Origin of the sequence: Streptomyces sp. NPDC005566 (assembly GCF_040605575.1) — a bacterium.
GTDB lineage: Bacteria > Actinomycetota > Actinomycetes > Streptomycetales > Streptomycetaceae > Streptomyces.
Genome location: NZ_JBEXDB010000017.1, coordinates 114,162 through 197,273 on the forward strand (window position 1 = coordinate 114,162; position 83,112 = coordinate 197,273).

The 83,112-nt window shown below is 70.2% G+C and carries 78 protein-coding genes and 4 pseudogenes (1 of these 82 cut by a window edge); 41 read left to right on the top strand and 41 right to left on the bottom strand.

Annotation, left to right across the window (positions count from 1 at the left end; genetic code table 11):
- The 7 genes and pseudogenes from ABZS61_RS25765 to mug all read left to right on the top strand — a co-directional run.
- A pseudogene (locus ABZS61_RS25765) lies at positions 1 to 143 on the top strand (GNAT family N-acetyltransferase) (it extends 297 nt beyond the left edge of the window).
- 344 nt (positions 144 to 487) lie between these two features.
- On the top strand, positions 488 to 1,825 hold the full coding sequence (locus ABZS61_RS25770) for a hemolysin family protein (protein WP_356425798.1): 1,338 nt from the start codon (positions 488 to 490) through the stop codon (positions 1,823 to 1,825).
- On the top strand, positions 1,822 to 2,844 hold the full coding sequence (locus tag ABZS61_RS25775; protein ID WP_356425801.1) for a hemolysin family protein: 1,023 nt from the start codon (positions 1,822 to 1,824) through the stop codon (positions 2,842 to 2,844). The genes ABZS61_RS25770 and ABZS61_RS25775 overlap by 4 nt, the downstream gene beginning before the upstream one ends.
- 93 nt (positions 2,845 to 2,937) lie before the next feature.
- On the top strand, positions 2,938 to 3,774 hold the full coding sequence (locus ABZS61_RS25780) for an SGNH/GDSL hydrolase family protein (protein ID WP_356425804.1): 837 nt from the start codon (positions 2,938 to 2,940) through the stop codon (positions 3,772 to 3,774).
- Between the two features lie 202 nt (positions 3,775 to 3,976).
- Positions 3,977 to 4,771 carry an SAM-dependent methyltransferase gene (locus tag ABZS61_RS25785; protein WP_356425807.1) on the top strand — a complete coding sequence of 265 codons (795 nt, stop codon included), beginning with the start codon at positions 3,977 to 3,979 and terminating at the stop codon, positions 4,769 to 4,771.
- Between the two features lie 97 nt (positions 4,772 to 4,868).
- The gene (gene purB, locus ABZS61_RS25790) at positions 4,869 to 6,311 is read left to right on the top strand and encodes an adenylosuccinate lyase (RefSeq protein WP_356425810.1); all 1,443 of its coding nucleotides are present in this window, start codon (positions 4,869 to 4,871) and stop codon (positions 6,309 to 6,311) included.
- 19 nt (positions 6,312 to 6,330) lie between these two features.
- Complete coding sequence (gene mug / locus ABZS61_RS25795; protein ID WP_356425813.1) at positions 6,331 to 6,936, top strand: G/U mismatch-specific DNA glycosylase; 606 nt, start codon at positions 6,331 to 6,333, stop codon at positions 6,934 to 6,936.
- A gap of 45 nt (positions 6,937 to 6,981) precedes the next feature.
- Here mug and ABZS61_RS25800 read toward each other — a convergent pair whose 3' ends face one another.
- Both ABZS61_RS25800 and ABZS61_RS25805 read right to left on the bottom strand, forming a co-directional pair.
- Positions 6,982 to 7,725: an ABC transporter permease gene (locus tag ABZS61_RS25800; RefSeq protein ID WP_356425815.1), complete on the bottom strand. Its 744-nt coding sequence runs from the start codon at positions 7,723 to 7,725 to the stop codon at positions 6,982 to 6,984.
- 5 nt (positions 7,726 to 7,730) lie between these two features.
- Positions 7,731 to 8,666, bottom strand: coding sequence for an ATP-binding cassette domain-containing protein (locus ABZS61_RS25805; protein WP_356425818.1), 936 nt, complete (start codon positions 8,664 to 8,666; stop codon positions 7,731 to 7,733).
- Between the two features lie 107 nt (positions 8,667 to 8,773).
- On the opposite strand from ABZS61_RS25805, the gene ABZS61_RS25810 reads away from it, so the two are divergent.
- The 3 genes from ABZS61_RS25810 to ABZS61_RS25820 all read left to right on the top strand — a co-directional run bounded on the left by ABZS61_RS25810 (position 8,774) and on the right by ABZS61_RS25820 (position 11,859).
- Entirely contained in the window at positions 8,774 to 9,946 is a 1,173-nt protein-coding gene (locus ABZS61_RS25810; RefSeq protein ID WP_356425821.1) for a histidine kinase, read from the top strand.
- A gap of 4 nt (positions 9,947 to 9,950) precedes the next feature.
- On the top strand, positions 9,951 to 10,601 hold the full coding sequence (locus tag ABZS61_RS25815) for a response regulator transcription factor (RefSeq protein ID WP_356425824.1): 651 nt from the start codon (positions 9,951 to 9,953) through the stop codon (positions 10,599 to 10,601).
- A 100-nt stretch (positions 10,602 to 10,701) separates the two neighbouring features.
- Positions 10,702 to 11,859, top strand: coding sequence for an ROK family protein (locus ABZS61_RS25820; RefSeq protein ID WP_356425827.1), 1,158 nt, complete (start codon positions 10,702 to 10,704; stop codon positions 11,857 to 11,859).
- 128 nt (positions 11,860 to 11,987) lie between these two features.
- Here ABZS61_RS25820 and ABZS61_RS25825 read toward each other — a convergent pair whose 3' ends face one another.
- Both ABZS61_RS25825 and ABZS61_RS25830 read right to left on the bottom strand, forming a co-directional pair.
- Positions 11,988 to 12,755 (bottom strand): GntR family transcriptional regulator, encoded by a 768-nt coding sequence (locus tag ABZS61_RS25825; protein WP_356425830.1) that lies wholly within the window; start codon positions 12,753 to 12,755, stop codon positions 11,988 to 11,990.
- 310 nt (positions 12,756 to 13,065) lie between these two features.
- Complete coding sequence (locus tag ABZS61_RS25830) at positions 13,066 to 13,950, bottom strand: RNA polymerase sigma-70 factor (RefSeq protein WP_356425833.1); 885 nt, start codon at positions 13,948 to 13,950, stop codon at positions 13,066 to 13,068.
- A 149-nt stretch (positions 13,951 to 14,099) separates the two neighbouring features.
- On the opposite strand from ABZS61_RS25830, the gene ABZS61_RS25835 reads away from it, so the two are divergent.
- Positions 14,100 to 14,930: an alpha/beta fold hydrolase gene (locus tag ABZS61_RS25835; RefSeq protein WP_356425836.1), complete on the top strand. Its 831-nt coding sequence runs from the start codon at positions 14,100 to 14,102 to the stop codon at positions 14,928 to 14,930.
- Between the two features lie 171 nt (positions 14,931 to 15,101).
- Here the strand turns inward: ABZS61_RS25835 and ABZS61_RS25840 are convergent.
- Positions 15,102 to 15,947, bottom strand: a pseudogene (locus tag ABZS61_RS25840) (DMT family transporter); the annotation flags it as partial.
- Between the two features lie 47 nt (positions 15,948 to 15,994).
- Here ABZS61_RS25840 and ABZS61_RS25845 point away from each other — a divergent pair.
- Positions 15,995 to 17,452: a PLP-dependent aminotransferase family protein gene (locus ABZS61_RS25845; protein ID WP_356425839.1), complete on the top strand. Its 1,458-nt coding sequence runs from the start codon at positions 15,995 to 15,997 to the stop codon at positions 17,450 to 17,452.
- Between the two features lie 136 nt (positions 17,453 to 17,588).
- Positions 17,589 to 18,080: pseudogene (locus ABZS61_RS25850) on the top strand (PhoD-like phosphatase N-terminal domain-containing protein); the annotation flags it as partial.
- A gap of 210 nt (positions 18,081 to 18,290) precedes the next feature.
- Here the strand turns inward: ABZS61_RS25850 and ABZS61_RS25855 are convergent.
- Positions 18,291 to 18,557, bottom strand: coding sequence for a hypothetical protein (locus tag ABZS61_RS25855; protein WP_356425842.1), 267 nt, complete (start codon positions 18,555 to 18,557; stop codon positions 18,291 to 18,293).
- A 388-nt stretch (positions 18,558 to 18,945) separates the two neighbouring features.
- Between ABZS61_RS25855 and ABZS61_RS25860 the strand changes: the two genes are divergently transcribed.
- Entirely contained in the window at positions 18,946 to 19,161 is a 216-nt protein-coding gene (locus ABZS61_RS25860; RefSeq protein WP_356425845.1) for a hypothetical protein, read from the top strand.
- 40 nt (positions 19,162 to 19,201) lie between these two features.
- Here the strand turns inward: ABZS61_RS25860 and ABZS61_RS25865 are convergent, their stop codons facing one another.
- Positions 19,202 to 19,441 (bottom strand): hypothetical protein, encoded by a 240-nt coding sequence (locus ABZS61_RS25865; protein WP_356425848.1) that lies wholly within the window; start codon positions 19,439 to 19,441, stop codon positions 19,202 to 19,204.
- 345 nt (positions 19,442 to 19,786) lie between these two features.
- On the bottom strand, positions 19,787 to 20,476 hold the full coding sequence (locus tag ABZS61_RS25870; protein WP_356425851.1) for a hypothetical protein: 690 nt from the start codon (positions 20,474 to 20,476) through the stop codon (positions 19,787 to 19,789).
- Between the two features lie 113 nt (positions 20,477 to 20,589).
- Here ABZS61_RS25870 and ABZS61_RS25875 point away from each other — a divergent pair, with 113 nt between their 5' ends.
- Together ABZS61_RS25875 and ABZS61_RS25880 are read left to right on the top strand one after the other, a co-directional pair.
- A complete protein-coding gene (locus tag ABZS61_RS25875) occupies positions 20,590 to 20,784 on the top strand; it encodes a hypothetical protein (RefSeq protein ID WP_356425854.1) in 195 nt (64 codons plus the stop codon).
- A 7-nt stretch (positions 20,785 to 20,791) separates the two neighbouring features.
- Positions 20,792 to 21,609 (top strand): IS5 family transposase gene (locus ABZS61_RS25880; RefSeq protein WP_356425857.1). Its coding sequence is split into 2 segments (ribosomal slippage): positions 20,792 to 21,140 and positions 21,140 to 21,609, totalling 819 coding nucleotides; the frame shifts between segments, so codons are not numbered across the junction.
- Positions 21,610 to 21,699: 90 nt separating this feature from the next.
- Here ABZS61_RS25880 and ABZS61_RS25885 read toward each other — a convergent pair.
- Positions 21,700 to 23,322 (bottom strand): recombinase family protein, encoded by a 1,623-nt coding sequence (locus tag ABZS61_RS25885; RefSeq protein WP_356425860.1) that lies wholly within the window; start codon positions 23,320 to 23,322, stop codon positions 21,700 to 21,702.
- Between the two features lie 22 nt (positions 23,323 to 23,344).
- Between ABZS61_RS25885 and ABZS61_RS25890 the strand changes: the two are divergent.
- From ABZS61_RS25890 to ABZS61_RS25905, 4 genes and pseudogenes are all read left to right on the top strand, one after another.
- Positions 23,345 to 24,112 (top strand): annotated as a pseudogene (locus ABZS61_RS25890) (alkaline phosphatase D family protein); the annotation flags it as partial.
- 72 nt (positions 24,113 to 24,184) lie between these two features.
- On the top strand, positions 24,185 to 25,576 hold the full coding sequence (locus ABZS61_RS25895) for an SWIM zinc finger family protein (RefSeq protein WP_356425863.1): 1,392 nt from the start codon (positions 24,185 to 24,187) through the stop codon (positions 25,574 to 25,576).
- Positions 25,573 to 28,326 carry a DUF6493 family protein gene (locus ABZS61_RS25900; RefSeq protein ID WP_356425866.1) on the top strand — a complete coding sequence of 918 codons (2,754 nt, stop codon included), beginning with the start codon at positions 25,573 to 25,575 and terminating at the stop codon, positions 28,324 to 28,326. The genes ABZS61_RS25895 and ABZS61_RS25900 overlap by 4 nt, the downstream gene beginning before the upstream one ends.
- Before the next feature lie 31 nt (positions 28,327 to 28,357).
- On the top strand, positions 28,358 to 29,755 hold the full coding sequence (locus ABZS61_RS25905) for a GNAT family N-acetyltransferase (RefSeq protein WP_356425869.1): 1,398 nt from the start codon (positions 28,358 to 28,360) through the stop codon (positions 29,753 to 29,755).
- Here the strand turns inward: ABZS61_RS25905 and ABZS61_RS25910 are convergent.
- Complete coding sequence (locus ABZS61_RS25910; RefSeq protein ID WP_356425872.1) at positions 29,682 to 30,905, bottom strand: PLP-dependent transferase; 1,224 nt, start codon at positions 30,903 to 30,905, stop codon at positions 29,682 to 29,684. The two genes, ABZS61_RS25905 and ABZS61_RS25910, sit on opposite strands and share 74 nt — an antisense overlap.
- Positions 30,906 to 30,964: 59 nt before the next feature.
- Between ABZS61_RS25910 and ABZS61_RS25915 the strand changes: the two genes are divergently transcribed.
- The 3 genes from ABZS61_RS25915 to ABZS61_RS25925 all read left to right on the top strand — a co-directional run bounded on the left by ABZS61_RS25915 (position 30,965) and on the right by ABZS61_RS25925 (position 34,290).
- Positions 30,965 to 31,477 (top strand): Lrp/AsnC family transcriptional regulator, encoded by a 513-nt coding sequence (locus tag ABZS61_RS25915; protein WP_356425875.1) that lies wholly within the window; start codon positions 30,965 to 30,967, stop codon positions 31,475 to 31,477.
- A 67-nt stretch (positions 31,478 to 31,544) separates the two neighbouring features.
- A complete protein-coding gene (locus ABZS61_RS25920) occupies positions 31,545 to 33,230 on the top strand; it encodes a DUF885 domain-containing protein (protein ID WP_356425878.1) in 1,686 nt (561 codons plus the stop codon).
- 166 nt (positions 33,231 to 33,396) lie between these two features.
- Positions 33,397 to 34,290: an ATP-grasp domain-containing protein gene (locus ABZS61_RS25925; protein ID WP_356425881.1), complete on the top strand. Its 894-nt coding sequence runs from the start codon at positions 33,397 to 33,399 to the stop codon at positions 34,288 to 34,290.
- Positions 34,291 to 34,369: 79 nt separating this feature from the next.
- Here ABZS61_RS25925 and ABZS61_RS25930 read toward each other — a convergent pair whose 3' ends face one another.
- Positions 34,370 to 34,855, bottom strand: coding sequence for a rhodanese-like domain-containing protein (locus ABZS61_RS25930; RefSeq protein ID WP_356425884.1), 486 nt, complete (start codon positions 34,853 to 34,855; stop codon positions 34,370 to 34,372).
- Between the two features lie 93 nt (positions 34,856 to 34,948).
- Here ABZS61_RS25930 and ABZS61_RS25935 point away from each other — a divergent pair, with 93 nt between their 5' ends.
- Complete coding sequence (locus tag ABZS61_RS25935) at positions 34,949 to 35,395, top strand: Lrp/AsnC family transcriptional regulator (protein WP_356425887.1); 447 nt, start codon at positions 34,949 to 34,951, stop codon at positions 35,393 to 35,395.
- Here ABZS61_RS25935 and ABZS61_RS25940 read toward each other — a convergent pair.
- The 3 genes from ABZS61_RS25940 to ABZS61_RS25950 form a co-directional block, all read right to left on the bottom strand.
- Positions 35,385 to 38,459: an SMC family ATPase gene (locus tag ABZS61_RS25940; protein ID WP_356425890.1), complete on the bottom strand. Its 3,075-nt coding sequence runs from the start codon at positions 38,457 to 38,459 to the stop codon at positions 35,385 to 35,387. The two genes, ABZS61_RS25935 and ABZS61_RS25940, sit on opposite strands and share 11 nt — an antisense overlap.
- The gene (locus ABZS61_RS25945; protein WP_356425893.1) at positions 38,456 to 39,622 is read right to left on the bottom strand and encodes an exonuclease SbcCD subunit D; all 1,167 of its coding nucleotides are present in this window, start codon (positions 39,620 to 39,622) and stop codon (positions 38,456 to 38,458) included. Before ABZS61_RS25945 ends, ABZS61_RS25940 begins: the two co-directional genes overlap by 4 nt.
- Before the next feature lie 132 nt (positions 39,623 to 39,754).
- Complete coding sequence (locus ABZS61_RS25950; protein WP_356425896.1) at positions 39,755 to 40,390, bottom strand: YigZ family protein; 636 nt, start codon at positions 40,388 to 40,390, stop codon at positions 39,755 to 39,757.
- 84 nt (positions 40,391 to 40,474) lie between these two features.
- Between ABZS61_RS25950 and ABZS61_RS25955 the strand changes: the two genes are divergently transcribed.
- A complete protein-coding gene (locus ABZS61_RS25955) occupies positions 40,475 to 40,891 on the top strand; it encodes a CoA-binding protein (protein ID WP_356425899.1) in 417 nt (138 codons plus the stop codon).
- A gap of 35 nt (positions 40,892 to 40,926) precedes the next feature.
- On the top strand, positions 40,927 to 41,733 hold the full coding sequence (locus ABZS61_RS25960) for an AAC(3) family N-acetyltransferase (RefSeq protein ID WP_356425902.1): 807 nt from the start codon (positions 40,927 to 40,929) through the stop codon (positions 41,731 to 41,733).
- A 33-nt stretch (positions 41,734 to 41,766) separates the two neighbouring features.
- Here the strand turns inward: ABZS61_RS25960 and ABZS61_RS25965 are convergent, their stop codons facing one another.
- On the bottom strand, positions 41,767 to 42,321 hold the full coding sequence (locus ABZS61_RS25965; protein WP_356425905.1) for a YbaK/EbsC family protein: 555 nt from the start codon (positions 42,319 to 42,321) through the stop codon (positions 41,767 to 41,769).
- Between the two features lie 30 nt (positions 42,322 to 42,351).
- A complete protein-coding gene (locus tag ABZS61_RS25970; RefSeq protein WP_356425908.1) occupies positions 42,352 to 42,936 on the bottom strand; it encodes an XRE family transcriptional regulator in 585 nt (194 codons plus the stop codon).
- A gap of 93 nt (positions 42,937 to 43,029) precedes the next feature.
- Between ABZS61_RS25970 and ABZS61_RS25975 the strand changes: the two genes are divergently transcribed.
- The gene (locus ABZS61_RS25975; protein WP_356425912.1) at positions 43,030 to 43,896 is read left to right on the top strand and encodes an EamA family transporter; all 867 of its coding nucleotides are present in this window, start codon (positions 43,030 to 43,032) and stop codon (positions 43,894 to 43,896) included.
- 35 nt (positions 43,897 to 43,931) lie between these two features.
- Here ABZS61_RS25975 and ABZS61_RS25980 read toward each other — a convergent pair whose 3' ends face one another.
- Positions 43,932 to 44,678: an acyltransferase gene (locus tag ABZS61_RS25980; RefSeq protein WP_356425915.1), complete on the bottom strand. Its 747-nt coding sequence runs from the start codon at positions 44,676 to 44,678 to the stop codon at positions 43,932 to 43,934.
- Positions 44,679 to 44,830: 152 nt separating this feature from the next.
- Here ABZS61_RS25980 and ABZS61_RS25985 point away from each other — a divergent pair, with 152 nt between their 5' ends.
- Positions 44,831 to 45,361 (top strand): gamma carbonic anhydrase family protein, encoded by a 531-nt coding sequence (locus ABZS61_RS25985; RefSeq protein ID WP_329213333.1) that lies wholly within the window; start codon positions 44,831 to 44,833, stop codon positions 45,359 to 45,361.
- Between the two features lie 82 nt (positions 45,362 to 45,443).
- On the opposite strand, the gene ABZS61_RS25990 is transcribed toward ABZS61_RS25985, so the two are convergent.
- On the bottom strand, positions 45,444 to 46,109 hold the full coding sequence (locus tag ABZS61_RS25990; RefSeq protein WP_356425919.1) for a DedA family protein: 666 nt from the start codon (positions 46,107 to 46,109) through the stop codon (positions 45,444 to 45,446).
- A gap of 137 nt (positions 46,110 to 46,246) precedes the next feature.
- A complete protein-coding gene (locus ABZS61_RS25995; protein ID WP_356426026.1) occupies positions 46,247 to 46,684 on the bottom strand; it encodes a DUF4442 domain-containing protein in 438 nt (145 codons plus the stop codon).
- A gap of 110 nt (positions 46,685 to 46,794) precedes the next feature.
- Between ABZS61_RS25995 and ABZS61_RS26000 the strand changes: the two genes are divergently transcribed.
- Together ABZS61_RS26000 and ABZS61_RS26005 are read left to right on the top strand one after the other, a co-directional pair.
- Positions 46,795 to 47,841, top strand: a complete 1,047-nt coding sequence (locus ABZS61_RS26000) for a hypothetical protein (RefSeq protein WP_356425922.1) — start codon at positions 46,795 to 46,797, stop codon at positions 47,839 to 47,841.
- 66 nt (positions 47,842 to 47,907) lie between these two features.
- Positions 47,908 to 49,236, top strand: a complete 1,329-nt coding sequence (locus tag ABZS61_RS26005; protein WP_356425925.1) for an MFS transporter — start codon at positions 47,908 to 47,910, stop codon at positions 49,234 to 49,236.
- On the opposite strand, the gene ABZS61_RS26010 is transcribed toward ABZS61_RS26005, so the two are convergent.
- The 4 genes from ABZS61_RS26010 to ABZS61_RS26025 all read right to left on the bottom strand — a co-directional run bounded on the left by ABZS61_RS26010 (position 49,198) and on the right by ABZS61_RS26025 (position 52,364).
- Entirely contained in the window at positions 49,198 to 50,043 is an 846-nt protein-coding gene (locus ABZS61_RS26010; protein ID WP_356425928.1) for a fused MFS/spermidine synthase, read from the bottom strand. The two genes, ABZS61_RS26005 and ABZS61_RS26010, sit on opposite strands and share 39 nt — an antisense overlap.
- A 102-nt stretch (positions 50,044 to 50,145) precedes the next feature.
- Positions 50,146 to 51,315 carry an elongation factor Tu gene (tuf, locus tag ABZS61_RS26015; protein ID WP_329213324.1) on the bottom strand — a complete coding sequence of 390 codons (1,170 nt, stop codon included), beginning with the start codon at positions 51,313 to 51,315 and terminating at the stop codon, positions 50,146 to 50,148.
- Positions 51,316 to 51,408: 93 nt separating this feature from the next.
- Entirely contained in the window at positions 51,409 to 51,552 is a 144-nt protein-coding gene (locus ABZS61_RS26020) for a hypothetical protein (protein ID WP_356425932.1), read from the bottom strand.
- Between the two features lie 92 nt (positions 51,553 to 51,644).
- Positions 51,645 to 52,364 (bottom strand): DNA alkylation repair protein, encoded by a 720-nt coding sequence (locus tag ABZS61_RS26025; RefSeq protein ID WP_356425935.1) that lies wholly within the window; start codon positions 52,362 to 52,364, stop codon positions 51,645 to 51,647.
- Between the two features lie 308 nt (positions 52,365 to 52,672).
- On the opposite strand from ABZS61_RS26025, the gene ABZS61_RS26030 reads away from it, so the two are divergent.
- Positions 52,673 to 53,383: a VTT domain-containing protein gene (locus ABZS61_RS26030; protein WP_356425938.1), complete on the top strand. Its 711-nt coding sequence runs from the start codon at positions 52,673 to 52,675 to the stop codon at positions 53,381 to 53,383.
- 195 nt (positions 53,384 to 53,578) lie between these two features.
- Complete coding sequence (locus ABZS61_RS26035; protein WP_356425941.1) at positions 53,579 to 54,451, top strand: undecaprenyl-diphosphate phosphatase; 873 nt, start codon at positions 53,579 to 53,581, stop codon at positions 54,449 to 54,451.
- Positions 54,452 to 54,536: 85 nt separating this feature from the next.
- On the opposite strand, the gene ABZS61_RS26040 is transcribed toward ABZS61_RS26035, so the two are convergent.
- Entirely contained in the window at positions 54,537 to 54,950 is a 414-nt protein-coding gene (locus ABZS61_RS26040) for a hypothetical protein (RefSeq protein WP_356425944.1), read from the bottom strand.
- 131 nt (positions 54,951 to 55,081) lie between these two features.
- Positions 55,082 to 55,573 (bottom strand): hypothetical protein, encoded by a 492-nt coding sequence (locus ABZS61_RS26045; protein WP_356425947.1) that lies wholly within the window; start codon positions 55,571 to 55,573, stop codon positions 55,082 to 55,084.
- A 174-nt stretch (positions 55,574 to 55,747) separates the two neighbouring features.
- Between ABZS61_RS26045 and ABZS61_RS26050 the strand changes: the two genes are divergently transcribed.
- Entirely contained in the window at positions 55,748 to 55,918 is a 171-nt protein-coding gene (locus ABZS61_RS26050; RefSeq protein WP_356425949.1) for a hypothetical protein, read from the top strand.
- Between the two features lie 15 nt (positions 55,919 to 55,933).
- Here the strand turns inward: ABZS61_RS26050 and ABZS61_RS26055 are convergent, their stop codons facing one another.
- Complete coding sequence (locus tag ABZS61_RS26055; protein ID WP_356425952.1) at positions 55,934 to 56,302, bottom strand: VOC family protein; 369 nt, start codon at positions 56,300 to 56,302, stop codon at positions 55,934 to 55,936.
- Positions 56,303 to 56,437: 135 nt separating this feature from the next.
- Between ABZS61_RS26055 and ABZS61_RS26060 the strand changes: the two genes are divergently transcribed.
- The 3 genes from ABZS61_RS26060 to lnt all read left to right on the top strand — a co-directional run bounded on the left by ABZS61_RS26060 (position 56,438) and on the right by lnt (position 59,787).
- Complete coding sequence (locus ABZS61_RS26060) at positions 56,438 to 57,361, top strand: aminoglycoside phosphotransferase family protein (protein ID WP_356425955.1); 924 nt, start codon at positions 56,438 to 56,440, stop codon at positions 57,359 to 57,361.
- A gap of 118 nt (positions 57,362 to 57,479) precedes the next feature.
- Positions 57,480 to 57,950 carry a nuclear transport factor 2 family protein gene (locus ABZS61_RS26065; RefSeq protein WP_356425958.1) on the top strand — a complete coding sequence of 157 codons (471 nt, stop codon included), beginning with the start codon at positions 57,480 to 57,482 and terminating at the stop codon, positions 57,948 to 57,950.
- Positions 57,951 to 58,143: 193 nt separating this feature from the next.
- Positions 58,144 to 59,787: an apolipoprotein N-acyltransferase gene (lnt, locus tag ABZS61_RS26070; protein WP_356425961.1), complete on the top strand. Its 1,644-nt coding sequence runs from the start codon at positions 58,144 to 58,146 to the stop codon at positions 59,785 to 59,787.
- On the opposite strand, the gene ABZS61_RS26075 is transcribed toward lnt, so the two are convergent.
- Both ABZS61_RS26075 and ABZS61_RS26080 read right to left on the bottom strand, forming a co-directional pair.
- Positions 59,711 to 60,616 carry a Gfo/Idh/MocA family oxidoreductase gene (locus tag ABZS61_RS26075; protein WP_356426029.1) on the bottom strand — a complete coding sequence of 302 codons (906 nt, stop codon included), beginning with the start codon at positions 60,614 to 60,616 and terminating at the stop codon, positions 59,711 to 59,713. The genes lnt and ABZS61_RS26075 overlap by 77 nt on opposite strands.
- 32 nt (positions 60,617 to 60,648) lie before the next feature.
- On the bottom strand, positions 60,649 to 61,860 hold the full coding sequence (locus ABZS61_RS26080) for an FAD-dependent monooxygenase (RefSeq protein WP_356425964.1): 1,212 nt from the start codon (positions 61,858 to 61,860) through the stop codon (positions 60,649 to 60,651).
- A gap of 80 nt (positions 61,861 to 61,940) precedes the next feature.
- Between ABZS61_RS26080 and ABZS61_RS26085 the strand changes: the two genes are divergently transcribed.
- The 3 genes from ABZS61_RS26085 to ABZS61_RS26095 all read left to right on the top strand — a co-directional run bounded on the left by ABZS61_RS26085 (position 61,941) and on the right by ABZS61_RS26095 (position 63,706).
- Entirely contained in the window at positions 61,941 to 62,555 is a 615-nt protein-coding gene (locus ABZS61_RS26085) for a TetR family transcriptional regulator (protein WP_356425967.1), read from the top strand.
- A 41-nt stretch (positions 62,556 to 62,596) separates the two neighbouring features.
- Entirely contained in the window at positions 62,597 to 63,109 is a 513-nt protein-coding gene (locus ABZS61_RS26090; protein WP_356425970.1) for a DinB family protein, read from the top strand.
- Positions 63,110 to 63,379: 270 nt separating this feature from the next.
- A complete protein-coding gene (locus ABZS61_RS26095) occupies positions 63,380 to 63,706 on the top strand; it encodes a hypothetical protein (RefSeq protein ID WP_356425973.1) in 327 nt (108 codons plus the stop codon).
- A gap of 51 nt (positions 63,707 to 63,757) precedes the next feature.
- Here the strand turns inward: ABZS61_RS26095 and ABZS61_RS26100 are convergent, their stop codons facing one another.
- The 12 genes from ABZS61_RS26100 to ABZS61_RS26155 form a co-directional block, all read right to left on the bottom strand.
- Positions 63,758 to 64,243: a hypothetical protein gene (locus ABZS61_RS26100; protein WP_356425976.1), complete on the bottom strand. Its 486-nt coding sequence runs from the start codon at positions 64,241 to 64,243 to the stop codon at positions 63,758 to 63,760.
- A 110-nt stretch (positions 64,244 to 64,353) separates the two neighbouring features.
- Positions 64,354 to 65,037, bottom strand: coding sequence for a uracil-DNA glycosylase (locus tag ABZS61_RS26105; protein ID WP_356425979.1), 684 nt, complete (start codon positions 65,035 to 65,037; stop codon positions 64,354 to 64,356).
- Between the two features lie 77 nt (positions 65,038 to 65,114).
- The gene (locus ABZS61_RS26110; protein ID WP_356425982.1) at positions 65,115 to 66,692 is read right to left on the bottom strand and encodes an ABC transporter substrate-binding protein; all 1,578 of its coding nucleotides are present in this window, start codon (positions 66,690 to 66,692) and stop codon (positions 65,115 to 65,117) included.
- A 118-nt stretch (positions 66,693 to 66,810) separates the two neighbouring features.
- Positions 66,811 to 67,566 (bottom strand): SDR family oxidoreductase, encoded by a 756-nt coding sequence (locus ABZS61_RS26115; RefSeq protein ID WP_329213276.1) that lies wholly within the window; start codon positions 67,564 to 67,566, stop codon positions 66,811 to 66,813.
- Positions 67,567 to 67,588: 22 nt separating this feature from the next.
- Positions 67,589 to 68,350, bottom strand: a complete 762-nt coding sequence (gene fabG, locus ABZS61_RS26120; protein WP_356425986.1) for a 3-oxoacyl-ACP reductase FabG — start codon at positions 68,348 to 68,350, stop codon at positions 67,589 to 67,591.
- A gap of 202 nt (positions 68,351 to 68,552) precedes the next feature.
- Complete coding sequence (locus tag ABZS61_RS26125) at positions 68,553 to 68,936, bottom strand: DUF3037 domain-containing protein (protein ID WP_356425990.1); 384 nt, start codon at positions 68,934 to 68,936, stop codon at positions 68,553 to 68,555.
- Positions 68,933 to 69,817 (bottom strand): HipA family kinase, encoded by an 885-nt coding sequence (locus ABZS61_RS26130; protein WP_356425993.1) that lies wholly within the window; start codon positions 69,815 to 69,817, stop codon positions 68,933 to 68,935. Before ABZS61_RS26130 ends, ABZS61_RS26125 begins: the two co-directional genes overlap by 4 nt.
- A 465-nt stretch (positions 69,818 to 70,282) precedes the next feature.
- Entirely contained in the window at positions 70,283 to 70,642 is a 360-nt protein-coding gene (locus tag ABZS61_RS26135; protein ID WP_356425996.1) for a hypothetical protein, read from the bottom strand.
- Positions 70,643 to 70,746: 104 nt separating this feature from the next.
- Positions 70,747 to 71,361, bottom strand: coding sequence for a DUF1707 domain-containing protein (locus tag ABZS61_RS26140; protein WP_356425999.1), 615 nt, complete (start codon positions 71,359 to 71,361; stop codon positions 70,747 to 70,749).
- Between the two features lie 781 nt (positions 71,362 to 72,142).
- Entirely contained in the window at positions 72,143 to 73,363 is a 1,221-nt protein-coding gene (locus tag ABZS61_RS26145) for a beta-ketoacyl-[acyl-carrier-protein] synthase family protein (protein WP_356426001.1), read from the bottom strand.
- Entirely contained in the window at positions 73,360 to 73,602 is a 243-nt protein-coding gene (locus ABZS61_RS26150; protein ID WP_356426004.1) for a phosphopantetheine-binding protein, read from the bottom strand. The genes ABZS61_RS26145 and ABZS61_RS26150 overlap by 4 nt, the downstream gene beginning before the upstream one ends.
- 38 nt (positions 73,603 to 73,640) lie before the next feature.
- Positions 73,641 to 74,645 (bottom strand): beta-ketoacyl-ACP synthase III, encoded by a 1,005-nt coding sequence (locus ABZS61_RS26155; RefSeq protein WP_356426007.1) that lies wholly within the window; start codon positions 74,643 to 74,645, stop codon positions 73,641 to 73,643.
- 149 nt (positions 74,646 to 74,794) lie between these two features.
- Between ABZS61_RS26155 and ABZS61_RS26160 the strand changes: the two genes are divergently transcribed.
- Together ABZS61_RS26160 and ABZS61_RS26165 are read left to right on the top strand one after the other, a co-directional pair.
- On the top strand, positions 74,795 to 76,453 hold the full coding sequence (locus ABZS61_RS26160) for an acyl-CoA carboxylase subunit beta (protein ID WP_356426010.1): 1,659 nt from the start codon (positions 74,795 to 74,797) through the stop codon (positions 76,451 to 76,453).
- A gap of 208 nt (positions 76,454 to 76,661) precedes the next feature.
- The gene (locus ABZS61_RS26165; protein WP_356426013.1) at positions 76,662 to 77,426 is read left to right on the top strand and encodes an AfsR/SARP family transcriptional regulator; all 765 of its coding nucleotides are present in this window, start codon (positions 76,662 to 76,664) and stop codon (positions 77,424 to 77,426) included.
- Between the two features lie 142 nt (positions 77,427 to 77,568).
- Here the strand turns inward: ABZS61_RS26165 and ABZS61_RS26170 are convergent, their stop codons facing one another.
- On the bottom strand, positions 77,569 to 83,106 hold the full coding sequence (locus ABZS61_RS26170) for a type I polyketide synthase (protein WP_356426016.1): 5,538 nt from the start codon (positions 83,104 to 83,106) through the stop codon (positions 77,569 to 77,571).
- Positions 83,107 to 83,112 lie beyond the last annotated feature (6 nt).

An 83,112-nucleotide genomic window follows, 5' to 3' on the forward strand; every position in this document is an offset into this window, starting at 1 on the left:
CAGCGGAGCAGCGGTTCGTCGCCCTGGGCGGGCGCCGGGTCGACGCCATGGTCCTGGAGGCCAACGAGGCGGCGCACCACACATGGGCGGCGGCCGGATACCACCGCGAGGATCACTGGCGGCGCTGGGTGAAAGCGCTGTAGACACACGTGGGACGCCTCTGCCTCCCTCTGCCTGTGACTCTGCCTCTGCCTCTGCCTCTGCCTCTGTTTCTGCCTCTGCCTCCGTCGGATTCGGACCTCCTTCCGCGCATGCCGGAATCCGATGCGGGCAGAGGACTGAAGCACCTCACCTGCTGCGACCATGGGTGACCTCCGGGGACGCCCCGGGCACCCGGCATTTTGCCGATCCTTTACTATGGATCCTCAACCGTCCCACTTCTCGAAAGGTGTGAGCGTCCGCCCATGGGCGAGCCTCCCAGTAGTAGATACCGCCGACATCGCGCGAACCTCCTGCCCCTGCACGATCATGGGACGGAGGTGAACCGATGACCGAAGTACTTCTGCTCCTCGTGGCGGTGCTGCTCTCACTCGCCTGCGGCGCTTTCGTGGCGGCGGAGTTCTCACTGACCACCGTCGAGCGCGGCGAGCTCGAACGGGCCGTCGAACGAGGTGAACGAGGTGCGGCGGGAGCACTCAAGGCTGTCCGCAGCCTCACTTTCCAGCTCTCCGGCGCGCAGCTCGGTATCACCGTCACCAATCTGGTGGTCGGCATGCTCTCCGAGCCGTCCATCGCCAAGCTGATCCGGGGACCGGTCGAGGCCATGGGGGTCTCCCCCGGCGTGGCCTCCACGCTGGCACTCGTGATCGGTACCGCCCTGTCCACCGTGGTCCTGATGGTGGTCGGCGAGCTCGTCCCGAAGAACTGGGCGATCTCGTCCCCGCTGGCCGTCGCCAAGGTGGTCGCCACTCCGCAGCGAGTCTTCACCGCCGTCTTCCGCCCGTTCATCAGCCACCTCAACAACACCGCCAACCGGATCCTGCGCCGCTTCGGCCTCGAACCGACCGAGGAGCTGGCCTCCGCGCGCAGCCCGCAGGAGCTGGTGGCCCTGGCACGTCACTCCGCGAAGGAGGGCGCGCTGGAGGCGGACACCGCGGAACTGTTCGTGCGCACCCTCAACCTGTCCGAGCTGACCGCGGAGAACGTGATGACCCCGCGCGTCCAGGTGACCGCCCTCGAAATCCGGGCGACCGCGGAGGACGTCGCGAACGCCACCCGGGCGACCGGCCTCTCCCGCTTTCCCGTCTACCGGGGCAGCCTGGACTCGGTCGTGGGGGTCGCGCACATCAAGGACGTGCTGGCCATTCCGGCAGCGCAGCGACCCCGCAAACGGGTCGCGGACATGCTGCGCGAGCCGCTTCTCGTGCCCGAGACCCTCACCGTGGACCGGTTGCTGGACCGGCTGTCCGGCAAGCTCGCCATGGCCGTCGTCATCGACGAGTACGGCGGCACTGCAGGAGTCGTGACGCTGGAGGACATCGTCGAGGAGGTCGTCGGCGAGGTACGTGACGAGCACGACCCGCACGAGACGCCCGACCTCGCACCCGCCGGCGAGGACGCCGACGGTCGCACCCTGTGGTCGGCCGACGGCGCGGCCCGCACGGACCAGCTCCGGACCATCGGGCTGCGGGTGCCGGACGGACCCTACGAGACACTCGCCGGGGTCATCGCCACCGAGGTCGGCCGCATCCCCGTGGTCGGCGACACCGTTGAGCTCACGGGCTGGCGGCTCGATGTCGTGGACGCTTCGGGGCACCGCGCCGCGCGCGCCCTGCTGCACGCCCCGCTGCCCGGTACCGACGATCCGACGGAGAACGAACGATGATCGCCGTGCAGCTCTTCATCGGGCTGCTGACCCTGGTCGTGAACGCCTTCTTCGTCGGCGCGGAGTTCGCTCTGATCTCCGTACGGCGCAGCCAGATCGAGCCGGAGGCCGAGGCCGGAAACCGGCGGGCGCGCAGCGTCATCTGGGGCCTCGAGCACGTGTCGGCGCTCCTCGCGGCGGCGCAGCTGGGCATCACGCTCTGCACCCTGGTGCTCGGTATCGTCGCCGAGCCCGCCATCGCGCACCTGCTGGAGCCCGTCTTCGACGCGGTGGGGGTGCCGCACGGACTGGTTCACCCGATCTCGTTCGTCATCGCCCTGACCGTGGCGACCTATCTGCACATGCTGCTCGGCGAGATGGTGCCGAAGAACGTCGCGCTGGCCGAGCCGACCCGCACCGCGCTGCTGCTCGGACCGCCGCTCGTGACTCTGGCCAGGGCGCTGCGCCCGGTGATCTTCACCATCAACGCCTTCGCCAACGCCTTGCTGAAGCTGTTGCGGGTGGAGACCAAGGACGAGGTGTCCGCGACCTTCTCCGACGATGAGCTGGCCCGGCTCGTCAAGGACGCCGGTGACGCAGGCCTCGTCGACGACCGCTCGGCGGAGCGGCTGCGGCATGCCCTGGAACTCGGCCGACGGCCGGTCCGGGACGTCCTGCTGCCGGTCGACCGGGTGCTGTACACCCGGGTCGGGACGACGCCCGAGGAGCTGGAGCGGCTCTCGTCGGAATCCGGCTTCTCCCGCTTTCCCGTCATGGACAGCGAGCAGCGGATTCTCGGGTACCTCCATGTGAAGGACGCGCTGGACGCCACGCCCCGCGACGTTCCGTTCCCGGTAACGGCGATGCGGCCGATCGCCCGGGTGCGGGCCAATACGCCGCTCGACGATGTCCTGACCGCGCTGCGGCGAAGCCGTACACACCTGGCAGCCGTGCTGGACGAGGACGACGACCGGCTGGTCGGCATGGTCACGATGGAGGACGTGCTGCGTGAGCTGGTGGGGAGGGCCCAGGCCCGCTGACGCCCCTGTGCGGCAGGAGGGGCGCGGCTGCGGTCGCGCCCCTCTTCCGGCGGATCCGGCCGCGGGTTCCCTCCACGGTAGGATCGCGTGGTCATGGAATTGAATGCCTCCTACACCAGTCTTGTCGCGGTCGGCGACTCGTTCACCGAGGGCATGTCGGACCTGCTGCCCAACGGTTCCTACCGCGGCTGGGCCGACGTCCTCGCCGCCCGGCTCGCGGTCCGCACGCCCGGATTCCGGTACGCGAATCTCGCCGTACGCGGAAAACTCATCAGCCAGATCGTCGACGAGCAGGTGGCCGTCGCCGCAGCACTGCAGCCCGACGTGATCACGCTCGTCGGCGGGCTCAACGACACCCTGCGGCCGAAGTGCGACATGGGCATGGTCCGGGGTCGGCTGGAGGAGGCCGTGGAGCGTCTCGCGCCGTCGTGCAAGCGGCTGGTACTGATGCGCAGCCCGGGACGCAACGGTCCCGTGATGGAACGCTTCCGTCCGCGCATGGAGGAGCTCTTCTCGCTGGTCGACGACCTTGCGGAACGGCACGGCGCGGTGGTGGCCGACCTGTACGGCGCGCCCTCTCTGGGGGATCCCCGGATGTGGGACGTCGACCGGCTGCATCTGACACCCGAGGGGCATCGGAGGGTCGCCGAGGCGGTCTGGCAGACGCTCGGGCTGCCTGCGGAGAGCGACTGGCAGACCCCCGAGCCGGCTTCCCAGCCCGCCCGCTGGGCCAAGCGGCGCGTCGATGACGTCAGGTTCGCCCGGCAGCATCTGATGCCCTGGATCGGGCGGCGCCTTACCGGACGCTCGTCCGGTGACGGACGGGCCGGCGCGCAGTTCGACGCCGGGATCGGGCGCGCCTTCTGGATCACGCCCGCGGATGCGGCACGTCCCGGCCCTGTGACGGAGTGGCGCCGACTGGACGGCTGACGCCCCCGCACGCCCTGATGCCCCGCCGCCTGTACGCGCCCCGGCCTCCCTTGGCGCACCTGAGCACCGGCTTCCCGACTTCCTGGCTCTATTGCCCCGCAGTCGAGTTGGCGCAGTTGCACCTGGTACGCAAGGGGCGGATGGGCCAGGCTGGTCATCCACCGCGCAGGGGCACCCCTGGGCACCAGGACGGGGATGAACGATGAGTGACGACACCTCGGCGCCGACGGACCGGTTCGACACGGGCACACCGCACTCGGCACGCGTCTGGAACTACTGGCTCGGTGGCAAGGACAACTACGAGGTGGACCGCCTGCTGGGCGCGGCCATGGAGCAGTCGTACCCGCAGATCATCGACATCGCCCGCGCCTCCCGCCTGTTCCAGGCCCGGGCCGTTCGCTACCTGGCCCGCGAAGCGGGGATCCGGCAGTTCCTCGACCTCGGCACCGGCCTGCCGACAGCGGACGCGACGCACGAGGTGGCCCAGGCGGTGGCCCCTTCCGCTCGTATCGTGTACGTGGACCACGATCCGATCGTGCTGGCCCACGCCCGTGCCCTGCTGACCAGCCGGCCCGAGGGCGCCACGGACTACGTGCACGCGGATCTGAGGGACTCCGGGACGGTGCTGCGGGAGGCCGCCAGAACACTGGACCTCCAGCGGCCGGTTGCCCTGATGATGCTCTCGACCCTGGGCCATATCGCGGACGGAGGCGAGGCCGCCGCCCTTCTGCGCAGCTACCTCGACGCCTTCCCCGCCGGAAGCTTCCTGATGCTGTGCGACACGATCGAGACGGACGAGACCCGGGCCGCGTCCGACGACTACGCCGACGGCGGCGCGATGCCCTACATCTCACGACCCCGGGAGATCATGCGCTCCTTCTCGGACGGCCTGGACCTGGTCGAGCCGGGCTTCGGTTCGATCAGCCTGTGGCGCCCGGAGGAGCCCCTCACCGGTGAGCCGGTCGACCAGTGGGGATTCGTGGCCGCGAAGCAGTAGGGGCTCTCATGGGATCAGGCCGGGCATCGCGTTCGTAGGAAAGCACACACCGGCCCGCGGCGTCGGCCTGCAGAAACCGCCAGTAGAATCTGGACACGTGACTGCTGTGTCTGCGAAGCCTCGCATCCCCAATGTCCTGGCCGGCCGCTATGCCTCTACGGAGCTGGCCGTCCTCTGGTCCCCCGAGCAGAAGGTGAAGCTGGAGCGTCAGCTGTGGCTGGCGGTGCTGCGCGCTCAGAAGGACCTCGGGATCGAGGTGCCCGACGCAGCGCTCGCCGACTACGAGCAGGTGATCGACCAGGTCGACCTGGCCTCGATCGCCGAGCGCGAGAAGGTTACCCGGCACGACGTAAAGGCCCGGATCGAGGAGTTCAACGCCCTCGCCGGTCATGAGCAGGTGCACAAGGGCATGACCTCCCGGGACCTCACCGAGAACGTCGAACAGTTGCAGATCCGGCTCTCGCTGGAGCTGATGCGCGACCGTACGGTGTCGGTTCTGGCCCGCCTGGGCAAGCTGGCCGCCGAGTACCGCGAGCTGGTCATCGCAGGCCGCTCGCACAACGTCGCCGCACAGGCGACAACGCTCGGCAAGCGCTTCGCGACCGCCGCGGACGAGCTGCTTGTGGCTTACGGACGGCTTGAGGACCTGCTCGACCGTTACCCGCTGCGTGGCATCAAGGGCCCGGTCGGAACAGCGCAGGACATGCTGGACCTGCTGGGCGGCGACGCGGACAAGCTCGCCGACCTGGAACAGCGCATCGCCGGCCACCTCGGCTTCGCGCAGGCCTTCACCTCGGTCGGCCAGGTCTACCCCCGTTCCCTCGACTACGACGTGGTCACCGCGCTGGTCCAGCTGGCCGCGGCACCCTCGTCCGTCGCCAAGACCATCCGTCTGATGGCCGGCCACGAGCTGGTGACCGAAGGCTTCAAGCCGGGTCAGGTCGGCTCGTCGGCCATGCCGCACAAGATGAACACCCGTTCCTGCGAGCGCGTCAACGGCCTGATGGTCATCCTGCGCGGCTACGCGTCGATGACGGGCGAGCTGGCGGGCGATCAGTGGAACGAGGGCGACGTGTCCTGCTCCGTGGTCCGCCGCGTCGCACTGCCGGACGCATTCTTCGCGTTCGACGGGCTGCTGGAGACCTTCCTGACAGTCCTCGACGAGTTCGGCGCGTTCCCTGCGGTCGTGGCCCGTGAGCTGGACCGCTACCTGCCGTTCCTCGCAACGACCAAGGTGCTGATGGGCGCGGTACGGGCAGGAGTCGGCCGTGAGGTCGCCCACGAGGCGATCAAGGAGAACGCTGTCGCCTCGGCGCTGGCCATGCGTGAGCAGGGGGCCGAACGCAACGAGCTGCTCGACAAGCTGGCCGCCGACGAGCGCATCCCGCTCGACCGCGGGCAGCTGGACGACCTGATGGCGGACAAGCTGTCCTTCACCGGCGCGGCCGGCGACCAGGTTGCCGCTCTGGTGGCCCGGATCGAGGAGATCACCAAGCAGCACCCGGAAGCCGCCGGTTACACACCCGGTTCCATCCTCTGACGGTCCGCACCACCGTCGCATGACACCCGAAGAACTCCTGGCCGCCCGCGACCGCATCGTCCCCGATGTGGTCGCGGGTGGTCTGCGGGTGCTGTTCTGCGGCATCAACCCGAGCCTCATGACCGGGGCCACCGGACACCATTTCGCCCACCCGGGCAATCGGTTCTGGCCGGTTCTGCATCTGTCGGGCTTCACTCCGAGGCAACTGAAACCGTCGGAACAGAACGAGCTGCTCGCCCATGGCCTCGGCATCACCAACGTGGTGGCCCGCGCCACGGCACGTGCGGATGAGCTGAGCACCGCGGAATTCCGCGAGGGAGGCGAACTTCTGTCGGCGAAGGTGGAGCAGCTCAAGCCTTCGTGGCTCGCTGTCGTCGGCGTCACCGCCTACCGCACGGCTTTCGGTGAACGCCGTGCGCAGATCGGTCCGCAGGAGCGGACCATCGGCGGCGCCCGCGTCTGGGCCCTGCCCAACCCGAGTGGACTCAACGCCCACTGGACCGTGAGAACGATGGCGGAGGAATTCGCCCGCCTGCGCTCGGCCGTGGGCCAGGAGGCACGAGGCACATCCGCCCGCCCCGCGCCCCCTGGCCGCCGCACCGCTGAGAGGCCTTGCGGCCCCTGAGGTCCCGGAGAGCCCCGGAGCACTTGAGCCCCGTCGGACACCCGGTCAGGCGTCCCTCTTCCGCACCGCCCACCAGCCGGCGAGCAACGCGGCACCGGCCCACCCTGCGGTGACGGCCAGCCCCGTCCACGGCCCGAGGCTTCCTTCGGGATTCTGGTGGAGCACCAACTGCCCTGCTCGGTCAGGAAGATACTGCGCGACACCGCCTGCCATGTCTCCGACCACGAAGGAGACGATCAGGATGAAAGGTATGAGCAGACTGAGTACGGCAACCGCGCTGCGCAGCAGCGCTGTCAGTCCCGCCGCGAAGAGAGCCATCAGCGTGAGGTAAACACCCCCACCGAACGCCGCACGCAGTGCACCAGGCTCTCCCAGGCCGATCGCGTAGTCGCCCATGAACATCTGGCCCACGAGGAACGTGGTGAAGCTGGTGATCATCCCCACAGCGAGAGCGAGGCCGCCGACCACGGACATCTTGGCTGCGTAGAAGAGGCCTCGACGCGGAACGGCCGAGAGCGATATCCGCATGGCCCCGTTCAGGAACTCTGAGGACAGGGCGGTCGCACCGAAACTGATGGCGGCGATCTGGCCGAAGTTCAGTGCGTAGAAGGCGCCGAAGACCAGCTCGGCGTCCGCGTTGTCCGCCTCGGCCTGTCCGACGGTGGCGAACGTGAGCACGGTGACGGCGAGGGTGGCGGCGAAGACCGCTATCAGGGATCCGGACACGGACCGCACTGACTTGATCTTGATCCATTCGGAGTGCAGAACGGCAGTCGTCGACATCGTCACGGCGGTCAGGCCTCCTGGCGGGCGGTGGGTGATGTGGAGGCGGCGAATTCTGTTTCCGCCGCGGTGAGGTCGAGATAGGCCTGCTCCAAGGTTGCCTGCTCATCGAGGAGTTCGAGGATGGGGATCCCTTCGAAGGCGGCGAGGGCCCCGACTTCCTCCGCCTTTGCTCCCTCCACCGTCCAGCGGCCGTCGTCTCCCTGCTCCGGCTCGTATCCCTTGCGGATCAGCGCATCCCTCAGACGTGTGGATTCGGTTGTCCGGAGCCGTACGCGTGGCCGGCTCCGGGAGTCGAGGAAATCCTGCATCGGCAGATCGACGAGGAGCCGGCCCCGGCCGAGGACCACCAGGTGGTCGGCGAACGACGAGGTCTCGTTCATCAAGTGGCTGGAGACGAGGACGGTGCGGCCCTCGCGTGCCAGCCGCCGCATCAGCTCACGGATCCAGATGATGCCTTCCGGGTCCAGCCCGTTCGACGGTTCGTCCAGCATCACCACCTCGGGATCTCCGAGCAGGGCCGCAGCAATACCGAGACGCTGACGCATGCCGAGCGAGAACGTCTTGATCCGCTTCCCGCCGACCGCGCCGAGACCGGATTCCTCAAGGACCTCCTCGACCCGTCTGCCTGCTATGCCGTTACTCGCGGCGAGCGCCAGCAGGTGATTGCGCGCGGTCCGCGAGCCGTGCGCCGCCTGCGCATCGAGCAGTGCGCCGACCCGGCGCAGCGGGTTGCCGAGCGAGGCGTAGGGCTGTCCGCCGATCGTGGCGAAACCGCCCGTGGCCCGGTCCAGGCCGAGGACGAGGCGCATGGTGGTGGACTTCCCGGCGCCGTTCGGACCGAGAAATCCCGTCACTCGGCCGGGCCGCACGCTGAACGTGAGGTGGTCCACGGCGCGGGTGGGTCCGTAGTCCTTCGTGAGCTCGTGAACGTCGATGCTGGTCATGGCCCCAGACTGGCCGCCGGCCCCGGCCCGTGGCCTCCCCTGCCCGAGTGGACCTTCTCCCTCTCGCGGGGGAGCCTCCCTCCGCTCGGCGCTGGCACGATGGCAGCATGCGCCGCCTCCTCAGACCGCTGGCAATGCCCGCCACCTACAGCCGATGGCTTCACCTGCTCATCCCGTCCGCGGTCGTCAGCGTGTGGCTGTTCATCAGCCCGAGCAGGCCATGGGTTCCCTTCTTCCTCGCGATTCCCGTCGGGCTGCTTCCCGCTATGCGACTCGCTGAAGGGGTACAGGCTCAGCTGCTTCTCACACCGCAGGAGCGCGGCCGTCCGGACGCCGCGATCTCCATAGGGTCCGCGGCGACATGGGCGGACCGCTGGCGCACCGCGGCCTGGCTGGAGGCACGGCTGCTGTTCGCGACCGCGGCAACCTTCGCAACGATCTGGCTGCCTGCTACGACAGTCGACCTCGTCAGTGCCTCGTTCGGAACCCAGTTGAGCGGTGACTGGCTGGTCCGTGGCGTCGAGCCGAGCTGGTGGTTCTTGCTGCTCGCCCCTCTGCCGATCCTGGTGCTGCTCGGGCTGGTCGTCCTGCTCGGCCACCTGATCACACGTGTTGCCCGCTGGTTGCTCGGCCCGTCACCGGTGGAGCGGATGACCGCCCTGGAGGAGCGCACCGAGCAGCTCATCGAGCGCAATCGGATAGCGCGCGAGCTCCATGATTCGATCGGGCACGCGCTGACGGTCGCGGTGGTGCAGGCGGGGGCTGCCCGGACCGTGCGCGACCCCGAGTTCACCGACCGGGCGCTCGCCGCCATCGAGGAAACCGGCCGCAGCGCACTGGACGATCTGGAGCGCGTCCTGCGAGTGCTGCGCGAATCGGACACCCCCGTCAATCGGCGGCCCACGCTGCTCGAGGCCGACAGGCTGCTGGACTCGGCTCGCGGCGCCGGGGCGAAGGTCAATGCGAATGTGACGGGTCCGCTGGGTCTGGTCCCCGACCCCGTGTCCCGCGAGGGCTACCGAATTCTTCAGGAGTCACTCACCAACGTGCTGCGTCACGCCGGCCCCGTCCCCATCCGGGTGAGACTCACGGTGGTGGACGGGTGGCTCGAGCTCGAAGTGGCCAATCCGATCAATGGATCACCGAGGGGGCGGGGCGGCGGCAGCGGCCTGCAGGGCATACGGGAGCGAGCCTCCCTGCTGGGTGGAAAGGCCAAGACCGGCCCGTACGGAGGAGAGTGGATGGTGCACGCGAGCCTCCCGCTGGACCACATACGCTGACCGGATGCCGGTTACCGTACTTCTGGTCGACGACGAGCCCCTCGTACGCACAGGACTGCGTGCGGTCCTCGAGGCACAGCCCGATATCACCGTGGTGGGTGAGGCCGCCGATGGCGCAGCCGTGATCCCCCTCGTGCGTCAACTGCGTCCCGATGTCGTGGCGATGGACGTCCGCATGCCCTTGATGGACGGGATCGAGGCAACCCGGCTGGTGCTGCGCACGGTTCCCGATCCGCCGAAGATCCTCGTGGTGACGACCTTCGAGAACGACGAGTACGTGTACGAGGCGCTGCGTGCCGGTGCGGACGGGTTCCTCCTCAAGCGGGCCAGGCCCGCGGAGATCGTGCACGCGGTGCGGCTGGTGGCGGAGGGGGAGTCACTGCTGTTCCCCGCTGCAGTCCGGCGGCTCGCAGCGGAGTACGGCACGAGCAAGGCGCGGGAGGCGATGGACCGTGCGGCTCTCACCGACCGCGAGGCCGCCGTGCTCCGGTTGATGGCACGAGGCATGTCCAACTCGGAGATCGCCGCGAAGCTCACGGTCGGGGTGGAGACGGTGAAGAGCCATGTCAGCGCGGTCTTGGCGAAGTTGGGCGCCAGGGACCGCACCCAGGCAGTGATTGCCGCCTACGAGTCCGGCTTCGTGGCTCCAGGCTGACTCAGGTCACCTCTCGGTACCGGCTTCCGGAGCCGGTCGCCGCAGCCTGGGTCAGCGAGTACGATCCGGCAGACATGCGCGCGACCTGGGAGGACACACCGTGGGCCGGCTGACCGGTGGGGACCCGTCTCTGCTCCGGCGGATCAATTCCGCGGTGGTGCTGCACGCCCTGCGGGGTGCCCAGTCACCCACCCTCACAGACCTGACACGGCTCACGGGGCTGTCCCGCCCCACCGTCGAGGGAGTCGTCGAGGGCCTCTTCGAGGCAGGGCTGGTCGTCGAGGCCCTGCCGGACGAGAGTGAGGCACGGCGGCAGGGGCGGCCGGCCCGGCGGTTCCGGTTCCGTGCCGAGGCCGGGTACCTGCTGGGTGTCGAGATCGGCCCCCACCGGGTCTCCGCGCTGCTGTCCGGGCTGGACGGAAGGATCGTGGGGGCGGGCTCGCGCGAGGTCTCCGAGACGGCTTGCGCGGATGACAGGATCGATCAGGTCAGGGCCGTGATCGCCGATGTGCTGCGGCGTACCGGAGTCGCGCGGAGCAGTTTGCGCGCGGTCGGGGTCGGCAGCCCCGGGATTGTCGAGGCCGACGGGACCGTGCGGCTGGGCACGGCCCTGCCGGACTGGACCGGTCTGGCCCTCGGCGAGAAGCTGCGGCGCTCCTTCCGGTGTCCTGTGCTGGTGGAGAACGACGCCAATGCCGCGGCGGTGGCGGAGCACTGGAAGGGTGCGGCAACCGAGTCCGACGACATCGTCTTCGTCCTTGCGGGCCTGAGCCCCGGGGCAGGTTCACTGATCGGTGGGCGGCTGCACCGCGGATTCGGCGGGGCGGCCGGCGAGATCGGCGCACTGCACCTGCTGGGCCGGGATGTCACCCCGGAGCATCTCCTCTCGACGACCGACACCCCGCTGGACCCGCTGGACGAGCACGCCGTGGCCGCCGTCTTCGCGAAGGCCAAGCACGGGGATGCCGGGGCGCAGGCCGCTGTCGAGCGGTTCATCCAGCGGCTCGTGCACGACGTCGCGGCCCTGGTTCTGGCGCTGGATCCGGAGCTCGTGGTCATCGGCGGCTGGGCAGCCGGACTGGACGGCGTCCTCGACCCGCTCCGGGACGAGCTGGCCCGTTACTGTCTGCGGCCGCCCCGGGTGGCCCTGTCGCTGCTGGGCGAGGCGGCCGTGGCCACCGGAGCCCTGCGGCTCGCGCTGGACCATGTCGAGGAACAGCTCTTCGCGGTGGAGGCAACGGTGACGGCCCGCCGCTGACTGCGACGGGCCGCACGTCGGGCACGGCACGAGCAGACCGCCGCTGACTGCGACGGGCCGCACGTCGGGCACGGCACGAGTGGGTGCCGGCTTCGGGTGCCGGGGACAGGAACCGCGGCGCCCTCAGGTCAGGAAGCCTGCCGTTCCTGCTCGTCGTGGCTGATCTCCAGCGCCCCCGAGTCCCCGAAGGTCAGGCGGCAGGTGTCCGCCCGGTACGTGGCGACAGATACGGCCGCTGTACCGGAGGCGGCGAAGTAGCGTGTCGTGACCACGAGAACCGGAGCGCCCGGAAGCCGGTCGAGTTCCTTGGCGTCGTCCGCGCGTGCCGATCCGAGCTCGACCGAGCGGTCCTGGCCGTCGAGGCCGAGTCGGTGCAGCTCGCGCAGGACGCTGCGGGCCCGGGTGGGCCCGGACGGCGCTTCGATCGCGGAGAGTTCGGGTACGGACGACGAGGGGACGTACAGGAGCTCCGCCGCCACCGACTGCCCATGGGCGACGCGGATGCGGCGCACCACGTGCACGGGTTCATCGGCGTCGCACTCCAGTACGGCGGCAACCGCGGCGGGAGCTGACGCGATGGTGCATTCGACGGGCTGCCAGGCCTCGTCCGAGCCCCCGCCCGCCCAGTCGTGCTGCGCGGCAGCGACGGCCACACCGACACGAGGCGGAGCGACGGTCGTGCCGACCCCCCGGCGCCGCTGCAGTCTGCCTTCGAGTTCGAGCTGCTCCAGAGCCTGTCGGAGCGTGGCCCTGGCGACTCCGAAACGCGCCGCGAGGTCGCGCTCGTTGGGCAGGATCTCTCCTACCGCAAAGTCCGAGTCGAGTGCCTCACTGAGCACGGTCTTGAGGTGCCAGTACTTCGGCTCCTGTACCGATTCCAGCTGCGTGGTCCCCACCCTGTCCTCCGCATTCGCCCGGCGTCTTTCCGCGACGTTATTTATTAAAGGTCCCTGTCTTAACATGGAGACCTTAGGACGACGTACCACCTTGGTCAAGACCAATCCTCACCCCGTGACAGAGCGAAACGGTCCACTGCCGCAGAGCGTTCACAGGACGTTCGCGGAGCGGTGAGCCCCGCGCAGCACTGAGCCCCACGTCCGAGGAGGCGCGTGGGGCTCATGGGGCGCGTGGGTTTATCGGCAGGCTCGCAGGTGCCGGGAGAGGAACGACGTACGGAAAGCCACCGATTATCCGCCGAGGGGCCATCTAACTCGCGGACAATCCAGAGAGTTTGTCTGGATTACGAACGATATAGACGCATTGAATGAATCCCTCTTCGATGTCCACCTGGAAGACGGTGTCCACTTTTCCGTCGATGAACAGACCCACGGCGGGACCACCGTTGAGCTCCAGGATCCGCGCCTCCATTTCCACGGACATGTCCCGCCCAACAGCGAGGAGGAAGCGGCTGACCTTGTCCGCGGTCTCGATGATCCGCCGCGGCGCCTTCGACTTGCCCCCGCTGTCGCTGACCAGCCGTACATCGGGCGCCAACAGGGCGAGCAGCTTTTCGATGTCGCCACCCGACGCGGCGGAGAGGAACCGCTCGGTGAGGTCACGGCGTACCGCCGGATCCACGTCGTAGCGCGGCTTGCGCTCCTCCACGTGCCGCTTGGCGCGTCCGGCGAGCTGGCGAACGGCGGCCTCGGAACGGTCGAGGGTGACCGCGATCTCGGCATAGGGGAACCCGAAGGCTTCGCGGAGGACGAACACCGCGCGCTCCAGCGGCGAGAGCGACTCGAGGACGACCAGCACGGCGAGGGACACGGAGTCGGCGAGGACCGCCTGTTCCGCGGTGTCGGGGACGGAAGGCCCGAACTCGGTGACGACAGGCTCGGGCAGCCATGGCCCCACGTACGCCTCGCGTCTGGACTGAAGGTGACGCAGCCGGTCGATGGCGAGCCGGGTGGTGATGCGTACGAGGAAGGCCCTCGGCTCCCGCACGTCCTCGCGTCCCGCCGACGACCAGCGGAGCCACGCCTCCTGCACCACGTCCTCGGCGTCGGCGATGCGGCCGAGCATGCGGTAGGCGACCCCGGTGAGGACGGGCCGGCTTTCTTCGAAGAGATCGGTCACGGTGTCGGCAGTCACATCCCCATCCCAGCGGACACATAAGACGCTGTCCAGCAGGAATCACGCGTACCTCTTGAACTACAAGCTACCGGGCGGTAATTATTGCTTACGAGGGGTCTGTCCCCCATTTCTCCGCCCGCCCGGGGCCGGATCACCCGAGGAGCAGCATGGCCACCACGGTCTCGTTCGCAGTCGATTCGGCCATCGGTCGGCACACCGTGTCCGTGGCGTACGAACGAACCGGGTCCGGCGAGCCGTTGCTTCTGCTTCACGGCATCGGCCACCATCGTCAGGCCTGGGACCCGGTCGTACGGATCCTGGCCGCCGAGCGGGATGTCATAGCGGTGGACCTGCCCGGTTTCGGGGACTCACCGGCGCTGCCGGACGGCCTCCCGTACGACCTGGGGACCGTGGTCCCGGTGCTCGCCGCGTTCTGCGAGGCCATCGGGGTGGAGCGTCCGCATGTCGCGGGCAACTCCCTCGGCGGGCTCCTGGCTCTGGAGCTGGGCCGCGAGAAGCTCGTCTCCTCGGTGACGGCACTGTCCCCGGCGGGATTCTGGACGGAGGGCGAGCGACGCTATGCCTTCGGGGTGCTGCGCACGATGCGACGTGGCGCACAGACGATGCCGATGCCGGTGATCGAGCGACTGTCGCGGAGCTCGGCCGGCCGTGCGGCGCTGACCAGCACCATCTACGCACGGCCCGGCCGCCGTTCACCCGATGCCGTCGTGTCGGAGACCGTCGCTCTGCGCGGGGCGACGGGCTTCCACCAGACTCTTGCCGCCGGCCGGGGCCTCGCCTTCACCGACGATGTGCCGGATCTCCCGGTCACCATCGCCTGGGGCAGCCGGGACCGTCTGCTGCTGCGCCGACAGGGAATCCGGGCCAAGAGCCTCATCCCCGGTGCCCGGCTCGTGCGGCTCCCCGACTGCGGTCATGTTCCGATGAATGACGACCCCGCCCCCGTGGCGCGCATCATCCTCGACACGAGCCGCTGAACGCCCGACGCGCGGTGCGTCGGCGATCTCGATCTCGGTCTCGATCTCGGTCTCGGTCTCGGCCTCGGCCTCGGCCTCGGTCCTGGAACGGCCCGCACCACCTACGGCAACGACCACCCTCCCGGCTGCAGGAACGCGGCGCCTCAGGACGCCCGAGCCGAGGGCCACGCCCGCGCCCACCAGAAGGCTGCCCGCACCCTGCGCGATGCCGTACACCCCCGCACCGACGACAGGCGCGGTGAGGGCGGCCGAGACCGGGATCAGTCCGGAGAAGAGCGTCGCGCGCTCGGCACCGATGCGCCGCATGCCGCTGTACCAGCAGACGAATCCGATCACAGTGACGACGGCCGCCTGCCACAGCAGGGCCAGCGCCTCCTCCGTAGTGGGCACCCGTGCGAACCCTGCCCCGTCCAGCAGTACGCCGAGCAGCGCCGATTCCGCGGCGGCGACGGCGCAGACGGTCGCCGCCAACAGCTTCGGGCCCAGCGGACGCAGCACCGGCACGGCCAGTACCGCGAAGCCGACCTCACCGGCGAGCGCGCCCATCGAGCAGAGGATGCCTGCCAGGTCGGTCCGGCCCCAGCCCTGGACGGTGAACGCCCCGACGGCGACGAGGCCGGCCGCGTACAGGACGGTCCGGGAGGGGCGGCGGCCTTCCAGTGCGGGGACCATGACACCCACGACGATGGGTGCGCAGCCCACGAACACTCCCGGAACAGCCGGCTCCGCCGAGCGTTCGGCGGCCAGCACCGCCAGGTTGAAGCCGACCATGCCAATGGCAGCGAGGGCCGCGAGGCGGCCCCACTGACGGCGTGTGAGGGTACGCAGAGGGGCGAGCCCTGACGTGCCCCGGCTGCGCAGGAGCGGGAGCAGGAGCAGTGCGGCGAGACCGTACCTCACTGCCTGCCCGCCCGCGTACGGGTAGTCGCCCAGGAGGCTGTTCGCGGTGAAGGAGGCACCGACCAGGGTGCAGGCGAAGGCGGCGAGAAGGGCGCCGCGCAGGTCAGTAACGTTCATGGAACCGACGCTAGGTTCCGGCACGGTCCGGTTTAAGGTCCACTTCCATGACGTCTTCGGAGACCAATCCGCGACCCGGTCCGGGCGCTCAGGAAGAGCGTCCCGTCGCCTCCGCCGCCTGGGAACTGTTGGTCCCCGCAGTCTCCGCGCCCGCCCGCCGGCGCGGGCGTGCGCTCCAATCGGCGTTGCGCGAGGCCGTGCGCTCGGGTCGGCTCGCAGCGGGGACCAGGCTTCCGGCCAGCCGTGAACTCGCCGCCGACCTCGGGGTGTCGCGCGGTCTGGTGACGGAGGCGTACGAGCAGCTTACGGCGGAGAGTTATCTGCGCAGCGGCCGAGGCGCGGGCACCTGGGTGAGCGGTGGAGTGCGGCCAGCCGCCCATGGGGCGCGTGACCTGGCGCCGCGTGCGCCCGGCGTACGCGTGGACTTCCGCCCGGGCACCCCCGACCTCTCCCTCTTCCCACGGAGCGCTTGGGGCGCCGCCCACCGCGCGGTCCTCGGCCGACTGCCGCACAGCGCTCTCGGCTACCCGGACCCGCGCGGTCTTCCCGAGCTGCGCGAGGCACTGGCCGCTCTGCTGACGCGACGCCGCGGGGTGGTGGCCGATCCTGAGCGTCTGGTGGTGTGTTCGGGGGTGGCGCAGGCGACGACGCTGCTCGGGTTCGTGCTGCGGGGGCGCGGCGCTGCGACGGTCGGCGTCGAGGACCCGGGAAGCCCGGAGCACGCCACGCTGTTCGCCGCGACCGGGCTCGGGACGGTCCTGCTTCCGCTGGACGAGGAGGGACTCGCCGTGGCACCCCTGCTGCGCTCCGGCGTGCGCGCGCTCGTCACGACCCCGGCCCATCAGTTCCCCACCGGGATCGCCTACTCCGCCGCGCGCCGCAGCAGGCTGCTCGACTGGGCCCGAAGCACCTCGGCCGTGATCATGGAGGACGACTACGACGGCGACTTCCGCTACGACAGGGCGCCGGTCGGAGCGCTGCAGGGACTGGACCCGGAGCATGTCGTGTACACCGGCTCGGTGAGCAAGTCGCTGGCGCCGGGTCTGCGACTGGGCTGGCTGATCGCCCCCGCGTCGATGACCGACGAGATCGTCGCCCGCAAGCGCACCATGGACCTCGGCAATCCCGCGATCGACCAGGCCGTCCTCGCGGACTTCGTCACCCGGGGCGGCTACGACCGTCATTTGCGCCGCTGCCAGCGCGCCTACCGGGAACGCCGGGACGCCATGACCGCTGCGCTGGCGGAACACTTTCCGGGGGCCGAGGTCAGCGGGATCGCCGCGGGGCTGCACATCATCGCCCGTCTGCCCGAACGCTGCGGCTCCCAGGCGGACGTCCTTGTCCGGGCGGCGGAGAACGGTATCGCCCTGCGCCCACTGAGCGACTACGCGACGGCCGGCGCCGAGGACCCCGCGGTCCGCCTGGTGCTCGGCTACGCGCATCTGGCCCCGGCCGATATCGCGCACGGGATCCGCCTGCTGGCCCGCGGGCTCAGGGAGTCATAGGGAAGGAGCAGGCCGCCTGTTCATCTGGGGTTGGCGTTCCGGCTGCCGCCAGGCACTAGGCATGAGTCGGCAACCAGCCATGCGTGCAGCGCTGTTCCGGCAGGCCGTCCGCCCCGTCGCTCCCTGGAGGCATCCCATGTCGAACCGTCCTCGCATACCGGCCCCGGGCCGTCGCACCGTGCTGCGCGGCTCGCTGCTCGCCTCGGCCGCGGCAGCCGTTCCCACCACCCTGGCCGCCGCTCCCGCTTTCGCGCTCTCCGGCAGACCGAGCGCGGCGTGGGGTGTCCAGGTGGGCGACGTGACGGCCTCGTCGGCGCTGGTATGGGTACGTTCGGATCGTCCGGCCCGGATGCTGGTCGAGACGTCGGCCACCGAGTCCTTCCGCAGGGCCCGCACATGGCACGGCCCCTTGATCGGGGCCCGCACGGACTTCACGGGCACCACCCCCTTGTACGGTCTGCACGCCGGCGAGCAGGTGTACTACCGGGTGACGCTCGCGGACCCGCACGACCCGCGCCGTACGGGCAGACCGGTGTACGGAACCTTCCGCACCGCCCCCGCCAGGCGCCGTGACGGGGTGCGCTTCCTGTGGTCCGGTGACATCGCGGGCCAGGGCTGGGGCATCAACGCTCGTCGGCGAACGCCTGTCGCGCTCGCCGCCAGCGGTTCCATGCAACGACGTCGCGTTGGCCATCGACGAGAGCGTGATCGTCGACTGTGATCCACTCGTCTACGTAGCACTGCATGAGCACCATAGGCACGACGGACGTGGCACTGCCTGCCGCCTGCCCTGCCGATGCCTGTGCCCTGCGCGCTAGCTGCGCTGCCTTGCGTGCACTCATGCAACACTCAGGCTCTGTGCGGCAGGCATGGTGTGCAACTCACCCATGCCTGCGCCCTCACGCTCCAGCTCCCACCCCAGCGTCTTCAGCCCTGCGGGTGAGAGGCCAAGGTGATCGGCTAGGTAGCGCGCCTCTGCTGCCAGGCCCGCCGTCACACTGCCCGTGAAGGCGTCGCACGTGATGCGCACGTACATGGCGACGATGGTTACGAACGAGTCATCCCACATCGTCGCCTGACCTGACGCCCACAGCTCTGCCCACATGTCCCGTTCAGGCTGCGTCCAGTCACGCCCTGACGGCATGTCCGGAGTGGGCAGGTCGCACCCTGCGAGAGGGAGCACGACAGGGCCTGTCGCTCTGCGTGCTCCCTTCCCGCGGCACTCACGGCTGCCGGGGCTGGAGAGGTCTCGTCGTGGTCCAGGGGCAACCATCGCGCCCCCTCCTTTCCATGGTTGACACGGCAACATCCCTTGACGTATTGGGCGTTCCGTGGGAAGGTGCTTGCGCACCGGGGCTTTGATCCGGACGCCACCACGGGCGGACCCACGTGGACGCGTCGCGCATTGCGACCGACGCCAAGCTTGCAGTCATTCGACCGCAACGGAGTGCGCCCTTTTCCAGGGCCTCCGTCGTGTAGGCGAAGGGTCCACCGTGTCCGTACCTCTTGTTGATTTCCTTGCCATGTCCCCGCAGGCGTTTGCCTTGGTTATGGCTGCCGTCGTGCTCGTCGTCCTCGTCCTCTGTGCGACGTTCCTCCTGGCGCTCCACATCAGCGGCGTCCGTAGCGTCAAGGGCGCCGACAAGGCTGCGGCGATTCAGGCGATTGGCGACGCCGTGAAGTCGTTTCCGTTCTGGCGTAGGAAGTAGTACCCGCCCCCGCGGCAACGAGCCGAGGGGGCAAGCTTGTTCAGCCCTGCCCGATGGCCGCAATGGCGTCAAGGCTGACGGTGTACGCCTTCGTGGAGACCGTCACGGTGAGCGCGTTCGGGTAGTACTTGGTGGACTGGGGGGTGTCAGGCAGTGCGTACGAGAGCGTTCCCGTCAGCGCCTTGCCGCTGAGCAGCTCCACCACAAAGGCCGTGCCGTTCAGCTCGATGGCGCAGTTCTTGATGGCCTGCGTGTACTCGTCGAAGATGAGGGTGGCCATCGGGACTCCCGGGTGTAGGTATTTGTCATGAAGGGGTTACGGCTGGTTGTCTGGCGTGCTGGCTGATCGCTGTCCTCTTCGATGCCGTGGCGTTCTCGGTACAGGTCTGCACCTGCGGCAGCGGACCCGGCACGGTGGCCGTCGACGTCAGGACCGCGATAGCCGCCAGCACGAGACGGAGGCGGTGCGGGCGGTCCGAACGCTGCAATGAGCGCGTCCACGTCGGCGCTGAGTTCCTCCGGGGTTTCCCCGCGAAGGTGTGGGCACAGGCGTTAGGGGTGAGCCCTCTTGCGGTGCTGGCTTCGAGCTGTTCGGGGTTGGATTCGGCCATGCTGGTTCCTCGTCTCAGTACTGAAGTTCGGGGCTGCGCTCAGCGCCTGTGCGCTCCGGCGCGGGAGGCTTCGGAACGGGAGTCTCGGTAGGCGTGTAGTCGCGCAGTGGGCCGTCAGGGATGCCGACGTCAGGGACGGACTCCTCACCCTCCAGCTCCTCGAAGGAGCCGGGCACCCACGCCGTGCCGATGTTGGCCAGGTACACGAGGTAGTCCACGGTGTAATGACCCGACGTCATCGCCGTGACGATGTCCGCGGGCACGTCGCCAGGGCTAAGGCCGGCGACTTCGAAGTGACCGGCGTCCTTCAGCTGACGCAGCCTCTGACCGTCGCCAAGCGGGCGGAGCGTGTCGTGCTGCGCCTGACGGATGGCGCGGAGCTTGCCGAGCATCGCGGAGGGCGTCTTCCACGCCTGCGGCGCCTTGCCGCCTACCTCGATCACCCCTTCCGCGGTCCTGGCGCCACCAAGGTTCGGGACCTCCGCGCGGAAGTCACGCAGCTGCGCGCCAAGCGCTTCGAGAGCCGTCTCCGCCTCTGTCGTCCGCAGGTAGTCCAGGTGGTTCTTCAGGTACGTCACGGCAGTGCCCAGGGCGATGCGCTCCGACTCACCTTCGAGAGCGTCCCTGTAGGCATCCGCCACCACCTTGCCGATGTCGTCGGGGAAGTCCGCGCCAGCGCGCCTGGCGTCGATCGCCGCTTCCACAGCGTTGCGACGAGCAGTGTTGGCGTCGGGAGCGTCGAAGATGGCGTTATAGCGCGCTTCAACGACGCGGAGCTGACGCTCCAGGTGCTCGACGGCGGGGACGAGGTGGGGGCATGGCCAACATGCGTAAGCATCCTGTCCGCGGTCTGCGCGGCATCGACGACGCCCTTTGGAAGGACTTCGACGCTGCGACGACTGCGGCCAACACAGACCGCTCGTCCACGCTGCGCGCGTATATGGAGTGGTACGTAGGCCGTGAAGGTGCGTCGCTGCCTAAGACCGTGTCCTATGTGGTGAGGCGTCGTTGAGTCCGGTATGGGGCGGGGTACTTGGAGTTGGATTGTTCCGGACGGGCTGTGGGAGATCGCGGAGCCACTGATCCCACCGTCGAAGACGCGTCCACAGGGTGGCGGGACGCAGGACACGCCTGATGAGACGCTGTTCGCGGCGATCATCTACGTCCTGGTCAGCGGATGCGCCTGGCGGGCCCTGCCGCCCTGCTTCGGGATATCGAAGTCGACGGCCCACCGCCGGTTCCTGATCTGGTCGCGAGCGGGAGTCTGGGGCCGGCTCCATGAGGAGATCCTGCACCGCCTCGACGACGCGGGCCTCCTCGACCTCTCCCGCGCGGTCCTCGACTCCGCCCATGTGAGGGCTAAAAAAGGGGCGAACTCACAGGTCCGAGCCCCGTGGACCGGGGCAAGCCGGGCTCCAAGATGCACGTCCTGTCGGACGCGAACGGCCTGCCCCTCGTTGTCGGTGTCTCCGCCGCCAACACCCACGACAGCCTCGGGTTGAAACCCATGATCATGGGCAACCAAACGAGACACGACCCCCACCGCGGCCGGTATTTCAAGCCCCAGCGCCTCCACGCCGACAAGGCCTACGACATTCCCCACCTGCGGAAATGGCTCTGGGGCAAGCACATCGGAGTCCGCATCGCCCGCAAAGGCATCGAGTCCAGCGAACGTCTCGGGCGACGCCGGTGGGTCATCGAGCGAACCATGTCCTGGCTCACCGGCTACCGCCGGCTCAACCACCGCTACGAACGCCAACCCCACAACTACCTGGCCTTCGTCGGCCTCGCAGCCGCCCTCTGCTGCTACAAACGACTCGTCCGCCTCACCACATAGGACACGGTCTAAGCCCCCGCCGGCTGAGTAGGCGCAAACGGGCCCTCGTCCTCGTTGACGAGGACGAGGGCCCGTTTGCGCTGCCCGGGGCTAGCGCTTCCAGACCACCCGCAGGCGCTCAGCCACTGGCGTCCGATCGCCACGCCCCTTGGCGGGCAGCGCGGTCAGCTCCTGGAGGGCGACTCTCAGGAGCAGCCGACGCGTGTGCAGGTCGGCAGCATCCCATGCCTCCTCCAGGTCCTCGGGAGACAGAAGTGGGGTCAAGTCCGCACCGACCGACAACCCCTTGATCTCTTCGCGCAGCCCTGACAACTGCCCGTCCAGCGCTGACTTCAGTTCGGCGTACCGGGCCTCTCCATCGTCGCCCGGGAACGCCCCGGTGACGTAGTACGCCGTGTCGAGCTTGTTCCGGCGGTCGACGATGCCGTCTAGCGCTGCCTGTGCCTCCCGGAGGCGCAATGCGCGGGAAGGATCTTGATGTCCGTACCACTCCCGGGCGATGTCGAGAAGGAGGTTCACGTCGTCCTCGTCGTGCGGATCAAGGGCCGTGACCCATGCCTGCCATTGCCTCGTGATCTCGAAGTCAGCAGCCGCACGGTTGATGTGCACCCCAACACAAGCATCCGGGCCACTCTCAGCGCGTCGCAGACACCGGTAGTCCTTCGTGCCGCTGACGACCGTGGTGGCACACCGGGGACAGCCCATGATGCCCGTCAAGAGTGACTGTGCCTGACGTGCTCCTCGTCGCTGCCCCTTCGTCCCCCGGTTAGTGAACCCGTTCGCGATCTTGGCGGTGCGTTCGTTCAGTGCTGCGACGATGCGAAGGCGCTCAGCCGGCGTGACCACTCCTTCCCCCACACTCACGGGGCTGCCGTCAGGCATGAGGACGATGTCCCCCGTCACTCGCCAGAACTCGCGGCCGGTGTCCGGGTCCTCCACCCGCTCCTTCCGATGCATGAGTCCCGCCACCCCCGGAGAGCGTGCCCACGCCGCCACTGTGGAGGCTCGCCACACCGATCCACGTCGGGTACGGATTCCCTCCTTCGCAAGCCATGAAGCGACGGACATAGCCGTGTCCCCGTTCAGCAGCCGGCGCGCCATCTCACGCGCCGTGGGGTACTCCTCCGGTCGGTGAACAAGCTTCGCCGCACGTCGACGGGAGTCCTCCGGATAGAGCCTCTTCGACTTCAATCCGTACGGCGCCGGACCGCCGGGCCAGTGACCTAGCGGGCGGTGCGCTTCCTTGCCGATCTTCGTGCGGACACCGATGTTGATTGCTTCGCTGCGCGCCTGTTCCGCGGAGACCGCGAAGATGATCCGGTGGTTCGGATTGCGGGAGTCCAACCCGTCAGCATGAGCGCGCAGGTAGGCGCCGATCTGCTCGAAGTCGTCAAGGACGATACCGACGTGCCCCATCCCCCGGCGGGACAGTCTGTCCAGCTTGAACACCCAAAGGGATCCGGTTTCCGCACGCAGGACTTCCCCTATGGCGGCGTCGAACTCCGCGCGCTTGACTCCGCGCTTCGACGCACTGACCTCCTCGCGCCACACCTTACGGACGGTCAGGCCCTCCGCTTCGATCGCGGCGCGCAATATGCACTCGTGAGCGTCCAACGTGGCCTTGTCGTTTATTAGCGTCGACCGACGAAGGAAGATGTCCGCAACCTCCGACACCTTCTGACCTGCGCTGTTGATCCCCCCTGGATTAACCATGGAAGAAGTGTATTTGAACGTGCTCGTGGACGACAACGTGCGCGTGTTCAACGCGCAGGTTCCCTCGGTCATCCAGTGGGACGACCACGAAGTCCGGAACAATTGGTATCCCGGTCAGATCCTCGACGACGTGCGCTACATCGATCTCCTGGCGGCCCGCTCGATGCGTGCCTTCCGCGAGTACTTCCCGGCGTCGGCCCTGCACGACTCCTCCGCGCACGGTCCGTCCCGGGAAGGGCGCGTACACCGCGTCGTCCGGCACGGTCCGCTGCTCGATCTGTTCGTCCTGGACATGCGGTCCTTCCGTAACGCCAACTCCCCCGGCCGGCAGCCCGACGACACCACCGGCATCCTCGGCGCCGAGCAACTGAGCTGGCTCAAGCGCGAGCTCTCGCAGTCGCGCGCGACGTGGAAGGTGATCGCCGCGGACATGCCGCTGGGGCTGGTCGTCCCCGACGGAGCCACGGACTTCGAGGCAGTCGTCCAGGGTGATCCCGGAGCACCACTGGGACGTGAGCTGCAGATCGCCGAACTGCTGAGGTACATCAAGCACCGGCGGACGTTCGGTCCTGAGCGGGTCTTCGTCCGGGCGCCGGACCGGGCGAACGTGTCGCCCATGGAGTCCCCGCAGTTCTTCGGAGAGGTCGACATCGACGGTGGCAGCGGCGAACTGACGGTGCGGCTGCGGGCGCAGGGCGGAACGGTTCTGTTCACCAAGGTGCTGCAGCCCGGGCGTACGGGGCAGCGGCTCGCTGGGTGCGGGGCAGTGAACCGGCGTACGGGGCAGTGAGCGGGCGTCGTTGAGAGTCGGCCCCGGGCTCGCGTCCGGGCCGTTGTCAGTGGTGCGTCCTACGGTTTTCCCATGACCCGAACCGTTCAGGCCCTGGCCTACTCACGCCCGTCCGTCCTGGAGTCCTCGCAGGCCGGGCGGTTGCTCGGACTGGAGACCGCCGGCGGTCTCACGCCGCGGGGCGCCGAGGCGAACCCCCGGTTCTTCTCCGGCTTCCTCACCTCGCCGAGGATTGCCGCGCGGGGGCTTCTGGCCGTCGCCGACGTGGCGTCCGCCCGCTACTACCAGCGGATGCTGCCGTCGTCCCTCGACCCGGTGGTCACGGGCAACGGCGACCGACTACGCTTCGAGTCGTTCTCCGGCTGCTGCGGGGTGTACGCGCGTCTTGATGTGCTGCAGGACGGCCTCGGCGGTGCGGAGACGGGGTACGGGACGACGAATGTGGATGTCAACCACCCCTTGCGTGAGGCGCTGTCGCGGATAACCGCGGACGATCCGCTTCATCTGCGGGTCGGGCCTGACGAAATGGCGGTCACCACCGTGGACGGCCCGGTGGTGGAGAAGAAGGTGCCGCTGCCGGGCCGCTGGCTGCGCGGTTTCGCCGAGGCGCAGGTGGTGTCCGCCGGTTTCGATCTGCGGGCCGAGCTTCCGGCGGCGGAGGCTGTCCGGTTCCTCCGTTCCCTGCCGCGCTCCTCGGGGAACGCCTCGCGGGGAGCCCAGTGGGTCGTGCCCGCCGGGAAGACCCTGCGGCCGACGACCCGCCCCGTCGCCGGTGCGGTCTGCCTGCCGGGTCCGGAGCGACTGGTAGCGCTGCAGCGGGTGTTGCGGCATGCGACGGCTCTGCGGATCTACGGACCGGTGGCCGACGGTGCGGCGACGGCGAGTGCCTGGGAGGTGGTCCTGCCGGGAATGCGGCTGACACTGACTCTGTCGCCCGACGCGTCACGCGGATTCTCCGGTGAGGGCGGAGTGCTGGAGGCGTTGGCCACGGACGACGCCGCGGCGGATGCCGAGCTGGTGTCCGTATTGCTGGCGTGGGAGCCCAGGATCGAACCTGCCGATCTGGCCGCGCAGTCGGGGCTGACGGTGGAACGGATCCGGGCAGCGCTCACCCGGTTGGGTACGGCCGGACGCGTGGGGTACGACCTCGCGAACGCTGCGTACTTCCACCGGGAGCTTCCGTACGACGCGCGCCGCGCCGAGCGGCACAATCCACGTCTGGTCGCGGCACGGCAGCTGGCCGGTTCGGGAGCGGTCGTCGTCGACGGCGAGCTGGCGGCCGTCTCCTCCGGTGAACGCCGCTACCAGGTGCGGGAGAGGGATGGAGCGCTGAGCTGTACCTGCCAGTGGTGGGCGGACTACCGAGGACGCCGCGGCCCCTGCAAGCACGCCCTGGCGGTCCGTATGGTCCGCCGCGGTGCCACGGTGGCCGACGGTGCCGTGGTTGCCGGCGGTGTGCGATGAAGGAGCTCCTCACAGCCGTCCGGGAAGGCCGCAAGCAGGCCGTGCCCGCGCTGGTGGCGGGACTCGACCGCGCGGGACGCAGGGTGGCCCTCACCGAGTTGAAATCCCTGCGCAAGGAGGCCCGGGGCTGGGACTGGCAGCAGCGGGCAGCCGCCCAGAACGCCCTGCTGGTCGCTGGTGCGGGGTGTCACACCGGTGCAGCGGCCTGCGCGGCCTGGATCGGCGGCAGGGATCTGCGCGACTGGTCGAGCACTCCGTACCCGTTGGTCCTGACGGTCCTCGCGGACCGTGATCCGGCGTGGCTCGCCGACCTCGCCCATCGGCTGGCGGCACGTCCGTCGATGGCCTCGACGGACGCCGACTACCGTTTCGTCGCCGAACTGGTCCGCATCGCGCAGTGCCCGATGCCGGTCACCGACACCATCGTGGAGGCCTGGCTGTCGTATGTCGGTTCCAGCAGATGGCAGGGCAACAAGCGGAACCCCCTGATCGAGGTCCTGCGCGCCGACCCGCATCTCACGGCCATGGTGCCGAGGCTGTTCGAGGGGTCCGAGCCGCCGTCCGCTCTGTACTGGTACGACGATCCCGACTCCGGCGATCATTGGCCGGCGGCACTGGCGACGCTGGCTGCCGAAGGGATGCTGGACCGTGCCGTGCTGGTCGACGGGGCCGTGAAACGACTGCTGCGCGGGGGAAAGCCCGGGAGTCTGAGGTTCTACCTGGCCGTGGTGCGTGCACTCGGCCTGACCGAGGAGGAGGAGAACGCGCGTGTCCCGGACTGGTCGGGGATGGCCGGGGACGGCATCGCGATCGTCGCGGGCCATGCCCAGGAGGTGCTCTCCCGCCTGGACGCCCGCGGGGAGCTGACCACGCGTGTGCTCGCCGAAGTCTCGGGCTCGGTGCTGTTCCGCACCGAGAAGAAGCTGGTGCGGGCCCAGTTGGTACTGCTCGGCAGGGTGTTGCGCCGGGATGCGTCCACCGCCGACGAACTGCTTCCGGTCGTTGCCGAGGCGTTCGGGCACGAGGACATGGACATCCAGGAGCGGGCCCTGAAGCTGACGGCACGTCATCTCCGTTCGGCCGGTGACACCGTGCGTGAGGTTCTCGTCGTTGCCGCGGCGCAGCTGGGACCGATGCACCGGGCCGCTGCCCGCGAGGTTTTCGGGGACCTGCTGGACGAGGGGACCGCCGAGGAGCCTTACGAGGAGACCCTGCCCCCGGTACCCTCCGCGCGCCTCGTCGGACCGGCCCCGGAGACGGTGGCCGAGCTTGTCGAGGAGGTCGCCGCCCTGGTCAACTCCCGTTCCCGGGAAGTCGGTTCGTTCGAGCGCGCGCTCGACGGGCTGATCCGTCACGCCCGCACCGACCGCACGGCGCTGACGGCGGCACTGCGCGAGGCGATGGCCGGACAATGGTGGCTCGATGACCTGCGGCTGGAGCAGGTGGACCGGTGGTTCACCAGGAATCCCGGCGGTCTCGATCTTGTCGCGGCGGCGCTGCTCGGCCGGATGTCGTTCCGGTCCGTCCACGACGGAATCAACCGTTGGACGGCAGCCGGCACCTGCCCGCATGCCGCGCTGGACGGGGTGATGCACGCGAGGCTCTGGGAGGCGGCCGGCTTCGCGACGACGGGGCGGGTGCCGTTCCTGCTGGCCACGCCGACCTGGCACACCGGTTCGCTGGACCCCGACGAGCTCGTGGAGCGGCTGCGTGCCTACCATCGGCTCGGCGTCCGGCCGGGGCCCGCCGACTTCGCGCAGGCGCTGCTTCGCGTGCGAAGGAGCGGCAGCCTGCGGGCAGCGGCCGACGCCGCCCTGCTCGGAACGGCGGAGGGCGACCGGCTCGCCTCGTGGCTGCGGGCGGACACACCGGTAGCGCCCGTACTGCGGCACCGGCCCGACAGCGACCGTCCGACCTCCGGTACCTGGTGGCAGCGGTCCGCCACCGGGGCCCGGCGGGTGCTGCTCGCCACGAAGGAACGCCTCGACATCCAGCAGGAGTTCCCCCGCGCGTTCCACTGGCTGGGCCGTCCGCACCTCCCCGATCAGAGCCCCTGTTACCACGGGGCCGCCCGCTCGGAGCACTGGCTCGCGGCCCTCCCGGAGGACGGCGAGGCGCTCGCGGCCTGGATGGTACCCACCCTCATGCACGGCGCCGACGACGGCCCGGACGGTGGGGCATGGGTCCTTCCCGGTCTCGCCGAGGCGGGTGGGCCTGCCGCCGACGCCGTTCATCTCGCCCTGGCGTACGGGCTGGGGGCACGCCATCCGGAGGACCGCCTCTCGGCGGTGGACACCCTCCTCGTACTCGCCGCACAGGGGCGCCTGGACGCGAGACTCCTCGGCCGGGAGCTCGCCGTTCTCGTCGACCATGACCTCGTCAAGCCGAACCGGCTCGCGGACTCGGCCCGTACGGCAGCCGCCACCGGTGCGTACCGGACGGTCCTGTCGGTGCTGACGGCAGCGCTGCCGAGCCTGCTTGCCTACGACAAGGCGCCCCACGGGCTGGGCGACGTCCTGGCCGTGGCGGCTGCGTGCGCGGAACGCTGCGGGCCGGTGGCCTCGGAACCGATCGCCGGGCTCGCCGCGACGGCCGGCCGGCGAGGTTCCTCGCAACTGGTGCGGCAGGCCGCCCGGCTGCTGGCGGCGTCCGGACCCGGGTACGGAGGGGAGGCCGCCGACGGGGACAGCCAAAAGGTAGTGATAAGCGCCAGATCCACACGTAACCCATCAGTCACAATGCGTTCGTGATCAGGCAACACCGTTCGGTCACAGTGAAGACATGACTGACGTGACTTCCGCAAAGACTGCCCGCCGCCCCCACCACTGGCGGCGGGACCTGATCGAGCTGGCCGCCCTCTTCACGGCGGTTGCGGTGGCCGACGCGATCGCCAATCTGATCGGGCACACCCCGGACGGCCCGTACCTGCTGGTCGCCTCGGCCGTGGCCCTCGCGGTCACGGCCGCGTTCCACACATGGTGGGCACGACGCCACAGCCACGCCCCGCCGCCGGACAGTGATACGGACACCGGCGGCGCGGACAGCCGGCTCACGTCCTCCGGTGCGGAGGAGGACGTGGAGACTGTGCTGTGGCGGATGCGGACGACGGTGCGGGACACTCCCGGCACCCTCGCCGCCCTCTGCATCGCTCTTGCCCGGCACCGGATCGACATTCTCACGCTGCAGACGCACCCGCTGGCCGAGGGCACCGTCGACGAGTTCCTGCTGCGAGCGCCGGCAGCGCTGCCGGCGCAGCAGCTGACCCGGGAGATCTCGGCCGCGGGTGGTTCCGCGACCTGGATCGAGCGCGCTGACGCCCACGATCTGGTGGATGCGCCCACCAGGGTCCTCGGTCTCGCGACCCGCACCGCTCTGGACGCGGCGGAACTTCCTCTCGCGCTGCGCCAGCTGCTCGGCCGGTGCACCATCCACTCCCTGCCGGCCCTGTCGATCACCGGACGGCCCACCGGGGAGAGTGCTCCCGTGGAGGGAGTGCTGGAGGAGACCGTGATGAGGCTCCGCGACCCCTCCGGCGGTGTCATCACCGTCGAGCGGCCCTACCTTCCGTTCACCCCGACCGAATTCGCCCGGGCCCGCGCCCTGGTGGAGCTCGATGCCCGTCTCGGGCCTCGCGTACCGCGCAGCGAGCACGTCCTCACCCTTCCCGAGGGCAACGAGATCACGGTGCGGCGCGCGGACCGCAGCGATCTCCCTGCGGCCCGTGCCATGCATGACCGCTGCTCCGACCACACCCTCGGTCTGCGATACCACGGCCCGGTGCGTGATGCCGACCGCTATCTGGATCACCTGCTGAGCCCACGTTTCGGCCGCACACTCACCGTTCAGACGGCTTCCGGCCGACTGGTCGCGCTCGGCCACCTGCTCTGGGACGGCGACGAGACCGAGGTCGCCCTGATGGTCGAGGACGACTGGCAGCGCAGGGGCATCGGTTCCGAACTCCTGGGCCGACTGGTGGACATGGCCGTCGAGGCGGGCTGCGAGAGCGTCTACGCCGTCACCCAGGCGCACAACACGGGCATGGTCGCTGCCATGCGTGCGCTCTCGCTGCCCCTCGACTACCAGATCGAGGAAGGAACCCTCGTCATCACAGCCCGGCTGGGTGCGGCTCCAGGCCTGCCGACCGCGCCGCACGGGCAGGCGCCGCAGGCCCGTCGCTGAGCGCCTGGCACAGATCGGCCCAGAGGTCCTCGACGTCCTCGAGGCCGACGGACATCCGCAGCAGACGGTCACCGACGCCCGCGGCCTGCCGGTCTCCCTCATCCACAATGCGGTGGCTGATGGAGGCCGGATGCTGGATCAGGGTGTCGACGCTGCCGAGACTCACTGCGGGCGTGATGAGCCCGACGCCCGCGATCACGCGGTGCGGATCCCCGTACACCTCGAACGAGACCATCGCCCCGCCCAGCTTCGGGTAGTGGACCCGCGCGATGCGGGGGTCGGCGGAGAGCCGACGGGTGAGTTCGGCCGCGCTCGCCGACGCGGCCCTGACCCGCACCGACAGTGTGGAGAGGCCGCGCAGCAGCAGGTAGCCGGCCAGCGGATGCAGCACACCACCGGTGGCGAACCGCACCTGCCGGAGCTTCGCCGCGAACTCCTCGTCGCACGCCACGACCCCGCCCATGACATCGCCGTGGCCGCCGAGGTACTTGGTCGCGCTGTGCAGCACGACCCGGGCACCGTGCTCTACCGGACGCTGCAGTACGGGTGTCGCGAAGGTGTTGTCGACGAGCAGCGGTACGGAACCGCAGGAGTGCGCCACCGCCCGGATGTCGATCTCGGCCAGCGTGGGATTGGCCGGGGTCTCGACCATCACCAGCCCGGTGTCCGGGCGGATCGCCTCGGCGATGCCCGCTGGATCGGTCCAGGTCACCTCGGTCCCGAGCAGCCCTGCGCCGAGGAGGTGGTCACTGCATCCGTACAGCGGCCGGACGGCGACGACATGGCGCAGCCCCATGCTCGCGCGGGCCAGCAGCACGGCGGTGAGCGCCGCCATTCCGCTGGCGAAGGCCACAGCGCTCTCGGTCCCCTCCAGACGGGCCAGTGCCGTCTCGAAGCGGGCGGTCGTCGGGTTGTCCAGCCGGGCGTAGACGGGCGGCCCGTCCGGCTTGGCGCCGGTGGCGGCGAAGGCATCGATCCGCTCGGCCTCACCCCGTGAGTCGTACGACGGGTAGGTGGTGGACAGATCGATGGGCGCGGCGTGCAGTCCGAGAGAGGCGAGATCGTCGCGTCCGGCGTGCACGGCTTCGGTGGCGAGCGCCCTGGACCGGAGGGGGGCCGGGGATATCAGCGAGGAGGCTTCGGTGTCCATGTCACTACTCTGAACACTGAGCGGCCGACCTCGCGAATATCCCGTGTTACGTTCGCCCAATGGCTGAATCTGTCGCTCTGGACCCGGTGGATCTGCACATTCTGCGATTGCTGCAGAACGATGCACGGATGACGTACCGGGAGCTGGCCGCCGAAGTCGGGGTGGCACCGTCCACCTGCCTGGACAGGGTGGCCCGGCTGCGCCGCTCCGGTGTCATCCTCGGGCATCAGCTGCGCCTCGATCCGGCGCGGCTCGGCCGGGGCCTGGAGGCACTGCTCCTGGTGCAGGTCCGGCCGCACCGCAGGGAACTCATCGGACCGTTCGTCGAGCGGATCCGCGCACTGCCCGAGTCGCGCGCGCTCTTCCACCTCACCGGGCCCGACGACTATCTCGTCCATGTGGCCGTCGCCGGCACGGCGGACCTGCAGCGCCTGGTCCTGGACGAGTTCACCTCGCAGCGTGAGGTGGCGCGGGTGGAGACGCGGCTGATCTTCCAGCAATGGGAGTGCGGTCCGTTGCTGCCGCCCGCCGCAGGCCCGAACGAGGCTCACCCCGAATCCACAACGCCGTAAAGGATCTCCACGGGACCTAGGTCCTATCCGGGTGACGCGGAGCCCTCCGCCGTACGAGGATGTCCACATGTCAGACACATCGAGCAGCACGCTGCCGCGCCAGGTCGCCGACACCTACGTCGACGCGTACATCGAACTCGACCCGATCACAGGTACCTATCTCGGTGTCGCGGAAAGCTCTCGCCTGCTGCCCGATTTCTCTCCGGCCGGCCAGGAGGCCGTTGCCGAGCTGATCCGCCGCACGCTGGTGGAACTCGACGCCGCCGAACGGGCGCCGGGCGCGGAGACCGACGCCGAGCAGCGCTGCGCGCGGCTGCTGCGCGAGCGCCTGACGGCCGAACTCGCCATCCACGACACCGAGGAGGGCCTGCGGGTCATCTCCAACATCCACTCACCGGCGCACAGCCTGCGTGACGTGTTCACGGCTACGCCGACCGCCACGGACGAGGACTGGGCTGCGGTCGTGGACCGACTGCTCGCGGTTCCCGCGGCGTTGGAGGGGTACCGTGCCTCACTCGCTCTCGGTCTCGATCGCAAGCTGTTCGCGGGCCCTCGCCCCACAGCCACGTTCATCGAGCAACTGGGCGCCTGGGCCGGGGAGGGCGGCACCGGGTTCTTCGAGGACTTCGTGGCCCCGGGACCGGAGTCGTTGCGCGCGGAACTGGACGACGCCGCACGCCGGGCGACCGAGGGGCTCCTCGCGCTGCGCGGGTGGCTGAGGGAGGTCTACGCCCCCGCGATCGAGGGCGCCCCCGACACGGTCGGCCGTGAGCGCTACGCACGCTGGGCGCGCCAGTACAACGGCACGGACCTCGATCTCGACGAGGCGTACGCGTACGGCTGGTCCGAGTACCACCGGCTGCTGGCCGAGATGAGGACCGAGGCCGACAAGATCCTTCCGGGCGCCGGCCCCTGGGAGGCTCTCGCCCATCTCGATGTGCACGGCAAACACATCGAGGGCGTGGACGAGGTACGTGAGTGGCTGCAGGAGCTGATGGACGAAGCCATCGACGCGCTCGACGGAACCCACTTCGAACTCGCCGAGCGGGTACGGAGGGTGGAGTCCCGGATCGCACCGGCGGGAGGTGCCGCCGCTCCGTACTACACCGGCCCTTCCGAGGACTTCTCCCGGCCCGGCCGCACGTGGCTGCCCACCATGGGCGAGACGCGTTTCCCCGTGTACGACCTGGTGTCCACCTGGTACCACGAGGGAGTCCCGGGCCACCATCTGCAGATCGCCCAGTGGACCCACGTCGCCGACAGCCTTTCCCGCTACCAGGCGTCGATCGGCCATGTCAGTGCCAACGCCGAGGGCTGGGCACTGTATGCGGAGCGGCTGATGGACGAGCTGGGCTACCTGCCCGACGCCGAGCGGCGGCTCGGATATCTGGACGCGCAGATGATGCGTGCCTGCCGGGTGATCGTGGACATCGGCATGCACCTGGAGCTGGAGATCCCCGCGGACTCGCCGTTCCACCCGGGCGAGCGGTGGACGCCGGAACTGGCCCAGGAGTTCTTCGGCAGCCACAGCGGCAGGCCTGCCGACTTCGTGGAGAGCGAGCTGACCCGCTATCTGTCGATGCCGGGGCAGGCCATCGGCTACAAGCTGGGCGAGCGCGCCTGGCTGCTGGGCCGGGAGAACGCACGCAAGGCGCACGGTGAGGCGTTCGACCTCAAGGCCTGGCACATGGCGGCTCTCTCGCAGGGTTCGCTCGGCCTCGACGATCTGGTCGACGAGCTGTCCCGGATCTGACGCCCGGGCGTACGTCGTGGATCTGATCCGCGATCGGTTCCATGATTCGATGAGCGGCCGACGGGGCCGGTGGAAGCACGGCCCTGTCCGTTCGCGACGCCTCCGTCGGTGCGCGCTCTTCCGTTTCCGCCCAAGTCCCGAGCGAATGCTCACGAACGGTTTCCGTATGACGCCGACCGGTTTCCTGTTCTGCTCCGACCCCCTGCGCCCCGGACGCCCGGACCCCCAGTTCGCCCCGGAGGTTGCCGCTGCCCGCAGGGCGGGTGCGCAGGTCGCCCTGGTCGACCACGACGCGCTGCTCGCCGGGGACCCGGAAGGGTCCGTCGGCCGGGTCCGGCGGGACTCGGGGGCGTACTGGTATCGCGGCTGGATGATTCCGCCGGAGCGGTACGAGGAACTGGAGGGGGCGCTGACAGGGCGCGGCTGCTCGCTCCTCACGGATGCCGCCGCCTATCGCACCGCGCATGAACTGCCGGGCTGGTACGGGGAATTCGCCGGTCTCACACCGCGCAGTGTCTGGTGCGCGCTGACCACCGACGCCGCCACCTGTGCCGGCACGGAGTTCTGGGCACACCTCGCCGGGCCTCTCGGCTCCGGGGCGGGCATCGTCAAGGACTTCGTGAAGTCCCGCAAGCACGAGTGGGACGAGGCCTGCTTCGTACCGGAGCTGTCGGACGCTCCTCGGCTCGCCTCGGTCGTCGGGCGGTTCGTCGAGTTGCAGGGCGATTTCCTGGCCGGTGGTGTGGTGCTGCGGGCCTACGAGTCGTTCGTTCCGGGCGGCGAGGCCCGGGTGTGGTGGGTGGACGGTGAGCCGGTGCTGGTGACCGCCCACCCCGACACGCCCGCCCAGGTGCCCTCCCCCGGGCTCGATGCCGTCGGTGAGGCGGTGCGCGGTCTCGCCTGCCGTTGGGTGACGACGGACATGGCCCTGCGCGACGACGGGGTGTGGCGGGTGGTGGAGGTCGGCGACGGGCAGGTCAGCGGACTGCCTGCCGGCGACGACGGGGAGGGCGTGTTCGCTGCCCTCCTCGACGCCGCGGCCAGGCCTGACGGGCGCTGACCGGCCGGTGGCCGGCAGCGGCAGTCGTCGGCACGGGCGCCTGCTCGGCAACCGCAGTCATCGGCACGGGTTCACCTGCTCAGCAACCGCAGTCGTCGGCTCCTGCCGGTGCGGTGAGCGGGTCGGCGGCGCGCCGTTCCCGGCCCTGCCAGGTCTCGAACTCGAAGCCCTCGCGCGCCCAGTACTCGAATCCGCCGAGCATCTCCTTCACCTGGTAACCGAGTTCGGCGAGGGCCAGTGCGGCGCGGGCGGCACCGTTGCAGCCGGGGCCCCAGCAGTAGGTGATCACGGGGACCGCCGGGTCGAGGAGTCCCTGTGCCTGCTCCGCCACGAGTGCGGTGGGCAGGTGCACCGCGCCGGGAACGTGTCCCTGGTCCCAGGCCGCGGTGGACCGGGAGTCCAGCACGACGAAGCCCGGGTCGCCGCCCGCCGCAAGTGCCGCGGCCACGTCGGAGGCGTCGGCGTGGAAGGCCAGTGAGGCACCGAAGTACGCGGCAGCGGCTGCGGGGGAGGCCGGCGCGACGCGCAGGACGGGGTTGTCCGTGGTGGTGAGCTGTGAGGTCATGCCCGAAAATCTACGGTCGGTACTCCTCCGCCGGAAGCGAAGATCCCCGGCACATCTCTTGCTCTACCAGGGATTGCACTGTTGTCTGAGCGCATGACCGACTATTCCCCGGACGCCACGGACTGGCGCATCCTCGACGTCCTGCAACGTGACGGGCGTGCGACCTTCGCCGAGCTGGCCCGCGCCGTGGCCATGTCGCCGAGCGCCGTCACCGAACGCGTGCGCCGCCTCGAGGAAATGGGGGTGATCAGCGGTTACACCGCGGTGGTCGATCCCGAGCGGCTCGGTATGCCGATCATGGCCCTGGTACGGCTGCGCTATCCGAACGGCAACTACAAGCCGTTCCACGACCTGACGGACACGACGCCGGAGATCGTGGAGGCACATCACGTGACGGGGGACGACTGCTTCGTGCTGAAGGTGACCGCCCGTTCGATGCGCCACCTCGAGGAGGTCACGGGGAGGATCGGCACCCTCGGCTCCGTGACCACCAGCATCGTGTACTCCTCGCCTCTCCCCCGCCGGGCGATCAGCCGCTGAGCGTGCCCGCGGTGCGGTGCCGCACCGCCGACCCGTGCCGTTCCTTGACCACTTCCAGCTGTGCCGGGATACGGCGCCGCAGGTCGGCGACATGACTGACGATGCCGACGCTGCGGTCGCGTTCGCGCAGCGAGTCCAGGACGTCGAGCACCTCGTCCAGGGTCTGCTCGTCCAGGCTGCCGAAGCCCTCGTCGATGAAGAGCGTGTCCAGCCGTACGCCGCCCGCCTCGTCCGTGACGACATCCGCGAGGCCGAGCGCGAGGGCGAGCGACGCGAAGAACGTCTCGCCGCCCGACAGGGTCGCCGTGTCGCGCTCCCGGCCCGTCCAGGAGTCCACGACGTGCAGCCCGAGGCCTGCTCTGCGGGCTCCGCTCCTCGCGTCGGAGTGGACCAGGGTGTAGCGGCCCGACGACATGCGCTGGAGACGGGCTGTCGCGGCTGCGGCGACCTGTTCCAACCGGGCGGCGAGCACATACGCCTCGAGCCGCATTTTGCGCTCGTTGTCGGCAGAGGTACCGGCGGTCAGCCCGGCGAGGCGTGCCACCCGTTCGTGCTCCTGTCGGAGCGGCCCCATCCTGCGCACCTCGTCCGTGGCCTGCCGGGAGAGTCGGCCGAGCTCCGTACAACGCTCCTGGGCAGCGGCGAGGGCGGATGCGCTGTCGCGCAGCTGCCGTCCGGACGAGTCGTACGCCGACTGCGCGGCCTCCGGCGTTGCGGGTGGGTGCGCCGCGGCTGCCCGGGAGTCCTCCTCGGCGAGCCGGTCGGCGACGGCTGCGGCCTCCGCCTGCCAGGCGTCGATCCGGTGCTGGAGTTCCCGCTGGGCGGTGGCGTCGACGAGCGCCGAGGCGGCGGCCTGCGGGGTGTCGAACCCGGCCCGGAAGGCGGCGTCGGCGAGTGTGCCGTCGGCCTCCTTGCGGCGCTGCGCGGCGCTCTGCTCGGCCCGCAGCGCCTCGGCTGCATCGGCGAGCAGCGAGACCCGGCGCTCCAGCAGGTCCGCGTGTGCGGCGACGGAGCCCGACGCCCCCCGTGCCACCACCAGTTCGGTCTCCAGTGCGGCCTGTTCGCGGTCGAGTGCTTCCCGCTGCGAGGTACGGGCCGCCGCGCGCCGTTCGGCCTGCTGCCGGGCTTCGAGCCGCCCGAGGTGCTCCCGCTCGGCGGCGGCGAGTGCCTCCCGGGCGCCGTGCATCCCGGCGGCCAGCCGGTGCGCTTCCGCGTGTTCCCCGGTCAGCCGGGTGACGACCGCCTCGAGTTCCGCGACGGATGCCGCACCCCCGCCGGAAGCCTGCACCGCCCGCTTGTCCTCCGGCTCCATGAGGTCCCCCGGCAGGTCCCCCGATGCCTCCGCCCGCGCCGCGGCGAGCCGTTCGCGCAGGACCCCGAGCTCGCGCTCCGCCTCCGCGCGGGACTGCTCCGCACGCCGGTGGCCGGCGAGCGCCGCTTCCTCCGTCGCGCGGTCCACATGACCGTCTCCCGGGCGGGCCGGCTCCGGGTGATCGGCCGACCCGCACACGGTGCAGGCCACGCCGTCGGCAAGCCCCGCGGCCAGCTCCGCCGCGATGTCGCGCAGCCGCCGCTCCCGCAGCCCCAGCCAGGTCTCGTGCGCGGCGAGTGCGTGTTCGCGGGCCGCGGTCAGACTGTCGCCGGCGGTCGCTTCCCGGACGACGAGTGCGTCGCGCCGCCGCGCCGCGTCCAGTCTCCGGCGCGCCGGGTCCAGCCGGCCGGCCAGCTGCTCGGCCCGGGTCGCCGCCTCCTGCGCGTTCTCGATGCGCTCCCGCAAGTCCCCGTGGATGCCGTCCCAGCCGGCCAGCCAGTCCGCCGCCTCCTGGATCAGTTCGTCGTCGGCACGGGACTGCCGCTCGATCCCCGCCCGTTCGGTGTCGATCTGCCTGCTGCGCCGTTCGGCGCGGCGCGCTGCCTCGAGAGCGCCGAGGTCCGACCGGAGGGTGCGCTCCGCGCCGGACAGCTGTTCGACGCCTGCGTCGGCCAGCTCCGGGGGCAGCTCCGCGCGAGAGCGTTCACGGGCCCCGCTCGCCGCCCGGTGGGCGCGTTCGGCCTCCTCGCGCAGCTCGAGCGCCGGAGCGACGAGGTCCGCCTTGCGTGCGCGCGTGAGCTGTTCGTGGCAGCGGTCGCGCTCGGGGCGGCGCTCCTCGAGTCCTGCGGCGCGGCGGCGCGTTTCCGCGTACCGCTGCTGCAGCCGGGCGAGCTCGCGCGCGGCGTCAAGGGCGTCGCGCGCGGCGTCGTTCCGGGCCTCCGCCGCTGACAGGGCGCACCGGGCGGTGTCGAGCCGCTCGCGTGCTCCACTGCGTGCGACGGCGGCCCATTGCAGTACGCCCTCGGCGAGCCCGGGTTCACCGGGGCGGTCCTCGGGCAGGGGCGATTCCCGGGCGGCCGTTCCGGCGGCCTGCGCGATGCGCTGGGCGAGGGCCAGGATGTGTTCGTCGCCGGTTCGGACCTGGGCTTCCGCCCTGCGGCGCAGCTCGGCCAGGTGCTCCTCCACCGCGGCGAACCGGCGGGTGTCGAAGAGCCTTCCCAGGAGTTTTCCGCGCGCTTCGGCGTCGGCCCGCAGGAAGCGCGCGAAGTCTCCCTGGGGCAGCAGGACCACCTGGCAGAACTGGTCCCTGCTCATCCCGATGAGCCGGCTGATCTCCTCGCCGATCTCCTGGTGCGAGCGGCTGAGCGCCTGCCAGCCCTCCTCGGGGCCGTACTCGCGCAGCAGGCTCTGTGCCTTTTCTGTCGTGAAGCCGTGGCCCCGCTTCCTCGGGCGGGGCTGGGCGGGCCGGCGGGTGACCTCCAGGCGGCGCCCTTGGACGGTCAGCTCCAGCCGGACCTCGGTCGGCAGGTCGGCCGGGGCGTGGTCGCTCCGCAGGGAGGTGCCGGGGCTCTGCCGGGCGCCGGGTACGGCTCCGTACAGGCCGAAGCAGACGGCGTCGAGGACGGAGGTCTTACCCGCGCCGGTCGGACCGTGCAGCAGGAAGAGCCCGGCCGAGGAGAGCGCGTCGAAGTCGACTTCCTGGGTGGCGCCGAAGGGGCCGAAGGCGGTGAGGGTGAGCCGGTGCAGTCTCAACGGGACACCTCGTGCACGCTGTCGCTCACCCGTACGTCGTCGAATGCGGCGCGCAGTACCGTGCGCTCCTGCTCGCTGGGTCCGCTCCCGCCGCGCACATGGGTCACGAAGTCCTCCGCGATCTGCTGGTCGTCGCGGCCACGGAGCCGCTGGGCGTAGGAGGCAAGGGGGTCCTCGGGGGCACGCTCCGGTTCGAATACGAGGCTGAGGGTGTGCGGGAATCGGGCCAGGAGGCGGGCCATCGGCTCGTCGGGGCGTACCGGGTCGGTGAGGGTGGCTTCGACCCAGGACTCCTGGTGCCGTTCCAGGGCGTCGTCGTCGAGGAGGGTGTCGAGCCGTCCACGGAGCCGTGCGAGCGGGCGCGGGGCGGGGCAGTCGATGCGTTCGGCGGAGAGCTCTCCGCCGGCGCCGAGGTCGATCAACCACATCGTCTTGCGGTGGGTGGCCTCGGAGAAGGAGTACGCGAGCGGGGAGCCGGAGTAGCGGACGCGTTCGGTGACGGTCTGGCAGCCGTGCAGGTGCCCGAGGGCCGCGTAGTCGGCACCGTCGAAAACTCCGGCAGGGACGGCGGCGACACCGCCGACCGTGATGTCGCGTTCGCTGTCGCTGGGTTCGCCGCCCGCCACGAACGCGTGGGCGAGGACCACGGAGCGGGTGGTGGCGGGCCGGTCGGCGAGATCGGCACGGACCTGGTTCATGGCGGCGGTCAGGACCGCTTCGTGTCCGGCCTTCGTGGCACCCAGGGTGTCCTTGACGAGCGCGGGTTCCAGGTAGGGCAAGCCGTAGAAGGCCACGTCTCCGTGTGCGTCCTGCAGCACGACGGGGTCGGCGCAGTCCGCCGGATCGGTACGCAGGTGGATGCCGGCCCGTGCGATCAGGCCCGCACCGACGCCGAGCCGGTGGGCCGAGTCGTGGTTGCCGGAGATCATGACGGTCGGCACGCCGGCGGCGGCGAGCCGGTGCAGTGCGTCGTCGAACAGTCTGACGGCCGCCAGCGGCGGCACGGCCCGGTCGTAGACGTCGCCCGCGACGAGGACCGCGTCGACCTCGTGCTCGCGTACGGTCCGTACGAGGTGGTCGAGGTAGTCGGCCTGGGCTTCGAGCATGGGGACACGGTGGAACGACCGCCCCAGGTGCCAGTCCGAGGTGTGCAGAATCCTCACGACATCACTCCGACGGCTCCGACCTGCATTTTCCGCTTCCTCCGCCCCGGAGCCGCACCGGCCCCGCACCCCGCCCGCCGCGGATTTCCGCAGTCGGCCCGACCACGCTAATGCCGCGGGGCCTCTGATCCCTCATTCGGCCCGTACATCCCCGTAGGCCTCGCCACCCAGTTCGAACGTCGCCGAGCCGGCCGTCGCATCGGCGAGCCAGGCCCTGAAGTCCTCGATGTCCGCGTCCGGGATCCCGATCTCGATCGTCACCGCCTCCGCGTACCGCACATCGTGCACGGAGCGGCCGGTGGCGCGCAGATCGTTCTCGAGTTTGCCGGCCCGCTGGTGGTCGACGGTGACCGTGGCCAGCCGGAAGCGCTGCCGGGTGATCGTGCCCAGCGTGTCGAGCGCTTCCCCGACCGCGCCCCCGTACGCCCGGATCAGCCCTCCGGCGCCGAGCTTGACGCCACCGTAGTAGCGGGTGACGACGGCGACGGCGTACCGCACCTCACGGCGCATCAGCATCTGGAGCATGGGGACGCCCGCGGTGCCGCCCGGCTCCCCGTCGTCACTCGCCCTCTGTACGGAGGCGTCGGCGCCGATCACGTAGGCGAAGCAGTTGTGGCCGGCGGTGGGGTGCTCCTTGCGGATGCGTGCGACGAATTCCTGCGCCTCCTGCTCGGTGGCGGCGGGGGCGAGCGCGCAGAGGAAGCGCGATCGGTTGACCTCGGTCTCGTGCACACCCGCGCGAGCGACTGTCCGGTACTGCTCCTGCATCCGGCCACCCTATGCGCCGTCCGGCCACCGCCCCTCCCCCGGCCGTACGGGAATGGTCCGGGGGGACCGTCCGTTGTCCCGGGCATGTACGCAGACGATGAGACGGTCCGCAGGATTCTTCAGGACTCGGGCGACACCTGGGCGGTGGTCGGCCTGTCCGACAACCGCTCCCGGGCGGCGTACGGGGTGGCCGAGGTCCTTCAGCGCTTCGGCAAGCGTGTTGTCCCGGTGCACCCCAGGGCGGCAACGGTCCACGGTGAGCAGGGGTACACCGCGCTGGCGGACATCCCGTTCCCGGTCGATGTGGTGGACGTCTTCGTCAACAGCGCTCTGGCGGGCACGGTCGCCGACGAGGCGGTCGCAGCCGGTGCGAAGGCGGTCTGGTTCCAGCTCGGGGTCGTCGACGAGGCGGCGTACGAGCGCACGCGCACGGCGGGGCTCGACATGGTGATGGACCGCTGCCCCGCCATCGAAATTCCGACACTCGCCCGCCGCTCCTGACAGGACGGTGTCGTCCCCGTCCCGCGACGGGGACAATGTCTGCCGTGACAGAGCAGCTGATCAGCAGTGACCGGGCGGTGGCCCAGCTGTCCCGGCTCGGGGTGGAGCGGGGCGGTGTCCTGCTGGTCCACACCTCCATGCGTGCGGTGGGCGGTGACGCCGTCGACATGGTCGACGCCATTCGGCAGGCGCTCGGACCGGAGGGGACGCTGGTCGTCCCCTCGTTCACCACGGAGAACTCCGACACCTCGCCCCCGTACCTGGACCGGGTACGGGGGCTGAGCGATGCGGCGCGGGCGGCCGTGCGCGCGTCGATGCCCCCGTTCGACCGGGCCGCATCGCCCGCGACCGGCATGGGCACGCTGGCCGAGACGGTCCGTCTGGCACCGGGCGCCGAACGCAGCGCACACCCCCAGACGTCGTTCGCCGCGATCGGCCCGGCGGCCCGGAGTCTGCTCGCCCGGCACCGTCCGGCCTGCCATCTGGGCGAGGACTCCCCCCTCGCCCGTCTGTACGAATTCGACGCCCGGATTCTGCTCCTGGGCACGGGCTTCGACACGTGCACGGCCTTTCATCTGGCCGAGTACCGGCTCCCCGACCCGCCGCGCCGCCTCTACCGCTGTGTGGTGGCGCCCGAGGGAAGGCGCCAGTGGTGGGAGTACGAGGACGTGGCGCTGGACGACAGCGACTTCGCCGCACTGGGGCGCGACTTCGAACGGGCGGACACCGGCGGGGCCGTACGACGGGGGCGGGTGGGCTCGGCGCAGAGCCGGCTGATCCGGCTGACCTCGGCGGTGGACTTCGCCGCCGGCTGGTTCAAGGACCACCGCGTCCGGACCTGAAGCGGGCCGGTCCGCGCCCTCCCGCCACGGGCCTCAGATCCCCAGGCCTTCGACCAGTACCGCACCCGGCAGCGCCGCGAGCGCCTTGCCCGGGACGATCAGCTTGCCGCGGCGCCGGCCGCTGCCGATCAGCACCCACTCCTCGTCGACCACCGCGGGGTCGAGCAGCAGCGGCCAGCCGGCGGGCAGGCCGATCGGGGTGATCCCGCCGTACTCCATGCCGGACTCGCCGACCGCCACATCCATCGGGGCGAAGGACGCCTTGCGTACGCCGAGGTGCTTGCGTACCGCACCGTTCACATCGACGCGTGTGCGCGAGAGGACCAGGCAGGCCGCCAGGGTGACCTCGCCGCCCCGCTTGCCCGCGACGACGACGCAGTTGGCGGACCGGTCGAGCAGTTCGGGGCCGTAGTGCTCGACGAAGGCGGCGGTGTCGGCGATCGCCGGATCCGTGTCGACGTGGACGATCCTGTCGGCGGGGATGTCTCCCCAGCCTCTGGCCACCGCCTCGGCTACAGGCGGGGGGAGCAGACCGAGCTGGTCGGCGGCGGGGGATGCGTCCTCGAAGGTGCCCAGCGGTGCGCGCATGCGGTCACGCTAACAGCCCGTCGGCCGAGGTCAGTTGCCGTCCCGGCGTACCGGCGGGATCGAGACGGCCATGGTCAGTTCGGCCGGCTCGGTGCCGTCGTTGCGGTAGCTGTGCGGCACGTGAGCCTCGAAGGTGGCGGAGGTGCCGGCCGGTACGGAGTGCTCCGCACCGTCGACGATCAGGGTCAGTTCGCCCGCGGTGACGTGGAGGAGCTCGACGGTGCCCTCCGGATGCGGGTCGGAGGCACTGCCGTCGCCGGGCATCAGGTGCCAGGACCAGAGCTCGATCGGCCCCCGGGCTTCCGTGCCGACGAGCAGCGTGGTCGAGCTGCCCGCCTCCGTGGACCACATCCGCACGGCCTGACTCTCGGGCACCAGGCGTACCTGGGACCCCTGCTCGTAGTCGAGAAGGGTCGTGATGCTCACACCGAGGGCGTCGGCGAGTTTGACGGTGGTGCCGACGCTCGGGTTCGTACGTGCCTGCTCGATCTGGATGATCATGCCGCGGCTGACCCCGGCGCGGGCGGCGAGTGCGTCGAGGGTGAAGCCGCGCTCGCCCCGCCAGCGCTTGAGGTTGCGTGCGAGCGACTGAGTGAGCTGATCGAGGTCAGACACGTTCCGTCCAATATTTTGGATGACAGGGTCGAAAATACTGCACTACGGTGTGGTGTACCCACCCGATCACCGCACTGTACTGCGAGGCACGCGATGACAGCACTGTTCGCCCTGGCCACGAGCCTCCTGTGGGGGCTGGCCGACTTCGGCGGCGGGCTGCTCACCCGGCGGACGCCCGCACTCACCGTGGTGGTGGTCTCGCAGTGCATCGCCGCTGTGGTGCTCGGCGTCGTCGTGACGGCGACGGGCGCCTGGAGTGAACTGGACGGACGGCTCTGGTTCGCGGTCGCGGCCGGCGCCGTCGGACCCGTGGCGATGCTGAGCTTCTACAAGGCTCTGGCCCTCGGACCGATGGGCGTGGTCTCCCCCCTGGGCGCGCTGGGTGTCGCCGTTCCGGTCGGGGTCGGCCTGATCGTCGGCGAACAGCCGGGGCTGCTGCAGTTCGCCGGTGTCGCCGTGGCCGTCGCCGGCGTGGTCCTGGCAGGCGGCCCGCAACTGCGCGGGGCCCCGGTGCAGCGCCAGGCCGTCGTGCTGACCCTGCTGGCGGCGTTCGGTTTCGGAGCGGTGATGGCGCTGATCGCCGAGGCGTCCACCACGGTCACCGGACTGTTCCTGGCGCTCTTCGTCCAGCGCGTCACCAATATCGCCGTCGGCGGCACGGCCCTGTACGTGTCGGTGCGCCGCGGAGGGCGTGCCCTGCCCGAGGAGGGTGGCCGGGCCGTCGTCCTCGCCGCGCTGCCCGCGCTGGCGTTCGTCGGCCTCGCCGATGTCGCCGCGAACGGCACCTACTCGATCGCGGCCCAGCACGGCCCGGTCACCGTGGCCGCGGTCCTGGCCTCGCTGTATCCGGTGGTGACGGCGCTGGGCGCACGCGTCGTACTGGGTGAACGGCTGCGCGCGGTCCAGGCCGCTGGCGCGGGCCTCGCACTGCTCGGTACGGTCCTGCTGGCCACGGGATAAGGGCCGCGCGAGGCGGCTCAGCCGCGGGAGGCGCCTCAGCCGCGGGACGTGTCCTCGAGCTGCGCCACGGCCAGCAGCTGCTCGGGCGTGACACCCTCCGGGATCGGCACCGGTGCGGGTGTGCGCAGCGGCGGCTGCCAGCCGTTCTCGGGGTCCCAGCTCCGCACCACCCGGGCGGGTGCTCCCGCCACCACGGCATGGTCGGGCACCTCGCCCCGTACGACGGCTCCGGCGGCGACCACCACGTTGCGCCCGAGCCTGGCCCCCGGAAGGATCACCGCTCCGGTGCCGATCCAGCAGCCGGGGCCGATCGCAACGGGGTCCATGCGGGGCCACTGCTTGCCGACGGGCTCGTGGGGGTCGTCGTAGCTGTGGTTGGTGGAGGTGATGTAGACGTACGGACCGCAGTACGTGTTCGAGCCGATCGTCACCGTCGTGTCGGCGATGACATGGCTGCCGCGGCCCAGCACCACACCGTCGCCGAGGGTCAGGATCGGCTCGGACCCCAGGTCCAGATCGGGCATCATCCCGGCGGTGAGCGTCACCTGCTCGCCGATGATGCAGTGGTCTCCGAGCTCGATCCACGGCTCACCGAACACGGTGCCCTGCGGAAAGGCGAGCCGGGTCCCGGAGCCGATGCGGCCGAACCGCAGCCGCCCCGGGTGCTGCGCGGTGACCGCGCCGGACTCCTGCACCCAGGCCCAGCCCCGGTGGACGGCACGGGACAGGACGCGGCGCCGCCAGAGGGCCACGGACGAGAACGTGTTTCTGTTCTTCGGCACCCGCTCACGGTAGTCGGCCGCGACGGGACCGGCCCTCGCGCCAGGCTGTGATGTTCACCCCACCCCGGCCCGGCGGGACGAGGAGGACGTCGCTTACGGTTTCAGCGGTGGGAGGACGCGTCCTCACCGCACCCGCAACCGAGGAGCACACGATGACAGAACAGGCGTTGGTCACCGGCATCGGCGGCAAGGAGCCGGACATCGACCCGGACGCCTTCGTGGCGCCGACCTCCGTCGTCATCGGCGAGGTCTCGTTGGCCCCGGGGTCCAGCGTCTGGTACCAGGCCGTGCTGCGCGCCGACTGCGGCCCGATCTCTCTCGGCCCCGACAGCAACATCCAGGACAACTGCAGCGTCCACACCGATCCCGGCTTCCCGCTCACGGTCGGCGCCCGGGTCTCCGTCGGCCACAACGCGGTCCTGCACGGCTGCGTCATCGAGGACGACGTCCTGATCGGCATGGGCGCCACGGTGCTCAACGGGGCCCACATCGGCGCCGGATCGCTGATCGCCGCGCAGGCCCTCGTACCGCAGGGGATGCAGGTGCCGCCGGGTTCGCTCGTCGCCGGTGTGCCCGCCAAGGTCAAGCGGGAACTGACCGCCGAGGAGCTCGCGAACATCCGATTCAACGCCGTCGGCTACGTGGAACTGGCGAAGGCGCACCGGAAGGCCCATCAGGCCTGATGCGGGCAGCCGGGCTCCCGGCGGAATCCCCGGACGGGGAGCGGGCCGCCGGCGCCCGGGTCCGGTCGACGGCAGGCACCGCTCAGTCGACGGCAGGTACCGGGTCCGGCTCGGCTGCCGCCGGGGAGCCGGCCGCCGACTGCTGTGCGGCCTTCTTCGCCCGGTTCTTCAGCACCAGCATCGACGTCAGGCCGATCAGTACGGCGGCCACCAGGCCGAGCCACGAGAAGCGCTTGAGCCACGCCTCCGCGACGACACCCACCGAGTAGATGACGGCCGTGGTGCCACCGGCCCAGACGATGCCGCCGAGCACGTTGGCGATCAGGAACTTCCAGTACGGCATGCGCAGGACGCCGGCGAGCGGTCCGGCGAAGATCCGCAGCAGTGCGACGAAGCGGCCGAAGAAGACCGCCCACACGCCCCACTTCTCGAACGACCGCTCCGCCAGTGCGATCTGGGCCTCACCGAAGTGCTTGGGGAATCTGGCGCCGAGCCATGCGAGCAGGGGACGACCTCCCCTGCGGCCGATGGCATAGCCGATCGAGTCACCGATGATCGCTCCGGCCGACGCACAGGCGCCGAGCACCACGGGGTCGATGTCGCCGTGCTGGGAGGCGAGGAGCGCCGAACTGACGAGGATGATCTCGCCCGGCAGCGGAATTCCCAGGCTCTCGAGCCCGATGACGACCCCCACCAGGAGGTAAATGCTGACCGCGGGTACGGTCTCGAGCCACTCCTGGACGTGCAACGCCGGTCCCTCCGTAAGAAATCCTGCCGCTGTGCACTCCGCCGGCGCACGGCGGGCAGCCTACCTGGCCCGGACAGCGCGACGGGCCGCCGCTCCCCTCGGCGGGTGTGCGGCGGCCCGGTGCGGATGGCTGCGGGTCAGCGGTTCGGACGCAGGGTCCAGACCACGGTCATCTCGCTCGTCACGGCGCCGTCGGCTCGCCGTATCTCCACGGTGATGGGGAATTCCGGCCGCTTGCCCTCGTCGAGTTCGGCGATGACGTCCGCCACCGGGCGGCCCAGCGTCGCGGTCGCCGTGACGGCTCCCATGGCCACCTTCTTGAAGGACATCTCCGAGGTGACGGGAAGCGGCACGGCCCGTGCCATCTGGTCGCCGAAGGCGGCCACGACGATCGCGCCGCTCGCGGACTCGGCCAGGGTGAACATCGCTCCGGCGTGCGGTCCACCGAGGTGGTTGTGGTACTCGGCCTGGTCCGGCAGCGAGAGGACAGCCCGCTCCGGGCTCGTTTCGAGGTACTGCAGGTTGAGGGTCCTGACCATCGGAACGGTCGCGGACAGCATCTCGCCGACTGTCATCTCTTCAGTGCTCATGAACGGGGATGTTACTCATGAGTACGAGGCTTTGACCATCTCCTCACAGGGGTGGCCGTAGCAGGGGGCGCCGCACCCCTCTATGGTTACTGGCCATGTGGCCAGGACAGCAGCCGCCCGGGGGCGAGCAAAACCCGCAGGACCAGAACCAGAACCCGTACCAGCAGCCGGGGTACCAGCAGCCGAATCCCTATCAGCAGCCGGGATACCAGCAGCAGGGTTATCCGCAGCAGGGCCAGCCCGGTCAGCAGCCGGGCTACCCTCAGCCGAACCCTTACCAGCAGCCCACGATGCCGCAGTACGCGGTGCCGGGGCAGCCCGGAGGCCCGCAGCCGGACGACAAGAAGAAGACGACGATCGTCGCGATCGTCGCCGCCACGGCGGTCGTCGTGGCGGCCGTGGTCACCGGCGTCGTCGTCATGGGCAAGGACGACGACAAGGGCGGCAAGACCGTCGCCGACGACAAGAAGTCGTCGCCGTCCGCGAAGCCCTCCGACACCGCCTCCTCCCCCGCGGCCAACCCGCGGGGCGGTGAGGACGCCGCGCCGACGATCCCCGGCTGGAAGGTCGTCACGAACCCCAAGTGGGGCACGCAGTTCGACGTGCCCGGCGACTGGGAGGTCTCGGGCGCAGGCGTGTTCTCCGGCTTCGAGAGCGTAAAGAAGCCTGAGGGCCCGCCCGCCGTCGGCTTCTCCGCGCCGGCCTACTACAAGAGCAAGTGGTGCATCGACGACGCCGACAAGGACGGCACCAAGGAGGACACCGGCCTGGCCGGCGTCGGCACCAAGGGCGGTCAGGGCGCCAAGAGCACCGACGAGGCCGCCACGAACGAGGCCGCCAACTGGGTGTGGGCCGCCTACGCCCAGAAGGACCCGAAGGAAAAGGTCAAGATCGGCAAGCCCAAGCCGTACACGACCAAGTCCGGCCTCTCCGGCAGCGTGGTGACCGCCACCGCGACCGGCCTGGCCAACAAGGACAAGTGCGACACCGACGGCAAGTCGATCGCCTTCACCTTCAAGAACGCGAAGGCCGAGTACTCGTCCTGGATCCTCTACGCCAACGCGGGCGTGGACGACGAACTCCCGGACGCCACCATCCAGAAGATCCTCAGCACGGTCCGGCTCGCGGAGAGCACGTCCTGACCCTCCACGCCCTCGGCACAGCCGGCCCATTTGGCAGCGAGGGGCCGCGGCGGGGATAGTCCCCTGGTGACTTCCGCCGCCGCATCTCCGCCCCCCTCGCTCCGCTCCCTGCGGACGGGCCGCAACTTCGGTCTGCTGACAGCCGCCGCGATCATCACGAGCCTGGGTACCCATGGCGCGTTGATCGCGGCGGCGTTCGCGGTTCTGGAGTCGGGCGGCGACGGCGGCGACGTCGGCCTGGTCGCCGCCGCGCGTACCGCGCCGCTGGTGCTCTTCCTGCTGATCGGCGGCGCGATCGCCGACCGGCTGCCGCGCCACCGGGTGATGGTCGCGGCGAACTCGCTCAACTGCGTCTCCCAGGCGGTGTTCGCCTGGCTGGTCCTGACCGGCGACGCCCAGCTGTGGCACATGATGCTCCTGACCGCGCTGTGCGGCACCGGGCAGGCCTTCTTCAGCCCCGCTGCCGAGGGCATGCTGATGTCCAGCGTCAGCGGCGAACAGGCGAGCCGCGCCTTCGCCCTCTTCCGGATGTCCATGCACGGTGCGGCCATCGGCGGTGCAGCGCTCGGCGGCGCGATGATCGCCGCCATGGACCCCGGCTGGGTGCTGGCGGCCGACGCGGCGGCGTTCGCCGTGGCCGGTGCGCTGCGGGCCTTCCTCGACGTGAGTCACATTCCGAAGCGCGCTCCGGGCAGCGGGCTGCTCGCCGATCTGCGTGACGGCTGGCGGGAGGTCGCGAGCCGCCCCTGGCTCTGGGCCATCGTGCTGCAGTTCTCCGTGGTCGTGGCCGTCATCGGCGCCGCCGAGGCGGTGTACGGACCCCTCGTGGCCCGGGACGAGCTCGGTGGGGCGCGCCCATGGGGGTTCGCGCTCGCCGCGTTCGGCGTCGGCACGCTGGGCGGGGCGCTGCTGATGATGCGCTGGAAGCCCAGACGGCTGCTGCTCGCCGGGACGCTCTGCGTGTTCCCGCTGGCGCTGCCCTCGGCGAGCCTCGCCGTGCCGCTGCCGGTGGCCGGTCTCTGCGCGGTGATGTTCGTGACCGGGGTCGCCATCGAGGTGTTCGGCGTCTCCTGGATGACGGCGCTTCATCAGGAGATCCCGGAGGAGAAGCTGTCCCGGGTCTCGGCGTACGACTGGTTCGGCTCCGTCGCGATGGTGCCGCTGGCCACGGCGGCGGCCGGTCCGGTGGAGACGTTGGTGGGCCGCAGCGAGGCCCTGTGGGGCTGCGCCGCGCTCATCGTCGTGGTGACGGCGGCGGTGCTGCTCGTCCCGGACGTACGGAACCTGACCCGGCGCGGCACGGTGAAGGCCTCCGGCGGCGCGACGCCGGTGCCGCCCGCACAGGAGCGCCGGGTGTCAGCCGATGCTGAAGGCTCCGTCGGGGGGCTCGGGTGAGGCGACCGCGTCGGCGTCCCGTACGGGCTCGGCGCCGCCCAGGAGCCGGGTGAGCGCCGTCCCGTACGCGACCCGGGCGGGGAACGCGTCCGCGGCACACAGTCTCGTCAGCGGTGCGATGTCGAGAGGGCTCCGCGAGGCGACGAGCACGACGTTGCCGAAGCGCCGGCCGCGCAGTACGGCCGGCTCCGCGATCAGCGCGAGCTCGTCGAAGACCTCGGCGAAGTTGGCGAGCTGCGGGCGCAGGAAGCCGAAGGGCGCACTGTCCGCAAGGTTGGCCGCGTAGATTCCCCCCGCCCCAAGGACCCGCCCGGCGGCCCGTGCGTACTCGACGGACGTGAGGTGGGCCGGTACCCGTGCGCCGCCGAAGACGTCGGCGATCAGCAGGTCCGCGGAATCCTCCGGTGCCTGCTCCAGCCAGCCCCGGGCATCGGTGCCGTGCACGGTGATCCCGGCCGCGTCGGGCAGCGGCAGGTGCTCGTTCACCAGCTCGATCAGTCCCCGGTCGGCCTCGGCCACGTCCTGCCGGGAGCCGGGGCGGGTCGCCGCGACGTAGCGGGGCAGCGTGAGCGCGCCGCCGCCGAGGTGCACGGCGTCCAGCGGCGCACCGGGCTCGCCCGCGAGGTCCACGACATGGGCGAGCCGCTGCACGTACTCGAATTCGAGGTACTCCGGATCGTCGAGGTCGACGTACGACTGCGGGGCGCCGTCGACCGTGAGCAGCCACGCCCGGTCCCTGTCCACGTCGGGCAGCAGCCGGGCGGTGCCGAAGTCGGCGGCGCGGATGACGGGTATCGGCTCGTTCACGCCCCCATTGTTCCCTGTTTCCCGGGCGTGACGGACCTTCCCGGGGGTGCCGGACATGCGGAACCCGCCCCCCACGGAATGCGGGAGGCGGGTTCCCCGGCCTCAGAGCAGGCCGGTGACCGTACCGGCGCCGACGGTCCTGCCGCCCTCGCGGATCGCGAAGCCGAGACCGGACTCCAGCGGGATGTCACGGCCGAGCTCGATGGTCATGGTGACCGTGTCGCCGGGCCGTGCCACGGCCGTTTCGCCGAGGTCGACGTCGCCGACCACGTCCGCCGTACGGATGTAGAACTGCGGCCGGTAGCCGGTGGTGACCGCAGTGGTGCGGCCTCCTTCCCGGGCCGACAGGACGTACACCTGCGCTGTGAAGCGCCGGCTCGGACTGACACTCCCGGGAGCCGCCACCACATGGCCGCGCCGCACCCGGTCGCGCTCCACTCCGCGCAGCAGCAACGCGACGTTGTCCCCGGCCTCCGCGGACTCCATCGGCTTGCCGAAGGTCTCCAGGCCGGTCACGACCGTCTCGATGTCCGCACCGAGCACCGACACCCGGTCCCCGACGCGCACCGTGCCGCGCTCCACGGCGCCGGTGACGACGGTGCCGCGGCCCGTGATGGTGAGCACGTTCTCCACGGACAGCAGGAACGGCGCGTCGATGTAGCGCACCGGCATCGGCACATACGTGTCGATCGCGTCGAGCAGCCCCTCGATGGACGCCGTCCACCGCGGGTCCCCTTCCAGGGCCTTGAGGCCCGACACCCGTACGACGGGCACCGTGTCGCCGCCGTAGCCGTGGGCGGAGAGCAGCTCACGGACCTCCAGCTCGACCAGGTCGGTCAGCTCGGGGTCACCCGCGTCGGCCTTGTTGAGGGCGACGACGATGTGGTCGACGCCGACCTGACGGGCCAGCAGGACGTGCTCCGCGGTCTGCGGCATGATCCCGTCGAGCGCGGAGACGACGAGGATCGCCCCGTCGAGCTGCGCCGCTCCGGTGACCATGTTCTTGATGTAGTCGGCGTGGCCGGGCATGTCGACGTGCGCGTAGTGCCGGGTGTCGGTCTCGTACTCGACGTGCGAGATGTTGATGGTGATGCCGCGCTGCGCCTCCTCGGGCGCCCGGTCGATCCGGTCGAACGGCACGAAGGTGCCGGTCCCCCGGTCGCTCAGCACCTTGGTGATGGCGGCGGTCAGGGTGGTCTTGCCGTGGTCGACGTGGCCCATGGTGCCGATGTTCAGGTGCGGCTTGGTGCGCACGTATGCCGTCTTGGGCATGGCTCATTCCTTGGAATTCGAAGCTGAGAAGAGAAGACCCCAGGGCCCCGCCGACCCTCCCCTTACGGGGTCCGCCGGACTGTCGGGGGAGGGTCAGCTTCGGGCGCCGCCGATGGGCGCTGCTGCAGCGAGGAACGCTGCGTCGACTGCTGCTGCGGTTGCGACCGCGGTGGTCACGGCAGCCTTCGGCGTGTCCGCGACTGCGGACTGCGCTGCGAGGAAGGCGTACCGGAACATGCCCTGATCATGGCGGAGCGGTGCGGCGGCGTCGAATGGTTTTCGGGCGGGCGGGACGGACCCGCCGCACAGGGGAGTTCAGCTCGCGGCGGTCAGCGCACGTTCTTGAGCGCCTCGCGGACGGACAGCGGTGACAACCTGTCCCGGGCGCCCTCGACGAAGTCGCGCACGGCATCCGGGTCGGTCTTCGCGTACTCGCGCAGACACCAGCCGATCGCCTTGCGGATGAAGAAGTCCGGGTGGTCGGCCCTCGCCAGGCAGTAGCCGAACAGCCGCCCGGTGTCGGTCAGGTCCGTGTAGCGCAGCTGGTGGAGGAGGGCCGTGCGGGCGATCCAGATGTTGTCGTCCTCGATCCACCGGTCCATCGCCGTGGCAAGCACCGGATCGGCGGTCACGAGCGGCCCTGCGACGTGGGCGGCGAGCAGGTCGACGGTGTCCCACCAGGCCCTGGTGGAGACGAGGTGGCGCAGGACCGGGAGGAATCCCGAGGAGCAGCACGCCACATGACGGCGCAGGAGGTCGACGGCGAAGTACTGGTACTCGCGCTCCGGCAACTCCCAGCAGCGCAGGGCGATCGCCGTGCAGTCCGCCTCGTCCGGCCGACCCGTACCGGCCAGCACGGTCCGCGAAAGGGACCGTCGCTGCGGGGTGGCGATGCCGAGGAACGGGGCGATGTTCTTCATGTACGCGGCTGCCGACACCGCTCGTTCCGGGTCGGCGGCCCGGGGATAGACGGCCGTGAGCCGTTCGAGCACGGTGTCGGCGAGCTCGCTGTCCGGCACGGTGGGCGCGGCGTGCGGTGCGGGCCTCATGGCCTGCACTTTAGGCGTACGGACGATGATCCAGGACTCGTCCTCGCAGGAGGTTTCGCCCCATCCCGAGCCCCAGCGCTCTGCATTGCCCCTCACATCCGACAACCGCGCACCCCGCGCCGTTCGCTACGCCCGCTCCCTCTCGGCATCCCGACGGGCACGGGCACAACCGGCGGAGGCTGAGGGCACCTGCCCGTCCTCCCTGCGCCGACTCGACCGGCACGAACGCAGCCGGAGGCGGTGGAACCGGTGTGTCGCGTCCCCGCACATTACGGCGATCACACACCCATCTCGGTTAGTCTCCCCAGATGTTCGACCCCGTCCCCGCCGCCCGGCCCGCCGGCGGTCTCGCAGTGCGTTGTACAAGGGTGCTGCTCTCGCCCTGGTCCCGGTTCTCCCTGCTCGTGGCGGTGCTGCTGGCTGCCGCCACGTCGATGCTGCTGTTCGAACCACAGCGGCTGCTCGCCTCCGGCTGGCCACCCCAGTTGACCGGTTCGGCCGCGGCCATGCTGTTCGGCGTCGCCTATGGCGTGTGCACCGTGGCGTTCGTACCGCGTCCCCTTCTCAATCTCGCCGCCGGCGCGCTCTTCGGTGCGCAGGCCGGTCTGGCGGCGGCTCTGGCGGGTACCGTGCTCGGCGCGGGCGTGTCCTTCATGCTCGGTCGGGTACTGGGACAGGACGCCCTCCGGACGCTCCTGCGCGGACGGTGGATGAAGGCCGCGGACGGACTGTTGAGCCGGCACGGTTTCCGCTCCATGCTGGCGCTGCGGCTCTTCCCCGGCGTGCCGTTCGCCGCCGCCAACTACTGTGCGGCGACCTCCCGGATGGGGTACCCGCCGTTCCTGCTGGCCACCGGGCTCGGTTCGATCCCCAATACGGCGGCGTACGTCATCGCCGGCAGCGAGGCCTCCTCGCCGACCTCACCCGCCTTCCTGGCGGCCATGGGCTTCATCGTGCTGTCGGGGGCGGGTGCGGCCCTGCTCGCCTGGCGCAAGCGTCACCGGCTGGGCGGCGCCTGAACGGTGTCCGGGCGGTGTAGCGGGGGCAGCCGGGAGTCCGTTCACGTACAGGCGATACGCTGCGCGCGACTGAATGACGATCTCCAGGGCGCAGCAACCTGCCCCTTTTTTTCCTTTTGACCGCTTCCGCACGCTGTCGACGGCCTGAGTCTCCGTCGGACGTTGCATGATCACCTCCGGGATGGCCAAAGCCCCATGAGCTGGTTCGAATCATTCGTCCTGGGCCTCGTTCAGGGACTGACCGAGTTCCTGCCGATCTCCTCCAGCGCACACCTGCGGCTGACCGCCGCGTTCGCCGGCTGGCACGACCCGGGCGCGGCGTTCACCGCCATCACGCAGATCGGGACGGAGGCTGCGGTCCTCATCTACTTCCGCAAGGACATCGTCCGGATCGTCTCGGCCTGGTTCCGGTCACTGACCAACTCTTCGATGCGCGGCGACCACGATGCCCAGATGGGCTGGCTGGTGATCATCGGTTCGATCCCCATCGGTGTGCTCGGCGTGACCTTCAAGGACCAGATCGAGGGCCCCTTCCGGGACCTCCGTCTGATCGCGACGACACTGATCGTCATGGGCATCGTGCTCGGCATCGCGGACCGCCTCGCGGCGCGCGACGAGACCGGCGGCAAGCACCGGGCGATCAAGGAACGCAAGTCGCTGAAGGAACTGGGCGTCAGGGACGGCCTGATCTTCGGCTTCTGCCAGGCAATGGCCCTGATCCCGGGCGTCTCCCGCTCGGGTGCCACGATCAGCGGTGGGCTGCTCATGGGCTACACCCGTGAGGCGGCGGCCCGCTACTCCTTCCTCCTCGCCATTCCTGCGGTGCTGGCCTCGGGCGCGTTCGAGCTCAAGGACGCGGGCGAGGGACATGTCTCCTGGGGGCCGACGATCTTCGCGACGATCATCGCGTTCGTGGTCGGCTACGCGGTCATCGCATGGTTCATGAAGTTCATCACGACCAAGAGCTTCATGCCGTTCGTCATCTACCGAGTGATTCTGGGCATCGTCCTGTTCATCCTGATCGGCGCGGGTGTCCTGAGCCCGCACGCCGGTGAATCCGCGGGCTGAGAAGGGCCCTGCGGGGCGGATGTCGTATACGCGTGAAGCCCCGGACCGTCCCTCCAGGCCCGGGGCTTCGCCGTACGGTGAAGGGTCAGGCCGGGCATTCGCCGCCTGCGACTTCGTATTCGGTGGTACCGGCCGGGAGTCCCGCTTCCGCCGATCCGGCTGCCCCGACGACGTAGCGCCCGTTGGCGAGGCGCCGGTCGTACTCGTCCCCGCCGGTCGTGCACTCGATGCCGACGACATAGACGGCTTCTTCGACGAGTTCGGCCTTCACCGCGTCGAAGACGGCACGGAGCTGGTCGTCCCTGTCGACTTGGACGAGGACGCTCCTGACGGCGCCGGCCTCCTCCCGTTCGGTGATCTTGTAGGCGACAGCGGCGGCCTTGTTCCCGTCCCGGACCCCGTCGCTTCCCCCACTGTTGCTGCTGCCGTCGCCGGCGCAACCGCTCAGGGCGAGGGTGGCGGCGAGGGCGACGAGGACGGTACCGACTGTGGCTCTCATTCGATTCATCATCCATACCGTCCGCCGATACGTCCCCCGATGTGGGCGTCTTGATAGATTTTTGTACGAATAGGTCACTATCTGACTTGCTTCGCCCGCCCGTGGACGGTTCGCGGCGAGGCGCTGCTGCGTCAAGCCGCGTGCTTGTGGATCACATCGAGGTAGTGCCGATCGTGGTGTGGGACGCGGTTGTCCCGTCCCGGCAGACTGAAGACCGCGCAGACCTCGGCGGGCCGCGTGATGAGGCTCGACTGCCGGCCGAAGGTGAGGGTGCTGTTGACCGCATGCCGGCAGTCGGCGTCGTCGAGGGCGGCCATCAGATCCTCGCGGAGGACGGTGGTCTCGAAGGACTCGGAGTCAGGCAGGACCAGCGGTGGAAGCTTGGCGGTGGAGCCGGGCCGAAGGTTGATCCACAGGCCGCTCACGGCCCGCTGGGTGATGACCAGTTGCAGCCCGTGCCAGGAGTACGGATAGCCGTCGGTATCGGGTCCCAGCAGGATGTGGGCGGGGTGCGGGCGCCCGGGGCCGAGAAGGTCCTCCGCCTCGTTCAGGGACATTCCGCAGCTCAGCGGCCCGATCCGTCCGGTGCGGGAGAAGTCGACAAGTACGTCCATCAGGGTCACGCCAGGGACTGTGACACTCTCCCGAACCCGTTCGCACCTCGATTTCGGCACGGCACTTCGGCCTGCGCAGCCCCGTCGGCCACGGCAGGAGCCGACGCCACCACGACGCCCAGGTCAGCGGCGACCTGTACCCCGACGCTGCCTTGATGCCTCGACCGCCCGTACAATCTGCACATGCCCACCCCGCCCTCCGAGCCGACGCCTGTCCGCTCACTCACCGAGCTGAACGCGGAGATCCGCGCGCTCGTCGACGGCGGCCTGATGTCCCCGGAGTCCCGCCGGGAGTACGAACGGCTGCTGGTCGAGTGGGGGGCCTCGGTTCAGGGCGGCGTCGAGGCGGCCTGACATTCGGTCCGGGCGTCAGGAGCTTCGCTCCGGAGGCTGGTGCAGTCCGAAGGGGGAACCCTGGTCGTCGTGGCAGAGCTGGAAGCGGCCGAACCGGACGACCGAACCTTCATCGCTTCCCAGGTCGATGTCGTCGACCCGCCCACCGAGTTCACGGACGCGTGCCACGGCGGACGCCATGTCGTCGACGGCGAAGAACAGGTACGGGCTCGCGCCCGCGTCCCCGCCGTGCAGCCCGCCGGGGACATTGGGCGTACCGATCGCGAACCCGCCGCCGCCGGAAGGGCCGGGATCGAAGGTCCAGCCGAACAGCCCGGCGTAGAACGTCCGCGCCTGCTCGGGGTCGCCCGCACCCAGTTCGAAGAAGGAGACCTCACCGGCCATCGCGGGTACCTGCCGTCCACTCGGAGACTTTCCGTCCACGCTACGGCCGACCGCAGTCCGAGGCACTCCGCCGTGCCGCACGGCCGCCGGGAAACCCCGTTGCCATCCGTTCTCCGCCTCCATACGGTGCAGCGCATGCTGCCCGAAGTGAACACGGACGAGGAGTGGGACGCGGTCGTTCCGGACGAGGCCGTGATGCGTCCCGGCGTGGAAGACCTCTGTGCGCGGCTCGGGCTCGCCGGAGCCCTTCTCGCCCGCTTCCCTGAAGGCTCCCAGCCGGTGTACGCGGTCGGGGACGAGCATGTGCTCAAGCTGTTCCCGGGCGCGGCTGCCCAGGACGGCATCGCCGAAGGACGGGTGCTGGCCCATGTCCAGTGCCGGCTGCCCGTCCCCACGCCCGAGGTGCGCAGCTCCGGAGCGTACGAGAACGGCTGGAGGTACGTCCTGATGTCCCGGCTGCGCGGTGAAGGCCTCGCCGTCGCCTGGGACCGCATGCCGCGGGCGGACCACGAGCGGATCGTGAGCGAAGCCGGTGAGACGCTCGCCGCTCTTCACGCACTCGACACGGAGCCGCTCGCGGACGTGCTCGGTCCCGGCGACTGGAGTGCGTTCGTGGCCCGGCAGCGTGCGGGCGCGGTCGAGCGGCAGCGGAAGCGAGGGCTGGCGGAAGCCTGGTCGGAGCAGATCCCCGGCTTCCTGGACCGGGTGCGGCTGCCGGCCGCCCCTCGATCCGCCGTCCTGCACACGGAGTTCATGCGCGAGCACCTGCTCGTGGATGCGGGTGGCCACCGACTCACCGGGCTGTTCGATTTCGAACCCGCCATGATCGGCGACCCTGCCTACGACTTCGTGGCCGTCGGACTCTTCGTGACGCGTGGGGACCCGCAGTTGATGGGGCGGATGCTGAAGGCGTACGGCCGGACCTTCGAACCGCCCGAACTCCTGGCGTACACGCTGCTGCACGTGTACGGCAACCTTCCCTGGTACCTGCGGGAACTGCCCGCTCCCGCCGACGGCACGCTCGACTCGCTCGCGGACATGTGGTTCGGCGCGCTGTGACGTGAGCCGCGTCCGTCAGCCACCCGGAGTTCCGCGATCGCGTTCCGCCGGAGCACGGTCCGGCCACGGCTGGGGCCGGACCCTTGGCCTGCCGCTCCCGCTGGCGGAGACTTGCGCGATGACACAGCGCGTGGCTCTCGCGACGGTGATGGACCGGCTCTCCATCGATGCACTGATCACCGACTACGCGGTCGCGGTGGACGACGGCACCTGGGACGACTACAACGCGTTGTTCACCGAGGACGGCCGCGCCGACTACCGCGGTGCGGGAGGGATCGAGGGCACGGCCGCAGAGGTCGCGCAGTGGCTCGCCCGGACCCTGCGCGCCTCCCCGGTCCGCCAGCACCTGATCGTCAACCGGAGGCTCGATCTCCAGGATCTTGGCGGCTACTCCGGTGACCAGGCACGGGTGCGGGCGGACTATCTGAATCCGATGGGCCCGGAAGCCGTGGAACGGGGAACGGCACCTGCCTTCGTCTCCGCCGGCAGGTTCGCCTTCGATCTGCTGCGTACGGAGCCGGGCTGGCGGATCCGTACCGTCGAGGCCCATGAGATGTGGCGGTACGCGCCCCGGGCCTCCACCGGCTGAACCCCGCACCCGGCGTCACCGGCGAAACCCCGCGCCCCGCACCGGCGCCACCGGCTGACCCGCGCCCGGCACCCGTCGTCACCGGCCGGTCCCGGGGCCCGCGGCGCCGTGTCGGTCGGCACGCCCACTGTGCGCTGCCGATCTTCTGCCCCACACTGGGATCACGTGGGCGGACCGGCAGGGAGGACACGGTATGCCGTTGCGGGGCGGGCGGGTTCCGGCAGACCGGGTGACGGACGGCCCCGCCACCGGGTTCCGGCCCGGCGTACATCTGCTGAGCTCACCCGGGTGGCGCGCCGTCGCTGCCCTGCTCGCGGGCGCACTGCCCGCCCTGGCGTTTCCCGAGCCGTCGGCCTGGTGGTTCGCCTATGTCGCACTGGTGCCCTGGCTGCTCCTGATCCGGTCGGCTGACACCGGACGGCGGGCGGCCCTCGACGGATGGCTCGGCGGCATGGGCTTCATGCTCGCCGTGCATCACTGGCTGGTTCCGAGCCTGCACGTGTTCATCGTGGTCCTCGCCGCGCTGCTCGGCCTGTTGTGGGCCCCCTGGGGCCTGCTGGTGGCCAGGCTGCTGGGCGGATCCCCATCCGTGCTGCGCTCGGTCGCGGCTGTCGCGGTGGTGCCATCCGGCTGGCTGATGATCGAGCTCGTCCGCTCCTGGGAGGGGCTCGGCGGCCCCTGGGGACTGCTGGGCGCCAGCCAGTGGGAGTTCGCGCCGGCTCTGCGGACCGCGTCCGTGGGCGGTGTGTGGCTGGTCAGTCTGCTCGTCCTGGCGGTGAACACGGCGGTCGCCCTGCTGATCGCCGTACCTGGGGCCCGTACCGCCGCGGCCGCCTCTCTGGTGGCGTGCACGTTGTTCGTCGGCGCGCTCTGGGTGTGGGCACCGCGGCCGGAGAGCACCGGAACGGCCCGGATCGCCGTCGTGCAACCGGGTGTCGTCGAAGGCCCCGGCAGCATCGAGCGCCGGTTCGCGCGCAGCGAGGCGCTGACCCGTGGTCTCGCCGGCCGGGATGTCGACCTGGTGGTGTGGGGCGAGAGCAGTGTCGGTGTCGACCTCTCGCGCAGTCCCAGGACGGCGGCTCGGATCGCGGCGCTCTCGCGGCTGGTCGGTGCGGACGTGCTGGTGAACATGGATGCCAGGCGGACGGGCGACCCGGACCGCGCCGGGATCTTCAAGTCGGCGGTACTGGTGGGTCCGGACGGGCCGACCGGGGACCGCTACGACAAGATGCGTCTCGTGCCGTTCGGTGAGTACGTCCCGGCCCGCGCGGTGCTGGGCTGGGCGACCTCGGTGGGCAAGGCCGCGGGTGAGGACCGGCTGCGCGGCAGCCGTCCGGTGGTGATGCGCCTGCCGGGTGAGGACGGGCTGCGGCTCGGGCCGCTGGTGTGCTTCGAGTCCGCGTTTCCCGACATGAGCAGACGGCTCGCCAAGGACGGCGCGCAGGTGCTGATCGCCCAGTCCTCCACCTCGACGTTCCAGCACAGCTGGGCGCCGGAGCAGCACGCGTCGCTCGGGGCGCTGCGCGCGGCCGAGAGCGGCCGCCCGATGGTGCACGCCACCCTGACGGGTGTCAGCGCCGTGTACGGCCCCGAGGGCGAACGGGTGGGGACGTGGATCGGTACGGACGCGAGCGAGGCCGCCGTGTTCGACGTACCGCTCGCCCGCGGCACGACGCTCTATGTGCGCCTCGGTGCGTGGCCGGTGTACGGGGCGCTGGCGGTGCTGGCCGCCTTCTTCGCCGTGGCGGGGGTGCGGTCCCTCAGGACGCCTGCTCCAGCGCGTCCCGGACCACCCGCTCGCACAGACGGTGGGTCTCCAGGGCGTCCTGGGCGCTGAGCACCTCTCCGGCCCTGATCCCGTCCAGGAAGGACAGCACGCTCTGCTCGATGCCCCGCTGGCGTGCGACGGGTACCCAGTCACCGCGCCGCCGGACGGTGGGCTGGCCCTTGTGGTCGACGACGTCGGCGAGGTTGAGGACCTGGCGCTTGGAGTCCTGGCCGGAGACCTCGAGGATCTCCTCCGTCGATCCGTTGAGCCGGTTCATCATGCCGATGGCGGTGAAGCCGTCTCCCGACAGCTGGAGCACCACGTGGTGCATGAGACCGTCGATGATCCGCGCCCGCACGACGGTAGCGGTGACAGGGCCGGGCACCAGGAAGCGCAGTGTGTCGACGACGTGGATGAAGTCGTCGAGCACCATGCTGCGTGGGTCCTCGGGCAGCCCGACCCGGTTCTTCTGGAGCAGGATCAGCTCGCGCGGGTGCTCGACGCACTGCGCGTAGGACGGGGCGAGACGGCGGTTGAACCCGACGGCGAGGCTGACGCCCCGCTCCTCGGCCAGTGCCACCAGCCGCTCGGAGTCGGCGAGTTCATGGGCGAGCGGCTTGTCGACGTAGGTGGGCACACCCGCTTCGAGCAGCCTGCCGGTGATCTCCGGGTGCACGGAGGTCGGTGCGTGCACGAAGGCGGCGTCCAGTCCCTGGGCCAGGAGGGAGTCGAGGTCTGCGTGGAGCTGCCGGACGGGAATCCGATGAGTCTCCCCGACGGCCGCCAGGGTGGCCGGTGTACGGGTCTGCAGATGCAGCTCGACCCCGGGCAGTGCGGTCAGAACCGGCAGATACGCCTTCTGCGCGATGTCGCCGAGCCCGATGCAGCCGACCTTCACCAGTGTCTCCCTGTCGTCCACGCACGCCCGTGTCACGGCCGCGTCATATGCCCGTCCTTGGTTCCGGCAGCATACGTGCGCTGCGGCGGCTTCCAGTCGGCGATCCCGTCGAAGGTCCTCAGGACGAGTCCCGGGCCGAGGCGGGAGACGGTGGACATCAGCCCGTTCCGGAAGGCGGCGGCCGGCACGCTGGACAGCTGCATCAGCCGGGAGATCTGTGCGGCCTTGCGGACGATCGCCGTCGTACGGGGCAGCCTGGCCGCGCTGTAGGCGGCCGTCCCCTCCCCCACGTCGCCGTCCGGTGTGAGGTGGTGGGCGAGCACGATGGCGTCCTCGATCGCCTGGTTGCCGCCCTGACCGAGCGTGGGTGCCATGGCGTGCGCGGCGTCGCCCACGAGCACCGTCCGCCCCCGGTGGAAGGAGGGCAGCGGGTCGGTCAGGTGGTACACGTCGTGCCGCAGGACCTCTTCGGGCGTGACGGCGTCGATGATCCCGGGAACCGGGGCGTGCCAGTCGCCGAACCTGCGCAGGAGCTCCGCCTTCTCGTCGTCGGGTGCGACCGCTCCGGCCGGGGCGGTGGCCGCGGCGTAGGCGTAGATCCGGCCGTCCTTCAGCGGGTGACTGCCCCACAGGGCACCCCGGCCCCAGGTCTCCTGCGAGCCGACCGGGCTGCCGAGGGCGGGGGCGATGACACGCCAGGTGGTGAATCCGCTGTAGGCGGGTCCCGGGTGGTGCGGGAAGAGCGTGGAGCGTACGGACGAGCCGATGCCGTCGGCCCCGACGACGAGGTCGGCCTCGATGTCCCCGGAGGGTGTCCTCACGACGGCCCGGCGGCCGCCCGCGCGGCCGGTGCCGACGAGCTGTGCCGGTGTGCCGGTGTGCAGGGCGGTGTCGGGAATCCCGGCGCGGAGAAGGTCGATCAGGACGGAGCGGTGCAGCAGGACCAGGGGGCCGCCGAACCTCTCCGCCGCGGCCGCACTGTTCGTACGGGCGAGCCAGCGGCCGGCCGGGGTGCGCATCCCGCCGTCGCCCTGCCAGGCCGCGAGGGACCTGATCGTGTCGCCGAGGCCGATGACGTCCAGGGCGCGCTGGGCGTTGGGAGAGAGACTGATGCCCGCGCCGACCGGCTCCACCGAGGGCGCCCGCTCCAGGACGGTGACATGCCAGCCGCACCGGTGCAGCGCCGTGGCGGCCGTGAGTCCGCCGATTCCGCTGCCGATGATCACCGCGTGGGGTGTCGTCATGACCGATCCTCCTCGAAACTACACCTGTAGTTGCGAGATCCACCGTACTACAGCCGTAGTGACGGCGGTAGATTGACCCCATGCCCCCACGCACCACCGGGACACCCGGCACCCCACGCGCAGGCCTGATCGCCGACACCGCGCTCACGCTGCTCGCGGAGCGCGGAATGCGGGGTCTCACCCATCGCGCGGTGGACGAGCGGGCCGGACTCCCCCAGGGATCGACGTCGAACCACGCACGCACCCGGCAGGCGCTGCTGGAAGCCGCCGTGCGCCGCCTCGCGGAACGCGAGGCACAGGTGCTGGCCCCCGGAGAGCTTCCGGCGGACGGCACCCCCGGCTCCGCTGCCGCCGGACTGGCCCGCGCGCTGCACCGCTATCTGACCGGCCATCCGGAACTCCTGGTCTGCCGCTACGAACTCGCCCTGGAGGCCACCAGGCGCCCCGAACTGCGGGCGTTCTACGATGCCGCGGGCCGGCAGTTCCGCGAGCCCCTCGTCGCCCTGATGACCGCAGCCGGATCCGCCGAACCGGAGCGCCACGCGCTGTCCCTCGTGGCCTGGGCGGAAGGGATGATGTTCGCCTGCGCCGCGGGCTCGTACCACCACTCCGTTCCGACCGAGGACGAACTGCGCACCGGCTGCGCCGAACTGTTGCGCGGGATGCTCGGCGTTCAGGCCGCCCGGAATCCCTGATCGCTGGCCATGCCCATGATCATTGAGTGAGGATGACCGGCATGACGACAGACGAACGTACCGAACCCGCCTTCGACGCCGCCGAGCGCCAGATGCTCGAGGGGTGGCTGGACTACCACCGCGAGACGCTGGTCATGAAGTGCGCGGGCCTCACCGACGCCCAGTTGCGGGAGGCGTCCGTGCCTCCTTCGGAGTTCACGCTGCTCGGACTCGTGCGGCATCTGGCGGAGGTCGAGCGCGGCTGGTTCCGCGAGGTGCTGGTCGGTGAGGACGTACCGCCGATCTACGGCAGCGACGAGGACCCGGACGGGGAGTTCCACCTCACCGAGGCGGACACCTGGGACGAGGCACATGCGACCTGGCTGGCAGAGATCGAAGTGTCACGGCTGAATTCGGCGACGTTCGAACTCGACGGACTCTCGGTCGGCCTGAGCAGCCAGGGCAAGCCCTTCAGCCTCCGCTGGATCTACACGCACATGATCGAGGAGTACGCCCGGCACAACGGTCACGCGGACCTCGTTCGGGAACGGATCGACGGCGCGACCGGGGAGTGACGCTGCGGGGCGCTCATCCCACGGCCCCCTGACGCTCCGCGCCAGGTTCTGGGGCACGCCGCTGACCGGGTCACTCGTGCGGGCCAATCCTTGCTCACCGGCTGTCACCGGGCGGGCCGACCGAGCAGAGTTGCCCGGGTGCATCGAATCAGAATCACAGCAACGCTGCTGGTGGGGATTGCTGTCACAGCTGTCTCCGGCTGCGTGTCGGTGGAACCCTCGAAGAGAACCGTCGCGCCACGTTCCGGAGCCGGCAGACCCGTCCAGGACGTGGCCCCGCAGATCGTGCAGCCGCCGGTCCGGGACTCCCTCGAGGCCCTGCCGGACCCCGTGGCGTCCGTACGGGCCGTGGCCCCGGGAACACCCTCCCCGGCCCGGAGAACCACGGCACGGGCGGCCCCACGGCAGTACGAACCGGCCGACACCCCGAGGGGGCGGACACCTCGTCGGCTGTCCGCCGTTCCGCCCGCGGCGCTGCCCGCCGTGCCGGGCTCCGTCGTCACCGGGAGCGATGTCTGCAGGCTCGGGCGCGGCTACGGGCGCTGGCCTGCGGGCAGCCCGCAGGCCCTGATCTGCGACGAGACGTACGGCCGCTGAGCCGCGCAAGCCCGTACGGGGTGGGCCCGCCAGGTCCGAGGCGGGCCCACCTCACTCCCCCGCGGTACGGCCCCGCATCCTCTGTTCCAGGCGCCCGATGGCGGCACGGACGCCCCCGCCGTATCCGTCGTCGCCGAGCACACCGGCGGCGTCCCACGCCCGGTCCAGATGGATCCGGGCGGACTCGGGGCGCTGCAGCTTCAGGTAGTCCGCCGCGAGATTGAGGTGCAGGGAGGGGAAGAAGGCCCGGACCGCGGTCGCGTCCCGGTGTTCCGCGACCGGCCCGCCGCTCAGGCCTTCCGCGGCTCTCAGCGCCCGGAGGTCCCATGCGAGCTCATCGCCGGGATCGTCCTGGGTGTCGGCCATGTAGTGCGCGAGGGTGCAGCGGTGGAGGGCATCGCCCTTCTCGCCGATCTCCGACCAGATGGCCCCGAAGCGGTTGCGGGCCTCTTCCCTGTCCCCTCCGTGCAGCAGCATGATCGCCTGGCCGATCCTGGTCATGACGGCGTCCTTCGACGCTTCCTGCTGCTCCGCCACCGCGTCTCCCTGGGTACGCCCGTACAGCCCGTTCCGGTCGGTCGAACGCTAGCCGCAGCTGCCGGGAAACCCGCTCAGGCGCGGACCGGAACCGCCGACCGGGTCGCACCTCACCCCAGGTCCGGGATGCGCCAGTCGATGGCCTCGTGGCCCTGGGCGGCGATCGCCTCGTTGATCTGGGTGAAGGGGCGGGAGCCGAACCACTTCTTCGCGGACAGCGGCGAGGGGTGCGCGCCCTTCACCACCACGTGGCGCTCCTGGTCGATCAGCGGGATCTTCTTCTGGGCGTAATTGCCCCAGAGGACGAACACGGCCGGGTCGGGCCGCTCGGCGACGGCGCGGATCACCGCGTCCGTCACCTTTTCCCAGCCCTTGGCCTTGTGCGAATTGGCTTCGCCGGCACGCACCGTCAGCACCGCGTTGAGCAGGAGAACGCCCTGCTCGGCCCACGGCATCAGGTACCCGTTGTCCGGGACCGGCAGGCCGAGCTCGTCGTTCATCTCCTTGTAGATGTTGCGGAGCGAGGGGGGCGTCCTGACGCCGGGCCGCACCGAGAAGCACAGCCCGTGCCCCTGCCCCTCACCGTGGTACGGGTCCTGGCCGAGGATGAGCACCTTGACCCGGTCGTACGGGGTGGCGTCCAGGGCGGCGAACACCTGTTCGCGCGGCGGATACACCGGCCCCCTGGCCCGCTCCTCCTCGACGAATTCCGTGAGCTCCTTGAAGTACGGCTTCTGCAGCTCTTCGTCGAGGACGCCGCGCCAGGATTCGGGCAGCAGGTCGGTGTCGGTCACGTCCACAACCTCCGGTACACAATCGGTTCTTGACCACAGAACCTACCGGGGGCCACTGACAACGACCGCTCCGAGGCCTACCAACTGGCCTTGCGGTACAGCTCCCACATCTGCATGACCGTCTGCGGGTCCAGGGCGCGCTCGCCGCCGCCGATGTCCTCGCCGGCCGCCACGTACAGCTTGCCCTGCCACAGCGGCAGCAGCCGGACGTCCTCGACGAGGACTTCCTGTGCCTTCTTGAACTGCGTGGAAACCGCTCCGCGGTCGCTCTCCTGGCGGGACGACGCCAGCTGCTCGTCGATCTCCGCGGTCAGGTAGGGCGTCCCGGTGACGCTGTCCTTGCCGACGAAGGGGGCGATGAAGTTGTCCGGGTCCGGGAAGTCGGGGAACCAGCCACGGCCGAAGACCGGGTACTCGCCCTTGGTGAAGCCCTCCTGGAAGGTCTTCCACGGCGCGCTCTTCAGAGTGATCTTGAACAGGCCCGAATCCTCGAGCTGGCGCTTGATCTCGGCGAACTCGGGGGCGGTGGAGGAGCCGTAGCGGTCCGTGGTGAACCAGAACGTCATCTCGACCGGCTCGTTGATCCCCGCCTCGGCGAGGATGGCCTGGGCCTTGGTCTTGTTCGCGTCGCCGAAGGCGTCGAAGAAGCTCGTGGTGTGCCCGGCGATGCCCTTGGGGACCATGGAGTACAGCGGCTCCGCGGTGCCCTGGTAGACCTTGGCGACCAGGGCGTCACGGTTCACCAGCTGCGCGATGGCCCGCCGGACCGCGGGCTTGCCTGCGGCCGGGTCCTTGGGGTTGAAGACGAGGAAGCGGATGTCGGCGCCGACGGTCTCGACGATCTGCAGACCGGCGTTGTCCTTCTTGTTGTCCTCGAGGCCGACGACCTCCTCGGCGGTCAGACCGCGGTAGGTGGCGTCGATCTCCTTCTTCTTCAGGGCATCCACCATGGGGGCGGAGTCCTTGAAGTAGCGGATGGTGACGGCGGTGTTCTTGCGGTTGGCGAAGCCCTTGTAGTTGGGGTTCTTGGTCAGCTCGGCCTTGTTCCCGGGCTCGTACGACTCCAGGACGTACGGCCCGGAGCCGGTGACCTTCCCGTCGTCACGGATCTTGTCCGCGGGGTAGTCACTGGGTGCGACCAGCGACATCGCCGGAGTCGCCAGGATGAACGGGAAGGTCGCGTCCGCCTTGCTGAGGTGGAAGATGACCGTGTCGTCGCCCTTGGTCTCCACACGGTCCAGGGAGCCGAGCAGACCCGCCGGGCCACCCTTGACCTTGATCTTCACGATCCGGTCGATGGAGTACTTGACGGCCTCGGCGTTGATCGCCTCGCCGTTGGAGAACTTCAGGCCCTGACGGAGCTTGCACCGGTAGGCCATGCTCGTGGAATCGGTGAACTGGCAGTCCTCCGCCGCGTCGGGCTCGGGGCTCATCGTGCCGGTGGGGAAGCTCACCAGGGTCTGGAAGACGTTCCTCATCAGCTCCCAGGAACCGTCCCAGGCCGCTGCCGGATCGAGTGTCGAGGGCGAACTCGTCGTCCCGACTGCTATCTGCTGGTCGGTTTCCGAACTGCTGTCGGACAGCAAACCGCAGCCGGCCAGCAGGGAAAGAGATGCAAGGGCTGCAGCAGCCTGCAGACTGGCCCGGTAGAACACGTGAACGCTCCTCGATCAGCCATGGGTCGGCAGACCATACCGCAGCGCCCCGCCAGGTCAATCCGCTGGCCCGGCGGGGCGCTTGACTCATTCAGGGCCAAACCGGCTCAGGCCGCACTCAGGCCACGCCGGCATTCAAGAAAATACCTCCGTCGACCACGAGAGTCTGCCCCGTGATCCAGTCGGACTGGGCGGAGGTGAGGAAAGCCGCGGCACCTCCGATGTCCTCCGGAACACCGAGCCTGCCGAGCGGGTAGGCGGCTGCCGCCTCCGCCTCCCGGCCCTCGTAGAGCGCCTCCGCGAACTTGGTCTTGACCACGGCCGGGGCGATCGCGTTGACCCGGACGACCGGCGCGAACTCGTGCGCCAGCTGGAGGGTCAGGTTGACCATGGCGGCCTTGCTCATCCCGTAGGCGCCGATGAAGGGCGAGGCGGAGACACCGGCGACGGAGGCGATGTTCACGATCGCCCCGCCGTTGTCCTTCTGCCATGCCTTCCAGGTCTGCTGGGCGAAGCCGAGCGCCGAGATCACGTTGGTCTCGTACACCTTGCGGGCGACGTTGAGGTCGAGCTCGGCCATCGGGCCGAAGACCGGATTCGTACCCGCGTTGTTGATCAGGTAGTCGACCCGGCCGAACACCTCCATGGCGCGCTCGACCGCTGCCGCCTGATGTGCCTCGTCGTGCGCCTTGCCCGCGATCCCGATCGCCCGGTCGGCGCCGAGCTTCTCGACGGCCTCCTTGAGGGCGTCCTCGCCACGGCCCGTGATGACGACGCGGTCGCCCCGGGCGACGAGCGCCTCGGCGACGCCGTAGCCGATGCCCCTGCTCGCACCCGTGATGAGTGCGACCTTGCCACTGTCCTGCACAGTCATGATGTCCGTTGCCCTTCCGGGGTCAGTTGAGCGGTCCGCCGGCGACGTACATGACCTGACCGGAGACGAAGCCCGCGTCGTCGCCGGTGAAGAAGGCGATGGCGTTGGCGATGTCCTCGGGCCACCCCACGCGCTGCACGGGGATCTGGGTGGCTGCCGCGGCCTGGAACTCCTCGAAGCCCATGCCGACGCGGGCCGCCGTCTGGGCGGTCATCTCCGTGACGATGAAGCCGGGGGCGACGGCGTTGGCGGTGACGCCGAACTTGCCGAGCTCCTTGGCGAGGGTCTTCGTGAAGCCCTGCAGACCGGCCTTCACGGCGGAGTAGTTGGCCTGACCCCGGTTGCCGAGGGCCGAGGAGGAGGACAGCGAGACGATGCGGCCGAACTTGGCCTCCACCATGTGCGCCTGGACGGCCTTCGCCATCAGGAAGGCACCCTTGAGGTGCACGTTCATGACGAGGTCCCAGTCCGCCTCGCTCATCTTGAAGAGCAGGTTGTCGCGGAGTACGCCCGCGTTGTTGACGAGGATCGTCGGGGCGCCGAGCTCGGCGGCGACGCGCGCGACGGCGGCTTCCACCTGGGCGCTGTCCGACACATCGCAGCCGACGGCGAGGGCGGTGCCCCCCGCGGCGGTGATCTTCTCGACCGTGTCCTTGCAGGCCGCCTCGTCGAGGTCGAGTACGGCGACGGCGCGGCCCTCGGCCGCCAGGCGTACGGCGGTGGCGGCGCCAATGCCCCGCGCCGCTCCCGTCACGATGGCGACGCGCTGCTCGGTGGTGGACATGCTTGGTTCTCCTCGCCCTTGGATCGCGGCTCAGCGGACGTCAGGAAGTTCCCGATAACTGAGCAACCGCTTAGTACCTTCAGCAGACGAGACGCTAGAAGCCCTGGCACCCGGTGTCAACGGCCCACGGGGGCAGGGGCGCATGTCACACCGGAAGGCGCCGCCGCGGGTCCTGCCGCGAGCGGCGCCATCGGCCGCCGGCTCAGCGCACCAGCAGGTCGAGCAGCCGTTCGACCTCGGCCTCCGGGTCCGTGGTGAGACCGCTGTGCACGGCGCCCGGCTGGACCACCGTGGAGCGCGGGGCGATCAGCCAGCGAAAGCGCCGCCCGGCGTCGTCACCGGCGGCCTGTCCCGCGGCGTCACCACCGCAGCAGACCCCCTCGACCGCGCGCAGGGCGGCCTGGACGCCCACCACGTCGGCGTGCGGATCCAGGGCCTTCAGCTTGCGCTCGTCCAGATGCGTGCGTGCCGCGACGAAGGATTTCGCCCGGCAGTAGACCAGCACGCCCGCGTTGAAGCACTCGCCTCGCTCGACCCGCGGAACGACGCGCAGCAGCGCGTACTCGAAGACAGTGCGCTCGCTCATCGGCTGCCGTCCTTGCTGCTCTGTCCGGCGTCCGCCTGCTCCGCGCGGTCCTCACGGGTGAGGTGCGGCCGCGGCGCGAGGCGCTCGGTGAGCCAGCCGGGGGCCCGGGAGGGCCGTGTCTTCGTGGGCGCCTCCATCGTGATCCGCTCGTGGACACTGCCCGCGCGTGCCAGCAGTGGCGCCACGTACGCCCGGCGCAGCTGGTCCGTCGAGTCGAAACCGGGTTCGCCCGCCAGCCACTCCTCGGGCACGTCGGCGACCACCTCGGTCAGCAGCTCCTCGGTGACGAGCGGGGCGAGCTCCGCGGCCGCGGCCGCGACGTCCGGCCCGAACGGGGCGAGGACATGATCGGAGGCGTTGTACGGCTTCGCCGCCGACGCCTGCGCTCCCGGCCAGTTGTGGTGCCAGATCATCGTGGCTCCGTGGTCGATGAGCCACGGATCGCCGTGCCAGACCAGCAGGTTGGGGTTCCGCCACGACCGGTCCACATTGTTGATCAGCGCGTCGAACCAGACGACCCGGCCGGCCTCCGCCGGGCCCACCTCGTAGGCGAGCGGATCAAAACCGAGCGAGCCGGGCAGATAGTCCATGCCCAGGTTCAGCCCGCCGCTCGCCTTGAGGAGCTCCTGCACTTCCTGGTCCGGCTCCGCGAGCCCGATGACGGGATCGAGCTGGATGGTCACCAGTTCGGGGACCCGCAGCCCCAGCCGCCTGCCGAGCTCTCCGCAGATGATCTCCGCGACGAGGGTCTTGCGTCCCTGCCCTGCGCCGGTGAACTTCATGACGTACGTACCGAGGTCGTCGGCTTCGACGATCCCGGGGAGCGAGCCACCCTCACGCAGGGGCGTGACGTAGCGGGTCGCGGTGACTTCGGTCAGCATTTCCCCAGGCTATACGGCGCCACTCCCTGCAGATCGACGGGCCGGGGCCCGGTCACCGCGCCGGCTTCGCGGCAGCACGCTTTCCCTGGAGAATCCGGCTGCGCAGCCGCAGGAAATCAGCCTGCTCGACATAGCGGCAAGGGGCACCAACCGCCCGCCCCGACCAGGCATTCAGCGCAACGGGGAATAAGGCTGCATTCGGGTTTCCGCATTGCTTCACCCACTCGCACTAAGGGAGCTGCAGCCTCTGACCTGGTTATTTCCGGGACGATGTACGAACATAACCCCCGCAGAGGTCCCGGTCTCTTTCGAGCATCTTCCCTGTTCACGGTGGGCGCGGGCGAATACCCCATCGCACCCCGTCAGTAATTCACTTGTTCCGGACCTTGCCGGGACTGATCGAGATGTGGTCACAGCGCCTGGCGTGTCGGGGACGGTCGGACGATTTCTTCGCACCGGCCCCCGTCACCAGACGATGACTCCACCGCCCTCGGCTTTTGCTCGCACGGCGGCGGCAACGATGTTGTCGAAGCGCGCGGAGATGTAATCGGCGTCATAGCCGCTCAGTTCAGCGAGATGATCAAAGTGTGGGCGTATCACTTCGCACTCGGCGAGGAAGTCGTCGACCTCCGCAGGCTCCACGTAGAGGTCGCTCCCGTCCAACTGGGGGAAGAACCGCGCCCCCAGAGCCCGGATCGCTTCAGATCCCCACAGGCGGCTGCGGGTGCTCTCGAATCCGGCCATGGTGTCGGCGTACTCGGGATCTTCCAGGAAGTCGCGTGTGCCGTCGGCGTCGTAGACGTAGGTGTGCACAAGGAGGGTCATGCTCCGATTCTCGGGAGCAGGACCACCCGAAGTCGAACGCATTACCCTCTGCCGAGTCCCGCCCGGACGCACGAGGGCCCCGCCCCGAGATCCCCATCAGCCTTCTAGTAGCTGGGCGGATTCCGGCGCAACTTACGCCGTTCCCATCGGTTGGGGTGGCGGATGACCACTCCGGCCATGCCACCGGCTCCGGTCAGCCGGATCAGCGGAGTTCCCCGGAGCCTGTCGGGCGTGGTCTTGTCCGTCAAGCCTCCGACGCCGGGATCCATCCCGCTGGTGTCTGCGCCCCAGGCGTCGGGGATGACGATCGTGACACCGGCCATCTCGCCGTACGCCTCCACCGCGACCTCGGGGAGGCGGCACTGGACCCTGGTGAAGTCGACCTTCACGCCGCCCCAGCCTCCGTAAGCAACCACGTGCCCGGGCACCTCCCAGCGTCCGGAGCCTCGAGACACGCCGTGCATGCCGCCCCTGAGCACCAGCGGCGACTGCCCCTCGGGGTTCAGCTTCGGCAAGTCAGCTGTCAGTACGGCCAACTCGCCATGCGTCTTGGCCTTCAGCGCCACCTCAAGGCGCGAGCCCAGCTCGTCGAGATCGATTCGCCCCTCGGCTGCAGCATCACGCAGCTGCTCCACCACCGTCTCCCGGTCATCATGAGAGGCTCTGAGCCCTCCTGCGGGAGCAGGGCGCGGCAAGGGCTCTGGAAGCTCGGCAGTCATGGCACAAGAATAGGGGAACAAGCAGCCACCGTAACGGGACTGCACATCTAAAACACGCCTGTCTTGATCTTCACCCTCGAGGTCCGGACAAGTCCTCGTACGTGATCGTCGGACCGGTAACTGCCCGACGGGCGGGCGGTCTTCAGCTGAGTGTGTGATCCGGCCGAGGAACACGACACGGGCCTGGCCGCAGGCCGCGGGCGGTGGCACGGGACCGGAGCGGCAGCGGCGGCAGCAGACGGTCGGCTGGTCCGTGGGAGGGCCCTGCAGGTGACCGCACCGCAGGGCCGCCGGATCACGGTCTCCGGCCCCATCCAGCCCGCTGCCAGCCGCTCTTCCACCCGACAGGTGCCAGCGGTTCCCGCACGTGGTCACGCATGCGCCACCGCAGATTCGCCTGCCCGAACCTGCCCGCAGCCCGAGCGAAATCCGATTCCGACTCGGGCTTCCAGCACTCGTCTTCAGGCGTTTCGTCCATACCCGGAGAACGACAACCAGCAGCTCAGGACACGAGATCTCGCTTGCTGAAGTGCTGAAGGCCCGGGTCAGGGACCCGCAGCGGACCGTTCCCACTGGTCATCGGGTCGACTGCTCTCTTCCGGGATGTTCAGCGGCAGACGCCGCCGCGCTCCTCCCCGGTCCGCACGAGCGGGGAAGGAACGCGGCGAGGCCGCCGCCCCCTACCGCACGGGCTCCGGGCGGGGAGTTGGGCACCGCAAACCCGTACCGCACCCCTATTGAGGGCCGTGGCCTGTGCTCCTGCGCCCGGCGCGGCCCCCGATCAGTGCGCTGCGAAGGCGAGGACGGCGTTCTGCCCGCCGAAGCCGAAGGAGTTCGTGAGCGCCAGTCCGATCGGGCCGGGCCGGGCCTCCTTGGCCACCACGTCGACGTCGATCTCCGGGTCCTGGCTCTCGAGGTTCGCCGTGGGCGGGATCAGCCCGTTCTCGAGTGTCAGCACCGCCAGGGCCGCCTCGATCGCCCCGGCGGCGCCGAGCGTGTGCCCGAGGACGCCCTTGGTCGAGGTGACCGCGGGGCCGTGACCGAGGCAGCGGGCCAGGACCCTGGCCTCGGCCAGGTCGTTCAGCGGCGTCGACGTGCCATGCGCGTTGACGTGGTCCACGTCTGACGGAACGGCACCGGCGTCGAGGAGGGCGGCGCGGACGGCCCGCTCCACACCGGCGCCGGTCGGGTCGGGGGCGGTCGCGTGGTACGCGTCGGCGGAGGCGCCGTAACCGACGAGCCTGGCCCGGACCCGGGCGCCGCGCGCCGCGGCGTGGTCGGCGCGTTCGAGGACGAGGATCCCGCTCCCCTCCCCGATGACGAATCCGTCGCGGTCGGTGTCGAACGGGCGCGACGCCGTCGCCGGCGATTCCCCGCGGGTCGACAGCGCGCGCATCCGGCTGAAGCCGGTGACGATGAGCGGCACCACGGCAGCCTCGGTGCCGCCCGCCAGAACGATGTCGCACACGCCCTGGCGCAGCATGTCGCGGGCCACGCCGATGGCGGTCGCCCCGGACGCGCACGCCGTGGCGGTCATGAGGTTCGGGCCCGTCGCCCCGAACCGGATGCCCATGTGCCCGGCGACCATGTTCGGGAGCATCATCGGCATCAGCAACGACGACACCCGATCGGGCCCGTCGTCGCGGAACGTCGCGTGCTGCGTCTCCCAGGTACCGGCGCCACCCACGCCGCAGCCGACGACGACGCCGACCCGGGTACCGTCCCACGTGGCCGGATCCAGCCCGGCGTCCGCGACGGCCTCGTCCGCGGCGATGAGCCCCAGCTGCACGAATCGGTCGTACAGCATGGTCGCGCGACGGCCCAGCAGTGCGCGGGCGTCGAACTCGGGCACGCGGCAGGAGAAGTCGACCGGCAGCCCGGCCAGCGCCGGGTCGGTGGCAGCGGTCGACTTCCCGGCGCACACCGCGCGCCAGGCCGGTTCGGTGCCGACGCCTGCGGCGGTCACCAGCCCCAGGCCCGTGACGACGACACCGGTGGTCATGACGCGGGGTCGAGTTGGGCTTCGATCAGCTTCACGACGTCGGCGACCGTGCTGCGCGGGGTCGCAGCGTCCTCGTCGATCTCCACGTCGAGGTCCCGCTTGACGACCAGCGTGAGTTCCACCAGGAACAGCGAGTCCAGTTCGAGTTCCTCGAAAGTGGCGTCAGGTCGGATCCCCTCGGGCCGTACCTCGAACTGGTTGACCAGTATGTCGGTGAGCCGTTCGTACGAGTTCCCCATGGGATGACTCCTCATCACAGTCGGTAAAGCGCGCTCAGCTAGTCGCAGAGCGCGAGATCGGGCCAGGTCAGCAGCGTCGAGCCCCAGGTGAGGCCCGCGCCGAACGCGGTGAGCAGGGTCCGCTGTCCGGGCCGCAGGGCGCCCTCCGCGACGCCGTGGAGCAGCGCCAGCGGGACGGAGGCGGCTGCGGTGTTGCCGACGCGGTCGATGTTGGCGACGACGCGGTCCCGGTCGACGCCCAGCTCGTCGGCGAGCTGGTGCAGGATCCGGATGTTGGCCTGGTGGGCCACGACCCGGTCGATGTCGGCGACATCCTGGCCCGCGCGCTTCAGTGCGATCCGGCACGAGTCGGCCATCCGCGTGACGGCGTGCTTGAACACCTCACGTCCGGCCATCGTCAGATACCGCTCGCCCTCCAGCTCCGGCCTGCCGGACAACCGCTGCCGGGAACCGCCGCCGTCGACCGCGATGAGTCCGGCGCCGTCGCCGTCACTGCCCAGATCGATGTGACCGACCGCGCCCGGCTCGTCCGGGGTGCCCGCCCGGAGCACCACCGCGCCGGCCCCGTCGCCGAAGATGGGGGCCGTTCCGCGGTCGCGCGGGTCGAGGATGCCGGAGTACGTCTCGGCGCCGATGAGAAGTACCCGGTCGGCGACGCCGGTGGCGATCAGACCGGCCGCACAGGCGAGTCCGTACAGGAACCCGGTGCACGCGGCGTTCATGTCGAAGGCCGCGGCGCCGGTGAGGCCCAGCCGTGTCGCGACCTCGGGTGCCGTGGCCGGGCAGATCCGGTCGGGCGTGGTCGTGGCCAGGACCACGGCGTCCACCGTCGGCTCGCCGGAGGAGGCCAGGGCCCTCGCCCCGGCCTCGACGGCGAGGTCGGACGTCGCGGAGCCGGGTGCGGCGTAGTGACGGCGTGTGATTCCGGTACGGGTGCGGATCCAGTGGTCGGAGGTGCCGAGTTCGGCCGGCAGATCGCCGTTCATCACCATCCGAGGGGGCAACCAGCCGCCCAGCCCACTGATTACCGCGGCACGCGTCATGCGCCAAAGAATGGCAGGGGGCGCTGAAATTCGGCTGACGGTCCTCTGACACGTGACCGCTTTCAGCGTTGTGTCAGCGAATTTTCCACAGCCGGTCAGAGAGCGGACAGCGGGGTGCGCCAGCATGCTCGTGTGGCGAGGAGACGACTATGGACGAACCCGGTTACCTCGAAGTGCGCGCGGCCGGAGAACATCGCGCCTCCGGTCGGGGAACGGTGAACGGGAGCGAGGGCCCGGCACCTTCGAAGGAGTCGGGCACCACCGCCGGCAAGGTCGCCGACCTGCGGGCCAGGCGCGAGGCGGCCCGTCACGTCCCCGACCGCACGGTCCGCCGCCTCGCCCGGTTCGGTCGGATGACGGCCCGGGACCGCCTGGAACACCTGCTGGACGAGGGCTCGTTCGTGGAGACCGGATTGCTCGCCCGGCACCGTTCGACCGGCTTCGCCGCCGACACGGAGCGGCCCAGCGGCGACGGCGTCATCACCGGCTACGGCACCGTGGACGGCCGCAAGGTGTGCGTCTACGCCCAGGACGCACTTGCCCTGGGCGGCAGCGTCGGCGAGGTCTTCGGCGAGAAGGTCGGCAAACTGCTCGACCTCGCCCTGCAGACCGGCTGCCCGGTCGTCGCCATCAACGACTCCAGTGGCGCGCGCGTCGCCGAGGGTGTGCTGTCGCTGGCCGCGTACGGCCGGATAGCCAACAAGGTGGTCACCGCCTCCGGCGTCATCCCGCAGATCTCACTGATCATGGGCCCTTGTGCGGGCGGCGCCGTCTACGTCCCGGCCTGCACCGACTTCGTCGTGATGGTCGACCGGACGTCACACATGTTCGTGACCGGCCCGGAGGTCATCCGCGCAGTCACGGGCGAGCCGGTCCGCCTGGAGGACCTCGGGGGCGCACAGGTGCACGCCTCGGTCACCGGCAACGCGCACTACGTGGCGGACAGCGAGGCCGAGGCGCTCGACTACGTACGGGACCTGCTGTCCTTCCTTCCGTCCAACAACCTGGACGAGACGCCGGCATATCGGTCCGCCGCGGTCGTGGACGTCACGCCCGACGACCTCGAGCTCGACTCGATACTGCCCGACGCGCAGCGGGAAGCGTTCGACATGTCCGAGGTGGTCGCACGTGTGGTCGATGACGGCGACCTGCTGGAGGTGCACCCGAGCTTCGGGCCGAACATCATCTGCGGGTTCGGCCGGATCGAGGGGCGCACCGTCGCCGTCGTCGCCAACCAGCCGCTGCACCTGGCCGGGGCGCTCGACATCGCGGCCGCAGAGAAGGCCGCGCGCTTCGTACGGTTCTGCGACGCGTTCAACATCCCCATCGTGACCCTGGTCGACGTCCCCGGCTTCCTGCCCGGCACCGCCCAGGAACATCAGGGCATCGTCCGGCGCGGCGCCAAGCTGGGCTTCGCCTACATCGAGGCGACGGTGCCGAAGGTGACCGTCATCGTCCGCAAGGCGTTCGGCGGCGGGTACGCGGTGATGGGATCCAAGGAGCTCGGTGCCGACATGAGCTTCGCCTGGCCCACCGCGTCGATCGGTGTGATGGGCGCCGCCAGCGCCGTCGACATGCTGTGCCACCGCCAACTCGGTGCCGCCGACGATCCTGTCGTGCTGCGGGACGAGCTGATCGAGGAGTACGAGGAGACCGTACTCACCCCCTACATGGCAGCCGAACGCGGCAGCCTCGACGACGTCATCCTGCCGTCGGAGACCCGGTCGGCCGTGCTGCGCGCGCTCAGGGCGCTGCGCACCAAACGCATGACACCGCCGCACCGCAAGCACACCAACATCCCCCTGTAGAAGGGCCGGACGCGGCAGGCCGCGAGCTTCCCCGACGCCCGTTCGATGCCTCCGCCGACGTGACGGACCCCGACCGTGAATAGGGGGGTCCACCGGTGGATATACGGGGCGTCGGCTGTTGACGACGCCTCCGCCTTCCGACAAGCATGGGCTACGTCGATCATGCGTCGGCGTGCCAATGACAACATCGGCCAGGCGGAGAGTTCCGATGGAAGTAGCCATACTCGGCCCGCTGACAGTGACCGGGAGACGACGTCTCCCGGTGAGCGGCACCAAGGTGCGCGCGATCCTCGCTCTGCTCGCCCTCAACGTCGGATCCGTCGTGTCCTACCAGGATCTGGCCGACGAACTGTGGGACGACCGCCCGCCACGCACCAGCAAGAACACCCTGCAGGCCCACATCGCCCGGCTGCGCCGGCTGCTCGAGGAGGCCGGCTGCCCGGACGCCCTGCGGACGGTGAGCCAGGGATATCTGCTGGATCTGAGCCCCGACGCGATCGATGCGGATCGCTTCCACCGCCTCGCCTCCAGCGGCGCCCAGCGCATCGCCGACCACCCGCAGGCCGCGGTCGAACACCTCGAACAGGCGCTGCGCCTGTGGCGGGGACCGGTCCTGCTGGACGCCGGGCCGGGCGCGCACTGCCGGTCCGCGATGCTGTGGCTCAACGACAGCCGCGTCGCCGTGCACGAGAATCTCATGGCCGCTCGGCTGGCCCTCGGCGAAGAGCACGCGGTCGCCTCCGAATTGAAGAGCCTGGCCGCCCAGCATCCGCTGCGCGAGGGGCTGCACGACCTGCTGATGCTCGCGCTGTACCGGGCGGATCGGCAGGCCGAGGCGATCGACGTGTTCCACCGGCTGCGCCAACGTCTCCGCGACGACCTCGGCCTGCAGCCGGGGCTGCAGGTCCAGCGCCGGTACCGTGCGATCCTCGACCAGGATCCGGCGCTCGCCACGCCACCGCGCACCGTTTAGCGGGCGGCGGAGACGCTGTTCCCACCGACACGCCTGTTTCCACCGACACGCCTGTTTCCGTCGACACGCCTGTTTCCACCGACACGCCGACGGCGCCCGCCACGGTTCGTATCCGTGGCGGGCGCCTGCGCGTCCGGCCGGGTTACTCCCCGCCGTCGCTGAGCTCCTTCTCGATGAGGGCGATGAGTTCGTCGTCACCGGCCGCGTCCATCCGCGCGGCCAGGGACTCGCCCCCGTCCGCCACCTCGCCTGCCGTCCACTTCTCCAGGAACGCCTGCAGCCGTACCGTCACCCGTGCCCGGACCAGTCCGTCCGTCCGGCCGTCGGCGAAGGCCGCATCGAGCTCGTCCAGCGCGCTGATCATGGGCTCGGCCGCGTCGGCGCCGCTCCCGTCCAGCTCGTCGAGCAGGTGACGCGCGAGCACGGCCGGCGTCGGATGGTCGAACACGATCGTCGAGGCGAGCCGCAGCCCGCTGTCCTTCGCCAGCACATTGCGGAACTCGACCGCCGTCAGCGAGTCGAACCCGAGATCCCGGAACGGCCGACTGTCGATGTCCTCCACGGACTTGTAACCGAGCACGGCACCGATGACGCGGCGGATCATCTCCAACAGCTCCGCCTCCTGCTCCTGAGGGCTCATCGAAGCCAGTCGTGCACGCAGATCGGCGGCGCTCGCACCACCGTCCTCGTCCCGGGACTCGTTCAGGGCTTTCGCTGTTCCGGTGAAGTCGCGGAGCAGCGGGCTGGGCCGCAGGAGTGTGAAGGCTTCGGCGAAGCGTGTCCAGTCGACGTCGGCGACGGTGAGGCTGCTGTCACCGTGGTCGACGGCCTCGGCCAGGGCCCGGATCGCCAGGGCCGGGTCCATCGGTGCCAGGCCCCGGCGGCGCAGACTCTGAGCCGCCTCGGGATCCGCGGCCATCCCCGCCCCTGCCCACGGGCCCCACGCCACCGACGTCCCCGCAAACCCACGGTCGCGGCGGTGCTGCACCCAGGCGTCGAGGAAGGCATTGCCTGCCGCGTACGCACTCTGGCCTCCGCTGCCCCACGTCGCGGCGATCGAGGAGAACACCACGAACAGGTCCAGCGGCAGATCCGCGGTCAGTTCGTCCAGGTGCTTGGTTCCGTCGACCTTGGCCCGCAGCACCGAGGCGAAAGCCTCGGGGGTGACTTCCTCGAGCCGCTGCGGAAGGTCGAGACCGGCCGCGTGCACAATGCCGGTGAGCGGCCACTGTTCCGGAACACCAGCGATCACCGCAGCCAGGGCATCGCGGTCGGCCACGTCGCAGGCGGCGACCGTGACCCGTACGCCCAGCTCGGCCAGTTCCTCGACCAGACCGGCCGGGGCGACACCGCCGCGACCGGTCAGCACCAGGTGCGGCACACCCCGACCCGCCAGCCAGCGGGCCACCTCCACACCCAAAGCGCCCGTGCCGCCGGTGACCAGCACGGTGCCGGACGGATCCGGGTTCCACGGGGTCCCCGCCACTGCGGCAGATGTCGCACGGGCCAGCCGCCGGGCCAACACCCCGGACTCGCGGACCGCCACCTGATCCTCAACACCACCAGAAGCCAGAACACCCACCAGCCGGGCACCTGCCCGGGCGTCCAGCCGTGCCGGCAGGTCGATCAGACCACCCCAGCGGCTCGGCACCTCCAGCGCCGCGACCCGGCCCAGACCCCACACCGAGGCAAGGCCGGGGTCCACCAGCCGGTCTGAACCACCCACGGACACCGCACCCCGTGTAAGCACCCACAGCGGAGCTGTGACCTCGCCCAGCGCCTGCACCACGGCGAGCGTCTCCGCTACCCCGGACGCAGTCAGGATCACGCCGGCCAGGTCAGGCAGCCCCGACACCTCCTCGGCCGGGAGACCGACCACGGTCGCGCCCGCGGCCTCCAATGCGGCGGACACCTCGGGGTCTTCGGTGCCGACGACCGCCCATACCCCGGTCAGTACCGCCGACGACGCCAGGCCGTCCAACGGCTTCCAGGAAATCCGGTAACGCCACGAGTCGAGCGTCGATTGTTCCTGGTGGCGCTGTCGCCACGCGGACAAGGCCGGCAGTGCCGACTCCAGACCCGCGAGTTCCTCCAGGTCCTCACGCTCCACCGCGTCCCAGAACGCGGCATCCACCAGCTCACCGCCACCGCTACCCGCAGCAGCCGTCACCGAAAGCTCCGGCCAGAACCGCTCACGCTGGAAGGCGTAGGTCGGCAGATCAACCACCCTGCCGCCCCAACCAGCGAACAGCGCCGTCCAGTCGACATCGACTCCGGACGCCCACAAACGGCTGATCGCGGTGACCACAGTGTCGGTCTCATCGCGGTCCTTGCGCAGGACGGGGATGAACTGAGCGTCGGCGGCGGTGTCCTGGGCCATGCCCGACAGAACGCCGTCCGGGCCGAGTTCCACGTACCGCGTCACACCCATCGCTTCGAGCGCCGTTACGGCATCGGCGAAACGCACCGGCTGCCGCACCTGGCTCAGCCAGTACTCCGGCCGCTGCATGACACCGGGCTCGGCGACCGCACCGGTCAGGTTCGACACCACCGGGATCTCGGCCGGGTGGAAGGTCAGTCCGGACAGGACCGTCGCGAATTCGTCCAGCATCGGTTCCATCAGCGCGGAGTGGAACGCGTGCGACACCGACAGCACGTTGAACCGCAGACCGCGGGCGGCGCATTGGGTTGCGTAGTACTCGATGGCCTCGGTGGAGCCGGACAGGACTACGGAGTTCGGGCCGTTGACGGCGGCGACGTCCAGGCCGGAGTCCGCGACGGCGGCTTCGGTGGCCTGCACGGCGAGCATCCCGCCACCGGCCGGTAGCGCCTGCATCAGCCGACCGCGCTCCGCGACCAGGACGCACGCGTCGTCCAGGTCGAGGATCCCGGCCACGTGCGCTGCGGTGATCTCGCCCAGGGAGTGACCCAGCAGTACGTCCGGGGTCGCGCCCCACGAATCGACGAGCCGGAACAGCGCAACCTCAAGCGCAAACAGGCCGGCCTGGGCCCACACGGTGTGGTCCAGGTCGACGCCGTCGGTCAGGACCTCACGCAGCGGACGTTCCAGGCGTACGTCGAGCCGTGCGCAGACCGCGTCGAAGGCTTCGGCGAACACCGGGAACTGTTCGTACAGCCCCAGGCCCATCCCTGCGCGCTGCGAACCCTGACCGGTGAAGAGGAAGGCGGTCCGGCCCTCTCGGGCGATACCGGTGGCGAGCGTCGTGTCCCCGGCCAGTACCGCGCGGTGCTCCAACGCGGCACGGGTCGTCGCCAGAGACCAGCCGACATCCACCGGATCCAGCTCCGGACACTCCGCAGCAAACGACCGCAGCCGCTCCACCTGCGCCCGCAATGCCGCATCGGACTTCGCCGACACCACCCACGGCACCAGCCCGGAACGCATCACCGACGGCTCGACCACCGGCTCCCGCTCGACGGACTCCGGAGCCTGCTCCAGGATGACGTGTGCGTTGGTGCCGCTGATGCCGAACGAGGACACGGCCGCTCGGCGCGGACGGTCCGCTTCGGGCCACGGACGCGCCTCGGTGAGGAGTTCCACCGCGCCCGCGGACCAGTCCACCTGGGGGGAGGGGGCGTCGACGTGGAGCGTCGCCGGCATCAGACCGTGTCGCAGAGCCATGACCATCTTGATCACGCCCGCCGCGCCGGCGGCCGCCTGGGTGTGCCCGATGTTCGACTTGACGGAGCCGAGCCACAGCGGCTCGTCGCCCTCGCTACGGTCCTGGCCGTAGGTGGCCAGCAGCGCCTGCGCCTCGATCGGGTCGCCGAGACGGGTTCCGGTGCCGTGCGCCTCCACGACGTCGACGTCCGCGCCAGTGACGTGGGCGTTGGCGAGGGCCTGTCGGATCACCCTCTGTTGGGAAGGGCCGTTGGGTGCGGTCAGACCGTTGCTCGCGCCGTCCTGGTTCACCGCACTGCCCCGCACCACCGCAAGGATCCGGTGTCCGTTGCGCTGTGCGTCGGAGAGCCGTTCCACCAGCAGCAGACCGACTCCCTCACCCCAGCCCGTCCCGTCGGCACTCGCGGCGAACGCCTTGCACCGGCCGTCCGACGCCAGACCGTCCTGCCGGTCGAACTCCACGAACGCTCCCGGGGTGACCATCACCGTCACACCACCGGCCAGGGCGAGTTCGCACTCACCGGCCCTCAGTGCCTGCCCCGCCCAGTGCAGTGCGACCAGCGACGACGAGCACGCCGTGTCCACCGTGACTGCGGGGCCTTCGAGCCCGAACGCGTACGAGACCCGGCCGGACAGCACTGCCGCCGCGTTCCCGACAGCCGCGTGGCCGTCACCGGCGTCCTGCGATGCAGCGAGGACCTGTGCGTAGTCCTGGCCGTTGGTTCCGGCGAAGACCCCCACACTGCGGCCACGCTGCGATCGCGGATCCATCCCCGCCGACTCGAACGTCTCCCACGCGGTCTCCAGCAGCAGCCGCTGCTGCGGATCCATGGCGAGCGCCTCACGCGGCGAGATCCCGAACAGGCCCGCATCGAACTCGGCCGCGTCATGGATGAACCCGCCCACACCGCTCGCGACGCCGGACACCCCCGCCGGCCATCCCCGGTCCACCGGGAACACGGACAGCCCGTCCACCCCATCGGCGACCAGATCCCACAACTGCTCGGGCGATCCCACCCCGCCCGGGAAGCGGCACGCCATCCCGACGATCGCAAGAGGCTCATCGGCTCCCGCCGACGGCGCCACCGCACCGGACGCCGCCGCCACTCCCGTACCGGCCAGTTCCGCACGGAGGTGGTCGACGAGGGCTTCAGGCGTCGGGTGGTCGAAGACGAGGGTGGTGGGCAGTCGCAGCCCGGTCCGCGCGGACAGCATGTTGCGCAGTTCGACCGCCATCAACGAGTCGAAGCCCAGATCCCGGAACGCACGATCCGGCTCCACCGCCTGCACCCCGGAATGACCTAGTACCGCAGCTGCCTGACCTCGCACCAGATCCAGCAGCACCTGACGCCGCCTGCCCTCCGGCACACCCTCAAGCTCTTCCCGCAGGCTCCTTCCACCGCCATCGGCCGGCAACGCAGGTACGCCAGCGACCGCTTCCGGAAGCTCCGCCAGCAGACGACTGGGACGCGCCGACACGAACCCGGGAACAAACCGCTCCCAGTCGATATCCGCCACCGTCACATCCACACCACCACGAACCGCCTCACCGAACACCCGCAACGCACCCTCCACGCCCAACGGACGCACCCCACCACGCCGCAACCGCTCCACCACCACACCGCCAGCAGCCATACCCCCCTCAGCCCACGGACCCCACGCCACCGACACCGCCGGCAAACCACGCCCACGACGCCACTCCACCCACCCATCCACACACGCATTCGCCGCCGCGTAATTACCCTGACCCGCACTACCCACCGTCCCCGCCAACGACGAGAACACCACCAACCACTCCACCGGCAAACCCGACGTCACCACGTCCAGATTCACCAACCCATCCACCTTCGGCGCCATCACCGACACCAAACGCTCCCCCGACAAACCCTCCAACAACCCGTCATCCACCACACCCGCCGCATGCACAATTCCCTTGAGCGGCCACTGTTCCGGAACACCAGCGATCACCGCGGCCAGAGCGTCGCGATCAGCCACATCACAAGCAACCACAGTCACCCGCGCACCCAACCCCGACAACTCCTC

Bases quoted from the DNA above. Each gene is read 5' to 3' on its own strand.
- ABZS61_RS25770 (WP_356425798.1), top strand. From the start codon at position 488: ATGACCGAAGTACTTCTGCTCCTCGTGGCGGTGCTGCTCTCACTCGCC.
- ABZS61_RS25775 (WP_356425801.1), top strand. From the start codon at position 1,822: ATGATCGCCGTGCAGCTCTTCATCGGGCTGCTGACCCTGGTCGTGAAC.
- ABZS61_RS25780 (WP_356425804.1), top strand. From the start codon at position 2,938: ATGGAATTGAATGCCTCCTACACCAGTCTTGTCGCGGTCGGCGACTCG.
- ABZS61_RS25785 (WP_356425807.1), top strand. From the start codon at position 3,977: ATGAGTGACGACACCTCGGCGCCGACGGACCGGTTCGACACGGGCACA.
- mug (WP_356425813.1), top strand. From the start codon at position 6,331: ATGACACCCGAAGAACTCCTGGCCGCCCGCGACCGCATCGTCCCCGAT.
- ABZS61_RS25805 (WP_356425818.1), bottom strand. From the start codon at position 8,666: ATGACCAGCATCGACGTTCACGAGCTCACGAAGGACTACGGACCCACC.
- ABZS61_RS25810 (WP_356425821.1), top strand. From the start codon at position 8,774: ATGCGCCGCCTCCTCAGACCGCTGGCAATGCCCGCCACCTACAGCCGA.
- ABZS61_RS25815 (WP_356425824.1), top strand. From the start codon at position 9,951: ATGCCGGTTACCGTACTTCTGGTCGACGACGAGCCCCTCGTACGCACA.
- ABZS61_RS25835 (WP_356425836.1), top strand. From the start codon at position 14,100: ATGGCCACCACGGTCTCGTTCGCAGTCGATTCGGCCATCGGTCGGCAC.
- ABZS61_RS25845 (WP_356425839.1), top strand. From the start codon at position 15,995: ATGACGTCTTCGGAGACCAATCCGCGACCCGGTCCGGGCGCTCAGGAA.
- ABZS61_RS25855 (WP_356425842.1), bottom strand. From the start codon at position 18,557: ATGTGGGCAGAGCTGTGGGCGTCAGGTCAGGCGACGATGTGGGATGAC.
- ABZS61_RS25865 (WP_356425848.1), bottom strand. From the start codon at position 19,441: ATGGCCACCCTCATCTTCGACGAGTACACGCAGGCCATCAAGAACTGC.
- ABZS61_RS25875 (WP_356425854.1), top strand. From the start codon at position 20,590: ATGGCCAACATGCGTAAGCATCCTGTCCGCGGTCTGCGCGGCATCGAC.
- ABZS61_RS25885 (WP_356425860.1), bottom strand. From the start codon at position 23,322: ATGGTTAATCCAGGGGGGATCAACAGCGCAGGTCAGAAGGTGTCGGAG.
- ABZS61_RS25895 (WP_356425863.1), top strand. From the start codon at position 24,185: ATGACCCGAACCGTTCAGGCCCTGGCCTACTCACGCCCGTCCGTCCTG.
- ABZS61_RS25900 (WP_356425866.1), top strand. From the start codon at position 25,573: ATGAAGGAGCTCCTCACAGCCGTCCGGGAAGGCCGCAAGCAGGCCGTG.
- ABZS61_RS25905 (WP_356425869.1), top strand. From the start codon at position 28,358: ATGACTGACGTGACTTCCGCAAAGACTGCCCGCCGCCCCCACCACTGG.
- ABZS61_RS25910 (WP_356425872.1), bottom strand. From the start codon at position 30,905: ATGGACACCGAAGCCTCCTCGCTGATATCCCCGGCCCCCCTCCGGTCC.
- ABZS61_RS25915 (WP_356425875.1), top strand. From the start codon at position 30,965: ATGGCTGAATCTGTCGCTCTGGACCCGGTGGATCTGCACATTCTGCGA.
- ABZS61_RS25920 (WP_356425878.1), top strand. From the start codon at position 31,545: ATGTCAGACACATCGAGCAGCACGCTGCCGCGCCAGGTCGCCGACACC.
- ABZS61_RS25925 (WP_356425881.1), top strand. From the start codon at position 33,397: ATGACGCCGACCGGTTTCCTGTTCTGCTCCGACCCCCTGCGCCCCGGA.
- ABZS61_RS25930 (WP_356425884.1), bottom strand. From the start codon at position 34,855: ATGACCTCACAGCTCACCACCACGGACAACCCCGTCCTGCGCGTCGCG.
- ABZS61_RS25935 (WP_356425887.1), top strand. From the start codon at position 34,949: ATGACCGACTATTCCCCGGACGCCACGGACTGGCGCATCCTCGACGTC.
- ABZS61_RS25950 (WP_356425896.1), bottom strand. From the start codon at position 40,390: ATGCAGGAGCAGTACCGGACAGTCGCTCGCGCGGGTGTGCACGAGACC.
- ABZS61_RS25955 (WP_356425899.1), top strand. From the start codon at position 40,475: ATGTACGCAGACGATGAGACGGTCCGCAGGATTCTTCAGGACTCGGGC.
- ABZS61_RS25960 (WP_356425902.1), top strand. From the start codon at position 40,927: ATGTCTGCCGTGACAGAGCAGCTGATCAGCAGTGACCGGGCGGTGGCC.
- ABZS61_RS25965 (WP_356425905.1), bottom strand. From the start codon at position 42,321: ATGCGCGCACCGCTGGGCACCTTCGAGGACGCATCCCCCGCCGCCGAC.
- ABZS61_RS25975 (WP_356425912.1), top strand. From the start codon at position 43,030: ATGACAGCACTGTTCGCCCTGGCCACGAGCCTCCTGTGGGGGCTGGCC.
- ABZS61_RS25985 (WP_329213333.1), top strand. From the start codon at position 44,831: ATGACAGAACAGGCGTTGGTCACCGGCATCGGCGGCAAGGAGCCGGAC.
- ABZS61_RS25995 (WP_356426026.1), bottom strand. From the start codon at position 46,684: ATGACAGTCGGCGAGATGCTGTCCGCGACCGTTCCGATGGTCAGGACC.
- ABZS61_RS26000 (WP_356425922.1), top strand. From the start codon at position 46,795: ATGTGGCCAGGACAGCAGCCGCCCGGGGGCGAGCAAAACCCGCAGGAC.
- tuf (WP_329213324.1), bottom strand. From the start codon at position 51,315: ATGCCCAAGACGGCATACGTGCGCACCAAGCCGCACCTGAACATCGGC.
- ABZS61_RS26020 (WP_356425932.1), bottom strand. From the start codon at position 51,552: ATGTTCCGGTACGCCTTCCTCGCAGCGCAGTCCGCAGTCGCGGACACG.
- ABZS61_RS26025 (WP_356425935.1), bottom strand. From the start codon at position 52,364: ATGAGGCCCGCACCGCACGCCGCGCCCACCGTGCCGGACAGCGAGCTC.
- ABZS61_RS26030 (WP_356425938.1), top strand. From the start codon at position 52,673: ATGTTCGACCCCGTCCCCGCCGCCCGGCCCGCCGGCGGTCTCGCAGTG.
- ABZS61_RS26035 (WP_356425941.1), top strand. From the start codon at position 53,579: ATGAGCTGGTTCGAATCATTCGTCCTGGGCCTCGTTCAGGGACTGACC.
- ABZS61_RS26040 (WP_356425944.1), bottom strand. From the start codon at position 54,950: ATGAGAGCCACAGTCGGTACCGTCCTCGTCGCCCTCGCCGCCACCCTC.
- ABZS61_RS26050 (WP_356425949.1), top strand. From the start codon at position 55,748: ATGCCCACCCCGCCCTCCGAGCCGACGCCTGTCCGCTCACTCACCGAG.
- ABZS61_RS26055 (WP_356425952.1), bottom strand. From the start codon at position 56,302: ATGGCCGGTGAGGTCTCCTTCTTCGAACTGGGTGCGGGCGACCCCGAG.
- ABZS61_RS26060 (WP_356425955.1), top strand. From the start codon at position 56,438: ATGCTGCCCGAAGTGAACACGGACGAGGAGTGGGACGCGGTCGTTCCG.
- ABZS61_RS26065 (WP_356425958.1), top strand. From the start codon at position 57,480: ATGACACAGCGCGTGGCTCTCGCGACGGTGATGGACCGGCTCTCCATC.
- lnt (WP_356425961.1), top strand. From the start codon at position 58,144: ATGCCGTTGCGGGGCGGGCGGGTTCCGGCAGACCGGGTGACGGACGGC.
- ABZS61_RS26080 (WP_356425964.1), bottom strand. From the start codon at position 61,860: ATGACGACACCCCACGCGGTGATCATCGGCAGCGGAATCGGCGGACTC.
- ABZS61_RS26085 (WP_356425967.1), top strand. From the start codon at position 61,941: ATGCCCCCACGCACCACCGGGACACCCGGCACCCCACGCGCAGGCCTG.
- ABZS61_RS26090 (WP_356425970.1), top strand. From the start codon at position 62,597: ATGACGACAGACGAACGTACCGAACCCGCCTTCGACGCCGCCGAGCGC.
- ABZS61_RS26115 (WP_329213276.1), bottom strand. From the start codon at position 67,566: ATGACTGTGCAGGACAGTGGCAAGGTCGCACTCATCACGGGTGCGAGC.
- fabG (WP_356425986.1), bottom strand. From the start codon at position 68,350: ATGTCCACCACCGAGCAGCGCGTCGCCATCGTGACGGGAGCGGCGCGG.
- ABZS61_RS26125 (WP_356425990.1), bottom strand. From the start codon at position 68,936: ATGAGCGAGCGCACTGTCTTCGAGTACGCGCTGCTGCGCGTCGTTCCG.
- ABZS61_RS26130 (WP_356425993.1), bottom strand. From the start codon at position 69,817: ATGCTGACCGAAGTCACCGCGACCCGCTACGTCACGCCCCTGCGTGAG.
- ABZS61_RS26135 (WP_356425996.1), bottom strand. From the start codon at position 70,642: ATGACCCTCCTTGTGCACACCTACGTCTACGACGCCGACGGCACACGC.
- ABZS61_RS26140 (WP_356425999.1), bottom strand. From the start codon at position 71,361: ATGACTGCCGAGCTTCCAGAGCCCTTGCCGCGCCCTGCTCCCGCAGGA.
- ABZS61_RS26145 (WP_356426001.1), bottom strand. From the start codon at position 73,363: ATGACCACCGGTGTCGTCGTCACGGGCCTGGGGCTGGTGACCGCCGCA.
- ABZS61_RS26150 (WP_356426004.1), bottom strand. From the start codon at position 73,602: ATGGGGAACTCGTACGAACGGCTCACCGACATACTGGTCAACCAGTTC.
- ABZS61_RS26155 (WP_356426007.1), bottom strand. From the start codon at position 74,645: ATGACGCGTGCCGCGGTAATCAGTGGGCTGGGCGGCTGGTTGCCCCCT.
- ABZS61_RS26160 (WP_356426010.1), top strand. From the start codon at position 74,795: ATGGACGAACCCGGTTACCTCGAAGTGCGCGCGGCCGGAGAACATCGC.
- ABZS61_RS26165 (WP_356426013.1), top strand. From the start codon at position 76,662: ATGGAAGTAGCCATACTCGGCCCGCTGACAGTGACCGGGAGACGACGT.